109 protein-coding genes, 1 tRNA gene, 2 pseudogenes and 1 riboswitch (2 of these 113 running past the window's edge) are annotated in these 110730 nt (G+C 72.0%); of the genes and pseudogenes, 61 read left to right on the forward strand and 51 right to left on the reverse strand.

Features of this window, described 5'->3' with window-relative positions:
* A protein-coding gene (locus ACQP1N_RS14410) for a proline racemase family protein (RefSeq protein WP_067799779.1) crosses the window boundary here: on the forward strand, positions 1-491 show its 3' portion. Its footprint begins 511 nt before the window's first position; only the last 491 of its 1002 coding nucleotides appear in the window; its start codon lies off the left edge, out of view; its stop codon occupies positions 489-491.
* A 12-nt stretch (positions 492-503) separates the two neighbouring features.
* Entirely contained in the window at positions 504-1904 is a 1401-nt protein-coding gene (locus tag ACQP1N_RS14415; RefSeq protein WP_433231814.1) for an aldehyde dehydrogenase (NADP(+)), read from the forward strand.
* Positions 1905-1914: 10 nt separating this feature from the next.
* Here the strand turns inward: ACQP1N_RS14415 and ACQP1N_RS14420 are convergent, their stop codons facing one another.
* The gene (locus ACQP1N_RS14420) at positions 1915-2595 is read right to left on the reverse strand and encodes a CBS domain-containing protein (RefSeq protein ID WP_433231817.1); all 681 of its coding nucleotides are present in this window, start codon (positions 2593-2595) and stop codon (positions 1915-1917) included.
* Positions 2596-2620: 25 nt separating this feature from the next.
* Positions 2621-3064, reverse strand: coding sequence for a universal stress protein (locus tag ACQP1N_RS14425; protein ID WP_067799789.1), 444 nt, complete (start codon positions 3062-3064; stop codon positions 2621-2623).
* A gap of 148 nt (positions 3065-3212) precedes the next feature.
* Here ACQP1N_RS14425 and ACQP1N_RS14430 point away from each other — a divergent pair, with 148 nt between their 5' ends.
* On the forward strand, positions 3213-3626 hold the full coding sequence (locus ACQP1N_RS14430; protein WP_067799792.1) for an OsmC family protein: 414 nt from the start codon (positions 3213-3215) through the stop codon (positions 3624-3626).
* Between the two features lie 39 nt (positions 3627-3665).
* Here ACQP1N_RS14430 and ACQP1N_RS14435 read toward each other — a convergent pair whose 3' ends face one another.
* The gene (locus ACQP1N_RS14435; RefSeq protein WP_067799795.1) at positions 3666-4118 is read right to left on the reverse strand and encodes a pyridoxamine 5'-phosphate oxidase family protein; all 453 of its coding nucleotides are present in this window, start codon (positions 4116-4118) and stop codon (positions 3666-3668) included.
* 15 nt (positions 4119-4133) lie between these two features.
* Positions 4134-4631 carry a hypothetical protein gene (locus ACQP1N_RS14440; protein ID WP_433231820.1) on the reverse strand — a complete coding sequence of 166 codons (498 nt, stop codon included), beginning with the start codon at positions 4629-4631 and terminating at the stop codon, positions 4134-4136.
* A gap of 194 nt (positions 4632-4825) precedes the next feature.
* Between ACQP1N_RS14440 and ACQP1N_RS14445 the strand changes: the two genes are divergently transcribed.
* The 6 genes and pseudogenes from ACQP1N_RS14445 to ACQP1N_RS14470 all read left to right on the forward strand — a co-directional run bounded on the left by ACQP1N_RS14445 (position 4826) and on the right by ACQP1N_RS14470 (position 8910).
* The gene (locus ACQP1N_RS14445) at positions 4826-5866 is read left to right on the forward strand and encodes a zinc-dependent alcohol dehydrogenase family protein (RefSeq protein WP_067799801.1); all 1041 of its coding nucleotides are present in this window, start codon (positions 4826-4828) and stop codon (positions 5864-5866) included.
* Between the two features lie 132 nt (positions 5867-5998).
* On the forward strand, positions 5999-6193 hold the full coding sequence (locus tag ACQP1N_RS14450) for a hypothetical protein (protein ID WP_067799804.1): 195 nt from the start codon (positions 5999-6001) through the stop codon (positions 6191-6193).
* A 134-nt stretch (positions 6194-6327) separates the two neighbouring features.
* Positions 6328-6423 (forward strand): annotated as a pseudogene (locus tag ACQP1N_RS14455) (hypothetical protein); the annotation flags it as partial.
* A 116-nt stretch (positions 6424-6539) separates the two neighbouring features.
* Positions 6540-7082, forward strand: a complete 543-nt coding sequence (locus ACQP1N_RS14460) for an amidohydrolase family protein (RefSeq protein WP_433232710.1) — start codon at positions 6540-6542, stop codon at positions 7080-7082.
* Complete coding sequence (locus ACQP1N_RS14465) at positions 7079-8404, forward strand: FUSC family protein (RefSeq protein WP_433231823.1); 1326 nt, start codon at positions 7079-7081, stop codon at positions 8402-8404. The genes ACQP1N_RS14460 and ACQP1N_RS14465 overlap by 4 nt, the downstream gene beginning before the upstream one ends.
* Positions 8359-8910, forward strand: a complete 552-nt coding sequence (locus tag ACQP1N_RS14470; protein WP_433231825.1) for a hypothetical protein — start codon at positions 8359-8361, stop codon at positions 8908-8910. The genes ACQP1N_RS14465 and ACQP1N_RS14470 overlap by 46 nt, the downstream gene beginning before the upstream one ends.
* Here ACQP1N_RS14470 and ACQP1N_RS14475 read toward each other — a convergent pair.
* The 6 genes from ACQP1N_RS14475 to ACQP1N_RS14500 are packed head-to-tail and all read right to left on the reverse strand — an operon-like array spanning position 8879 to position 14623.
* Positions 8879-10699 carry a CocE/NonD family hydrolase gene (locus tag ACQP1N_RS14475; RefSeq protein ID WP_165488438.1) on the reverse strand — a complete coding sequence of 607 codons (1821 nt, stop codon included), beginning with the start codon at positions 10697-10699 and terminating at the stop codon, positions 8879-8881. The two genes, ACQP1N_RS14470 and ACQP1N_RS14475, sit on opposite strands and share 32 nt — an antisense overlap.
* A gap of 5 nt (positions 10700-10704) precedes the next feature.
* Entirely contained in the window at positions 10705-11217 is a 513-nt protein-coding gene (locus tag ACQP1N_RS14480; RefSeq protein WP_433231827.1) for a RidA family protein, read from the reverse strand.
* Positions 11218-11251: 34 nt separating this feature from the next.
* Entirely contained in the window at positions 11252-12223 is a 972-nt protein-coding gene (locus ACQP1N_RS14485) for a cyclase family protein (protein ID WP_067799818.1), read from the reverse strand.
* 53 nt (positions 12224-12276) lie between these two features.
* On the reverse strand, positions 12277-12921 hold the full coding sequence (locus ACQP1N_RS14490; protein ID WP_067799820.1) for a bifunctional 4-hydroxy-2-oxoglutarate aldolase/2-dehydro-3-deoxy-phosphogluconate aldolase: 645 nt from the start codon (positions 12919-12921) through the stop codon (positions 12277-12279).
* Positions 12922-12974: 53 nt separating this feature from the next.
* Complete coding sequence (locus tag ACQP1N_RS14495; protein ID WP_433231831.1) at positions 12975-13925, reverse strand: NAD-dependent epimerase/dehydratase family protein; 951 nt, start codon at positions 13923-13925, stop codon at positions 12975-12977.
* On the reverse strand, positions 13922-14623 hold the full coding sequence (locus tag ACQP1N_RS14500; RefSeq protein WP_067799826.1) for a GntR family transcriptional regulator: 702 nt from the start codon (positions 14621-14623) through the stop codon (positions 13922-13924). The genes ACQP1N_RS14495 and ACQP1N_RS14500 overlap by 4 nt, the downstream gene beginning before the upstream one ends.
* A 221-nt stretch (positions 14624-14844) precedes the next feature.
* Between ACQP1N_RS14500 and ACQP1N_RS14505 the strand changes: the two genes are divergently transcribed.
* From ACQP1N_RS14505 to ACQP1N_RS14530, 6 genes are all read left to right on the forward strand, one after another.
* On the forward strand, positions 14845-15876 hold the full coding sequence (locus ACQP1N_RS14505) for an ABC transporter substrate-binding protein (protein WP_067799829.1): 1032 nt from the start codon (positions 14845-14847) through the stop codon (positions 15874-15876).
* 89 nt (positions 15877-15965) lie between these two features.
* Positions 15966-16787 carry an ABC transporter permease gene (locus tag ACQP1N_RS14510; protein ID WP_131732892.1) on the forward strand — a complete coding sequence of 274 codons (822 nt, stop codon included), beginning with the start codon at positions 15966-15968 and terminating at the stop codon, positions 16785-16787.
* Positions 16788-16790: 3 nt separating this feature from the next.
* A complete protein-coding gene (locus ACQP1N_RS14515; RefSeq protein ID WP_433231836.1) occupies positions 16791-17555 on the forward strand; it encodes an ABC transporter ATP-binding protein in 765 nt (254 codons plus the stop codon).
* 50 nt (positions 17556-17605) lie between these two features.
* Complete coding sequence (locus ACQP1N_RS14520; protein ID WP_433231839.1) at positions 17606-18757, forward strand: mandelate racemase/muconate lactonizing enzyme family protein; 1152 nt, start codon at positions 17606-17608, stop codon at positions 18755-18757.
* Positions 18747-20192, forward strand: a complete 1446-nt coding sequence (locus ACQP1N_RS14525) for an aldehyde dehydrogenase family protein (RefSeq protein WP_433231841.1) — start codon at positions 18747-18749, stop codon at positions 20190-20192. The genes ACQP1N_RS14520 and ACQP1N_RS14525 overlap by 11 nt, the downstream gene beginning before the upstream one ends.
* 146 nt (positions 20193-20338) lie before the next feature.
* Positions 20339-21160 carry an SAM-dependent methyltransferase gene (locus ACQP1N_RS14530; RefSeq protein WP_433231843.1) on the forward strand — a complete coding sequence of 274 codons (822 nt, stop codon included), beginning with the start codon at positions 20339-20341 and terminating at the stop codon, positions 21158-21160.
* Between the two features lie 173 nt (positions 21161-21333).
* On the opposite strand, the gene ACQP1N_RS14535 is transcribed toward ACQP1N_RS14530, so the two are convergent.
* Positions 21334-21492 (reverse strand): hypothetical protein, encoded by a 159-nt coding sequence (locus ACQP1N_RS14535; protein ID WP_207394169.1) that lies wholly within the window; start codon positions 21490-21492, stop codon positions 21334-21336.
* Complete coding sequence (locus ACQP1N_RS14540) at positions 21432-21581, reverse strand: hypothetical protein (protein WP_207394168.1); 150 nt, start codon at positions 21579-21581, stop codon at positions 21432-21434. Before ACQP1N_RS14540 ends, ACQP1N_RS14535 begins: the two co-directional genes overlap by 61 nt.
* A gap of 89 nt (positions 21582-21670) precedes the next feature.
* Here ACQP1N_RS14540 and ACQP1N_RS14545 point away from each other — a divergent pair, with 89 nt between their 5' ends.
* Together ACQP1N_RS14545 and ACQP1N_RS14550 are read left to right on the forward strand one after the other, a co-directional pair.
* Positions 21671-21997 (forward strand): hypothetical protein, encoded by a 327-nt coding sequence (locus tag ACQP1N_RS14545; RefSeq protein WP_407642235.1) that lies wholly within the window; start codon positions 21671-21673, stop codon positions 21995-21997.
* Between the two features lies 1 nt (position 21998).
* Positions 21999-22364: a hotdog domain-containing protein gene (locus tag ACQP1N_RS14550; RefSeq protein WP_433231847.1), complete on the forward strand. Its 366-nt coding sequence runs from the start codon at positions 21999-22001 to the stop codon at positions 22362-22364.
* Between the two features lie 32 nt (positions 22365-22396).
* Here the strand turns inward: ACQP1N_RS14550 and ACQP1N_RS14555 are convergent.
* A tRNA-Pro gene (locus tag ACQP1N_RS14555) sits at positions 22397-22470 on the reverse strand.
* A gap of 364 nt (positions 22471-22834) precedes the next feature.
* Here ACQP1N_RS14555 and ACQP1N_RS14560 point away from each other — a divergent pair.
* The 9 genes from ACQP1N_RS14560 to ACQP1N_RS14600 all read left to right on the forward strand — a co-directional run bounded on the left by ACQP1N_RS14560 (position 22835) and on the right by ACQP1N_RS14600 (position 35532).
* Positions 22835-24688 carry a PP2C family protein-serine/threonine phosphatase gene (locus ACQP1N_RS14560; RefSeq protein WP_067799023.1) on the forward strand — a complete coding sequence of 618 codons (1854 nt, stop codon included), beginning with the start codon at positions 22835-22837 and terminating at the stop codon, positions 24686-24688.
* A 465-nt stretch (positions 24689-25153) separates the two neighbouring features.
* A riboswitch (cyclic di-AMP (ydaO/yuaA leader) is annotated at positions 25154-25293 on the forward strand.
* An 11-nt stretch (positions 25294-25304) separates the two neighbouring features.
* A complete protein-coding gene (locus ACQP1N_RS14565; protein WP_067799026.1) occupies positions 25305-26090 on the forward strand; it encodes a CHAP domain-containing protein in 786 nt (261 codons plus the stop codon).
* Positions 26091-26309: 219 nt separating this feature from the next.
* Positions 26310-29204 carry a bifunctional glycosyltransferase/CDP-glycerol:glycerophosphate glycerophosphotransferase gene (locus ACQP1N_RS14570; RefSeq protein WP_433231851.1) on the forward strand — a complete coding sequence of 965 codons (2895 nt, stop codon included), beginning with the start codon at positions 26310-26312 and terminating at the stop codon, positions 29202-29204.
* Complete coding sequence (locus ACQP1N_RS14575) at positions 29188-30477, forward strand: glycosyltransferase (protein ID WP_084262994.1); 1290 nt, start codon at positions 29188-29190, stop codon at positions 30475-30477. Before ACQP1N_RS14570 ends, ACQP1N_RS14575 begins: the two co-directional genes overlap by 17 nt.
* 24 nt (positions 30478-30501) lie before the next feature.
* Positions 30502-31701, forward strand: a complete 1200-nt coding sequence (locus ACQP1N_RS14580) for an acyl-CoA dehydrogenase family protein (protein WP_433231853.1) — start codon at positions 30502-30504, stop codon at positions 31699-31701.
* On the forward strand, positions 31698-32477 hold the full coding sequence (locus ACQP1N_RS14585; RefSeq protein ID WP_433231855.1) for an SDR family oxidoreductase: 780 nt from the start codon (positions 31698-31700) through the stop codon (positions 32475-32477). Before ACQP1N_RS14580 ends, ACQP1N_RS14585 begins: the two co-directional genes overlap by 4 nt.
* 8 nt (positions 32478-32485) lie before the next feature.
* Complete coding sequence (locus ACQP1N_RS14590) at positions 32486-33103, forward strand: TetR/AcrR family transcriptional regulator (RefSeq protein WP_067799035.1); 618 nt, start codon at positions 32486-32488, stop codon at positions 33101-33103.
* 24 nt (positions 33104-33127) lie between these two features.
* Positions 33128-34282, forward strand: coding sequence for an acetyl-CoA C-acetyltransferase (locus ACQP1N_RS14595; RefSeq protein WP_067799037.1), 1155 nt, complete (start codon positions 33128-33130; stop codon positions 34280-34282).
* A gap of 89 nt (positions 34283-34371) precedes the next feature.
* Positions 34372-35532, forward strand: a complete 1161-nt coding sequence (locus ACQP1N_RS14600) for an NADH:flavin oxidoreductase (RefSeq protein ID WP_067799040.1) — start codon at positions 34372-34374, stop codon at positions 35530-35532.
* 158 nt (positions 35533-35690) lie between these two features.
* Here the strand turns inward: ACQP1N_RS14600 and ACQP1N_RS14605 are convergent, their stop codons facing one another.
* Positions 35691-36842, reverse strand: a complete 1152-nt coding sequence (locus ACQP1N_RS14605; protein ID WP_433231859.1) for an acyl-CoA dehydrogenase family protein — start codon at positions 36840-36842, stop codon at positions 35691-35693.
* An 87-nt stretch (positions 36843-36929) separates the two neighbouring features.
* On the opposite strand from ACQP1N_RS14605, the gene ACQP1N_RS14610 reads away from it, so the two are divergent.
* From ACQP1N_RS14610 to ACQP1N_RS14625, 4 genes are all read left to right on the forward strand, one after another.
* Complete coding sequence (locus ACQP1N_RS14610) at positions 36930-37625, forward strand: GntR family transcriptional regulator (protein WP_433231861.1); 696 nt, start codon at positions 36930-36932, stop codon at positions 37623-37625.
* A 43-nt stretch (positions 37626-37668) separates the two neighbouring features.
* Positions 37669-38445: an enoyl-CoA hydratase/isomerase family protein gene (locus ACQP1N_RS14615; RefSeq protein WP_067799057.1), complete on the forward strand. Its 777-nt coding sequence runs from the start codon at positions 37669-37671 to the stop codon at positions 38443-38445.
* 19 nt (positions 38446-38464) lie between these two features.
* Complete coding sequence (locus ACQP1N_RS14620) at positions 38465-39640, forward strand: acyl-CoA dehydrogenase family protein (protein WP_067799061.1); 1176 nt, start codon at positions 38465-38467, stop codon at positions 39638-39640.
* An 86-nt stretch (positions 39641-39726) separates the two neighbouring features.
* Positions 39727-40737 (forward strand): aldo/keto reductase, encoded by a 1011-nt coding sequence (locus ACQP1N_RS14625; protein WP_433231865.1) that lies wholly within the window; start codon positions 39727-39729, stop codon positions 40735-40737.
* A gap of 10 nt (positions 40738-40747) precedes the next feature.
* Here the strand turns inward: ACQP1N_RS14625 and ACQP1N_RS14630 are convergent, their stop codons facing one another.
* Positions 40748-41323 carry a peroxiredoxin-like family protein gene (locus tag ACQP1N_RS14630; protein ID WP_067799066.1) on the reverse strand — a complete coding sequence of 192 codons (576 nt, stop codon included), beginning with the start codon at positions 41321-41323 and terminating at the stop codon, positions 40748-40750.
* A gap of 67 nt (positions 41324-41390) precedes the next feature.
* Here ACQP1N_RS14630 and ACQP1N_RS14635 point away from each other — a divergent pair, with 67 nt between their 5' ends.
* Positions 41391-42011, forward strand: a complete 621-nt coding sequence (locus tag ACQP1N_RS14635; RefSeq protein ID WP_433231871.1) for a TetR/AcrR family transcriptional regulator — start codon at positions 41391-41393, stop codon at positions 42009-42011.
* On the opposite strand, the gene ACQP1N_RS14640 is transcribed toward ACQP1N_RS14635, so the two are convergent.
* From ACQP1N_RS14640 to ACQP1N_RS14650, 3 genes are read right to left on the reverse strand one after another with little or no spacing between them, the layout of a single operon-like run.
* On the reverse strand, positions 42008-43069 hold the full coding sequence (locus ACQP1N_RS14640; RefSeq protein ID WP_433231873.1) for an NAD(P)H-dependent flavin oxidoreductase: 1062 nt from the start codon (positions 43067-43069) through the stop codon (positions 42008-42010). The two genes, ACQP1N_RS14635 and ACQP1N_RS14640, sit on opposite strands and share 4 nt — an antisense overlap.
* Positions 43069-43800, reverse strand: coding sequence for a CoA-transferase subunit beta (locus ACQP1N_RS14645; protein WP_433231876.1), 732 nt, complete (start codon positions 43798-43800; stop codon positions 43069-43071). The genes ACQP1N_RS14640 and ACQP1N_RS14645 overlap by 1 nt, the downstream gene beginning before the upstream one ends.
* Positions 43797-44666 (reverse strand): CoA transferase subunit A, encoded by an 870-nt coding sequence (locus tag ACQP1N_RS14650; protein ID WP_067799078.1) that lies wholly within the window; start codon positions 44664-44666, stop codon positions 43797-43799. Before ACQP1N_RS14650 ends, ACQP1N_RS14645 begins: the two co-directional genes overlap by 4 nt.
* Before the next feature lie 125 nt (positions 44667-44791).
* On the opposite strand from ACQP1N_RS14650, the pseudogene ACQP1N_RS14655 reads away from it, so the two are divergent.
* A pseudogene (locus ACQP1N_RS14655) lies at positions 44792-45490 on the forward strand (RNA-guided endonuclease InsQ/TnpB family protein); the annotation flags it as partial.
* 11 nt (positions 45491-45501) lie between these two features.
* Here the strand turns inward: ACQP1N_RS14655 and ACQP1N_RS14660 are convergent.
* The gene (locus ACQP1N_RS14660; protein ID WP_067799081.1) at positions 45502-46248 is read right to left on the reverse strand and encodes an enoyl-CoA hydratase family protein; all 747 of its coding nucleotides are present in this window, start codon (positions 46246-46248) and stop codon (positions 45502-45504) included.
* A 64-nt stretch (positions 46249-46312) separates the two neighbouring features.
* On the opposite strand from ACQP1N_RS14660, the gene ACQP1N_RS14665 reads away from it, so the two are divergent.
* From ACQP1N_RS14665 to ACQP1N_RS14685, 5 genes are all read left to right on the forward strand, one after another.
* Complete coding sequence (locus tag ACQP1N_RS14665) at positions 46313-47086, forward strand: SDR family oxidoreductase (protein ID WP_433231879.1); 774 nt, start codon at positions 46313-46315, stop codon at positions 47084-47086.
* Positions 47083-47991: an SDR family oxidoreductase gene (locus tag ACQP1N_RS14670; protein WP_433231881.1), complete on the forward strand. Its 909-nt coding sequence runs from the start codon at positions 47083-47085 to the stop codon at positions 47989-47991. Before ACQP1N_RS14665 ends, ACQP1N_RS14670 begins: the two co-directional genes overlap by 4 nt.
* A 188-nt stretch (positions 47992-48179) precedes the next feature.
* Entirely contained in the window at positions 48180-52112 is a 3933-nt protein-coding gene (gene hrpA, locus ACQP1N_RS14675) for an ATP-dependent RNA helicase HrpA (RefSeq protein ID WP_433231883.1), read from the forward strand.
* Positions 52113-52157: 45 nt separating this feature from the next.
* The gene (pip, locus tag ACQP1N_RS14680; protein WP_067799092.1) at positions 52158-53111 is read left to right on the forward strand and encodes a prolyl aminopeptidase; all 954 of its coding nucleotides are present in this window, start codon (positions 52158-52160) and stop codon (positions 53109-53111) included.
* A 75-nt stretch (positions 53112-53186) separates the two neighbouring features.
* Positions 53187-54695 carry a chromosome segregation ATPase gene (locus tag ACQP1N_RS14685; protein ID WP_067799095.1) on the forward strand — a complete coding sequence of 503 codons (1509 nt, stop codon included), beginning with the start codon at positions 53187-53189 and terminating at the stop codon, positions 54693-54695.
* Between the two features lie 34 nt (positions 54696-54729).
* On the opposite strand, the gene ACQP1N_RS14690 is transcribed toward ACQP1N_RS14685, so the two are convergent.
* From ACQP1N_RS14690 to ACQP1N_RS14700, 3 genes are all read right to left on the reverse strand, one after another.
* A complete protein-coding gene (locus tag ACQP1N_RS14690) occupies positions 54730-54945 on the reverse strand; it encodes a hypothetical protein (RefSeq protein WP_067799100.1) in 216 nt (71 codons plus the stop codon).
* Positions 54946-55063: 118 nt separating this feature from the next.
* A complete protein-coding gene (locus ACQP1N_RS14695; RefSeq protein ID WP_433231887.1) occupies positions 55064-55753 on the reverse strand; it encodes a hypothetical protein in 690 nt (229 codons plus the stop codon).
* Between the two features lie 178 nt (positions 55754-55931).
* Positions 55932-56447 (reverse strand): hypothetical protein, encoded by a 516-nt coding sequence (locus ACQP1N_RS14700; RefSeq protein ID WP_067799105.1) that lies wholly within the window; start codon positions 56445-56447, stop codon positions 55932-55934.
* 192 nt (positions 56448-56639) lie between these two features.
* Between ACQP1N_RS14700 and ACQP1N_RS14705 the strand changes: the two genes are divergently transcribed.
* Positions 56640-57428, forward strand: coding sequence for an ABC transporter ATP-binding protein (locus ACQP1N_RS14705; RefSeq protein WP_242608750.1), 789 nt, complete (start codon positions 56640-56642; stop codon positions 57426-57428).
* Here the strand turns inward: ACQP1N_RS14705 and ACQP1N_RS14710 are convergent.
* The 8 genes from ACQP1N_RS14710 to ACQP1N_RS14745 all read right to left on the reverse strand — a co-directional run bounded on the left by ACQP1N_RS14710 (position 57425) and on the right by ACQP1N_RS14745 (position 65314).
* The gene (locus tag ACQP1N_RS14710; protein ID WP_433231889.1) at positions 57425-58768 is read right to left on the reverse strand and encodes an AAA family ATPase; all 1344 of its coding nucleotides are present in this window, start codon (positions 58766-58768) and stop codon (positions 57425-57427) included. The genes ACQP1N_RS14705 and ACQP1N_RS14710 overlap by 4 nt on opposite strands.
* A complete protein-coding gene (locus tag ACQP1N_RS14715; protein ID WP_067799108.1) occupies positions 58765-60237 on the reverse strand; it encodes a hypothetical protein in 1473 nt (490 codons plus the stop codon). The genes ACQP1N_RS14710 and ACQP1N_RS14715 overlap by 4 nt, the downstream gene beginning before the upstream one ends.
* 7 nt (positions 60238-60244) lie before the next feature.
* Positions 60245-61339, reverse strand: a complete 1095-nt coding sequence (locus tag ACQP1N_RS14720; RefSeq protein ID WP_433231891.1) for a hypothetical protein — start codon at positions 61337-61339, stop codon at positions 60245-60247.
* Entirely contained in the window at positions 61336-62157 is an 822-nt protein-coding gene (locus ACQP1N_RS14725; protein ID WP_433231894.1) for a hypothetical protein, read from the reverse strand. Before ACQP1N_RS14725 ends, ACQP1N_RS14720 begins: the two co-directional genes overlap by 4 nt.
* Positions 62158-62297: 140 nt before the next feature.
* Positions 62298-62687 carry a VOC family protein gene (locus ACQP1N_RS14730; protein WP_433231897.1) on the reverse strand — a complete coding sequence of 130 codons (390 nt, stop codon included), beginning with the start codon at positions 62685-62687 and terminating at the stop codon, positions 62298-62300.
* A 69-nt stretch (positions 62688-62756) separates the two neighbouring features.
* The gene (locus ACQP1N_RS14735; RefSeq protein ID WP_067796618.1) at positions 62757-63623 is read right to left on the reverse strand and encodes an NAD(P)-dependent oxidoreductase; all 867 of its coding nucleotides are present in this window, start codon (positions 63621-63623) and stop codon (positions 62757-62759) included.
* A 109-nt stretch (positions 63624-63732) separates the two neighbouring features.
* The gene (locus tag ACQP1N_RS14740) at positions 63733-64809 is read right to left on the reverse strand and encodes a phosphotransferase enzyme family protein (protein ID WP_433231900.1); all 1077 of its coding nucleotides are present in this window, start codon (positions 64807-64809) and stop codon (positions 63733-63735) included.
* Positions 64810-64912: 103 nt separating this feature from the next.
* On the reverse strand, positions 64913-65314 hold the full coding sequence (locus tag ACQP1N_RS14745) for a nitroreductase family deazaflavin-dependent oxidoreductase (protein WP_067796623.1): 402 nt from the start codon (positions 65312-65314) through the stop codon (positions 64913-64915).
* 133 nt (positions 65315-65447) lie between these two features.
* Between ACQP1N_RS14745 and paaI the strand changes: the two genes are divergently transcribed.
* Entirely contained in the window at positions 65448-65882 is a 435-nt protein-coding gene (gene paaI, locus ACQP1N_RS14750) for a hydroxyphenylacetyl-CoA thioesterase PaaI (RefSeq protein WP_306303160.1), read from the forward strand.
* A gap of 51 nt (positions 65883-65933) precedes the next feature.
* Here paaI and ACQP1N_RS14755 read toward each other — a convergent pair whose 3' ends face one another.
* A complete protein-coding gene (locus ACQP1N_RS14755) occupies positions 65934-66800 on the reverse strand; it encodes a helix-turn-helix domain-containing protein (protein ID WP_067796756.1) in 867 nt (288 codons plus the stop codon).
* Between the two features lie 578 nt (positions 66801-67378).
* On the opposite strand from ACQP1N_RS14755, the gene ACQP1N_RS14760 reads away from it, so the two are divergent.
* Complete coding sequence (locus ACQP1N_RS14760) at positions 67379-67687, forward strand: hypothetical protein (protein ID WP_067796626.1); 309 nt, start codon at positions 67379-67381, stop codon at positions 67685-67687.
* A 110-nt stretch (positions 67688-67797) separates the two neighbouring features.
* Here the strand turns inward: ACQP1N_RS14760 and ACQP1N_RS14765 are convergent, their stop codons facing one another.
* Together ACQP1N_RS14765 and ACQP1N_RS14770 are read right to left on the reverse strand one after the other, a co-directional pair.
* Complete coding sequence (locus tag ACQP1N_RS14765) at positions 67798-68577, reverse strand: ABC transporter permease (protein ID WP_067796628.1); 780 nt, start codon at positions 68575-68577, stop codon at positions 67798-67800.
* Entirely contained in the window at positions 68574-69479 is a 906-nt protein-coding gene (locus tag ACQP1N_RS14770; RefSeq protein ID WP_433231905.1) for an ATP-binding cassette domain-containing protein, read from the reverse strand. Before ACQP1N_RS14770 ends, ACQP1N_RS14765 begins: the two co-directional genes overlap by 4 nt.
* Positions 69480-69637: 158 nt before the next feature.
* Here ACQP1N_RS14770 and ACQP1N_RS14775 point away from each other — a divergent pair, with 158 nt between their 5' ends.
* Positions 69638-70768, forward strand: a complete 1131-nt coding sequence (locus ACQP1N_RS14775; protein ID WP_433231908.1) for a sensor histidine kinase — start codon at positions 69638-69640, stop codon at positions 70766-70768.
* An 8-nt stretch (positions 70769-70776) separates the two neighbouring features.
* Positions 70777-71451 (forward strand): response regulator, encoded by a 675-nt coding sequence (locus ACQP1N_RS14780; protein WP_174548847.1) that lies wholly within the window; start codon positions 70777-70779, stop codon positions 71449-71451.
* Positions 71452-71505: 54 nt separating this feature from the next.
* Here the strand turns inward: ACQP1N_RS14780 and ACQP1N_RS14785 are convergent, their stop codons facing one another.
* The 3 genes from ACQP1N_RS14785 to ACQP1N_RS14795 form a co-directional block, all read right to left on the reverse strand.
* Complete coding sequence (locus tag ACQP1N_RS14785) at positions 71506-72159, reverse strand: nucleoside triphosphate pyrophosphohydrolase (RefSeq protein ID WP_242608748.1); 654 nt, start codon at positions 72157-72159, stop codon at positions 71506-71508.
* Positions 72160-72170: 11 nt separating this feature from the next.
* Positions 72171-73085 (reverse strand): hypothetical protein, encoded by a 915-nt coding sequence (locus tag ACQP1N_RS14790; RefSeq protein WP_067796634.1) that lies wholly within the window; start codon positions 73083-73085, stop codon positions 72171-72173.
* Between the two features lie 128 nt (positions 73086-73213).
* Complete coding sequence (locus tag ACQP1N_RS14795; protein ID WP_067796637.1) at positions 73214-74497, reverse strand: citrate synthase; 1284 nt, start codon at positions 74495-74497, stop codon at positions 73214-73216.
* Positions 74498-74626: 129 nt separating this feature from the next.
* Here ACQP1N_RS14795 and ACQP1N_RS14800 point away from each other — a divergent pair, with 129 nt between their 5' ends.
* Positions 74627-75289: a hypothetical protein gene (locus ACQP1N_RS14800; protein WP_067796640.1), complete on the forward strand. Its 663-nt coding sequence runs from the start codon at positions 74627-74629 to the stop codon at positions 75287-75289.
* 9 nt (positions 75290-75298) lie between these two features.
* On the opposite strand, the gene ACQP1N_RS14805 is transcribed toward ACQP1N_RS14800, so the two are convergent.
* Positions 75299-76174, reverse strand: coding sequence for a serine/threonine-protein kinase (locus ACQP1N_RS14805; protein WP_433231913.1), 876 nt, complete (start codon positions 76172-76174; stop codon positions 75299-75301).
* 96 nt (positions 76175-76270) lie between these two features.
* A complete protein-coding gene (locus tag ACQP1N_RS14810; protein WP_433231916.1) occupies positions 76271-77209 on the reverse strand; it encodes an aldo/keto reductase in 939 nt (312 codons plus the stop codon).
* A gap of 178 nt (positions 77210-77387) precedes the next feature.
* On the opposite strand from ACQP1N_RS14810, the gene ACQP1N_RS14815 reads away from it, so the two are divergent.
* Positions 77388-78173, forward strand: coding sequence for a hypothetical protein (locus ACQP1N_RS14815; RefSeq protein WP_067796650.1), 786 nt, complete (start codon positions 77388-77390; stop codon positions 78171-78173).
* 279 nt (positions 78174-78452) lie between these two features.
* Here ACQP1N_RS14815 and ACQP1N_RS14820 read toward each other — a convergent pair whose 3' ends face one another.
* Together ACQP1N_RS14820 and ACQP1N_RS14825 are read right to left on the reverse strand one after the other, a co-directional pair.
* Positions 78453-79205, reverse strand: a complete 753-nt coding sequence (locus ACQP1N_RS14820) for a hypothetical protein (RefSeq protein ID WP_131732539.1) — start codon at positions 79203-79205, stop codon at positions 78453-78455.
* 1273 nt (positions 79206-80478) lie between these two features.
* A complete protein-coding gene (locus tag ACQP1N_RS14825) occupies positions 80479-81429 on the reverse strand; it encodes a hypothetical protein (protein ID WP_067796655.1) in 951 nt (316 codons plus the stop codon).
* A 585-nt stretch (positions 81430-82014) separates the two neighbouring features.
* On the opposite strand from ACQP1N_RS14825, the gene ACQP1N_RS14830 reads away from it, so the two are divergent.
* Positions 82015-82227 (forward strand): helix-turn-helix domain-containing protein, encoded by a 213-nt coding sequence (locus ACQP1N_RS14830; protein WP_067796662.1) that lies wholly within the window; start codon positions 82015-82017, stop codon positions 82225-82227.
* A gap of 93 nt (positions 82228-82320) precedes the next feature.
* Here the strand turns inward: ACQP1N_RS14830 and ACQP1N_RS14835 are convergent, their stop codons facing one another.
* The 3 genes from ACQP1N_RS14835 to ACQP1N_RS14845 form a co-directional block, all read right to left on the reverse strand.
* Positions 82321-83628 (reverse strand): DUF2786 domain-containing protein, encoded by a 1308-nt coding sequence (locus ACQP1N_RS14835; RefSeq protein ID WP_433231919.1) that lies wholly within the window; start codon positions 83626-83628, stop codon positions 82321-82323.
* Between the two features lie 109 nt (positions 83629-83737).
* Positions 83738-84010, reverse strand: coding sequence for a hypothetical protein (locus ACQP1N_RS14840; protein WP_433231922.1), 273 nt, complete (start codon positions 84008-84010; stop codon positions 83738-83740).
* A 214-nt stretch (positions 84011-84224) separates the two neighbouring features.
* Positions 84225-85331, reverse strand: a complete 1107-nt coding sequence (locus tag ACQP1N_RS14845; protein WP_067796671.1) for a winged helix DNA-binding domain-containing protein — start codon at positions 85329-85331, stop codon at positions 84225-84227.
* A 377-nt stretch (positions 85332-85708) separates the two neighbouring features.
* On the opposite strand from ACQP1N_RS14845, the gene ACQP1N_RS14850 reads away from it, so the two are divergent.
* A complete protein-coding gene (locus ACQP1N_RS14850; RefSeq protein WP_433231925.1) occupies positions 85709-86272 on the forward strand; it encodes a hypothetical protein in 564 nt (187 codons plus the stop codon).
* A 737-nt stretch (positions 86273-87009) separates the two neighbouring features.
* Positions 87010-87663, forward strand: coding sequence for a hypothetical protein (locus ACQP1N_RS14855; RefSeq protein ID WP_433231927.1), 654 nt, complete (start codon positions 87010-87012; stop codon positions 87661-87663).
* A 247-nt stretch (positions 87664-87910) separates the two neighbouring features.
* Here ACQP1N_RS14855 and ACQP1N_RS14860 read toward each other — a convergent pair whose 3' ends face one another.
* Together ACQP1N_RS14860 and ACQP1N_RS14865 are read right to left on the reverse strand one after the other, a co-directional pair.
* Positions 87911-88462, reverse strand: coding sequence for a GNAT family N-acetyltransferase (locus tag ACQP1N_RS14860; RefSeq protein WP_067796681.1), 552 nt, complete (start codon positions 88460-88462; stop codon positions 87911-87913).
* Positions 88459-89466, reverse strand: coding sequence for a phosphotransferase family protein (locus ACQP1N_RS14865; RefSeq protein WP_433232714.1), 1008 nt, complete (start codon positions 89464-89466; stop codon positions 88459-88461). Before ACQP1N_RS14865 ends, ACQP1N_RS14860 begins: the two co-directional genes overlap by 4 nt.
* 169 nt (positions 89467-89635) lie before the next feature.
* Here ACQP1N_RS14865 and ACQP1N_RS14870 point away from each other — a divergent pair, with 169 nt between their 5' ends.
* The 3 genes from ACQP1N_RS14870 to ACQP1N_RS14880 all read left to right on the forward strand — a co-directional run bounded on the left by ACQP1N_RS14870 (position 89636) and on the right by ACQP1N_RS14880 (position 91236).
* Positions 89636-90271, forward strand: a complete 636-nt coding sequence (locus tag ACQP1N_RS14870; protein ID WP_067796684.1) for a TetR/AcrR family transcriptional regulator — start codon at positions 89636-89638, stop codon at positions 90269-90271.
* A gap of 69 nt (positions 90272-90340) precedes the next feature.
* Positions 90341-90703 carry a VOC family protein gene (locus tag ACQP1N_RS14875; protein WP_067796687.1) on the forward strand — a complete coding sequence of 121 codons (363 nt, stop codon included), beginning with the start codon at positions 90341-90343 and terminating at the stop codon, positions 90701-90703.
* Positions 90704-90741: 38 nt separating this feature from the next.
* On the forward strand, positions 90742-91236 hold the full coding sequence (locus ACQP1N_RS14880) for a GNAT family N-acetyltransferase (RefSeq protein ID WP_433231930.1): 495 nt from the start codon (positions 90742-90744) through the stop codon (positions 91234-91236).
* 44 nt (positions 91237-91280) lie between these two features.
* Here ACQP1N_RS14880 and ACQP1N_RS14885 read toward each other — a convergent pair whose 3' ends face one another.
* Positions 91281-92582, reverse strand: a complete 1302-nt coding sequence (locus ACQP1N_RS14885; RefSeq protein ID WP_433231932.1) for a helix-turn-helix domain-containing protein — start codon at positions 92580-92582, stop codon at positions 91281-91283.
* A 173-nt stretch (positions 92583-92755) separates the two neighbouring features.
* Between ACQP1N_RS14885 and ACQP1N_RS14890 the strand changes: the two genes are divergently transcribed.
* The 4 genes from ACQP1N_RS14890 (at position 92756) to ACQP1N_RS14905 (ending at position 96139) form a co-directional block, all read left to right on the forward strand.
* On the forward strand, positions 92756-93040 hold the full coding sequence (locus ACQP1N_RS14890) for a hypothetical protein (protein ID WP_433231935.1): 285 nt from the start codon (positions 92756-92758) through the stop codon (positions 93038-93040).
* Positions 93021-93422 carry a hypothetical protein gene (locus tag ACQP1N_RS14895; protein ID WP_131732536.1) on the forward strand — a complete coding sequence of 134 codons (402 nt, stop codon included), beginning with the start codon at positions 93021-93023 and terminating at the stop codon, positions 93420-93422. Before ACQP1N_RS14890 ends, ACQP1N_RS14895 begins: the two co-directional genes overlap by 20 nt.
* A gap of 153 nt (positions 93423-93575) precedes the next feature.
* Positions 93576-95000, forward strand: a complete 1425-nt coding sequence (locus ACQP1N_RS14900; protein ID WP_433231937.1) for a hypothetical protein — start codon at positions 93576-93578, stop codon at positions 94998-95000.
* Positions 94997-96139 carry an ARPP-2 domain-containing protein gene (locus tag ACQP1N_RS14905; protein WP_067796703.1) on the forward strand — a complete coding sequence of 381 codons (1143 nt, stop codon included), beginning with the start codon at positions 94997-94999 and terminating at the stop codon, positions 96137-96139. The genes ACQP1N_RS14900 and ACQP1N_RS14905 overlap by 4 nt, the downstream gene beginning before the upstream one ends.
* Here the strand turns inward: ACQP1N_RS14905 and ACQP1N_RS14910 are convergent.
* Together ACQP1N_RS14910 and ACQP1N_RS14915 are read right to left on the reverse strand one after the other, a co-directional pair.
* Positions 96132-96944 (reverse strand): PIG-L family deacetylase, encoded by an 813-nt coding sequence (locus ACQP1N_RS14910; protein WP_433231939.1) that lies wholly within the window; start codon positions 96942-96944, stop codon positions 96132-96134. The genes ACQP1N_RS14905 and ACQP1N_RS14910 overlap by 8 nt on opposite strands.
* Positions 96945-97001: 57 nt before the next feature.
* A complete protein-coding gene (locus tag ACQP1N_RS14915) occupies positions 97002-97838 on the reverse strand; it encodes a class II glutamine amidotransferase (RefSeq protein WP_242608747.1) in 837 nt (278 codons plus the stop codon).
* A 110-nt stretch (positions 97839-97948) separates the two neighbouring features.
* Here ACQP1N_RS14915 and ACQP1N_RS14920 point away from each other — a divergent pair, with 110 nt between their 5' ends.
* Both ACQP1N_RS14920 and ACQP1N_RS14925 read left to right on the forward strand, forming a co-directional pair.
* On the forward strand, positions 97949-98449 hold the full coding sequence (locus ACQP1N_RS14920) for an HAD domain-containing protein (protein WP_067796711.1): 501 nt from the start codon (positions 97949-97951) through the stop codon (positions 98447-98449).
* Positions 98450-98545: 96 nt separating this feature from the next.
* Positions 98546-99553 (forward strand): methyltransferase, encoded by a 1008-nt coding sequence (locus ACQP1N_RS14925; RefSeq protein ID WP_433231942.1) that lies wholly within the window; start codon positions 98546-98548, stop codon positions 99551-99553.
* Between the two features lie 27 nt (positions 99554-99580).
* Here the strand turns inward: ACQP1N_RS14925 and ACQP1N_RS14930 are convergent, their stop codons facing one another.
* Positions 99581-100438 (reverse strand): AraC family transcriptional regulator, encoded by an 858-nt coding sequence (locus ACQP1N_RS14930; RefSeq protein WP_433231943.1) that lies wholly within the window; start codon positions 100436-100438, stop codon positions 99581-99583.
* Positions 100439-100504: 66 nt separating this feature from the next.
* Here ACQP1N_RS14930 and ACQP1N_RS14935 point away from each other — a divergent pair, with 66 nt between their 5' ends.
* Positions 100505-101113 carry a TIGR03086 family metal-binding protein gene (locus ACQP1N_RS14935; RefSeq protein ID WP_242608746.1) on the forward strand — a complete coding sequence of 203 codons (609 nt, stop codon included), beginning with the start codon at positions 100505-100507 and terminating at the stop codon, positions 101111-101113.
* A gap of 109 nt (positions 101114-101222) precedes the next feature.
* On the forward strand, positions 101223-102572 hold the full coding sequence (gene gltX / locus ACQP1N_RS14940) for a glutamate--tRNA ligase (RefSeq protein ID WP_067796717.1): 1350 nt from the start codon (positions 101223-101225) through the stop codon (positions 102570-102572).
* Between the two features lie 60 nt (positions 102573-102632).
* Here the strand turns inward: gltX and ACQP1N_RS14945 are convergent, their stop codons facing one another.
* Positions 102633-103286 (reverse strand): response regulator, encoded by a 654-nt coding sequence (locus ACQP1N_RS14945; RefSeq protein WP_433231946.1) that lies wholly within the window; start codon positions 103284-103286, stop codon positions 102633-102635.
* 128 nt (positions 103287-103414) lie between these two features.
* Positions 103415-107650, reverse strand: a complete 4236-nt coding sequence (locus ACQP1N_RS14950; RefSeq protein WP_433231948.1) for a HAMP domain-containing protein — start codon at positions 107648-107650, stop codon at positions 103415-103417.
* A gap of 341 nt (positions 107651-107991) precedes the next feature.
* Between ACQP1N_RS14950 and ACQP1N_RS14955 the strand changes: the two genes are divergently transcribed.
* The 3 genes in view from ACQP1N_RS14955 to ACQP1N_RS14965 are tightly spaced (at most 31 nt apart) and all read left to right on the forward strand, a layout consistent with a single transcriptional unit that may run on beyond the window.
* Positions 107992-110217: a SpoIIE family protein phosphatase gene (locus tag ACQP1N_RS14955; protein ID WP_433231951.1), complete on the forward strand. Its 2226-nt coding sequence runs from the start codon at positions 107992-107994 to the stop codon at positions 110215-110217.
* Between the two features lie 31 nt (positions 110218-110248).
* Positions 110249-110596 (forward strand): STAS domain-containing protein, encoded by a 348-nt coding sequence (locus ACQP1N_RS14960; RefSeq protein WP_067796729.1) that lies wholly within the window; start codon positions 110249-110251, stop codon positions 110594-110596.
* Between the two features lie 31 nt (positions 110597-110627).
* Positions 110628-110730, forward strand: the start of a protein-coding gene (locus ACQP1N_RS14965; RefSeq protein ID WP_242608745.1) for an ATP-binding protein. The gene runs 266 nt beyond the window's last position; only the first 103 of its 369 coding nucleotides appear in the window; it begins with the start codon at positions 110628-110630; its stop codon lies beyond the right edge, outside the window.

The following is a 110730-nucleotide window of genomic DNA, read 5'->3' on the forward strand; positions in this document are numbered from 1 at the left end:
GCGGCAACTTCTACGCCATCACCGACCTTGAGCCGCTCGGCCTGCCCTTCGACCGGGCGCGCAAGGACGACATCCTCAAGGCCGGGCTGGCGATCATGGCCGCGATCAACGACACCGATCCGCCCGCCCACCCGGCCGATCCGCTGATCACGGGCTGCAAGCACGTCCAGTTCCTGGCGCCCGGATCCAGCGCCCAGCACTCGCGCAACGCGATGGCCATCCACCCCGGCTGGTTCGACCGCTCACCCTGCGGCACCGGCACGTCCGCGCGCATGGCGCAGCTGCACGCGCGCGGCGAGCTTCCGCTGCACACCGAGTTCGTCAACGAGTCCTTCATCGGCACCCGCTTCACCGGACGGCTGGTGGGCGCCACCGAGGTGGCCGGGCTCCCCGCCGTCATCCCCGAGTTCACCGGGCGGGCCTGGATCACCGGCACCGCCAACTACCTGCTCGACCCCGCCGATCCCTTCCCCGAAGGTTTCGTTCTCTGACAAGGAGTCGCGATGACACCGGACCAGGCCGTCAGCGCCGCCGTGTCCGCCGCGCCCGGATGGGCGTCCGCCGCACCGGAGACGCGTGCCGGTGCCCTGGTGGCCGTCGCCGGCGCGCTGGAGGACGCCCGGGACGAGCTGGTCGCCCTCGCCGACGAGGAGACCCACCTCGGTCCCGCCCGGCTGAACGGCGAGCTCACCCGGACGACGTTCCAACTGAGGCTGTTCGCCGACGAGGTCCGCGCGGGCGCCTTCTATGACGCCCGCATCGACGCACCCGACCCGGCATGGCCCACCGGCCCCCGCCCCGACCTGCGCCGGTACCGCACGGCCACCGGGCCCGTGCTGGTGTTCGCCGCGAGCAACTTCCCGTTCGCGTTCAGCGTCGCCGGCGGCGACACCGCGTCGGCGTGGGCGGCGGGCTGCCCCGTCGTGGTCAAGGCGCACCCCGGCCATCCGCGGCTGTCGCGCCGGACCGCGGAGGTCATCGCCGGCGCCGGTCTCCCGGACGGGGTGTTCGCCCTGATCGAGGGCGAGGACGCCGGCGTCGAGGCGCTGCGGCACCCCGGTCTCGCCGCCGCCGCGTTCACCGGCTCCGAGCAGGGCGGCCTCGCGCTCGCGCGGATCGCGGCGGAACGCCCGGTGCCGATCCCCTTCTACGCCGAGATGGGCAGCGTCAACCCGGCCGTGGTCACGCCCGGCGCCGCCGAGGCGCGCGCCAAGGAGATCGTCAACGGCTACACCGCGTCCCTCACCCTGGGCGCGGGCCAGTTCTGCACCAACCCCGGCCTGATGTTCGCCCCCGCCGCGCTGCTGGACGGGATCGCCGGGCGCCTCCGGGAGATCGCCGGCGCCCCGATGCTGAACGACCGCATCAGGTCCGGTTACCTGGTCGCCGCGAGCACGCTGGACGCACGTCCCGGCGTCCGCCGCCTCGTCTGGCCGGACGACGAGATGTCCCTGACGCCCCGCCTGCTCACCATGGACCTGGACGCCTTCAAGGCCGACCGCGACGCGGCGTCCGAGGAGTGCTTCGGGCCGCTCGGGCTCGTCGTCACCTACGACCGCCTCTCCGACCTCCCGGACGTCCTCGCGGCCCTGCCCGGCCAGCTGACCGCCTCCCTGCACGCCGAACCCGGCGAGACGGGGGACCTCGCGGACCTCGCCGCCGTGCTCACCGGCCGCAGCGGGCGCGTCCTGTGGAACCAGTGGCCCACCGGCGTCTCCGTCACGAACGCGATGCAGCACGGTGGCCCCTACCCGGCCACGACGGCACCCGCCACCACCTCGGTGGGCACCGCCGCGATCGAGCGCTTCCTGCGTCCCATCGCGTTCCAGGGCTGGCCGCAGGACCTCCTCCCGCCGCCCCTCCGCGACGACAACCCGTGGAAGGTCCCGCAGACCCTTCGCTGACCGGCCGGTCTCAGGCGCGCGGGTACGCGGTGGGATGGGTGTCGTCGGTGTCGTAGCCGAGGTCGTGCACGACATCGACGACGCCCTCGGTCGCGGCCGTCATGCGGACGACGATGGGGATGAGGCTCTTCAGCTCGACGCGCCCGGTGAGGTGCACGACCCCTTCCTGGACGCGGACGTGCAGCTCGGCGGGGTCCTGCCACAGCTTGCAGATCAGGACGTCCCGGATGACCTCGTCCCGGATGTCGGCGTCGGAGCGGTGGAACACGCGCAGCAGGTCGCGGCGGGCCACGATGCCGGCGAGGCGCCCGTCGTCGGCGACGACGGGCGCGGCCTTGAAGCCGTGGGCGTTCAGCAGCCGGGCCGCCTCGGGGATCGGGGTGTGCGGGGCGACGGTCACGACCGGGGCGCTCATCAGCCCGCGGGCGTCGACGGCCCCCGCCTTGGCCTCGGCCTCGGCGTGCCGCCGCAGCCTGAGCCGCCGCTGCTGGACGGGGCCGCCCTTGTACTCCTCCTTGCGGAGCAGGTCGGCCTCGCTGACGATGCCGGCGAGGCGGCCGCCGTCGTCCAGCACGGGGACGGAGCTGATCCCGTGCTCGGCCATGGTGTCCGCGATCTCGGCGAACGGGGTGTCCTCGGTCACCGTCACGACCTTGGTCGTCATGACGTCCGCTACGGTCCGGCGTTTCATGGTCTCCTCCAGGGCTCGGCGGTGGTCAGACGGTCTCGGTGGACGTGGCGGTGTGGTCGGCGCAGATCACGACGGGGCAGGTCGCCCTCGTGCGCACGACCGGGACGGTGTCGCCGCCGAGCGGGTTGCCGTGCTCGGAGTGCGCCCGGGCGCCGAGCACCAGCAGTTCGGCGTGTTCCGCCGCCTTGACCAGGGCCATTCCGGGTTCCCCGCGCACGATCCGGAGCCGGGTCGTCAGGTGCTGGCCGCGGGGCAGCGCGTGCGCCACCAGGTCGCGCAGCCGCAGCCATTCCCGGGCGGTGCGCAGCGGGCGGGGCCCGGCACCGCCGTCCGGCTCCAGGACGCGGACGACATCGAGGCGTGCGCGTCGCTCGGTGGCCTCGCGGGCGGCCCGGCGCAACGCGGCCATGGAGTTGGGGGACCCGTCGACGCCGACGACGACGGAGCGGTATTCGGGCAGGACCTGCATCGCTGACCTCCGTGTCTCACCTCCACACTCACACCCGGACCGGGCACGGGTCAGTGCCGAGCGTCCTTCCTGCCCGGGACCTTCGGCTCTTACCCGCAAGGACCACGCGCCTCACGCTGGACACACGCCAAGGAGCCTGAAACAGGAGGTGAGCGAGGTGCTCGTCGTCCACCGTGAGAACGATGCCTTCGCCGTGCTCGTCCGGGACCACGTCATCCATGTGGATCAGCCGTACGCGGCGGGCGGGATGGATCGCGGGCCGACAGCGGTGGAGTTGTTCGTGGCGTCGCTGGCCGCCTGCGCGGCGCACTACGCGCGCCGCTACCTGGCGCGGCACGGCCTGCCCGCCACGGGGCTGGAGGTCAGCGCCGACTTCGCCATGGGCGCGGGCAGCCCGGCCCGGGTGTCACGCGTCGACCTGCGCCTGCGCCCGCCCGCCCGGCTCTCCGACGAGCAGATCAAGGGGATGATGGCCGCGGTCGGACGCTGCACGGTCCACAACTCGCTGATCGATCCGCCGCGTATCGGCGTTCACCTGGAGAGCGAGGCCCAGGCCGCTTGACCGGGCACGGGCGGGACGGAGGGGGACGGGACCGGCGTGTCAGCCGGTCTCGTCCGAGGTGTCGATGCGCTCGGTGGTCACGCCCCCCGCGTGCAGCGGGATGCGCCGGCCGGTGATCTTGTGCGGGGTCAGCCGCACGATGTACGCCTTGGTGGAGCGGATCCACGGGGCGAGCGCCAGAGCCCGGAGGCGCTCGATCTCGGCCGGGTCGGTGATCAGCTCGGGGCGGCCGGTGACCAGCACGCTCCACGCGGTGCGCAGCGCGGGTTCGAAGTCGTCCGCCTCGAAGGTGAGGGGACGGCCGTTCCGGATGGCGTCGAGCTTGGCGCCGGCCGCGGTGGCGAAGACGAGCGCGTCCCCGTCCAGGAGGAAGTTGACCGGCAGGACGGTGACGGTCCCGTCGGTCTCGGCCCAGGCGATCCGCCCCACCGGGATGTTCTGGAGCAGGTCCAGGCAGGCGGCGGTGTCGAGTGGCTGCAGGTCGGCGGTCATGTTCCCTCGATGATGTCACACGCGCCCGGGGGCGCCGGAGGCGAGTAGACCCGCGCCCAGCGCGGTGGTCATGCCGCCGAGGCAGCTCACCAGCAAGGTCAGCTGCCAGGCCTGGTACGCCGACATCAGCGAGGCCCGCAGCATCTCGCCGGTGAAGGCGGTCCGCTGGAGTTCGGCCAGTTTCTCGTCGTCGCCGCCGTTCGCCCGCGCCTCGGCCAGTTCGGCGCCGAGCTGCGCGTAGGTGCGTCCGCCGGTGGCGCCGGCGAGATTGCGCTTGATCAGCCTGGCGTAGGCCCGGGCCTGTCTCCCGGTCTCCACCCGCCGTCCGGCGTAGGCCGCCAGGTCGTCCGGGATACGGCCCTCGTCCGGGAAGGTGATCTCCTGTGCGTCCAGTTCGCCGCGGATCTCCCTCCTGCCCTGGCCGGCGCGCACCAGCATCGCCGGCCCGGCGACGAGCATGGCGGCGCCGACGGCGTCGAGCGGGGACACTCCACGACAGGACTTCTTACGCATGCGGTGCATCTCCTTCACGGCCTTCCACACCTGTCCGAGCCTGCCGTGACAACGGGGCGGCGAGTAAGGGCTTTGGTCCTGATCAGCGGGGCCGTTCGGCCCCGGACACGGTCACGGGACGTTCGCCCCTGCCGTCCCCCGCCCCGCCGATTCCACGCTGGAAGCGGACAGACGACTGACGAAGGAGGGGGCTCATGCAAGCGCTGGTGTACCACGGACCCGGCCGCAAGGCATGGGAGGAGGTTCCGAAGCCGCAGATCGTCGAGGACGGCGACGCGGTGGTGCGGGTCGACGCGGTGACGATCTGCGGAACCGACCTGCACATTCTCAAGGGGGACGTTCCGGCGGTGACCGACGGGCGCATCCTCGGCCACGAGGCGGTCGGCACCGTCGAGTCCGTCGGCCCGTCCGTACGGACCGTCAAGCCCGGCGACCAGGTACTGGTGTCGTGCATCACCGCGTGCGGGACGTGCCGGTTCTGCCGCGAGGGCCGCTACGGGCAGTGCCTGGGCGGTGGCGGCTGGATCCTCGGCCACAAGATCGACGGAACGCAGGCCGAGTACGTGCGGGTGCCGTTCGCCGACACCTCGGTCTACCCGCTTCCCGAGGGCGTCCCCGCGCAGGACGTGCTGATGCTGGCCGACATCCTGCCGACCGGCTACGAGGTCGGCGTGCTGAACGGCGCCGTCCAGCCCGGCGACACCGTCGCGGTGGTGGGCGCCGGCCCGATCGGCCTTTCGGCGATCATGGGCGCGCAGCTCTTCAGCCCCGGCGGCATCATCGCGATCGACCAGGCCGACAGCCGGCTGGACGCCGCCAAGCGGTTCGGCGCCGACACCACGATCAACAACTCCCGGGAGGACGCACTGGAAGCCGTCCGGGAACTGACCGACGGACTCGGCGCGGACGTGACCATCGAGGCCGTCGGCGTCCCCGACACCTTCGAGCTGTCGGTGGCACTGGCCCGCCCGGGCGGCCGGATCGCCAACATCGGGGTGCACGGCGCCCCCGCCTCACTGCACCTGGAGGAGCAGTGGATCCGTGACATCACGATCACGACGGGCCTGGTGGACACCTTCTCCACGCCCACCCTGCTCCGCCTGCTCGCCGGCCGCCGCCTCGACGCCGGCCGGTTCATCACCCACACCTTCCCGCTGAACGAGTTCATCGAGGCCTACGAGATCTTCGCCGACGCCGCCCACACCGGCGCCCTGAAGGTCGTCCTGACCCGCTGAACCCGGGAGAGCCGCAGCCGCGCCGTGCTCGACGGCGCGGCTGCGGCTCTCCCCGGTCTCAGCCATCGGCGAATCCGGCGTCGGTTCCCCTGGCCTGCTCTTCCTCGGTCATGCGTATCCGGAAGAGGCGGAATGCGCATCGTCGGTTTCGGTGGGCTGCTCAATGGGAGCGCCCGTTCGCGGGCCGCGCGGGAAGAGGCGGTCACCCGGATGCACGCATGGGGTTATCTGGACACCGAGGCGCCGGGACCCGACGGGGGCGGCGACGGGCACCGGGCACCCTCCGAGCGCGCCAAGGCGGGCGCCTCCCGGTCGAGGAAGGGCTGACGGCGATGACGACGATGTCTCGCGAGAAGTACGCGAGCATGTACGGCCCCTCCGAGCCCAACGTGCTGCCGGCGTCGACCAACCCGACGCTGCCGTACACGGCGGGCTCGGTCGACGAACTGCTCGACATGACCATGGTCTGCCATCACCACAGCTACGACGTCCCCGAGGACCTGGCGTTCGCCGAAAGCCGCGTCCGCGCCGAGACCATCGCCGCGGAGACCGTCCTTCACGACCTCGGCATCATCAGCATCATCGGCTCGGACTCCCAGGCCATGGGCGGGTCGGTGAGACGGTCACCCGGGCCTTCCAGGTCGCGCACCACTGCAAGGACAAGCGCGGCCCCCTGCCCGAGGACTCCTCGCGCAACGACAACCACCGTGTCCTGCGCTTCCTGGCCAAGGTCACCATCAACCCGGCCCGCACCTGCGGCATGGCCGACACGATCGGGTCGCTGGAGGACGGCAAGCTCGCCGACATCGTGCTGTGGCCGATCCGCTCCTTCGCGGCGAAACCGTTCATGGTCATCAAGGGCGGGCTGATCAGCTGGGCCCAGACGGGGGACCCGAACGCCTCGCTTCCCACCCCGCAGCCGGTGTACTTCCGGCCGGCGTTCGGGGGGGTCGGCAAGGCGCTGCAGAAGACCTGCGTGACCTTCATGTCGGATGCGGCGATCTCCGAGGGCGTGCCCGAGAAACTCGAACTGGAGCGGCTCGTCCAGCCGGTACGGCAGTGCCGCACCGTCGACAAGCGGCACATGATGCACAACTCCACGCTGGCGGAGGTCAGGGTCGACCCGGAGACCTACCGGGTCACCGTCGACGGGGAGCCCGTCACCATCGAGCCGGCGACGAAACTGCCGTTGAACCGGCTGTTCTTCATCGCATGACACGCGGGGCCGCGGAGACCGAGGGGCTGGAGCGGCTGCTGGCGCAGCTCCAGCTCACCGACTCCGGTTTTCCCAGCGGGCTGTACACGCTCTCGCACGGCTTGGAGGGCTACGTCCAGCTCCGTCTCGTCGAGCCGGAGGACCTGCGCGACCTGGTGCGCGCGGCGGGCACCGCCGATGCCGCGGCGCTCGCGCCGGCGCACCGGGCGGTGGCCGCGGACGACTGGGACCGGCTGGTGGAGACCGACCGGAGACTGCACTCGATCAAGCTCAACCGGGAGCAGCGGACGGCCTCGGTGCGCACCGGCCGGCAGGTCCTGGGACACCGCCGGCCCCGCGTTCGGGTCGGTCCCCGCGGCACGGCTGGCCCGGCTGGTCGCGGACGGTGCGGCGCCCGGCAACCACGCGGTCGTCGTGGGGGCCGTGCACGCGGGGCTCCGGGTGCCCGTCCGGGACCCCGGCGGTCCGCCGCCGGCGAAGCGATCGGCGGGCTTGCGCGCCGGCTACGGCTGCTGGCCCGGGCGCTGTCGCAGACCCGCCCGGTACCCGCCGAGGAACCGCCGGCGGCCGGCGGTCCCGTCCGCCGCCCGCAGGCGGCACAGAGGACCACGGGGGAGCGGGCCAATGGCCGGAACGACCTGCTCGGCGCGGCCGTCATCGGGCAGATCACCCGGTCCATCGATCGCATCGACAGCATTCTCGAGTCGGCCCGGCGCACACTCGGCGGCGGGCTGCGACTCGCCCCCGCCGTCCACTGGAAACGGCCGCGGGGCGCGCCCGGCACGGTGGCGGCCGCGATCGTCCAGGCCGCGCGGGCCCGGTCCCCGCAGTTCCGGCACGCCGCCCGGGTCGCCGTACTGGTCACCCTGGCGATGGCGATCTCCACAGGTCTCCGGCTCGCGCACGGGCAGTGGATGGCGGTGACGGTCCTGGTCAGCCTGCGCGACACCTACGGGCAGACGATGGCGCGGGTCGGGCAGCGGATCATCGGCAGTGTGCTGGGCAGCGTGATCGCGGCGGTGGTGCTGGCCCTGGCCCCCGCCCCACCGCACGCCGTGCTGCTGATGATGGTGTTCGCCATGGTGGGATTTACGCTCCGGCCGGTGAGCTACGCGTTCTGGATGGTGTGCGCCACACCGCCGCTCATGATGCTGATGGATCTCACCTTCGTCTCTCACTGGTCCGTCGCCCTGGAGCGCATCGGACTCATCGCCGGCGGAGGGCTGATCGCGGCGGTGGGAGCCAGGGTGCTCTGCCCAGGGGAGCAGCGCAGCAGTTGCCCGCAAGGACGGCCGGACTGCTGTCGGCGACCGCGGATCTGACCCGCGCCGCCGCGTCGGTCGTCGACGGGGATCTGCCCGGCCTGCCGGCCGACCGGCTCGCCGCCACCAGAAAGGCCATCGACGGCATCGCGGACCTGCGGACCAGGCTGGAGAACGAGCCGGGTCGCGACACCGGGCGGATCGGGCGGCTGACCGCGATCGTCCGGGCCGCCCGGCACATTCGCGACCGCCTCATCGCGGTGGCGGGCCTGCCCCCGCAGAACCTGGGGGAGAACGCCCCGGTCGCCCGCGTCCTCGACCGGCTGGCCGACGTCGTCGAGGCCGCCGCCGCTCACGATGACTCCAGCACGTCCGGCCGGCTCGACCTCACCGGCCAGTTCGCCGCCCTGGACGATCAGATCGCGCTCCTGACCGGTCCGGGTCGCCGGAGCGGCGCCCGGGAGCGAAGGCTGAGCGGGCTCGTCCCGGCCCGCCACATCCTGAGCGCCTTGGCGGACGACGTCAACGAACTGATCACTGCGCTCGCCCCGGCACCGCCGCGATGACGTTCTCCTGCCCGCCGCCCGGAAGGCACAGCACGGAGGGGTGCCGTTGGTCGTGGAGCACCGTCTGGTGGGCGACCACGTACTCCCAGGGGTGCGCGGACGCCTGCGGGGCGCCGGTGTTGCGGTTGGGGTCCTTGGCCGGAAAGTCGCTGCTGGTGACCTGGAGCCGGATCCGGTGCCCTGCCCGGAACCGCCAGGACGTCGGGTTCATCGGGATGCGGAACTCCGTGACGGCATTCGGGGTGAGCGGTTCCGGGTCGGACAGCGATCGCCGGTAGCGGGCACGCAGCGTGCCCTGGCTGACGTTCACCGCGCGCTCACCGGGACCGACATCGACAAGCCGGACGACCCAGTCGGTGTCCACGGCCGAGGACGCGGCGTAGAGGGTGACCGTGGGCACTCCTGTGCACTCCAGGCCGTCGGTGAGGGGCTCGGAAGAGTACACCAGGACGTCGTTGCGGACTTCGACCGTGGCCTGGCACGCCTGGCCCATGGGGGAGGCGGCACGATTGCAGCAGGAGTTGCCTCCGGCGCTGGGCACCGGGTTGCTCGGGTCGCAGATGAACACATCGGCCGGGGAGTCCGGTGCCGGAGAATCGGGCGACAGCCGGCCGTCACCGGACCGCGAGTTGGCCTGCCCCTGCGACGCGAGGTACAGACGCACTGTTGTTTCGCCGGGCGGCCAGGTGGGTGCCGTCTTCCACTGGTTCGCGCCCATGACGAAGTAGCTGACCCCCGGATCGTCGTCGGGTGCGTCGCCTGGCCGGGTGCCCCGTGGTGGTTTCAGCCACCGGTCGAACCACGCGGTTTGCGCGGGGTCGACGCGGTTGCGGAAGCTGGGCCCCAGCGTGGGGCCGGCGGCTTCCGGCGCCCACGGCATGTGGATCCACGGGCCCATCATCAGGCGCTGTTCGCCTGCGCCCGCTCGCCGGGCGAGTTCCCCGTAGTTGCGCACCGTGCCGGCGGCGAAGACGTCGTACCAGCCACCGATGTGCAGGCATGGCACGGTGATCCGGTCGTAGCGTTCGGGGAGTCCGATCGAGGACCAGTAGTCATCGCGTGTGTCGTGCTTGAGCCAGTCGAAGAAGTAGGGGGCCACGCCGGTCTCCCGCAGCAGGCGCAGCTGGTCCAGGGGGCGCTCGTGGAACATCCGGGGGAAGTCATTGGCCTGGGCGTGGAGCCGGGCCGCCGCCTTCCAGTCGCGGGCATGGACGGCCTCTTGCATGGCGAGCATCTGCACGGTCCACGACAGGACGAACGCGAGGTTCAGCACGCCGCCCTCATACATCCAGCCGTCGAAATAGTCACCGGCTGTGAACGCGGGTACGCAGCACTTGAGGGACGGAGGGTTCTCCGCGGCGGCGAGTAGCTGGGTGGCTCCGGCGTAGGAGAACCCGTACATCCCCACGGAGCCGTTGCTCTCCGGCAGCGTGGCCGCCCACTCGACGGTGTCGTACCCGTCGTGGGCCTCCTGGCGGAGCGGGTCGAAACGTCCGTCGGAGGCGTACCGGCCACGGCAGTCCTGGATGACGACGACATAGCCCTGGCCTGCGTACCAGGAGGGGTGCTGGTAGACGAACGACTGCGCGACGTCCTTGTTGTAGGGCACCCGCATCAGCAGCACCGGATACTCGCCGGCGTCTGCGGGGCGGTACACGTCGGATCGCAGCACGGTGCCGTCGCGCATGGTCGCCGGGACGTTGCGGGACACCCGAACTCCCCCGGCGAGCACGCTCTCGCGAACCGCGGCCCTGCCGGCTTCCGTCGATGTGCCGTTGGCTGCACCCATGTCCATCATTGGACCCGCTGCGGTGTCGCGGTGTCGCGGCGGGCGGCCATGAGCTCGATCTCGACGCAGATGCCGAACGGCAGTTCGGCCACTCCCACGGCGCTGCGGGCGTGTGTTCCGCGCTCGCCCAGCAGCTCGTAAAGCACCGAGGAGGCGCGGTCGATGACAGTGCTCTGCCGAGTGAAGCCGGGGGCGCTGCGGACGAACGCCGTGAGCTTGATGAGCCGGTCCACCGACTCGACGCCGCCCACGGCCGCACATGCGGAGGTGAGCGCGTTCACCGCCGCGACGGCCGCGGCCTGCTGCGCCTGTTCGACGGTGACGTCCCCGCCGACATAGCCGCTGTGGAGACGCCGGCCGTGGAGCATCGGGCCGACGCCGGAGGTGTAGATGACGCCGCCGTGGATCACCGCGGGGCGGTAGCTCCCCTTGGGGCTGGGCGGGTCCGGCAACTCGATTCCCAGCAGCGCCGCTCGCTGCTGGAGCACTTCCGCGGTCAGCGGGGGTTCGGTGGACATGGTGCCTCTCGTTCGCTGGTCGGTCCGGTCGCGGCTAGAGCATCGCCACCACGTTGGCCGGTGATCCGATGCCACCGCGCAGGTTCATGGGGGCGCTGACGAGCAGGAAGTCCCAGGCGCCTCGCGCCCGGCACCGCTCGCGCAGGTCGCGCAGCTCCCACAGCTCGCCGATCGCCATTCCCAGATGGCCGATGAGGCTGGAGTGCAAGAATCCGAACGGCCGGGCCTCGGGGCTGCGGTCCGGTGGCCACACCTCGACGCCGAGCGAGTCGGCGGCCACGGCTGTCACGCCGCTGTCCCACAGGAAGCGGGCGGTGTCCTCGGTGTGGGCCAACCCGGCGGCCGTCACGTCCGGACCGGCCTGGGACACCGCGGCGCGTGCGTCGCCGTCGAGGCCGAGGTACCAGTCGAGATATCCGGTGTAGAGCAGCAGGATGTCGCCGAACCTCAGGGTGGTCTGCTGCGCCGTCAATGCGGCCTGGACGTCCTCGACCGACATCGCGATGGGCTCACCGGGGCCGTAGTCGCCATGCCGCTGCCTCATGGCGGTGTCCATGTCCACCAGCACGCCGCGCCCGGCGATTCCGCTCCGAGCCCACACGTCGATGCCGTTGACCTCGCCGGACAACTGCTGCTCAAGGGTCGTCCCGCCGAAGAACACGCCGGGATGGGCGCCGATGTGGTTCAGGGCGTCCCACTGGGAGCTCACCTGCGGGTACAGCGCGTCCACACGGTCGTCGAGGACGAGCCCTTCGCGTTTGGTCTCCACGCTGTGCTCCAGCCGCGCACGGCCGAACAGCGGCGGGTCGATGACGTCCAGGGCCGCGTTCAGGCTGACCAGTTCGCCGGTCCGCGCCGAGCGCAGTGCCTCCAGGCGGGTCTGGTCGTCGATCAGGCCGAGCGCCCCGACCCCGGCGCATTGCGGGAGGTCCCAGGCGTGCCGGCCCCCGTAGGGGGACAGCGGAAGGTCGTCGTAGCGGGGAACAGGGCGCTGAGGGGTGCTCATGGGTCGGCTCCGGTCGGTTCGTTGGTTCGATGTCGGGATGGGTTGAGCCCGTCTCAGGAGGCCGTTTCCCCGCCGTGGGCGATGTCGAGGTATCGGGCGGCCTGCTGTTCGAACTCGGCCCAGTTGTGCTCCTCCAGGTTGGTGCCCCCCAGGAGCTTGTGCCCGACCCCTACCGACACGGCTCCGCACTGGAGGAACTCGTGGGCCATGGACGCGTCGACGCCTCCGGTCACCAGGAAGGGGACGTCCGGGATCGGCTCGCGCAGCAGCCGGAAGTAGTCGACTCCGGCGGGGGCGGCGGGGAAGAGCTTGACCAGGTCGGCGCCGAGTTCGCGAGCGGTCACCGCCTCGGTGGCGGTGTAGGCGCCGGGAATGGCGAGCATGCCGTTCGCCCGGGCGGCCGAGATCACGGGTCCGCTGGTGACCGGGGAGAGCACCATCCGCGCACCCGCGTCGCGGACACCGAGAACGTCATCGACCGAGCGGACGGTTCCCGCGCCGATGAGCGCCTGGTCCCCGAAGGCGTCCGCGAGCAGGCGGATCGCGGTGAGCGCCTCCGGTGTCGTCAGGGACACCTCGAATGCGCGGTAACCGACGTTGACGAGGCGCTCGGTGGCGGTGGCGATGTCCTTGGGGGAGGGGCCGCGGAAGATCACGACCAGGCTGGGCACCGGTGAGCCGGTGGTCTCGGACTTCATCTGCTGGATCGTCTCCTTCTGGGCGTCGATTCGGTTTCCCCCGGCGGCGGGTGTCAGGCGGTGCCGGCGGCCGGCGTGGCCATGTAGTCGCGGATGGAGCGGGCGAGGTCGAACCGCGGGGTGAACCCGGCACGGCGGATCATCCGGTCGTCCACCGCCGGGACGTTCAGCCATGGTGCGGTGCCGGCCACGTGAATGGGCGTCTCGGGCGCCGCCTGCAGGACGGCCTCGCGCACCTGGCGTACCGACGCCTGATAGCCGTTGACGAGGACGATCGGGCCCAGGTCCTGCTCCGTCAGCCAGGCGACGGCTCTTCCGGCGTCGCGGACGTAGAGAAGGTCCCATGGCTCGGTGGAGTCCGGCACGGTCACCTCGTGTCCCTCGACGCCGGCGTCGACCATGTCGCCCAAGCAGGACTGAACCCCTCGGTAGCGCAGCCCCGGGCCCCAGATGAGGGTGGGGCGGACGGCGGTCGCCCGCACACCGTGGGTCGTCCGGTAGGTGCGGATCAGCTGCTCGCCGAGCACCTTCGTGGCGGCGTAGACCGAGCCGGGGGCGAGCAGGGAGTCTTCGGAGACCTTGGGCGCGGTGTAGCTGGCGGTCGGACCGTAGACGGTCGTCGAGGAAAGCCACAGCACCCTGGTCCCGGGTCGCCGGGCGGCGATCTCAAGGATGTGGAGGAGGCCGTGCACGTTCACGTCAACGGCGCCCGGGGGATTCTGCTCGGCGGACTTCCCCAGCCCGAGACCGCGGTGGGAGTAGGACGCGAGGACGATGATCGTCTCGGCCCGGGCTTCGGCCACCGCCTCCTCCAGCGTGTGCCGGTCGGTCACCGACCCCTGGTGCCGGCTGTAGCGGTCCGGCTCGCCGGGCGCGGCGGCGGGCGGCGCCGAGCCGGGCCGGTCGAAGATGTGGATCGAGGCGCCGCCGGCCGCGAGCGCGGCGGCCGTGTGCCGGCCGAGGAAGCCGTTTCCGCCGACGATCAGCACGTTGCCGGGGCTCACGCCGTCCTGCCCTGCGAGCCGTCGGCCGAGCGGACATCGGCTTCCTTGTGGCGGCTCGCCAGGTTGTGGCGGATGCGCGATATGTGCGCTCTGGCGACCGCCTCGGCCGTTTCGGGCGGGCCCTGGCGGATGGCGGTGTAGATGGCCTGATGCTCCAGGAGCGCCTGCTGGTGCCAGGTGGCGTCGGCCGCCATCATCGCAAGGGCGACCATGTCCTGGACGCGTTCGAGCGAGGCCCGCAGGTGCTCGTTGCGCGCCGCCGCGCGGACCCGCGCGTGGAACTCCATGTCGAGCGTGAGGTGCCGGTCGTGGGCATCCGCGTGCAGCGCCCGGGAGTGCTCCTGCAGGAGCGCGCCCATCTCGGCGATCTCCTGCTCGGTCGCCCGCTCGCACGCCAGGCGCGCGGCCATGCCCTCAAGCGCTTCCCGGAGCTCGTACAGGCGCAGCACGCTGGACACGTCCATGGCGGCCACCACGGCACCGCGATGGACCTCCTCGGTGGCCAGCCCCGCCTGGACCAGCCGCTGGACGGCTTCGCGGACCGGGCTGCGGCTGAATCCCAGTTCCTCGGCGAGACTTGGCACACTGAGCCGGGTGCCCGCGGGCAGCTTGCGGGCCAGGATGTCGGCTCGCAGCCGTTCGTAGACGTCGTCGGCCGTTCGGGACCGCCGGGGCATGCTGTCCAGCTCGTTCGGCACCTGCCGCGCTCCTTTTTCCTGCCCGACCCCTCCCGGGGCCGCGCCAACCCTTCGGAATATTACATGCAACATCATCGCATCCCGCCACCCGGCCGCGCAGGAGTTCTGGTGCGTTCTCCCAGAAATACCTGCGTATGCTGGGTCGGCAGCCTATTTACATGCAACATGCAATCCGCTACGGTCATGCGACCTGGAACACACCTCGACGTGAGGGAGGCCCGATGTCGATCAAGTGCGGCGTCACAGGAGCCCGGAAGCTGCTCGCCATCGCCACCGTTGCCGCGCTGGCCGTAATGGGCTGCGCTGCGGAGGAGAAGAAGGGATCCGGTGCCGGCGGCAAGGACCTGACTCAGGTCCGTGTCGCGTTCAACCCCGGAACGGCGACCCGCCTGTACGCGGCGCTCGCGAGCGGGCTGTTCGAGAAGCACGGGCTGGACGTCAAGCTGGTCCAGTTCGAGAGCGGGGCCGCGACGAACGCCGCGTTCGCCTCGGGCGGTGTGGACGTCGGCTACGCCGGCATCCCGGGCATCCTGGCCAGCCGCCTGTCCAGCGACACCCGCGTCTTCATGGTCGACAACGACGGCGCGGACGCCGGGGGGCTGGTGGTCACCAAGGACTCGGGCATCTCCCGCATCGAGGACCTGAAGGGCAAGAAGATCGGCACCATGGTCGGCACGACGGCCTGGATGGGGCTGATCAGCGCGCTCAAGGCCAAGGGCATCGACCCGTCCCAGGTCAAGATCGAGAACGTCAGCCCGCCCGCGTGGATCCCGGCGTTCAACAAGGGGGACGTGGACGGCATCTGGGGCTGGGCCCCGCTGATCTACCAGATGGACGACGCCGACGGCACCATCGTCGCGACGGACTCCGCCTACATGCGCAACCCGCTGCTGTGGCAGGTGCGCGGCAAGTTCCTGAGCGAGCACCCGGAAACGGTGAAGTCCTTCGTGGCCGCCTACGACGAGGCGTCCGCGCTGGTCGAGAAGGGCGACGCGGCGTTCCTCGCCAGGATGCAGAAGATGACCGGGACCGACGAGGCCATGGTGAAGCGGACCGTCGAGGCGGTGAAGCCGGTGGGGGTGAAGGAGACGGCGACCGGTGACTCGCCGTACTCGATGACGGACCCGCAGGGGCTGGAGGCGATCATCCGCTCCTGGACGGACGTGCTGGTCGAGCACAAGATCCTCCAGAAGCGCCCCGAACTCAAGGGCCTGGTGGACCCGTCCGCGATCCAGAAGTACCTGGCCGAGTAGGTGCCGGTCCGTTCCGCGCGTCCCGTGGACAGCCGTCGCGGAGAGGTGCCATGAGGAGAAGGAGTACGGGTCCAGGTATGGAGCAGAGCATGACTCTCGCGCCGCAGAAGACCACCGACACACCGCCACGTTCCCGCCGGCCGGTTCGAGCGCTGGGCCGAGTGCCCCTGGGGCTCGTCGGGCTGCTCGGCATCCTCGCGCTGTGGGTGATCGCCGTCGACGGCGGCCTGGTCGAGGAGAAGTGGCTGCCCGGCCCAACCGATCTCGTCGCGCACACCTGGATGTTGATCACCGAAGGCTACCGGGGTACGCCGCTGGCCACGCATGTGCTGGTGAGCATCCGGCGCACCGCGATCGGGTTCTCCATGGCCGTGCTCTTCGGGATTCCGATCGGTCTGGCCATGGGCCGCTACCGGTCCGTCGGCGCTCTGCTGGGCCCGGCCTTCGCGCTGCTGCGGCCGATCCCCCCGATCGCGTTCATCCCCCTGGCCGTGCTCTACCTCGGCCTGGGGGAGTCGTCGAAGATTCTGCTGATCTTCCTGGCGCCGTTCATGTTCATCGTGCTCAACGCCGAGGCCGGCGTCCGGTCGGTGTCCTCGTCGTGGATCCGGGCCGGGCAGATGCTCGGGTTCTCCCGGCGCCAGATGTTCACGCGCGTGATCCTGCCGGGGTCCCTGCCCAGCATCATGGTGGGGGTGCGCACCGGAGCCGCCGTCTCGTGGGCTCTGGTGGTCGCCGCGGAGCTGATCTCGGCCCAAGAGGGCCTCGGCTACATGGTCGCCTCGGCGGGCAACTTCTTCGATCTGAAGACCGTCTACGCGGGGATCTTCCTGATCGGCATCATCGGTTTTCTGCTCGACATCGCCGCCCGAGAGGTCGAGAAGCGGCTCTTGCACTGGCAGGGAAGGTAGGACATGACGGCGACGCACGAGGACGCCTTGCTGCTCCGGGAGGTCGGCAAGTCCTACGGGGACTTCACCGCGGTGACGGACGTGTCGCTGACGGTGCGGCAGTCGGAGATCGTGTGCCTGGTCGGCCCGAGCGGCTGCGGGAAGAGCACGCTGCTGAACATCATCGCGGGGTTCGAGAAGGCCACCGGCGGTGACGTGCTGATCGGCGGCCGGCCGATCACCGGCCCCGGTCCCGACCGCGCCGTGGTGTTCCAGCAGGACGCGCTGTTCCCCTGGCTGAGGGTCTTCGAGAACATCACCGCCGGGGTGAGGGCGCGCAGAGTGCAGGGGTACGAGGCGCGGGCCGAGGAACTGCTGCGCCAGGTCCGGCTTGAGGATTTCCGGCGCAGCTACCCCTACCAGCTGTCGGGCGGCATGCGGCAGCGGGCGTCGATCGCCCGCGCGCTGATGAGCGACTCCAAGGTCCTGCTGATGGACGAGCCCTTCGGTGCCCTCGACGCGCAGACCCGCGGCGAGATGCAGGGGCTCCTGCAAGAGATCTGGACCGCCTACCGGCCGACGATCGTCTTCATCACCCACGACATCGAGGAGGCGCTCGTCATCGGTGATCGCGTCGTCGTCATGGGGGCCTCGCCCGGCCGGATCCTGGAGACCCTCCAGGTCGACTTCCCCCGGCCGCGCTCGCTGGAGCTCACGACGAGGCCGGACTTCAACGAGATGAAACGCCGGATCCTGCATCTGCTGCACCCGAAGATCTACACGGCCTGAACCAGGTGGGTGCCCCGCGGCGTGCCGGGCAACGGAGAAGGGATGAGCCGGTGAGCTCACTGATCGCCGAGCGACTACGAGTGACGATCCTCTCGGCCGCGCTCGATGACGAGGTGCGGATGTCGTTCTCAAGTCTGCGTGCGCGGCGTGCCTGCATCGTCGAGGTCGAAGCCGGCGGACTGGTAGGCGTCGGAGAAAGCTGGATCAACTATCCCGACTGGGGGTACCGCGAGCGCGTCGCCACGCTGTGCGATGGCATCGCCCCGCTCCTCCTTGGTACGGACGTCTCCGATCCGGTCGCGGTCCAGCGGAGGCTGACCACGACGATGCTGTCCATCGGCCGTCAGTGGGGCGCCCCCGGGCCCATCTGGCAAGCGATCAGCGGGGTGGACCTGGCGCTGTGGGATCTTCGGGGGAAGGCCGAGGGCAAGCCCGTCGCGGCTCTGCTCGCGTCCTCCCCGGCAAGGACCTCGGTGAGCGCGTACGCCAGCGGCATCGGCCCGGACCGCGTGGACCACTGGTGCAAGATCGCCGTCGCCGGCGGGTTCCCGGCGGCGAAGGTGAAGCTGGGGTTCGGCCCGGACCAGGACCGGGCGACACTGCGGACCGCGACGGCGGTTCTCGGTGCGGACGTCGACCTGCTCGCCGATGTCAACCAGGGCTGGACGGTCGACGAGGCGTGCGAGATGGCGCCGGACCTGCTCGCCCATGAGGTGAGATGGCTTGAGGAACCCGTCGCCGGGGACCGCCTGGAGGATCTGGAGGAACTGGCGGACCGGACCGGCGTACCCCTCGCCACCGGCGAGAACGTCTACGGTCTGCCGGAGCTGCTGCGCTATGCGGACTCCCCGGCGGTCAGCACGATCCAACCGGACCTGGCCAAGTGCGGCGGGATCACCATGACATCGCGGGTCGCCGCTCGCGCGGCCGAGACCGGCACCGCACTCGCCCCGCACTGCTACGGCTCCGCGGTCGGTATCGCGGCCAGCCTCCAGCTGGCCGGAGGTTTCCCGGCCGTTGGACCGATCGAACTGGACGTCCGCGACAACCCGTTCCGCACCGATCTCGTCTCCCCGCCCCTCCGGCTGGACGGTGGCCGGCTGGAAATCCCGACCGGACCCGGGCTGGGGTTCGAGCTCGACCACGACACCATGACCCGATACCGGCTCCACCAGGAGGAACGCACCCGCCATGACCTCTGACTCGACCGCGACCGCCCTCCTGCCCCGGGTCGAGGGCGTCTGCGCCGCCGCCGTGGTGGCGGGCACACCCCGTGGCGGCCCCGACCATGAAATCCCGGACCCGGCGACCGGAGGCCGCTACGACCGGGTCGGGTGGGCATCGCGGGGCGACGTGCACGATGCCGTCCAAGCGGCGCGCGGCACCCTCCCGGCATGGGAAGGCACCCGGCCACGACGGCGTGCACAGGTGCTGCGCGCCATCGCCGCCGAGATCCGCGACCACGCCGACGCCCTTGCCGTCCTCATCATGCGGGAGACCGGCAAGCGCGCGGCGGAGGCACGGGCGGAGGCCGTCTTCTCCGCCGAGTACTTCGACTGGTTCGCCGACGCCGCGACCATGCCGACCGGGTCGCACCTGCTCAACGGCGACAAGAGATACCTCGTGGGGAGCCGGCCCGTCGGGGTGGTGGCCGCGGTGACGCCGTGGAACTTCCCGCTGTCCATCCCCGCCCGCAAGGTCGCGGCCGCGCTCGCGGCCGGCTGCCCCGTCGTGCTGAAGCCGTCCGAACTGACCCCGCTGTCCGCCCTGGCCATGCTGACCATCATCGAGCGGCACGCCCCCGCGGGCCTGGTGAACATCGTCAACGGCGATGGCGAGGAACTCACCGGCGCACTGGTCGACCACCCGGACATCGCCGCGGTCACCTTCACCGGGTCCACACGAGTCGGCACGCTGGTGGCCCAGCGGGCGATGAAGACCATGACACGCGTCACCATGGAACTGGGCGGGATGGCGCCTTTCATCATCGACGCGGACGCCGACACCGAGCTCGCCCTCGACGTCCTGCTGGTGGCCAAGTTCAGGAACAACGGCGCCTCCTGCATCGCGGCCAACAACGTCTACATCCACCGCGACCTCTACGCCGAGATCGTCCCGGCGCTCGCGGACCGGATCTCCTCACTGCGGGTAGGCGCGCCCGAGGCCGGCTCCACCGACGTCGGGCCGCTCCTGCGTCCCGAGCACACCGAACGGCTGCACACCCTCGTCTCCGAGGCCGAGCAGCAGGGGTGCCGCACGTGGAAGGCCGAGATTCCGGAGCAAGGCTGGTTCTATCCGCCCACCCTGGTCGCCGCCTCGACCCGGACATCCCTGTGGTCGGAGGAGATCTTCGGTCCCGTATGCGCGGTGCGTCCCTTCCAGGACGTCGACGAGGTCGTCAATGAGGTGAACTCCCGGGGCACCGGCTTGGCCGGCTACATCGTGTCCGCCGACACCGAACGCGGCCTCACGACCGCGGCACGCCTCAACGTGGGCATCGTGGGCATCAACAACGGAGCCCCCAACACGCCCGAAGTCCCGTTCGGAGGCGTCGGCCTCGCCGGAATCGGCCGCGAAGGCGGCATCGAAGGGATGCGCGAATTCCTGGAGCCCCAGACGATCACCCTGGCGCGGTAAGGGGGCGCCCAGAAGGCCCGGGGCAGGGACGAGTTCGACCGGCAAACCATCTTCTTTCGGGATGTAACCGGGAAATCGCCCATCCAGTGATCTTGCCGGTCTAGGCTGGGCGGTGGCCCAGCACCGGGAAGTCTGGAGGTCCCCTGATGGTCAGTGAGAGGCCCGAGTACGAGGGGACGCCGGACCCGCCCCCCTTCGACACCAGCGTCGCGCACATCGCCCGCGTCCAGGACTACTGGCTGGGCGGCAAGGACAACTACGCGCCCGACCGGGAGGCCGCGGAACAGGCGATGGCGGCGCTGCCCGACCTGGTCGCCTCGGTGCGCAACACCCGGGCGTTCCTGGCCCGCGCCGTGCGCTTCCTGGCCGCCGAGCGGGGCGTGCGGCAGTTCCTGGACATCGGCACCGGCATCCCGGCGGCCAACAACACCCACGAGGTCGCGCAGGCCGCCGCCCCCGAGAGCCGCGTGGTGTACGTCGACAACGACCCGATCGTGCTCGCGCACGCCCGCGCCCTGCTCACCGGCACCCCGGCCGGCGCCACCTCCTACATCGACGCCGACATCCGCGACACCGGCACGATCCTGAACGCCGCCCGGGAGGTCCTGGACTTCGACCGGCCGGTCGCGGTGATGCTGATCGCGATCATGCAGTACGTGCCGGACGAGTCCGACCCCTACGGGGTGGTCCGCACGCTGGTGGACGCGGTCCCCGGCGGCAGCTATGTGGCGATCTCCCATCCGGCCACCGACATCCAGGCCGCCAGGATGGCCGACATGGCCGACCGGCTGAACCAGACCATGGCCGAGAAGCTCACCCTGCGCAGCCGCGACCAGGTGGCGGCCTTCCTCGACGGCCTCGACCTGGTCGACCCCGGCCTGGTGCGGGCGCCCGAGTGGCGCCCGGACGACCCGGCCCTGGCCTCCACCCCGTCCACCATGTGGAGCGGCGTCGCCCGCAAGCCCTAGCGGGCGGCGTTGGGGGCGTTGCACACGCGGCCGGCGGTGGTGGCCGCCCGGCCCCCCGCCCGTGGCGACCTCCAACACCGAGGTCTGCGCCTTTTCATCTTGATCGCGCTGGTCACAGCGCGGTTCCGTTAGACCGGAGCCGGTACATCGCGCTCTGATCGCTCATCGCGGGCTCACGCCCGTCCGCCGCCGGCGAGCACGATGCGCTCGAGACCGGCCGGGGAACAACGCAGCCGCGCGAGGACGCCGCGCCACTCGGTCCGCCGGATGTTCACCGTGACGTACGCCGAAGTGCCGGGACCGTGGGCGATGGGGAGACCGTCGCGGTGCATCCCGTGATGACGCCGAACTTGGTCAGACGCTCGACTTGCGCGTAGGCGTTGGCGCGAGAGATGTGGACGCTCTCGGCGAGCTGCCGCATCGAGATCCGCCCGTCGAGTTCGAGCGCTACACCCGGCCGGCCGGCTCGTGGACCAGCCGCCGGCCCCGCTGCCGCCGGATGAGGTTCTGGTGCGCGCACACCAGGCGCTGGTGGTCGGACGCCGCATCAACGACCAGGCGTACGCCTCCGTCCTGGGCGAGCGGGACTGGCTGTTCCCCACCCACCGCGACACCGTGTCGATCGTGGGGCGGGGCGTCGATCCCGTCGACGCCCTCGTGCTCCTGCGCGGTGACTGGCACAGCGGATACGACCCGGCGGCCACCCGTGTCGCGCCGCAGCGACGCCGCTCGCGACGCAACGAATGTGGTCCGGCGACGCCGCGAGCCGTTCCCTCGGCATGGAGATCGTGTGCGTCGGCCGGGTGCGGCGACGGTCACCATGGTCGTCCGCCCTGACATGATCAACAGCTGGGACATCTGCCACGGCGGGTTCGTGGCGAGCCCGGCCGACTCGGCGTTCGCTCTCGCCTGCAACTCCTACGGGGAGGTGACGGTGACGGCGGGGTTCGACATCACGTTCCTGGAGCCGGCACGCCTGGGCGACACGCTCGTTGCGGACGCGTCGAAGCGGTCGCGCCGTGGCCGCAGTGGCCTGTACGACGTGACCGTCACCCGGATCTCTGGTCAGGCGCCCGTCGTCGTGTCCGCCGCCTCAGCCATGAACCTCAGTTTCGCGCAACCCCGCGCCGGAGTTGTGCTCGCTGATGCCCCCATGACTGATGGGGGCATCGACCTTCAAGATCGAAAAAGGGCTTCGGAGTGATCTCCGAAGCCCCTCTGACCTGGTCTCCCGTGTCGGGACGGCGGGATTTGAACCCACGACCCCTTGACCCCCAGTCAAGTGCGCTACCAAACTGCGCCACGTCCCGGTGCCCGTTGGAGCGGGCTTGATTACTGTAGCGCAGTCCCGGGGGTCGTGCGTACCGGATTGCGGCCCGATGATCTCTGGTGGGCGGGCCGGAGGGTGCGGGTGGCGGTGCCGGTCATGAGGTGGCCGCGGAGGGGCGGTGAGCGTTGTGACCGGGGTCACATGGTTGGGAAGGGTTCTCTCCGGAGAGGGTCAGCGGAAGTGGTCGACTTCGGGTGTGAACGGAAAACTCGGGCAAAGATTTGGGTTGTTTGCCAGGTTATGGGCGAATAGTCCGTCGCTGACGTATGTAGCTTTTTTCTCCCAGGGCAGGTGACGCCGAACGGGGGACAGGGTTGGCGGAAGCGGAGGGCACCCAGCCCGGGATGGACGTTGCGGACCTTCGGGACGCCGCGCACGACCGTGCGGTGCTGGCTGAGGCGCGGGTCGTGCTGGCCCGTCGGCTCGGCGTCCCGCCCGGTGAGGCCCTGCAGCACCTGATCTGGCTCGCGCGCGACCTCGACATGGACCTTGCCGAGGCGGCGTCCGTGCTGGTCAAGGACGGGGGCGGCGGGCCCGTGGGAGCCGTGGTCGCCGGGCGGCGGGCGCCGCGTGCGGAGGGTGTCACGGCGGAGCGCAAGGCCGTCCTGTCGGAGGCCGAGGACGTTCTGCGCCGGCTGGCGGACGAGGACACCTCGGCGGACGCCGGGACCCTCGCCGGGTTGCCGGACGATCCGGTGGCGCGTGCGGTGCTGGACGGGGCGCTCGACTCGTGTGCCCACCTGGTGCCGGTCCGGGACCCCGACGGGGATGTGACGGACTTCCTTTTCGCGGAGCTCAACGGCGTCGCGCGGGACATGTTCGGGCGCGGCAGGGATGAGCTGACCGGTCTCCGGTTGCTGCGCACGGACCCGGGCGCCGTGCTCAGCGGCCTGTTCGACGAGTACGTCGAGGTGCTGGAGACCGGGACGCGGCTGGAGCGGGACTCGTTCCCCTACTCCACCGCGCAGCGCGGCCTGTCCCGTGCGTCCCGGATGAGCGCGCGGTGCGTCCCGGTGCCGACCGGCGTGTGCGTCACCTGGCGCTACCACTTCGCCGAGGACCGGGTCGCACGCCGGCTGGAGCGGGTCGAGCGGCTCGCGCTGATCGGCTTCGGCGAGTGGGACCTCGCGACCGGCGAGGCGGACTGGACGCCGCAGATGCTGGCCAACTACGGCCTTTCCTCCGACGAGGTGCCGCCGATGCCGCACGACCTGCCGAAGGTCGTGGCGGAGGACGATCTTCCGCTCGTGGAGGAGGCCGTCCAGACGATGTTCTCGCGGCGGGAGCCGGTGGAGGCCGAGCACCGCGTGATCGGCAAGGACGGGACGCCGCGGCACCTGTGGGTGTTCGCCGAGCCGGTGCTGGGCGACTCCGGGCTGCCGATCTCGATCAACATCGTCTCGCAGGACATCACCCGCCGGCGCGGCGTGGAGCGGGCGCTCGCCGAGACCCGGCGGCAGATGCTGAGGCAGCAGGCGCGGACGGCGCAGGAGCGGAAGGTGGCGGTGACGCTGCGCCGCGCGATCCTGCCGGACGAGGACCAGGTGGAGCAGTTGCCCGGCCTCTCCATGGCGGTCCGCAGCCTGGCGGCGGAGAGCACCGCCCGCATCGGCGGGGACTGGTTCGCGACCCGGGTGCTGCCGGACGGGCGGGCGATGTTCGCCATCGGGGACGCGGCCGGGCACGGGCTGCCGGCGGCGGCCGCGATGGCGCGGACCCGGAACGGGCTGCTGGGCCTCGCCTGCACGGGCGAGCCGGCGGGACGGCTGGTCGGCTGGCTGAACGAGCTGGTCGGGAACATGGACCCGCCCGCGACGGGGACCGCGATCGTCGCGCATTTCAACCCGTCCCGCCGGCTGCTGGAGTGGACGTGCGCGGGGCATCCGCCGCCGATCCTGGTCCGGGACGGGCGGGCGGTGCCGCTGGACGCCGTCCGGGACCCGATGCTCGGTGCGATGCCGGGCTGGCGCTACACGACGATCACCACGGATCTGCACCCCGGGGACCTGCTGTTCCTGTACACCGACGGCCTGGTCGAGCGCCGGGACGCGGACATGGACGAGCGCACCGAACGCCTCACCGGGATCCTGCGGGACTGCTCGGAACGCCCCGAACGCGTGCTGGACGAGGTGCTGGCGCGCATGGAGCACGACCGGGCTGCGGATGACACCACGCTCTTCGCCCTGCGCGTGGAGTGACGAAGCACACTCGGACCTGCGAAGATCACCCAGTGTGATGTAGACCTCACTTGGGCGGGTGCTGATGGTGGGCGTGTGACGGACGATCACTTTCCGGCCGCTGCTTTCCTGGTTTCTTTACCTTTTTCTGATCTTGCGGTAAGCCTTGCCTGCAAAGGGTTGAGGGCCGGTCAGAGAAAGATCGGGAAGGCCCGGCGGGCCGGCGGTGTTGGGTGTTCCTTGGAACGGCTTTGAGCAGGCAAGATCGAGCTTTGTGCCGGGTTTGCTTTTCTTGAGAAGGTTGGTACCTTCTATTCGAATCACGCAACGCACCCCATGCGTTGCCGCCGGCCGTTCGCCATACGGCCGAGGATCGCGGAGCGGTATTCGCACGCGATGCGCGCCAGACGATGCGCGCCACCTCACCGAGATCAGTCGCTGAGATAAATCCGAATAGAGCACCGCGTCCGCGGTGCGAGGCCGAGTCCGTTCCGGTCGCCACGACCGGCACGGAGCCGGGGACCCAATGTTCCAGGGGTGAATCGGCGCGTCCGAGAGCCGCGCCGTAGGGCTGCTTCCATGCCCGAATCCGTCAGCTAACCCGGCAGGCGTCATGGAAGACAAGGAGATTCCCTGCATGACCGGTCGTTTCAATCGACTTTCCCTGAGCGCCTTCACCCCCGAGGACAAGGCCGTCGGCGTCGCCGTCAGCACCGTCCTCGCCGGAGCCGTCGGGCTCGCGGTCCTGAACCCCCTCGCCGGTGGCCGCGCCGCGGCCGAGACCCCGGCGCAGGCCGCCGCGGCCACGGCCGCGGCTCCGGCCCCGGCCCAGGCGGCGGCGGTCGCCGAGAAGGGCACCGCGTCGAAGGATTCCACCTCCTCCATCGCCGACGAGGCACGCAAGGCGGGGTACAAGGTGCCGCCGCGCGCGGTCAAGCCCGCCGAGGTGCTGAAGCTGGCGAAGAAGCAGGTCGGCGTCAAGGAGGGCAAGCGCGGCCAGACCAAGTACCACGACTGGTACGTCTCGACCTCGCACGCCAAGGCCACCGCCAAGCGCGACGGCGGCTTCTCCACCAAGGCGTACAACGGCGCCCAGTGGTGCGACATGTTCGTCTCGTGGCTCGGCGCCCAGACAGGCGTGAAGAACATGGGCTGGGACGCCTACACCGTCCAGCACGCCTCCTGGTTCAAGAAGACCGACCGCTGGGGTCACAAGGCCAAGCCGGGCTCCATCGTGTTCTTCGACTGGAAGAAGGGCTCCAAGGGCCGCATCGGCGACATCGACCACGTCGGCATCGTCGTCAAGGACAACGGCAACGGCACCATCAGCACCATTGAGGGCAACACCGAGAACGCGGTGAACAAGAAGGTCCGCGCCAAGTCCACGGTCGTCGGCTACGGCTACCCCGACTACGCGTCCTGACCCGTCCTCCCCTCCAGCGGGCGCCCGGTTCCGGCCGGGCGCCTTCTGGCGTCCCCCGGTGACGGTCCCCAGGTCTGCGGCGAAGTCGGGTAATGGGAAGCATTGACAGCCTTTGATCCTCATTGGACCTCGATAAGGCGTTCCTGGATAGGAATCACTGGCGACCGTCCGACCGGCGCCTGGGGGCCGTCCCCAGAGGAAGGGTGAAGGGGGACGCCCATGCGGCTGCGCCCGGATGTCAGTGTGGTGGTTATCGCCTACAACGACGCCCGGCGGCTTCCGCGGGCGGTCGCCTCGTCGCTGGCGCAGTCGCTGGGCGGCGTCGAGACGGTCATCGTCGACGACGCGAGCACCGACGGCACCGGGGAGATCGCCGACCGGCTCGCCGCCGCGCATCCGGGACGGGTCCGCGCCGTGCGCCTGCCGTCCAACTCGGGCGGCTGCGGACGTCCCCGCAACGCCGGGATCGAGGCGTCGGCCGGCCGGTACCTGATGTTCCTCGACAGCGACGACCTGCTGGACCGGCACGCCTGCCTCAACCTGCTCGCCGCCGCCGAGGACACCGGCGCCGACCTGGTGTCCGGGCGGTGCGACCGGATCTTCCTGGACGTGCCCGAGGGCGCGAAGGGACGTGTCCGCCCCTGGTATTCCTGGCTCTACCGGCGCAGCGCCGTGTACGGGTCGCTGAGCGAGAACCCCCGTCTCCTCTACGACACCCTCTCGACCAACAAGGCGTACCGGCGGGGCTTCCTGGACGAGCACGGGCTCCGGTTCGTCGAACGGCTGCACTACGAGGACCTGCTGTTCACCGCGGAGGCGTACCTGGCGGCCGAACGGACCGCGCTGATCCCGCCCCGCGTCTACAACTGGTTCGTTCAGGAGCGGACGCCGACACCGTCGATCTCGAACCGGCGCGCCGAACCGGCCAACTTCGCCGACCGGCTGGAGATCCACCGGCGCATCGACATGATGTTCGCGCTGCGCGGCGCCCACGACCTGCGGCGCGCCAAGGACGTCAAGTTCATCAACCATGACCTGGGGCTCTACCTGCGGGAGCTGCGCGACCGCGATCCGGGCCGCCGGGAGCGTTTCCTCGACCTGGCGGCCGCGTACCTGGCGGAGCTGGACCCGTGCGCGTTCGAGCTGGCGCGCCCGCTGCCCGCGATCGCCGCGTACCTGATCCGCGAGGGCGACCACGAGGGGGCGCTCGCCGCCGCCGGGTACCGGCCGGACGAGCGGCCCGAACTGCGGGCCCGGCTGGTGGAGCGGGACGGGCGGGTGTTCTGGGGCGCGGGCCGTCCGCGCGGGAGGCTCGGCCGCCGGATCCTGGACGTGACGGGCCTCGGGTTCCATGTCCGCCCGCTGAGGGAACTGCGTCCGGCCAACACGGTGACGCGGCTGGAGATGCGCGGCGACCGCGTCCTCATGGCCGGGCACGTGCTGAACCCGCTGGATCGGATCCCCCCGGACGCGGAACTGGCCGGGACGCTGGAGTTCCGCGACCGGCGCCGCCGGTCCCGCCGGGCGCGGGCTCGCGCCACCGTCCGGCACGAGGGCGACCGGCTGGCCTGGCGGTCGCAGTTCGCCCCGGCCGAGCGGATCAGGCCGGTCGGATTCGTCGATCCGGTCTGGGACGTGCGGCTCCGCATCCGGGTCGACGGTGAGGACGTGGTCACCCGCCCCGGCGAAGGGCACGGGTCACCGCCGCTGAGCGGGGTCGCGCTGCCCGTCCGGCCCCGGCTGACCAGGCTCGCCGCCGACCGGCTCCGCTCGTACGTCACCGAGGGCGGGCATCTGGCGTTCGCGCTGGAGGCGGCGGGCCCGTGGGGGCGGCTCGCGGGGGCCGCCGCGCGGTGCGCCGCCCGCTCCCCGGCCGGGCGGCTCGCCCGGCGTGGCGCGCGCTCGCTGGGGGAGGCCGTCCGGGGGAGGCTGACCGCCCGCGAGACCAAGATCGCCGTGTTCAACCGGGTGCTGAGCCGGCTGCCCGTCCGGCCCGGCCTGGTCGTCTTCGAAAGCCACCTCGGCCGCGACTATTCGGATAATCCGAAGTACATCTACCGGGAGTTGCGCCGGACGGGCCGTCCCGTGACGGCGGTCTGGTCGTACGCGTCGTCACCGGAGGGGTTCCCGGGCGACGCGACGCTGGTCCGGCGCGGCTCGTGGGCGTACTTCCTGGCGCTGGCGCGGGCGCAGTTCTGGATCGACAACCAGGGCTATCCGGATGGTCTTCGCAAACGCCCGGAGACCACCTATGTCCAGACCTGGCACGGGTCGGCGTTCAAGCTGATGGGCCTCGACCAGCCGCGCCTCAAGAGCGGCCCCGCCGCCGACAGGGCGCGGCTGCGGCGGATGGCGGAGCGCTACGACTGCTTCCTGGTGCGCTCCCGGCACGACGCCGAGACGCTGTGCCGCGGGCTCGGCGTCCGCGCCGAGCTGCTCCCCTCCGGCTACCCGCGCAACGATCCGCTGGTCAACGGGGTGGACGGCGACCCGGAGCCGGCCGCCGAGGCCGCCGCCCTGCGGGCGTCGCTCGGCCTTGCCGACGGGCGCCGCGCCGTCCTGTACGCGCCGACGTTCGCCACCGGGCCGGGGGGACGCCCGGTCGGGCTGCTGGACCCGCCCGTCGACCCGGAGAGGTTCGCGCGTGAGCTGGGCGAGCGGTACGTCCTGCTCGTCCGGCCGCACTACCTGTGCCGGGCCAACGTCCCGCCGGGCGCCCGCGCGGTCATGCGGGACGTCGGCGCGGTGCCCGACGTCACCCCGCTGCTGCTGCTCGCGGACGCGCTGATCACCGACCACTCCTCCCTCATGTTCGACTTCGCGCTGCTGGACCGGCCGATCGTCCTGCACCTCCCGGACGGCCGTGATCTCACCACCGGCTACTTCGACCTGGAGCGGCACGGCCCCGGGCCGATCACCCGCACCGAGGACGAGCTCGTCGCCGCGCTCGCCGGGCTGGACGCGGCCGAGGCCGTCCACGCCGCCCGGCGCCGCGCGTTCGCGGCGCGGTTCGGCGAGCACGACCGGGGCACCGCCGCCCGCACGGTGGTGGACCGCCACTTCCCAGCCGCACGGCCGAGCCACAGGGGGAAACGCAATGGCCGCACCGCGTGAGGTCTTCATCGTGTGCAACAACGCCGACGAGATGGGCGGGCTCCAGCGCTGGGCGCACCACATGGCGCGGCTGCTGGCCGGCCGCGGCGACCGGGTGACCCTCGTCGGGATCACCCGGGGCCCGGAGCCGTACCACCACGGCCGCGACGGGTCCTACGCCGTCGAGGTGCTGCACCGGGAGTGGCGTGCGCCGGCGATGGCGTGGCGGCCGGCGAAGCCGCTGGAGCACCTGAACGCGGTGGCGCGCGGACGCGAGCTGTGGCGGTCGGCGGCCCAGCGGCGCGGGGCGGCCCGGCTGTCGGAGCTGTTCGCCGCCGCCGGGCCCGGGGCGGTGGTGATCGTGGCGCAGGTGTGGGCGATGGAGTGGGTACGGCTGGCCGACACCTCCGGGCTGCGCGTCGTGGCGATGAGCCACGAGTCGTACAAGGCGACCCGCATGTCCTCGCGGTACCGGCGGGTCAGGGAGCACTATGCGGACGCCGACCGGATGCTGGTGCTGACCGCCGAGGATGCCGACGCCTGGGCCAGGGACGGCATGACCAACGTCGACCACATCCCGAACGCCCTGCACGTCACGCCGACCGTCCATCCCACGCTGGATCTTCCCGTCGTCGCCTGTGTCGGGCGCCTCTCCCAGGAGAAGGGCATGGACCTGATGCTGGAGGTGTGGGAACGGGTCTCGGCGGCTCACCCGGGCTGGCGGCTGCACGTCTACGGCGGCGGCCCGGACGAGGAGGAACTGCGCGCGCAGGCGGCAGGAATATCCGGTTCGGTGGAGTTCCGGGGCGTGGTCGCCGATGTGGAGGAGGCGCTCGTCGAGGCGTCGATCTTCGCGCTGCCGTCGCGGGCGGAGGGCTTCCCGATGTCGGTGCTGGAGGCGATGGCCTACGGGCTGCCCACGGTCGCGTTCGACTGCGCGCCGGGTGTCCGGGTGCTGATCGAGGACGGCCGGGACGGCGTGCTGGTGCCGCCCGGCGACACGGCCGCGTTCGCGGCGGCGCTGGAACGCCTCATCGTGGACCGGGACCTGCGCCGCGCCCTCGGTGCCGCGGCCCGCGCGTCGGTGCTGCGGTTCCATCCGGACGCCGTCCTCGCCCGCTGGGACCGGCTGTTCGACCTGTTCCACCGCGGCCTGGACCACCGGGACCTGCACCACCGCGATCTGCACCACCGGGGCCCGCCGCCGGCCGTGCCGGAGCGTCCGGCCGCGCCGGCTCTGGAGCCGAGGGCGGGACGGGAGGCCGAACCCGCCCTGGGGGGTGATTCTTTCTAACAACTGTTTGGTAGAGTGCGCGGCGTGAACCAGAACGAGTCGCCGGAGGACCGCGCCTTCCGCGCCGAGGTCCGCGACTGGCTGCGGGCGAACCTGTCGGGCGAGTTCGCGCACGCCCGCGGGCTCGGCGGGCCCGGCCGCGAGCACGAGGCGTTCGAGGAGCGGCTGGCCTGGGAGCGGCACATGGCCGCCGCCGGCTGGACGTGCGTCGGCTGGCCGCGGGAGTACGGCGGACGCGGCGCCACCGTCGAGCAGCAGGTCATCTTCCACGAGGAGTACGCGCTCGCCGACGGCCCCGCCCGGGTCAACCACATCGGCGAGAACCTGCTCGGCCCCACGATCATCGCGTTCGGCACCGACGAGCAGCGCGCCCGCTTCCTGCCGCCGATCGTCGGCGTCGAGGAACTGTGGTGCCAGGGCTACTCCGAGCCCGACGCCGGCTCCGACCTCGCCAACGTCCAGACCCGCGCCGAACTCTCCGGCGACCACTGGCTGGTCAACGGGCAGAAGGTGTGGACGTCGCTGGCCCTCGAAGCGGACTGGTGCTTCGTCGTCTGCCGCACCGAGCCCGGCTCGTCCCGGCACAGGGGGCTGTCGTATCTGCTCGTGCCGATGAAGCAGGACGGCGTGGACATCCGGCCGATCATCCAGCTCACCGGCACCTCCGAGTTCAACGAGGTCTTCTTCGACGGCGCCCGCACCGGCGCCGGCAACATCGTCGGCGCGCCCGGCGAGGGCTGGAAGATCGCGATGGCCACGCTCGGGTTCGAGCGCGGCGTCGCGACGCTCGGCCAGCAGGTCGGGTTCCGCCGCGAGTTCGAAGACGTCGCCGACCTCGCCCGGCGCACCGGAGCCATCGCCGATCCGCTGCTGCGCGACCGGCTGACCAGGGCGTACATGGGCCTGGAGATCATGCGGCTGAACGCCGTCCGGACGATGGCGGGCGTCGCCGCCGGCGCGCCGGGGCCCGAGTCGTCGATCTCCAAGCTCGTCTGGGGCACCTGGCACCGGGAACTGGGTGAACTGGCCATGGACGTCCTCGGCACCGCCGGGCTCGTCGCCGACGGCGAACCCTATGACCTGAACGACTGGCAGCGGCTGTTCCTGTTCTCCCGCTCCGACACGATCTACGCCGGGTCGAACGAGATCCAGCGCAACATCATCGCCGAGCGCGTGCTCGGCCTGCCCCGTGAACCCGCCGCAAGCAGAGAGGCACGCGGATGACCCCGCCGCCGTACGTCCCCGGGCACGGCCTGCTCAAGGACCGCGCCGTCGTGATCACCGCCGCGGCGGGCGCCGGGATCGGCGGCGCCACCGCCCGCCGCTGCCTGGAGGAGGGCGCCCGCGTCCTCATCTCCGACACCCACGAACGGCGGCTCACCGCGTCCGCGCGGGAACTGGAGAAGGAGTTCGGCGCCGACCGCGTCGCCTCCCTGGTCTGCGACGTGACGTCCGAGGACCAGGTGCAGGCCCTCTACGGCCTGGCCGTGGAGCGCTTCGGACGCGTCGACGCCGCCGTCAACAACGCCGGGCTCGGCGGGACGGCCGACCTCGTCGACATGACCGACGAGCAGTGGGGGCGCGTCCTCGACATCACGCTCACCGGCACCATGCGCTGCACCCGCGCCGCCCTGCGGATCATGCGCGGCCAGGGGGCGGGCGTCATCGTCAACAACGCCTCGGTGATCGGCTGGCGGGCCCAGAAAGGCCAGTCGCACTACGCCGCCGCGAAGGCCGGCGTCATGGCGCTCACCCGCTGCTCCGCGCTGGAGGCCGCGGACTACGGCGTCCGCGTCAACGCCGTCTCGCCGTCCCTCGCCATGCACCCGCACCTGGTGAAGGTGACGTCGGGGGAACTGCTGGACGAACTGACGCGCCGCGAGGCGTTCGGACGCTACGCCGAGCCGTGGGAGGTGGCCAACGTTATCGTCTTCCTGGCCAGCGACTACTCCTCGTACATGACGGGCGAGGTCGTCTCCGTCTCCTCCCAGCACCCCTAGGAACCACGATGAGTCCACGACGGCGCGACGCCGAGGGCACCGCCACCGCCCGCGCGGAACGGCGAGCCGAACTGCTCGCCACGGCCGCCGAGGTGTTCGCCTCCCAGGGCTACTCCGCCACCACCGTCCGGAAGGTGGCCGACGCCGCCGGCATCCTCGGCGGCAGCCTCTACTACCACTTCGACTCCAAGGAGTCGATGGCCGACGAGATCCTCCGGACGTTCCTGGACGAGATGTGGGCCGGGTACGGCCGCGTCCTGGACGCCGGGCTCAGCGCCCGCGAGACCCTGGAGGCCATCGTCGTCGAGTCGTTCCGCTCGATCGACCGGCACCGGCCCGCCGTCGTCCTCTACCAGAACGAGTCCAAGCACCTCGCGACCAGCGAACGGTTCCACTACCTGCTCGACTCGCAGCGCCGGTTCGAGGAGATGTGGCTGTCCCTGCTGGACCGGGGCGTCAAGGAGGGCGCGTTCCGCGCCGACCTCGACCGGACCCTGGTGTACCGGTTCATCCGCGACACCGTCTGGCTCGCGGCGAACTGGTACCAGCACGGCGGGCGGCTGTCCGCCGACGACATCGCCAAGCAGTACCTCGCCATGTTCCTCGAAGGCATCCAGGCGAGCTAGGACCCCTGTACGAAGGAGAGACCCATGGCCGAGGCATACATCGTCGACGCCGTCCGCACCCCCGTCGGACGCCGGGGCGGCGGGCTCGCCGGCGCGCACCCCGCCGACCTCGGCGCGCACGCGCTCACCGCGCTGATGGACCGCACGAAGGCCGACCCGTCCGCCGTCGAGGACGTCGTGTTCGGCTGCGTCGACACCCTCGGGCCGCAGGCCGGCGACATCGCCCGCACCTGCTGGCTCGCCGCCGGGCTGCCCGAGGAGGTCCCCGGCGTCACCGTCGACCGGCAGTGCGGCTCCTCGCAGCAGGCCGTCCACTTCGCCGCGCAGGCCGTCCTGTCCGGGACGTCCGACCTGGTCGTGGCGGGCGGCGTGCAGAACATGTCGCAGATCCCGATCGGGTCCGCGATGACCGCCGCCGCGCCGCTCGGCTTCACCGAAGGCCCCTTCGCCGGCTCCAAGGGCTGGCGGCGCCGCTACGGCGACCGGGAGGTCTCCCAGTTCCACGGCGCCGAGATGATCGCCCGCGACTGGGACCTGTCCCGCGAGGACATGGAGGAGTTCGCCTACGAGTCGCACCAGCGCGCCATCCGCGCCATCGACGAGGGGCGCTTCACCCGCGAGATCGCCCCCTACGAGGACGTCACCACCGACGAGGGCCCGCGCCGTGACACCACACTGGAGAAGATGGCCGGCCTGAAGACCCTCGTGGACGGCGGACGCCTCACCGCCGCCCTCTCGTCCCAGATCTCCGACGGCGCCGCCGCCCTGCTCATCGCGTCCGAGCGGGCCGTCAGGGAGCACGGCCTCACCCCGCGCGCCCGCATCCACCACATCTCGGCGCGCGGCGAGGACCCGATCCGGATGCTGTCCGCGCCGATCCCCGCCACCGCGTACGCGCTGAAGAAGACCGGCATGACGATCGGCGACATCGACGCCGTCGAGATCAACGAGGCGTTCGCGTCCGTCGTCCTCGCCTGGCTGAAGGAGACCGGCGCCGACCCCGCGAAGGTCAACCCGAACGGCGGCGCCATCGCCCTCGGCCACCCCCTCGGCGCCACCGGCGCCCGCCTCATGACCACCCTGCTCCACGAACTGGACCGCACCGGCGGCCGCTACGGCCTCCAGACCATGTGCGAGGGCGGCGGCCAGGCCAACGTGACCATCATCGAGAAGCTGTGACTCCCTGTTAGCCCAGGGGGCGACCCCCTGGAACCCCCGGCGGGTCGGGTGCCGAGGTTGGAACTCAAGAGGGCGAAACGGAGTCTGCTGTGGACGTGTTCGAACCAGCCCGCCTCGGGCCGCTGACGCTGCGCAACCGGGTGATCAAGGCCGCGACGTTCGAGGGGATGACGCCCGAGGCGGTCGTGACCGGCGACCTCATCGAGTACCACCGGCGGCCCGCCGCCGGGGGAGTGGGCATGACGACCGTCGCCTACTGCGCGGTCGCGCCCGAGGGCCGCACGGAGCGGGGGCAGATCTGGATGCGGCCCGAAGCCGTCCCCGGGCTGCGCCGCCTCACCGACGCCGTGCACGCCGAGGGGGCCGCCGCGTCCGCCCAGATCGGGCACGCGGGGCCCGTCGCCGACGCCAGCTCCACCAAGCTGCCCGCCATCTCGGCCGGACGCTTCTTCAACCCCCTGGGGATGGCCTTCACCAAGGTCGCCACGGAAGGGGACATCGAGCGCATCACCCGCGCGCACGCCGAGGCGGCCCGGTTGGCGGTCGAGTCCGGGTTCGACGCCGTCGAGATCCACATGGGCCACAACTACCTGGCCAGCTCGTTCCTCAGCCCGCGGCTCAACCGGCGCAAGGACGGCTACGGCGGGCCGATCGAGAACCGCGCCAAGGTCGCGCTCGGCATCGCCCGCGCCGTCCGGGACGAGGTCGGCGACCGTATCGCGATCACCGGCAAGCTCAACATGCGCGACGGCGTGCGCGGCGGCCTGGAGATCGACGACAGCCTGTACGTGGCCCGCCGGCTCCAGGAGGAGGGCACGGTCGACGCGCTGGAGCTGACCGCGGGCAGCTCACTGCTCAACCCGATGTACCTGTTCCGCGGCGAAATGCCCATCCCCGAATTCGCGGCCAGCTACAAGCTGCCCATGCGCGTCGGCCTGCGCATGTTCGGCAAGAAGTTTCTGCGCACCTATCCCTACAAGGACGCCTACCTGCTGGAACACGCCCGCAAGTTCCGCGCCGAACTCGACCTCCCGCTGATCCTGCTGGGCGGCATCACCGACCGGGAGAGCATGGACAAGGCGATGTCGGAGGGCTTCCAGTTCGTCGCCATGGCCCGGGCCCTCCTGCGTGAGCCCGACCTGGTGAACCGCATCGCGGCCGACTCGTCCACCCCGTCCCTGTGCGTCCACTGCAACCGCTGCGTCCCCACCGTCTACCAGGGCACCCACTGCCCCCTCATCCCGTCCTGACGTTCCTGGGCGATGGGGCGATGGTCGATCTCGCGGGCTGGGCTTCCCGAGCCGCAGGAGATGACCGGGGTTGTCACCGCCGAGTACGGCGACTGGAAACGCGCGGTGGAGCGGACGCTCGGCTGGATCCGCGCCGGCGAGGACCCGGCCGCCGCGCCCTAGACCCGGTGCCGCTCGATGAGCTGCTTGACGATCACGTTGCGCTGGATCTCGTTGGTGCCCTCGCCGACGATCATCAGCGGGGCGTCGCGGAAGTAGCGCTCGATGTCGAACTCGGTCGAGTAGCCGGCCGCGCCGTGGATGCGGAGCGCGTTCAGCGCGATCTGCATCGCCGTCTCCGACGCGTGCAGCTTCGCCATGCCCGCCTCCATGTCGCAGCGCTCGCCCGCGTCCAGGCGCCCGGCGGCGTCGAGGGTGAGCAGCCGGGCGGCCCGGAGCTGCGTGGCCATGTCGGCGAGGTAGTTGCCGATGGACTGGTGCTGCCAGATCGGCCTGCCGAACGCCTCCCGCTCCTGGGCGTAACGCAGGGAGTCCTCCAGGGCGGCGCGGCCGACGCCCAGCGCGCGTGCCGCGACCTGGATACGGCCCACTTCGAGACCGCGCATCATCTGGGTGAAGCCGCGGCCCTCTTCGCCGCCGAGCACCGCGTCGAGCGGCGCCTCGTGGCCCTCGAACGACAGCTCGCAGCTCTCCACGCCCTTGTAGCCGAGCTTCGGCAGGTCACGGGAGATGGTCAGGCCGGGTCCCGGCTCCACCAGCAGGATGCTGATGCCCCTGTGCCGCGGGGACGCGTGGGGGTCGGTCTTGCACATCAGTGCGATGAGGCCCGACATCCGCGCGTTGGTGATCCACATCTTGGCGCCGTCGATGATGTACCGGCCGCCGTCCCGCCGCGCGGTCGTGGCCATCGCCTGCAGGTCCGAGCCGCCGGACGGCTCGGTGAGCGCCATCGTCGCGCGCAGCTCGCCGGTCGCCATTCTCGGCAGGTAGCGGGCCTTCTGCTCCTCGGTGCCGAACACGGCCAGCAGGTGGGAGACGACCGCGTGCCCGCCGAACGCGCCGGCCAGGGCCATCCAGCCGCGCGCCACCTCCTCGGTGACGAGCGCGTAGCACGCTTTGGACACGCTGACGTCGCCGTACGGCTCCGGCACCGTCAGCCCGTAGACGCCCAGCTCCTTCATCCGGTCGATGAGGCGGGCGGGATAGGTGCCCGCGTGCTCCAGGTCCCGGGCGACCGGGCGGACCTCCCTGTCGACGAAGTCGGCGACGACCTCGACGATGGCGCGCTCCTCGTCGCTGAGCGTGAACACGGCGCCTCGGTCTCCCTTCCGCGCTGGTCCGAGCTCTCATATATTTTGTTTGACGATACACCCCACCTGGCAGGCGCACGGGAGACGATGACTGTGGCCCTTTCCGGTGACCGGGCCCTCGGCCGGCGCCGCCAGCTGAGCGACGAGGTGGCCGCCTACGTCCGCGACCTCATCATGTCGGGCCAGGTCGGGCACGGGGAGTTCCTCCGCCTGGAGCGGATCGCCGAGGACCTCGGGATCAGCGTCACGCCCGTCCGGGAGGCCCTGCTGTCGCTGCGCGGCGAGGGCTTCGTGACGCTGGAGCCGCGCCGCGGGTTCATGCCGGCGCCGCTGACCCGGCAGGACGTCCAGGACCTGTTCGAGGCGCAGGCGTACTTCGCCGGCGAACTGGCCGCCCGCGCCGCCGGGAAGATCACCGAGACCGAGCTGGCATCGCTCGACCGGACGCAGGCGCAGTTGGAGCGGGCTTTCGAGGCCGGGGACGCGGGCGGCGTCGAACGCGCCAACCACCAGTTCCACCGGCTGATCAACCTGTGCGCCGGATCGCCGAAGACGGCCTGGCTGCTGCAGCTCGTCGCCCGGTACGCGCCGGGCCGCTTCTACGCCGGCATCGAGGGCTGGACGAGGGCGTCGGCCGACGACCACCGTCTCGTCCTCGCCGCGCTGCGGGCCGGGGACGCCGACGCCGCACGGCAGGCGATGCGCGCCCACATCCGGCACGCGGGCACGCTGCTGGTCGTCCATCTGGAGGCGCAGGGGTTCTGGGACGCCCAGGCCGAGTGACGCGCGAGACGGAATACCGTATAGGAAATCTCCGGGAGGATGGATGGACGACCGGGTGGTCGTGGTCGCGGATCGTGACGCGACTCGCGTGATCACGCTGAACCGGCCCGAGGCGCGCAATGCGATCGACATCCCGATGCGCGAGCTGCTCCTGGAGGAACTGCTCCGTGCCGTGGACGACCCCGGCGTCCGGGCGATCGTGCTGACCGGTGCCGGCGGGACGTTCTCGGCGGGCGGCGACGTCACGTCGATGGAGGGCGCCGGCCCGGACGCGGTCGACGCCCGGCTCGCGCCCGTGCACCGGGCCGTCCGGCTCATCGCGACCTGCGGGACGCCGGTGATCGCGGCCGTCGAGGGCGCCGCGGCCGGGCTCGGGGTGTCCCTCGCCGCCGTCTGCGACCACGTGGTCGCCGCCGAGGACGCCCGGTTCGTCGCCGCGTTCGGCAAGGTCGGCCTCATCGCGGACGGCGGCCTGCTCTGGACGCTCCCGCAGCGCGTCGGCATGGGCCGCGCCAAGGAGATGCTCGTGTTCGGCCGGACGGTCCCCGCGCTCCGCGCCCACGAGATCGGCCTCGCCGACTCCCTCGCGCCGTCCGGCAAGGCCCTGGACGCCGCGCTCGGCCTGGCCGCGGAGGCCGCCGCGCTCGCCCCGCTGTCGGTCGCCGCCGCGAAGCGGCTGCTGGCCCGCGCCGACCCCGACCTGACGCGGCTGCTGGAGTCCGAGCGCGAGGAGCAGACCGCGCTGTTCGGCAGCGCCGACTTCGCCGAGGGCCGGGCCGCGTTCGCCGGGCGCCGCCCGCCGCGCTTCCAGGGCCGCTGACATCGCAGGAGGAACGGGCATGAGCAGGCTGCAGCAGACCCACGGGCTGTCGGACGAGCAGCGGGAGATCATCGCGACCGTCCGGGCGTTCGTCGACAAGGAGATCCTCCCGGTCGCCACCGCCCTGGAGCACGCCGACGAATACCCGCAGGCGATCGTGGACGGCATGCGGGAACTCGGGCTCTTCGGCCTGATGATCGATGAGGAGCACGGCGGGCTCGGGGAGTCGCTGCTCACCTACGCGCTGGTCGTGGAGGAGCTGTCGCGGGGCTGGATGAGCGTGTCCGGCATCGTCAACACCCACTTCATCGTCGCCTGGATGATCACCCACCACGGGACCGCCGAGCAGAAGGCGCACTACCTGCCGAAGATGGCGGCGGGCGAGATCCGGGGCGCGTTCTCGATGTCGGAGCCCGGCTGCGGCTCGGACGTCTCGGCCATCACGACCCGTGCCGTCCCCGACGGCGGCGACTACGTGATCGACGGGCAGAAGATGTGGCTGACCAACGGCGCCTCGGCCAACCTCGTCGCCACGCTCGTCAAGACCGACCCGGAGGCGGGCCACCGCGGCATGACCACCTTCCTCATCGACAAGACGCCCGGCTTCGGGGAGGTGGCGCCCGGCCTGACCGTCCCCGGCAAGATCGAGAAGATGGGCTACCGGGGCGTCGACACCACCGAGCTGATCTTCGACGCGTACCGCGTCCCGGCCGACCGGATCCTCGGCGGGGCGCCCGGCCGCGGCTTCTACCAGATGATGGACGGCGTGGAGGTCGGCCGCGTCAACGTGGCCGCCCGCGGCTGCGGTGTCGCGAAACGCGCCTACGAACTGGCCCTCGGCTACGCCCGGCAGCGTGAGACGTTCGGCAGGCCCATCGCCGGGCATCAGGCCGTGCTGTTCCGGCTCGCCGAGATGGCGACCAAGGTCGAGGCCGCGCACCAGATGATGGTGATGGCGGCGCGGCGCAAGGACTCCGGCGACCGCAACGACCTGGAGGCCGGCATGGCGAAGTACCTGGCCAGCGAGTACTGCAAGGAGGTGGTCGAGGACGCGTTCCGCATCCACGGCGGCTACGCCTACTCCAAGGAGTACGAGATCGAGCGCCTCTACCGGGAGGCCCCGATGCTGCTGATCGGCGAGGGCACCGCCGACATACAGAAAATGATCATCGGCCGCCGCCTCCTGGAGGACTGACCGGGATACTGCCCCTCGAAGGGATCGCGGTCGCCGTACCGGCGCGGGCGGCGGCGCCCGAACCCGCAACGAGAGGAGCGATCACTATGAGGAACCGTGAGTTCGCGGGCACCCCGGTCGGTGCCGTGGGGCTGGGCTGCATGGGCATGAGCTGGGCCTACGGCGAGTCGGAACGGGACGACGAGGCGTCGATCGCGCTGATCCGGGAGGCGCTCGACCTGGGCGTGACGTTCCTGGACACCGCGCAGCCCTACGGTGACGGCCACAACGAGTCGCTCGTCGGCCGGGCGCTGGCGGGACGCCGGGACGAGGCGGTCGTCGCGACCAAGACGGGCCTGGTGGTGGAGTCGATGGCCACCAGGAGGATCGTCCGGAACGGCCGGCCGGAGCACGTCAGGGCCTCCGCCGAAGACAGCCTGCGCCGCCTCGGCACCGACGTGATCGACCTGTACTACCTGCACCGGGTCGACCCGGAGGTGCCGCTGGCCGACACCTGGGGCGCGATGGCGGAGCTGGTCGAGGCGGGGAAGGTCCGCAGGCTGGGCCTGTCGGAGGTCAGCGTCGGGCAGGCCGCCGAGGCGCACGCGATCCACCCGGTCGCGGCGATCCAGTCGGAGCTGTCGCTGTGGACGCGTGACGCGATGGGCGCGCCCGGCGGGCTCGCCGGCACCCTGCCGGGCGACAGCGTGAGCCCCGGCCGGGGACCGGGCGACGTGGTCGGCTGGTGTGCCGCCAACGGTGTCGCGTTCGTGCCGTTCTCACCGCTCGGCCGGGGCTTCCTCACCGGGACGGTCACCTCCGCCGACTTCGAGAGCACCGACCTGCGGGTCGGCAACCCGCGCTTCCAGGAGGACGCGCTCAAGGCCAACCTGCGCATCGTGGAGGTGGTCAAGGCGGTCGCCGAGCGGCACGGCGCGACCCCGGCGCAGGTGGCGATCGCCTGGACGCTCGCGCAGGGCGACCACGTCATCCCGATCCCCGGCACCAAGAAGCGCCGCTACCTGCACGACAACGCGGGCGCCGCCGACCTGGAGCTCGCCGAAGCCGATCTGGCCGACCTGGACGAGCTCCCGGCGGCCGTCGGCGGACGCTACTGACCGTCCGGGGTCATCGCCGCCCGGACGGGGCGGGCGCCTGAGCGGCCAGGGCCAGCAGGTCATCGACGCTCCAGTGGTCGGCGGCGTGCTCGCCGTACTTGGCGGCCACGAGCCGGCCGCCGGGGCCGATCAGGAAGTCGGCGGGCAGGCCGAGGCGCCCGCCGTCCGGGCGGGACTTCGGCGTCCGCGCCCGGCCCCGGGCGACCTCCCGGGTGCCGGCGGCGACCGAGCGCGCGATCGTCCACCACGCGCGCGGGTCGAGCAGCGCGCGGCGGGCGGACTCCACGCCGAACTCGGCGTACAGCCGCTTCTCCGGATCGCCGATCACGGCGAACGGGAGACCGGGGACGTGCTCGCGCAGTTCCTCGGCGGAGGAGTGGAAGACGACCACCTCGCGGATGCCCGCCGCCTCGATCTCGGCGTGCCGGCCGGTGAACGAGCGCAGGTGCAGGTTGCAGATCGGGCAGCCCGCGAACCGGCGGAACTGCAGATGGACGAGGCGGCCGGGGTCGGGGACGGTGAGCGCCGGGCCGTTGACCGGGGTCAACCGCCGCGCGGGGACGTCGGAACCGGGCGCGAGACGCATGGCTGCTCCTTTAAGCGTAAGGCGTACGCTTACGATCGTAGGTGTATGTCGTACGCTGTCAAGCGCCATGCCTCGACCACGCTCGCTCAGCACCGGGAAGCTCGCCGCGGCGGCGCTCGCCGTCATCGACCGGGACGGCCTCGCCGGGCTGTCCATGCGCGCCGTCGCCAAGGAGCTCGGCATGAGCACCATGGCGCTCTACCGGTACGTGCGCGACCGGGAGGAGCTGGAAGGGCTCGTCCTCGACCTCGTCTACGGCGGGGTCGATCCGACGCCGCCGCCCGAGGGCCTGTGGGACGCGCGGATCGAGACCATGGCCCTGCGGATGCGCGACGCGTTCGGCGCCCACGCGGCGATCGTGCCGCTGACGCTCACCCACCGGCACGCCTCGGCGGGGTCGCTGCGCTGGGGCGAGGCGGTCACCGGCATCCTCGCGGACGCGGGCATCACCGGGCCGCCCGCGGCCATCGCGCTGCGCACGCTGATCGCCTACATCGTCGGCGCGATCCAGCTGGAGCACCTCGGCCCGCTGTCGGGGGAGGGGACCGCCGTCATCGCCGCCCTGCCCGCCGGCGAGTTCCCCCACATGGCGGAGACCGCGCGGCACGCCCGCCACATCGGCCCCGACGAGGAGTTCCGCGGGGGACTGGCGGCCGTGCTGCGCGGCCTCGGCGCGGGCGCGCCCTAGCGCACCAGGAGCGACTGCTGGGCGGCGATCACCTCGGCGGCCTGCCGCACGATCCCGTCGATCAGCTCACCGCAGCTCGGAAGATCGTCGATGACGCCGACGACCTGGCCGGACGCCATCACGCCCAGGTCGGGACGCCCGTCCACCATGGCCGCCTTCAGCAGCATCGGCGTGTTCGCGGCCATCAGCACCTGCGACCACGACAGGTCCTTGCCGTGCTTCATCGCCTTCCCGTCGGCGATCATCGCACGCCACGACATCCCGGACAGCTTCTTGAACCGGGCGCCGTTGCGCACCGCCCGGACGAGCCCGCCCACGCGTCCGGACCTCTCCAGGGTGTTGACCAGCTCGCTGCGCAGCACCCGGTGCGGCATCCCGTCCACCTGCCGCGTCACCACGGTCTCGCCGGTCTTCAGGTACACCTGCTTGACCGCGTCCGGCACCGAGCTGTCGGAGGTCAGCAGGAACCGCGTGCCCATCGCCACGCCCGCCGCCCCGTAGGCGAGCGCGGCGGCGAGCCCGCGGCCGTCGAAGAAGCCGCCGGCCGCGATGACCGGGATGTCCACCGCGTCCACCACCTGCGGCAGCAGCAGCGTCGTGGCGACGGCGCCGGTGTGGCCGCCGCCCTCGCCGCCCTGGACCAGCACGGCGTCCGCGCCCCAGCCGGCGACCTTCTCCGCGTGCCGCCGCGCGCCGACCGAGGGGATCACCACGACCCCGGCGTCCTTCAGCTTGGCGATCAGCTCCTTCCTGGGCGCGAGCGCGAACGAGGCGACCTTCACGCCCTCCTTGATCAGGAGGTCGATGCGGTCGCCCGCGTCGCCCGCGTCCGCCCGCAGGTTGACGCCGAACGGCGCGTCCGTGCGCTCCTTGACCTCGCGGATCGCGTCCGCGAGCTGGGCCGGCGTCATCGTCGCCGACGCCAGGACGCCGAGCCCGCCCGCGTTCGCCACGGCCGTGACGAGCCGCGGCCCGGCCACCCACCCCATGCCGGTCTGGACGACCGGGTGCCGCACGCCCGTCAGCCGGGTCAGCGGAGTGTCGAGCACCTGCTCCATCAGGCGGGAACCTCTCTTTCGCGCAGGCCCTTCGGGTCGAGGACCTCGCGCATGATCCGCAGCTCCTCGCCGTCCGGCAGCCGCGTCTCGGGCACCTCGTCCGGGACGGCCAGCTCGAAGCCCGTCGCCGCGCGCACATCGTCGACGCGCACGCCGGGATGGACCGAGCGCAGCCGCATCCGCCGGTCCGGGGTCTCGAAGTCGAGCACCGCGAGGTTGGTCACCACGGCGCGGATCTCGTGCGCGCCCCGGTCCCAGCCGACGCCGCTCACCATGTCGACCTTCTCGGTGAACACCCGCGTCGAGTGCTTGGGCACCCAGTAGCTCGTCGGGTTCAGCAGCGTGTTGCCCGGCCCGCCGCGCACGCCCAGGAGCTGCCGGGACGGACGCTCCCAGTCGCCGATGCACGAGATGTTGGTGTTGCCGTGCGCGTCGATCTGGCTCGGCCCCATCACCACGTGCCGCCGTCCGTTGAGGACGAGCCACAGGTGGTCGCGGAACGGCAGCCACCCCTCGGCCGTCGCCGCCTGGGCGCCCAGCGGGACGGGCTCGGCGCTCAGCGACGGCCCGCCGTCCGTCGTGAGCAGGCCGGGCGCGAACGTCGCCCGCGCCAGCCGGGACCCCAGCATCGGCACGAACCCGGCGACCGCCGCCGCGACGATCTCCCCGTCGCCCCGGAACAGGTCCGCGCACGCCGCGGCGCACACCTCCGCGCGCGTCACATCGCTCATCGGTTCTCCTCCCGCCACACCCGGACGGCGTCCTGGTAGGCGGCCTCGTCGCCGGACAGGAAACGCTCGCGGAACCCGGCCCACTTCTCCGGGTCGGCCGCCGCCTGCGCGTAGAGCCGCTGGAACTTCTCGTCCCGCCCGAAGTCGGGCACGCAGTCGGTGAAGTGCGCCCCGTTCGGCGTCTCCACCACGCCCGCCACGTGCGACCGGCTGATCAGCATCGACTGCACCGGGCCCTCCTTGGCGAAGTCCGCGGTGTCGACGAGCCGCTCGCACGACACGTAGGTGCGGCCGGCGGCCTTGGCGAACAGGTCGTCCATGTACGGGTCGGGGCCGAGGTACTGGGCGTTGCCGCGGGCGTCGGCGCGGTTCATGTGGATCAGCGCCACGTCCATCGTCAGGGCGGGGACGGCGACCAGTTCGGTTCCGTCCTCGTACGGGGAGCGGATCGTCTTCAGCTCGGGGTTGACCCTCAGCACGTCCGAGCCGAGGCCGACCGGCGTGGGCAGGAACGGCAGCCGGTGCGCCGCCGCGTACAGCCCGAACATGAACATGCCCTCGTCGTACTCGGTCAGCTCGATCGACCCGGACTGCCGGGCCTGCCGGAAGTGCGGCTCCAGCGGGATCGAGTCCATCGTCACGAACGCGGTGACCAGCCTGCGGATCTTGCCGGCCGCGCACAGCAGCCCCACGTCCGGCCCCCCGTAGGCCACCACCGTCAGGTCGGTGACGGGGGAGCGGAGGATCGCCCGGACCAGCGCCATCGGCTTGCGCCGCGACCCCCAGCCGCCGATCCCGACCGTCATGCCGCTCTCCAGCGACCCGGCGACCTCGTCGGCCGACATGACCTTGGAACCCGGATTCATCGAGAACTCCTGAGTGTGGAGACCCCGGGCTTTAGCCCTGGGGAGGAAACACGCCCCCGCCCGGTGCCGCGCCGTTCCTCGAACATGCGGGCGAACATCACAGGCGGGGCCATAGGATGTGAGGCATGGCGCGGCAGGTGAAACGGGCGTTTCGGTACCGCTTCCATCCCACAGGCGAGCAGGCGGCGGAGTTGTCGCGCACGTTCGGCTGCGCGCGCCTGGTCTACAACCGGGCGCTGGAGGAACGCACCCGCGCCTGGTACACCGAGCAGCGCCGCGTGTCCTACGTGGAGACCTCCGCGCTCCTCACCGAATGGAAGAAGACCGGGGAACTGGCGTTCCTGGGCGAGGTGTCCTCGGTGCCGTTGCAGCAGGCGCTGCGGCACCTGCAGACGGCGTTCACGAACTTCTTCGCCGAACGCGCCGCCTACCCGCGTTTCAAGTCGCGGAAGAAGTCCCGGCAGTCTGCGGAGTACACCCGCAGCGCGTTCACGTGGCGTGGCGGCCGCCTGACGCTGGCGAAGATGTCCGAGCCGCTGGCGATCGTGTGGTCCCGGCCGCTGCCCGAGGATGCCGTGCCGTCCACGGTCACTGTCAGCCGGGACGCGGCCGGGCGCTGGTTCGTGTCCCTGCTGTGCGAGGACGCCATCGCCCGTCTCGACCCGACCGACCGGGCGGTGGGGATCGACGCCGGGATCACGTCGCTGGTGACGCTGTCGACCGGGGAGAAGGTCACCAACCCCCGGCACGAGCGCCGTGACCGCGAACGCCTTGCCAAGGCGCAGAAGGACCTGGCCCGCAAGGCCAAGGGCTCGAAGAACCGGTGCACGGCCGCTCACCGGGCCCCCTTGGCGACGAAGGCGTCGCGGTGCTCGTCGCCCGCGCCGACGAGGTTCAGCTCGAACGTGAAGCCCTGCTCGTAGCGGTAGCTGCGCTTGACGTCGACCGGGTCGATGCCGTTCAGCGACTCCTTGGCGCGCCGGATGACGTACCGGTCCTTCGCGGCGATGTTCGCGGCGACCTCCAGGGCCTTGGCGCGCAGCTCGCCGGCCGGGACGACCTCCAGGACCGAGCCGTGGTGGTGCAGTTCGTCCGCCGTGACGTTGCGGCACGTGTAGACCATCGCGCGCATCAGGTGCTGCGGGACGAGCCGGGCCAGGTGGGTGGCGGCGCCGAGGGCGCCCCGGTCCACCTCCGGAAGGCCGAAGTAGGCGTCCTGCGAGGCGATCACGATGTCGGCGTTGCCGGCCAGGCCGATCCCGCCGCCGAGGCAGAAGCCGTGCACCGCGGCGACGACCGGGACCTCGCAGTCGTAGACGGCGGCGAACGCCGCGTAACAGCCGCGGTTGGCGCCGACCAGGGCGGCGTGGCCCTCGGTGTTCTGCATCTCCTTGATGTCGACGCCCGCGTTGAAGCCCCGGCCCTCGGCCCGGAGCACGACGGCGCCGACCTCGGGATCGCGGCCCGCCGCGAGCACCGCGTCGGCCAGCTCGTACCAGCCCGCGACGGTCAGCGCGTTGACCGGCGGCGCGTCCACGACGATCTCGGCGACCCCGTCCAGGGTCGTGGTGGAGACTCCCATGCGCTACCTTTCCACCAAACATTTGTTAGAACAGACGGTAGCAGAGGCGCACGAAGGAGGCGGAATGTCACTGACGCTCGATCTGGGCGGCAGGACCGTCGTGGTCACCGGGGGCGTGCGCGGGGTCGGCGCCGGCATCAGCCGCGCCTTCCTGGCGGCGGGCGCCGACGTCGTCGCGGTCGCCCGCCGCACGCCGCAGACGCTTCCCGAGGCGGACGGCCGGACGGCGCGGTTCGTCTCGCTGGACGTGCGCGACCCGGACGCCGCGCAGGCGTTCGCCGACGGGCTCGACCGCGTGGACGTCCTGGTCAACAACGCCGGCGGCGGGCCGTACCTGCCGGTCGCCGAGGGGGACCTGCGCACCCACCTGAAGATCATCGAGCTGAACCTCAGCTCCGCGCTGATCATGTCGCGGGCGCTGCGGCCGAAGATCCTGGAGCGCGGCGGCGGCTCGGTCATCAACATCGGCAGCGTCAGCGGGGTGCGGCCCTCGCCCGGTACCGCCGCCTACGGCGCCGCGAAGGCCGGTCTCCACAGCCTCACCCAGTCGCTGGCCGTGGAGTGGGCGCCGGACATCCGGGTCAACACGCTGATCCTCGGGATGGTCCGCACCGAACTGGCGCATCTGCACTACGGCGACGAGGAGGGCGTCGCCGCCGTGGGGCGGACCGTGCCGCTCGGCCGCCTCGCCGACCCCTACGACATCGGCGCCGCCTGCGTGTTCCTGGCCTCGGACCTGGCGTCCTACGTCACCGGCTCGTCCATGCAGGTCCACGGCGGGGGAGAGCGCCCCGCATTCCTGGACGCCGCCACCGTCAACAAGGAGGAGTCACGATGATCTGCAAGGACCGGGTGGTCGCCGTCACCGGCGCCGGGCGCGGGCTCGGCCGCGCGCACGCGCTGGAGTTCGCCCGCCAGGGCGCGCTCGTCGTCGTGAACGACCTGGGCGTCGCGCGGGACGGCACCGGGGAGGCGTCCGGCGGCCCCGCGGACGACGTCGTCCGGGAGATCGAGGCGCTCGGCGGGAAGGCGGTCGCCGACCTCGGCGACATCGCCACCGACGAGGGCGCCGCCGGGCTGGTCGCCACCGCGATCGACGCGTTCGGGCGGCTCGACACGCTCGTCAACAACGCCGGGTTCCTCCGCGACCGCATGCTGGTCAACCTGGGCGAGGACGAGTGGGACGCCGTCATGCGCGTCCACCTCAAGGGGCACTTCCTGCCGCTCAAGCACGCCGGGCGGTACTGGCGGGCCGAGAGCAAGGCGGGCCGTGCCGTGGACGCCCGTGTGGTCAACACCTCCTCCGGTGCCGGGCTGCTCGGCAGCGTCGGGCAGGGCAACTACTCCGCCGCCAAGGCCGGCATCGTCGGCCTGACCCTCGTCGCGGCCGCCGAGCTGGGCCGCTACGGCGTCACCGTCAACGCGATCGCGCCCGCCGCCCGCACCCGCATGACCGAGGAGGTCTTCGCGCAGACGATGGCCGCCCCCGCCGAGGGCGAGTTCGACGCCATGGCGCCGGAGAACGTCTCGCCGCTCGTCGTCTGGCTCGGCTCCGCCGGGTCGCGCGAGGTGACCGGACGGGTCTTCGAGGCCGAGGGCGGCAAGATCTGCGTGATGGACGCCTTCCGGCACGGCCCCACCGCCGACAAGGGCGCCCGCTGGGACCCCGCGGAGGTCGGCGACGTCGTCAAGGACCTCCTGGCCAAGGCGCCCGCCCCCGAGCCCGTCTACGGCGCCGGCTGACCCCGCCCGAGGGGATCTGCCCGAGGGGGCGCCGCCCGCGCTCGGCCGCGAACGGAATGCGGTCGTGGCGGGCGGTGTTGTATCCGCGGGAAAAGAGATCGCCCCGCATGGGGTGTTCCGGCTACGGTGCGAAGGCTGTGGGGTGAGCGGGGCCCGGGGGGCCTGGACCCCTATCCTTGTCGATGGTTATGGGGACGAGTGTGAGATCGCCGCTCGCCGACCTGCGTGCGCGCCTGCCGGAGCTGATGCTGCGTGACGGGCACCGGCTGCGCCGCCGGATCGACGGCGTCCAGAAGATGCGCGACGCCCGCCGCCGGGCCGAGGTCGCCGAGGAGATCGCCGCCGAGATCGAGGCCGCCGAGCGGCGGGTCGAGCGGCGGCGGCTCGCCGTGCCCGCGATCACGTACCCGGCCGAGCTGCCGGTGTCGCAGAAGAAGGACGACATCCTCGCCGCGGTCCGCGACCACCAGGTCGTGATCGTCGCGGGGGAGACGGGCTCCGGCAAGACCACCCAGATCCCCAAGATCTGCCTGGAGCTGGGCCGTGGCGTCCTCGGGTCCATCGGGCACACCCAGCCGCGGCGGCTGGCGGCGCGGACGGTCGCCGACCGCATCGCCGAGGAGCTCGGCACCGAGCTCGGCGACGCCGTCGGCTACAAGGTGCGCTTCACCGACCGCTCCGGCGACGACACGCTCGTCAAGCTGATGACCGACGGCATCCTGCTCGCCGAGATCCAGACCGACCGGCTGCTGCGCCGGTACGACACGCTGATCATCGACGAGGCGCACGAGCGCAGCCTCAACATCGACTTCCTGCTCGGGTACGTCAAGGAGATCCTGCCGCGCCGGCCCGACCTCAAAGTGATCATCACCTCGGCGACGATCGATCCCGAGCGGTTCTCCGCGCACTTCGGCGACGCGCCCATCGTGGAGGTGTCGGGACGGACGTATCCGGTGGAGGTGCGGTACCGGCCCGTCGTCGACCCGGACGACCCGTCCGCCGACCCCGACCGCGACCAGATCCAGGCCATCCTCGACGCGGTGGACGAGCTGGGCCGCGAGGGGCCCGGCGACGTGCTGGTGTTCCTCAGCGGTGAGCGGGAGATCCGCGACACCGCCGAGGCGCTCACCAAGCACTTCACCCGGCGCGGGGAGGCCACCGATGTCCTGCCGCTGTACGCGCGGCTGTCGTCGGCCGAGCAGCACCGGGTGTTCCAGCCGCATCGCGGGCGCCGGATCGTCCTTGCGACCAACGTCGCCGAGACGTCGCTGACCGTCCCCGGCATCAAGTACGTCGTCGACCCGGGCACCGCCCGCATCTCCCGCTACAGCCACCGGCTGAAGGTGCAGCGGCTCCCGATCGAGCCGGTGTCTCAGGCGTCGGCGAACCAGCGCAAGGGACGCTGCGGGCGCGTGTCGGAGGGGGTCTGCGTCCGGCTGTACTCCGAGGAGGACTTCCAGGCCCGCCCCGAGTTCACCGACCCGGAGATCCTGCGCACCAACCTCGCCTCCGTCATCCTGCAGATGACCTCGCTCGGCCTCGGCGACATCGCCGCGTTCCCGTTCGTGGAGCCGCCGGACCGCCGCAACGTCAAGGCCGGCGTCGACCTGCTGCACGAGCTGGGCGCCATCGATCCGGTGGAGAAGGACCCGCGCAAGCGCCTCACCCCGCTCGGCCGCAGCCTCGCCCAGCTCCCCGTCGACCCGCGGCTGGCCCGCATGGTGCTGGAGGCCGACAAGAACGGCTGCGTGCGCGAGGTCCTGATCATCGCCTCGGCGCTGTCCATCCAGGACCCGCGCGAACGCCCCGCCGAGCACCAGCAGGCCGCCGACGAAAAGCACCGCCGGTTCGCCGACCCCACCTCCGACTTCCTGGCCTACCTGAACCTGTGGAACTACCTGCGCGAGCGGCAGCAGGAGCTGTCGGGCAGCGCGTTCCGCCGCATGTGCAAGAACGAGTTCCTGCACTTCCTGCGCGTCCGCGAATGGCAGGACCTGCACGGCCAGCTCAAGCAGGTCGCCAAGTCGCTCGGCGTCACGCTCAACACCGCCGACGCGCCGCCCGACCGCATCCACGCCTCGCTGCTCGCCGGCCTTCTCTCCCACATCGGGCTCATCGACGCAGAGAAGAAGGACAGGCAGCGCCGGGGCCAGGAGTACCTGGGCGCGCGAGGTGCGAAGTTCGCCGTGTTCCCGGGGTCGTCACTGTTCCGCAAGCCGCCGCGCTGGGTGATGTCGGCGGAGCTGGTCGAGACGTCCCGGCTGTGGGGACGTGTCAACGCCAAGATCGAGCCGGAGTGGATCGAGCCGCTGGCGCAGCACCTGGTGAAGCGCAACTACAGCGAGCCGCACTGGTCGAAGAAGCAGGCGGCCGTCATGGCGCGCGAGAAGGTCACCCTCTACGGGGTGCCGATCGTCGCCGACCGCCGCGTCAACTACGGCCGCATCGACCCCGTCCTGTCCCGCGAGCTGTTCATCCGGCACGCGCTGGTCGAGGGCGACTGGGAGACCCGTCACCGGTTCTTCCACGACAACCGCGCCCTGCTGGACGAGGTGGAGGAGCTGGAGCACCGCGCCCGGCGCCGCGACATCCTCGTCGACGACGAGACCCTCTTCGACTTCTACGACGAGCGCGTCCCCGAGGACGTCGTGTCCGGGCGGCATTTCGACTCGTGGTGGAAGAAGGCCCAGCGCACCGACCCCGACCTGCTCGGGTTCGAGAAGTCGATGCTCATCAACGAGACCGCGGGCGGGGTCAGCGAGTCCGACTACCCGGACGTGTGGAAGCAGGGCCCGCTGCGCCTGCGCCTCACCTACCAGTTCGAGCCCGGCGCCGACGCCGACGGCGTGACCGTGCACATCCCCGTCCAGGTCCTCAACCAGGTGCGGCCGGACGGGTTCGAGTGGCAGGTCCCGGGCCTGCGCGCCGAGCTGGTCACCGAGCTGATCCGGTCGCTGCCCAAGCAGCTGCGCGTCAACTTCGTCCCGGCGCCCGACTACGCCCGCAAGGTCCTCGACCGGGTCGCGCCGCGCACCGAGCCGCTGCTGGACGCCCTGGAACGCGAGCTGACCGCGATGACCGGCGTGCCCGTCGCGCGGGAGGCGTGGGACCCGTCCCGGCTGCCCGCCCATCTGCGCATCACGTTCCGCGTCGTGGACGACCGGGGCCGCACCCTCGGCGAGGGCACCGGCCTGGACGAGCTGAAACGCCGCCTCGCCGGCAAGGTGCGCGGCACGCTGGCGAAGGCCGCGTCCACGATCGAACGCTCCGGCCTCACCGAGTGGACGGTCGGGGAGCTGCCCCGCACCTATGAGCGGAAGCAGAACGGCTACGACGTCAAGGCGTACCCGGCGCTCACCGACGAGGGCGACACGGTCGCCGTGCGCATGTACGAGACGGAGGCCGAGCAGCGCCGCGCCATGTGGCTCGGCACCCGCCGGCTGATCCTGCTGAACGCGCCGTCCCCGGTGAAGCTCATCCAGGGCCGCCTGACCAACAAGGGCAAGCTCGCGCTCAGCCACAACCCGCACGGCTCCGTCGCGGCGCTGTTCGACGACTGCGTCACCGCCGCCGCCGACCGGCTCATCGCCGAGGCGGGCGGGCCCGCGTGGGACGAGGACGGCTTCCGCGCCCTCTATGATCGCGTCCGCGCCGACCTGCACGACGCGACGGCCCAGATCGTCGGGCTCGTCGAGCGCATCCTGGCCGAGGCGCACGAGGCCGACCGGCGGCTGCGCGGCACCACGAGCCTCACGCTCGTCCCGGCGCTGACCGACATCCGCGGCCGGCTCGCGGCGCTGATCCATCCGGGGTTCGTCACCGCGACGGGCTGGGCGCGGCTGCCCGACCTGCCCCGCTACCTGCGCGCCCTGCGGGTCAGGCTCGACAAGCTCCCCGAGAATCCGGGACGTGACCGGATGCTCGCGCACCAGGTCGACGTCCTGGCGCAGGAGTACGAGCAGACGCTGCGCCGCCTGCACCCGGCCCGCCGGGAGGAGGAGCCGGCCCGGCAGATCCGCTGGATGCTGGAGGAGCTGCGCGTCAGCCTCTTCGCCCAGCAGCTCGGAACCCGCTTCCCCGTCTCCGACAAGCGCATTCGCAAGGCGATGGCCCAGCTCTGACCGGAGAATGCATGATCAGCCGCCTGGTATGACTGGATCATGACATTGAGGGAGTACTACCCGCCGATCGAGCCGTACGACTCCGGCCTGCTCGACGTGGGCGACGGGAACCGGATCTACTGGGAGACCTGCGGGAACCCGGACGGCAAGCCCGCGGTGTTCCTGCACGGCGGCCCCGGCGGCGGGCTGCTCCCCGACAACCGGCGGTTCTTCGACCCGTCCGGGTACCGGATCGTGCTGTTCGACCAGCGGGGCTGTGGGCGGAGCCTCCCGCACGCGGGCGACCCGTCGGTGTCACTGGAGCACAACGTCACCCCGCGTCTGGTGGACGACATCGAGCGGCTGCGCGAGCACCTCGGCATCGAACGGTGGCTGGTGTTCGGCGGAAGCTGGGGCAGCACCCTCGCGCTCGCCTACGCGCAGGCACATCCGGACCGTGTCACCGAGATCGTGCTGCGCGGCGTCTACCTCGTCCGCCCGCCCGACGAGGCATGGGCGTTCACGCCGGCCGGCGCGGCGCACCTGTTCCCGGCCGAGTGGGCGGCGTTCCGGGACGCGATCCCGCCCGCCGAGCAGGACGACCTGCTCACCGCCTACGGCCGCCGGATCGAGGACCCCGACCCGGCGGTGCACATGCCGGCGGCCCGCGCCTGGGTCGCCTGGGAGCTGGCCGCGAACACGCTCCGGCCCGTCCCGCCGCCGGATCTGGACGACGCCACGGTCCTCACGTTCGCCCGCATCACGTACCACTACATCTCCAACCGCGGCTTCCTTCCCGAGGAGGGGCTGCTCGCGGGCGTCGACCGCATCCGCCACATCCCCGCCGTGATCGTCAACGGCCGCTACGACATCAAGACGCCGCCGGACCAGGCGTGGGATCTGCACCGGGCGTGGCCCGAAGCGGAGTTCCACATCGCTGAGGACGCCGGGCACGGCGGCTCCGAGCCGGGCAACCGCGACCGGCTCATCGAGGCCACCGACCGCTTCGCCGCCCGCTGAACGACGACGTGGGCACCCCCACATCTGCCTCCCAATTCACTGCAGTGACGTGGACTAGTGCGTATGGTTCATTCCATGCCTAACAGCGAAGAGCGCGACAACAGCGGCCCCGAGGGGACGGCCGCGGCTCCAGGGGGCGCGGTCGTCGAGGGCGCGGTCGCCGGCATCACGGGGGACAGCGGGACGGGGCCGGGGGAGACGGCCGTCGCCCGCATGGGAGACCCGGTCACGGTGTGGCCGTGCGCGAACTGCGGACGACCCGTCCCGCAGCCCGTGGGGGCGGTCCGCGCCATCCGGTACTGCCAGGACAACGACGGCGCCTGCGCCCGCGAGGCCCGCGAGCGCCGCGACCGGGGCCGGGACGCGCCGGGCCTCACCGGGCAGGTCGCCTCGGCCTGGGAGATGGTCGAGCGGCTGGAGAAGGCCGCCGACGCGCTCGCCGACTCGCTGACCTCCGAGCTGAGCGTCGCCGGCGTCGAGCGGCGCGTCGCCGAGGTCCGCGCGGAGGCCGCCCGTGAGCTCGCCATCGCGCAGAGCGAGCGCGACGCCTCGCAGCGCCGGGCCGAGGAGGCGTGGCAGGAGGCGTCCACGGCCCGCAAACGCGCGGCGGACGCCGAGCGGGACGCCGCCCGCGCCCGGGAGGAGGCCAATCTCGCCACCGCCAAGCGCGACGCCGCGCAGCAGGCGTGGGAGGAGGCGCACCAGGTCGCGCAGCAGTCGATGACGGCGAAGCTCGCCGCCGAGAGCGAACGCGACCGCGTCGCCGCGCGCGAGACCGAGCTGCTCGCCGCGCTGGAGGCGGCGCGGGCCGAGCTCGTCGCCCTGCACGCCAAGCTCGCCGAGGCCGAAGGCGCCGCCGAGGCGCAGCGCGTGGAGGCCGCCGTCGCCAAGCAGGGTGCCGAGGATCTCCGCAACGCCATGCGCGACGCCGAGGCGCAGCGGCAGCGCGCCATGCAGGCCGCCAGCAAGGCCGAGGCCGAGCGCACCGCCGCGCTGCGCGCTCAGTCCGAGGCGGAGGCGGAGGTCGTGCGCGGCAACGCGCGCGCCGAGGAGGCCGCCAAGGAGCGCGACGCCGCCCAGGTGCAGGCCAAGGCTGCGACCGCGGAGCGGGACGAGCTGACCGGCAAGCTCAGCGATCAGGCGGTGCAGCTGCGGCAGCTGGCGCAGTCGGTCGCCGAGCAGCAGGCCGCGCTCAAAGCCCTCGCCGAGGAGCGCGACGCCGCCCGCGCCGAAGCCGACCGCGCCCGCCGCCAGATCGACCAGTTCACGCACAACACGCTGGCGTCCCACATTCCGCCGGGCGGCCGGATGGCGGGCGGCGGCACCCCGGTGCCCCCGCCGGGCATGCCGCACGGCACGGGCCCCCAGCCCGCCGGCATGCCCCCCGGACCGCCGCCGATCGGCGGCCTGGCCCCGGCCCCGCCCGGTTCGCCGATGCCGCTCGGAGTGCCCCTCCCGAACGGGAAGCAGGGCTCCGGTACGGGCGGCCACCAGATGCCGGGCATGCCGGGCGGCGACGCGCAGAACCACGACCGCCCGGTGAACGGCGTGGACCGGGAGGACCCCCTCTTCGCCGGCCCCTGATCGCCGCGCGCCCGGGCGGGCCGCCCGCCCGGGCTCAGCCGTACCTGACGGCCAGGAAGAACGCCAGCGCCGCCGTCCCGGTGACCACCAGCATGTGGCCGCGTTCCCGCACCGCCGCGCGCCGCAGCGTGGCGATCCGCCGGCGGCCGAGCCGCAGATCCGTGACGTTGCGGCGCGCCCGCTCCCAGTGCATCCCCGTGTAGATCGCGAGGGCCGCGAGCGCGAGGATGAGTAATCCGTCTCCGCTCATGAGTTCTGCCTCCGTATTCGCGGAAGCTCAGATTCAACAGCGGATTCGGCCGGGGCGACAGCGTCGGGCGACACATTTCCGCGATCCACCCGGAGCCGGAACGGCCGCCCGGCCGGGTTCAGCGCCCGAACGCCGCGGGGTCGACCTCGATCCAGATCTGCTCGGCGCGGCCCAGCAGCCGCCCGTCCGCCCCGTACAAGGCCGTCGCCGCATGCATCTTGCGGCCCTCGCGGCTGCGCGCGAACCCCGTCACGACGCACTGCTCGCCGGCCTCCGGCACGTCCATGACCTGCGCGGTCATGGTGCCGAGCACCGCCGGGCGGCCCGCTATGTCGAACGACCACCCGCCCGGGCAGTCGAGCGCCGCCCACACCAGCTCCCGCTCGGGTACCTGCTCGGGCACCCACGGCGCCGCAACGGTGCCATCGGCGACCGGCCCCGGTTCGAGCCGCAGCCCGTCGCCCGGCTCACGGTCGAGTCCGCACACGAAGCAGCCCGGGAACGGATGGTTCTCCGCCGCCCGGTACTTCTCCGCCGCCTCCAGCGCCCGCTCGAACGGGACCGGCGCGATCGGCGGCACGACGATCGCCCCCGCGATCGCCTCCGCGATCAGCCGTTCCCCGTCCCAGAGCCGCACGCTGTGCCCGCGCTCGTCCTCCACCGTGACGACCAGCTCGGTCTCCAGCGGCGGCGGCTGCCGCAGCGTCACCGTCACCGTGTCGATCGGCACCCGCCCCGCGAGGTGCCCCGCCACATAACCCCCGTTCCCCGACCCGTCCGGGCCGTGGAACCGTCTGTCAACGATCACCTGCGTTCCCCCGTAATCCCACTCACCACACAAAACGGGACCGATCCTAATGACCCGCACTGACATCCTGCCCCCGGGGGGTAGTCCGCCCCCGACGGTTCAAAGCCCGGCCACGGTCACGGGCCAAGCGTCCGGAGGGAGTTGCGGGGTAGCCCTGGGCTGACACTTCCCCCTGGGCTCACACTGCCCGGGAGGGCTGGGGGCGGCCGGGGCGGGTGGTGAAGAAGACCGAGAGGGAGCCCTGGAGGCGGGCGCGGGCGGTGTCCTCGTCGACGGGGCCGTCCGCCGGGACAGGGGTGTGGGCCAGGGCACGGGTGATGAGGAGGTCGATGTTGCGGTCGGCGACGAGGACGGAGCACGTGTCGCACGCGTACCACGGATAGAGCATGTTGAGGACGGCCACGGCGGTGTCGTCGTCCGAGAGGTCGGTGGTGTCGAGTTCGACCTCGAACATGTCGGTGTCGTCGGGGTCGAGCGTGGGGTAGTAGAGCCAGCTCGGCCCGGTCGCACCGCAGAAGTCGCAGCCCGGTTCGTGCGGGGCGGGCTCGCCGATCGCCAGTTCCAGCTCGTGGTCCCACGGCTCCACCCGCCGGTTGTGGCGGTAGCCGACGCCGTCGAGGGACCCTTCGCGGTTGTGCGTCACGTCGTGCACCTCGCCGCCGCAGCGAGCGCACATGAGGCCGATGTCCTCCATGTCTCTCCCCTGATCGCTGAGGCACCGGATCTCACAGTATCCGTCCGGATGCCGCACTCGAACCCGGTGCCGGCCCTCCGGTACGTTGAAGATCGTCACAGGCGCATCCGTCCCGGCGATCCCGGTTCTCCGCGTCCCCGCATGCCGCACCCTCCCGCGTGCCCCAAGCCGAGTTCTCGAACGGGAGGCCCCGTGTCCGACATCGTGCTGAACGCCGACAAGATCGATCTGGTCCGTGCGCGGCGGCTCCTGCTCGACCGCGTCACGATGACGGTGCTGCGCGGCGAGCACTGGGCGCTGATCGGCCCGAACGGCGCCGGGAAGAGCACACTGCTCGGCATCCTCGGCGCGTACGTCCATCCGACCCGCGGGACGGCGGAGATCCTCGGGCGGCGGCTCGGCCGGGTGGACGTCCACCACCTGCGCACGCTGATCGGGCAGGTCAACCCGCGGCATCCGCTGGAGTCGGCGCGGACCGTCCGGGAGATCGTCCTGACGGGCGTGACGGGCACGATCGAACTGGTCCCGCGCTGGACGCCCACCGGCGGCGACCTGCGCCGCGCCGGCGAGCTGATCGACCTGCTGGGGTTGACGGCGCGGGCGGACGCCCGCTGGCCGACGCTGTCGCAGGGGGAGCGGGGACGGACGCTGATCGCGCGGGCGCTGATGCCCGATCCGCCGCTGCTGCTGCTCGACGAGCCCGCGACCGGCCTGGATCTCGCCGCCCGCGAACGGCTGCTGGCGAGCCTCGACCGGCTGCGCACCGACCGTCCCGATCTGACGACCGTGCTGGTCACGCACCATCTGGAGGAGCTGCCGGTCAGCACCAGCCACGCGCTGCTGCTGCGGGAGGGGCGGGTGCTCGCGGCGGGCCCGGCCGGCGAGGTCCTCACGACCGGGCTCGTCAGCGCGTGCTTCGACCACCCGATCACGATCACCCGGCACAACGGCCGCTGGGCCGCGACCGCCGGACCGGCCTAGCCGGCCGCCACCCGGTGCCCGGCGAGACGGGCGAGGACCGACTGGTTCGCCTCCCACCCGTCCGGGAACTTCACCGGCACGCCGAGGTGCACCGGCTCGGCGGACGGGTGCGCGTCCAGAAGTTCGGGAATGCCCGCCCGCGCCACCACCACGCACGCGTGCCGGTGCCGTGACGTGAGCACGCACAGCCGCCCCGACTCCAGGTGGAAGGCGGTCGCGTCGCGGCGCCCCGACAGCGGGTGCAGGACGACCGTCACGTCGTACTCGCGGCCCTGCAGCCGGTTCGCGGTGTCAACGGTGATCCCGGCGCCGTGCGGGCCGAGCGCGGCGCGGATCGCGGCGACCTGGTCGCGGTGTGCGGCGCCGATCGCGACGCGTGCCGCGTCCACCGGCGCCGAGCCCTGCTCGGAGTGCGCGACGGGCCCGCGCTGCAGCAGCCGGACGGCGAGCGCCGCGGTCGCGCGGACGGCTTCGGCGTCGGTCCGCAGCGTGTGCCGGGCCGGAAGCTCGTAGAGGGCCCAGCCGGTGGCGGCGGCCTCTTCGAGCGCGTGGTCGTAGGCGGTGCCCATGCCGCGCGCCCCGAACTCCAGCCGCCGGTCGCCCGGCCCCGTCCCGGCGCGGAACCCGGTGAACGGGTAGAACGCGTCCGACACGACGGGCGCGGCCGACGCGGGCAGCCGCCACGACACCGGCAGCCGGTGCACGGGCAGCTCCGGGTTGTGCGCCAGCAGGACCGACACGGCGCTGCGCATCGGGTCCCAGGTGAGGCCCGCCCAGCGTTCGACCTCGACCGTGGAGAACGGGTCGAGCTGGCCGGGGTCGCCGACGAACAGCGCCCGCTCGAACCGCGCGGCGATCCGCAGCAGCATGTCCGAGCGCATCTGGTACGCCTCGTCGACGATCGCCCACGGCCACGACCCGTCCTGCAGCGTCGCCCACTTCGCGGCCGTCGCGATCACGATGGCGTGCTCGGCCAGGTCGCCGGCCTGCTGCGCGACCCGCACCGCCGGATGCGCCAGGACCCGCTCGGACGGGACGTACCCCGACGCCGACAGCCGCCCGAGGGTGAGCCGCGGATGCTTCCCGGCGATCCGCTCGATGAGGTCGTCGACCTGCTCGTTCGTCTGCGCCACGATCATCAGCCGCTCACCGGCCCCGGCCAGGTGCGCGGCCGCGTGCACGACCAGCGTCGACTTGCCCGCGCCCGGCGGCGAGTCGACCACCACCCCGCGATGCCCGCCGCCGAGATCGGCGAGGACGTCGCCGACGACCCGCGAGGCCGCCTCCGCCGGGCCGGGAGCCTCCGCCGCCACCAGATGGCGGCCCGCGTGCCGGGTCACGACCATTCCTCCGCGGCGTCCTCGTCGGTCGGCACGTACTCGCCGGGCGGCCCGCCGTGCGTCCACGGCGTGTCTTCACGGTCGGGGAACCGCGCCGCGCCGAACGAGCCCTCGGTCAGCGAGGTGAAGCACACCCGGTCGCCCGCCGCCGGGACGACGCCCGGCTCGGGGGTGAGCCTGCGGCCCATCCCGCCGGTCAGCTCCAGCAGCACCGACCCGTCACCGATCTCCACGATCCTCCCCTTGAGCGCGGGCCGTGCCGCGTCGCAGACGGCCGTCCCGATGTCCAGCCGCACCGGGTCCCGCGTGCCGACCCGCAGCAGGGGGCGCAGCTTCGGGCGCCGGCCCGTCTCGTCCAGGCGGGTGGGGTCGCACTCGGTGACCGTCCCGCCGAACGCCTGGCCGGCCAGCCGGTGCTCGGCCATGACCAGCGGGTCGTCGAACGCGCGCTGCGCGTCGTAGGCGTCCTGCGCGCGTTCGAGGTCGTGCAGCCGCCGCGCCGCCCGGACCGGCGGGTCGCGGCGCGCCTGCGGATACGCCTCACCGAACGTCTGGTGGTAGTAGGTGAAGGCGTCCCGGTCGCGTTCCCAGCGGCGCGGCACGCTCGCGCCCTCCGGCAGCGTGCGGAGCAGCGCGACGGCCCGCCACATCAGGTCCCACGTCGGGGTGAGCTGGTCGGCGAGGACGCTCCGGAGGCGCTCCTCGGCGCGGGAGCCCGGCCCCGACCGGTCGTAGGCGGCGATCGCGGGCGCGAGGACCTCGTTGTCGAACGTCGGGTCGGTCGCGGGGCCCGCCGGCGGGCAGATCACCGGGTCCTCGGCACGGGCCGCCGCGGCGGGGCCGTCCATGCCGTCCGGCGGGTCGATCCAGCCCAGCAGCGCCGCGAGGTTGCCGTCCTCCAGCGAACTCTGGCCCGTCGCCCAGTGCAGCCGCAGCGTCTCCGTCATCGCCTGCAGCAGCGACGAGCCGGGGTGGTCGTGCCGTTCGGTGAACCAGGTCAGCCACCGGCCGAGCACCGGCACCGCGGGGCCGACCGCGTACGGGCCCTCGGTGCTGCGGAACCGCGTCGACCGCCCCATCAGCCGCAGGAACGCGACGCCGCCCCGGTTCGGGACGAGCAGCTGCGGCGCGTCCCCGTACCGGATCCGCTCCTCGCCCTCCTTGCCGGGCGGCAGCTCCTCCACCGCGCCCCGGCTCGTCTCGATGTGGTTGAGGACGAGCTTGGCGAAGGCGGCGGCGAACGCGAACCGCAGATCCCGGTTGCGCGGCTGCGGCACGACCAGCAGTGCGGGATCGTCCGGTGTGCTCCCGGCCATGACGGCCAGCGGTGCCGCCGCTTCTCCGGCGAGCTTCAACGGGACGAGCACCAGCGGCGCGTCCGCGAGGTGACAGTGCCGTACGGTCGCGAGCGGCTGCGCGATCCCGGCGGCCGCCGCCTGCAGCCGCGCGAGCGAGGACAGTGCGCTCATCGACGGCTCACGCGGCCCCGTGCAGGGCCTCGGCGCGCAGGCGGCCGGCGGCGCGCAGCCGCTCGGCCGTCTCGGCGAGGTCGTCGGACGGCGTCAGCGAGCCGTCCGCCAGCGCCAGCGCGGTCGCGATCGCGTCGATGCCGCCCAGGTCGTCGCGGACGGACCGGCCCAGCGCGCCCGTGGCGCCGCAGGACCGCGCCTCGTCCCGGCAGAACAGCGCCATCTCGCAGCCCGACATGCACTCGGGCGCGTACCGTGCCTCGACCGCGCGTACGGATGCCGCGAGCGTCTCGCCCGGCGCGAACGTCAGGCCGCCCGGCAGCTCCGCCAGCAGCGCGTCCACGCGGGTGAGGCGGGCGAGCTGCCGTTCGAGGACGGCGAGCTGCGGCCGCACGTCCAGCGGCGTCGCCGTCGGACGGTTGGAGAAGTTCTCCGGGCAGACCAGGAACACCTCGTGCGACACCCGCGCCGGGTCGTGCCCCAGCTCCGCCGCCAGCCGGCGCAGCGCCAGCACGTACACCGCCGACTGGCGGGCCGCCGCGGCGACCTGCTCCGGCTCGGCCTGCCCGTCCACGACCGCGAACGACTTGATCTCGATGACGTGCAGCCGGCCCGCGAGCTGGAACGCGATGACGTCCGGCTCCAGATAGGCCGGACACCCGGCGATCTCCAGCCGCAGCAGCGGATGGTCGAACAGCGTCCCCTCGCCCGACTCCAGCGCGCGGGCGAGCAGCCGCCGGGTCCGCGAGTGCCGCAGCTCCCGGCTCTCGCTGCCCGCGACCACCTCCAGGTCGTCGTAGGCGACCTCGGGGACGTCGAGGCCGAGCCGCTCGCGCAGCAGCGTCACCAGCTCCGCGCACCCGTCGGCCTTCACCTGCGCCTCGAACACGTTGCCGCGCGTGATCGCGAACTGCGACTGCCCGAACGGCGCGGGGAACCCCAGGGCCCGCGCCACCGCGTCCTTGTCGACGCCCGCCGCGTCCATCACCCCGCGCCGGGCGCAGCCCGGATTGGAGGTGAGCGCGGCGATCGTGCGGGCGTCGTGGTTGCGCGGCGGAGCGTCGCCGCGCAACCGGTCCAGCTCCGGTGCGGTGTCGGTCATCGGTCGGTCTCTCCATCGATGGCAGGGTGCCGCCCGGAGGCCCGCACGGCGCGCAGCCGGCTGCCGAACAGCCGTTCCGCGTCGTCGAGCCGGTCCCGGGCGCGGGCCGCGGCGGCCTCGCGGTGCCGCCGGTCCGGTTCGCGGTGCACGTCCAGCTCGGCCCGGGCGGCCTCGGCGAGCACGGCCGGATCGGCCGTACCGACCGTACCGGTCGTCGCACCGGGAATGTTGGACGCGAAACGCCACAGCAGCCGCTGCACGCCGGGGGACGGGGTGCCGCGCCCGGCGTGCTCGGCGAGCCGTACCGCGGCGGTGAGGAAGTCGGTGCGCGGGCTCAGCGGCCCGACGACCCGCCGCTCCAGAGGCCAGGTGCTCACGGTGAGCAGCCCGCGCGCGGGGGCGAGCAGGTCGGCGGTCAGCGCGACGCACAGGTAGTACGGCCGCGCGTACGGCGCGGTGCGGAAGGAGCGTTCCTCGTCGCGGCGCAGGCTGGTCAGCCGGCTCCCCGGGATCTCGCCGGTGAAGAACGCCGCGTACACCGCCCCGATCAGCTTCGGCGCCGCCGGGACGCCGAGGAGCGTGAGCGCCTGGTGGACCTGCTCGCGGACGGGCAGCAGCCCGCGTTCGCCGTCGTCGTGGGTCGCGGGCCCGCCGAGGACCGCGTCGTCCCACGCCTGCTCGGCCCGGCGCAGGTCGGCGCGCAGCGCGCGGGCGGCCCGCCGGTCCCCGGCCGCCATGGCCCGCCGAACGGCGGCGCGCAGCTCGGTGATGCGCGTCTCCAGCTCGTCGGGGGTCGGGACACCGGGGGACCGGGGCATGCGGCAGACAGTACAGCCACTTCCCGACAGTTCCAGTGTTTTCCAGCTTTTCCGCGTCCCGGCCAGGGATCGGCGCGGCTTGCGCCGCACGACCGGCCACCGCCACGGCACGTGCGGCCGGAACACGGCGCCGGGCAGGATCAGGAACGCGGGTCGCGGCGCAGGGGGTGCCCCTCCGGGACCTCCACAATAACGATCTTCACGCCGTCCGGGTCCTCGATCCACATCTCGACCAGGCCCCACGGCTCCTCGCGCGGCTCCCGGGTGACGCGCGCCCCGGCGGCGGCGAGCCGATCGTGCTCCGCCCGCACGTCCCGCACCTGGAGCCAGATCATCGGGGACGAGCCCGTCTCGCCCGCGCCGTGCCCCGACACCTCCAGGAACCCCGGGCCGAGGAAGAACACCACGCCGGGGGAGCCGGCCGGGCCGAACTCCCGGTGGACGGCAAGTCCCAGGACATCGCGGTAGAAGGACCGGGTGCGCGCCGGGTCGGCCGGGCGCAGCAGGATGCGGCTGCTCAGTACGTCCATGCCCGCCATCCTCACCCGGAGCCGCGCCGCCCCGGGCACCGCCACGCCCGGCCGGTGTCCCGGCGCGGGTCAGGTGAGGAAGCTCGCGCGATACGTGGCGGCCATGTCCTCGTCACCGTGTCCCCGCTCGATGACGCGGCGGAGCCGCTCGCCCGCCGCGTCGTTGACGTCCACCTGGATCTTGGCGGATTCCGCCGCCTCGTGGATCAGCCGGGTGTTGGTCTCGGCGTTGCGGGCGGCGAAGCTCGGCTCGAAGTCGCCCTCGACCATGGCCTTCATCTTCATCTGCAGGTAGGGGCTGTCGAGCGGGCCGCCGGTGAGGACCTCGCCGAGCAGCGCCGGGTCGAGACCGAGGCCCTTCGCCAGCGCGACGGACTCGGCGACGACCGCGGTCAGCGAGATCGCGTAGCCGACCGCGGCGAGCTTGAGCCGGGTGCCCGCGCCGGCCGCGCCGTCCTCGGCCAGCCAGAGCGTCCGGCCGCCGACCGCGTCGAACAGCGGATCCAGGACGGCCCGCGCCTCCTGCCGCCCGGCGGCGAGAACGAGCAGCCTCCCCTGCTCGGCGGGCTGCTTCGTCCCCTGGACGGGTGCGTCGACGAACGTGATCCCGCGTTCGGCGGCGAGGGCGGCGAGCCGTCCCAGGGACGCGAGGCCGACCGTGCCCATCTGTGCCCAGACCTGCCCCCGGCGCAGCGACGGCGACGCTTCGCTCATGACGGACAGGGCCGTCTCGCCGTCCTTCAGCATCGTGATGACCACCTCGGCACCGTCCACGGCCTCGGCGGGGGAGCCGGCCACCACCGCGCCGTCGGCGGCGAGGGGTTCGGCGCGCGCCCGCGTGCGGTTCCACACCGTGACCCGGTGGCCGTTCCGCAGCAGGTTGCGGGCCATCGCCGCCCCCATGATCCCGGTTCCGAGCATCGCGACCCGAGTCATCTCGCACTCCTTTTTGAACTGTTCGATCCATAACCGTGCCGGGGCAAGCCTCGCACACGGCCGCGCGGCGCGCATCCCGTGGGTCCCTACCCGCCCGCGGGAGGATCGGTCAGCCGTAGTGGGCGTGGCCGTCGTCGTGCGCGTCGGCGTGGGCGGCCGCGTACGGCGCGGCGAACGCGTCGAGGGTGCGGTCGAGATGCGCCGACCACCAGGCCACGAGGGGCGCCGGACCGCGCCCGCCCGTGCCGTCCGCGCCGAGGTACCGGTGCCGCAGCGGCGCGACGTCGCAGAGCCGCTCCCACCACTCGCGGTGCACCGCCGCCTGGATCTGCCCGGCGTCCAGCGGATACGCCGAACGGTGGCCCCGCACGAACGCCTGCACGCGGTCCAGATCGAGGCCGCGCTCGTCCTCGCAGGCGAACAGCCGCGCCGCCGAGCGGACCACCTCACCGGCGATCGGCCCCGCCGCCAGCCCGTCCCAGCCGAGGACGGCGGTGACGTTGCCCGCCCCGCCGTAGCGCAGGTGCCCCGCGTGGAACGCGCCGTGTAGGTACCCGACCGTGCTCACCTCGATGTCCGGCGGCTGGTGCCCGGCGAACTCGGTGAGCAGGGCGCGGCGCTCGCGGAGCCGGCGCCCGGTCAGCGCGTCGAAGTCGGTGCCGCCGGCGTCGCCCGGGACGTCCCGCAGCATCTCCGCCACGGCGGCGGAGGCGTCCGCGGCGCGCGGTGTCGGCACCAGCATGCTCTGCTGGACGGGCGCCGTCAGCTCGTCGAGCGCCGCGTGCAGCCGCCCGAGCAACTCGCCGAGCGCCTCGCACTGGCCGAACGTCAGCTCCAGCCCGCCCCGCCGGCGTCCCCCCACCCACGGGTACAGGACGTAGCCGTGACCGGCCGCGGTGACCAGCGTCCGGCCGCCGCGCGCCGGCATCGGGGCGAGCACCGGCAGCCCCGCCGCGTCCAGCGCGGTGGTGACGGTGTGCTGGAAGAGCAGACGGCGCCGGTCGGGTTCGGCGTACTCCCGGAGGAAGAACGTCCCCGCGGATGTGCCGACGCGCCAGCAGCGGCGGCCGGGACCGGCCTCCAGCGGGCTCGTCTCGCCCGGCGCGCCGATGTCCCAGCGCCGCAGCGGCCGTGTCGGCGGACCCGTGTCGGCGGGCGCGGTGTCAGCGCTCTGGGACGTGGGCACGTCGGCACCTCGGCTGCGTCGGACGGACGTCGGTCGAATGGGTGTTCTACGCCGACGCTACACGTCCCGCCCGCACGGCGAAAGGGAACGCGCGTCCGCCGCCTCAGACGCGCTCCAGCACCACCACGGGGATCTCGCGGCTCGTCTTCTTCTGGTACTCGTCGTAGTCGGGCCAGACGGCGGTCATCTTCCGCCACAGCGCCGGCTTCTCCGCGGCCGTCGCGGTGCGGGCCCGCGCGGTGAACTTGTCGCCCTTCACCTGCACCTTCACCGCGGGGTCCGCCTGCAGGTTCCGGTACCACAGCGGCGGCTCGTCGGCGCCGCCCTTGGACGCCACGACGAGGTAGGCGTCACCCTCGGTCTGGTAGATGAGCGGTGTCGTGCGCTCCTTGCCGGTCTTCCGCCCGGTCGTGGTGAGCAGCAGCGCCGTCGTGCCCTGCCAGGCGTGCCCCTCCGCCCCGTCGGTCTCCTGATAGCGCTTGACGTGCTCTTTGCCGAAAAGCATCGAATCCTCCTTTGGTCCGGCCTTGGCCGTTGTCCGGCTGCCCGGGTCAACCCCCGAACGGGAGATGCTCTTCCCGGAGTGCGGCACTCAATGCCGTGCCCTGCCGGCGCGCCGGGCTCATTACGCTGGGCCGGTGGACGACGCGGTGGAAGTGGCGCGGCGATGCGCCGAGACGATGTACGCACGGGACAAGGTGGCGCAGGACCTTGCCATGGAGATCGTGGAGATCGCGCCTGGCCGGGCGAGGCTGCGGATGACGGTCGCCGACACCATGGTGAACGGCTTCGGCATCGCGCACGGCGGCTACCTGTTCCTGCTCGCCGACACCGCGTTCGCCTATGCGTGCAACACCCACGACACCGTGACGGTCGCCGCGTCCGCCGACGTCGTGTTCGTAGCGAGCGCGCGCGGCGGAGACGTGCTTGAGGCGAGCGCGTCCGAACGCGTCCGCTACGGCCGCAGCGGGGTCTGCGACGTGACGGTGCGGCGCGTCCCGGACGGTGAGGTCATCGCGGAGTTCCGCGGCGGAAGCCGCAGCCGGGACCGGCGGGTCATCGGCGCCCCGTGAACCCCAGATCAGTGAACCCCAGACCAGTGAACCCCAGACCGGTGGACCCGGTCAGAGGTCCTTCAGGACGCGGGTGAGGAAGCGCGCCGTGTCGTCGGGACGCTCGGCCGTGATGCACAGTTTGTTCATCACCCGCATGTAGGTGTCGACGTCCGTCGGCTTGTCGAGATAGAGCGCGCTGGTGAGCTGCTCCAGGTAGACGACGTCGGACAGGCCGGGCTCGGCGAAGCGCAGGATTGTGAACGGGCCGCCCGCCGCCGCGTGCCCGCCCGCCCCGAACGGCACGATCTGCAGCGTCACATGGGGCAGCTCCGACACCTCGATCAGGTGCCTGATCTGGGCCCGCATCACGTCCCGGCCGCCGAGGGGACGCCGCACGACCGCCTCGTCCAGTACGGCCCACAGCGTCGGCGCGCCGGGCGAGGTGAACCGCTCCTGCCGCGTCGTGCGGATCTGGACGCGCCGCTCGACCTCCTCCTCGGAGGCGTCGGAGAAGCCGAGCCGGACGACCGCGCGGGCGTAGTCCTCGGTCTGCAGCAGCCCCGGCACGAACTGCAGTTCGTAGGCGCGCAGCAGTGACGCGGCCTCCTCCAGGCCGAGGTACACCTCGAACCAGCTCGGCAGGATGTCGCCGTACCGGTGCCACCAGCCGGGAGTGTTGGACTCCTTGGCGAGCCGCAGCAGCGGGGCGCGCTCGTCGGGGTCGGAGACGCCGTAGAGGGTGAGCAGGTCGGCGACATCGCGTTCCTTGAACCCGACCCGTCCCAGCTCCATCCGGCTGATCTTGGAGTGGGAGCCGCGGATCTCGTAACCCGCCTGCTCGGTGGAGATCCTGCTCGCCTCGCGCAGCCGGCGCAGTTGCGCGCCGAGCAGAATGCGCAGGACGGTGGGGCCGCCGCGTCGCGGATAATTGATCAGCCGTCCGGTGGGATCGCCATCGGGCGGAGGCGCGGAGGCAGCTGAATCCTGGGCCAAGGGGTCACCAGCCAGTCGACAGGTCTGCTCGTTGATGGAACGGCACCGACCTATGTTAGAGGATGCGGACACGCTTTTGGGAGATAGCGAAAACGCGTTCGCGAACGGATCCCGTGCGCGGCGTCGCCCGGGACGCGCCGGCCGAGACATCCGGTGACCAGTGCAGTCGGTGGCTGGGCGGCTGCGGAACGTGGCGCCGCTTCGGGACGGGAGTCGTCCCGATGGTCATTTCGAAGGCGGCCCCGGAGGTGGCTGGCGCGTCAATTGGGCGCCGTTCTGTGACATTGCACACGGCCAATCCTGACAAGTCAATCCGCAATCCGTCGAGTGACACGTGAATGTCGGTTGTCGTGCAATTTGGTGAATCGCCGGGGCGCCCGCGCGGTCCCGCCGGGCGGTACGTGATGAAGCTCTCGTCCCGCCCCGGCAAGATCTCCGGCCGCTCGGACGTTGACCGGGCAGCGGGCGGCCACCGCCGCCCGCTGCCGAGAGGCGACCACCACCGCGCATCTGGGAGAATCATGAACGCGACCCGTGAGCGACCGGAGATCCGGTTCCTGACCTCGGGCGATGTCACGGCGCACGAGCGCGCCGCCGCCGAGCGCGCCGTCCGCGAGGCGCTCACCGCCGCCCACCACGTCACCTCCGTCCAGGTCACGCTGAGCGTCGTCAACGACTCGTCGCTGCCGCGGCCGGCGCTGGCCCAGGCCGTGGCCGAGATCGACGGCCGGCGCGTCCGCGCCCAGGCCGCCGCGCGCCGCATCGACGAGGCCATCGACATGCTCCGCGAGCGCCTGGCCGTCCGGGCGACCTCGCTCCAGGCGGGCTGAACCCGCCCTGCCCGCCTGAGCGCTTCGGCAGCACCTCGCGGGCATGGGAAAGGCGGCGTCCTTCTCCGGGACGCCGCCGTTCGTGCGTTCAGGGGGCGGTCAAGGCGCGTTCAGACGTCGCGCCGGGTCAGGAGGAAGGCGGCGAATCCGAGCGGGACGAGCACGTACGCCACCAGCACGGCCGCCGCGGCTCCCGGGGACAGGAGGTCGCCGTAAACGGAGTTCTCCGCGCTGAGCCCCGCCATCTCCCTGGGCAGGGCACCGGGCATGACCGACCCGATCCGCGCGTTCCACGGCCCCGGCAGGTGGCAGGCGAGCAGCGGCAGGACGTGCCATGCGAAGACGACCGACACGATCGATCCCGCCGTGGAGCGCAGCAGCACACCGAACGCCAGGCCGAGCAGCGCGAAGACCGGCACCACCGTGCCCGCGAGGACGAACCCCGGCAGGTCGTGCGCGATGGACGCCCGCTGGTCGGGGAAGGGCCGGTCGCCGACGATGAGCCGGGTCCCGAGGAACGAGCCGATCGTCACCGCCTCCCCGGCGGCCAGCGCCACCGCCCCGATGACCGTGCTCTTGGCGAGGAGCAGGGTGCGCCGCCCCGGCAGCGCGGTGAGGCTCGTGCGGATCATGCCCGTCCGGTACTCGGACGTGACGGAGAGCACGCCGAGGATCCCGAGGCACAGTGACGCGCCCCAGCCGGCCAGCTCCTGCAGCGGACGCAGCAGGAGCTCATCGCGGCGGTCGGCGGCCAGCCCGTCCCAGACGTGCGCCATCTGGAACGCCAGCAGCAGGACGAACCCGGTGAACAGGGCCGTCACCGACAGCACCCAGTAGGTCGAGCGGACCGAACGCAGCTTCCACCACTCCGCCGCCAGCGCGTCGGTCACGGTGTCACCGCCCCGAACTCGGCGCTGCCCGCGGTCAGTTCCATGTACGCCTCCTCCAGCGAGGCGCTGTGCGGCGTGACCTCATGCAGCGGGATCCCGTGCGCGGCGGCCGCGTCGCCGATGGCGGTCACGTCCAGCCCGGTCACGCTGAGCGCACCGCCCGCGGCCGATTCGACACCGCCTCCCGCGGCGGCGAGCACCGCGGTCAGGTCGGCCGGACGCGGCGAGCGGACGAGGACGCCGCGCCGGAACCGGTCCGCCAGCTCCCGCACCGAGGTGTCCGCGATCAGCCGGCCGCGCCCGATGATGACCAGCCGGTCGGCCGTCAGCTCCATCTCGCTCATCAGATGGCTGGAGATCAGCACCGTCCGTCCCCCGGCCGCCAGGGACCGCATCAGTTCCCGGATCCAGCGCACGCCGTCCGGGTCCAGGCCGTTCACCGGCTCGTCGAACACCAGCACCCCCGGATCGCCCAGCAGCGCCGCCGCGATCCCGAGCCGCTGCCGCATCCCGAGCGAGAACCCGCCGATCCGCTTGCGCGCCACCCCGGCGAGCCCGACCTGCTCCAGGACCTGCGTCACCCGCCGCGTCCCGATCCCGTTGCTGCGCGCCAGCCACCCGAGATGGTCGAACGCCCGGCGCCCACCGTGCACGGCGGACGCGTCGAGCAGCGCCCCCACCTCCCGCATCGGCCGCCGCAGCTCGGTGTACCGGCCGCCGTTCACCAGCGCCTCGCCGGACGTCGCCCCGCCGAGCCCCAGCAGGACGCGCATCGTCGTCGTCTTCCCGGCGCCGTTCGGACCCAGGAACCCGGTCACCGTCCCCGGCCGCACCACGAAGGACAGGTGATCCACGGCGGTGGTCCCGCCGTGGCGCTTGGTCAGCTCGTGTACTTCGATCATGCGGACCAGGCTCGTACGGGGCGGCCCCGTCCCACATCGGAGCATGGGCGGGACCCGCGCGTCCGACCGTGCTCCGAGGGCTCCGCCCCGCCTGCGACCCCGGTCTGACGGCCGCCGGTACGAGGCGCCGGCCCCGGGCGTCCCGCTACCGTCGTGACGTGGACGAATCCGAGCTGCGCCCTCCGTTCTGCACGCGGTTCGGCCGGCGCGGCCTCATCGGGCTGGACGCCGGTGCCGCGGTCCTCTACACGCTGGTGCTCCTGACGCTCTCCGCGGCCTCTGGCGAGTCCGCGCTTGTCGGCGTCCCGCTGGCCGCCGCGGCGGGCCTGCCCCTCGCGGTGCGGCGGCTGTGGCCCGTGCCCGTCTTCGCGGCCGTCCTGGCCGCCTCGACCGCGTCCTTCGCGCTCGGCCTGCCCTGGGACTCCCACGCCGCCGCCGCGTTCGCCCTCTACCCGGTCGCGCTCACCCGGCGCCGCCGCCGCTGGCTCCCCACCCCGCTGATCGGCGCCGCCAGCGCCCTGCTCATCTTCGCCGGCGCCACCGTCGGGCCCGCCGGCCGGCACGCCGAGATCCTCGGCAGGTTCGTGCTCGGCCTCGCCGTCCTCGGCGCGTCCTGGACGCTCGGCCGCGCCGTCCGGGAGCGCCGCGCGCAGACCGCGCACTCCGCCCGCCGCCTCGCCGACCAGGCCGTCTCGGACGAACGGCTCCGCATCGCCCGCGAACTCCACGACGTCGTCGCCCACAGCATGAGCCTGATCGCCGTCAAGGCCGGCGTCGCCGTCCATGTCGCCCCGGCACGCCCCGGCGAAGCCCTGGACGCCCTCCGCGTCATCGAGAGCACGAGCCGCAGTTCCCTCGCGGAGATGCGCCATCTCCTCGGCGTCCTGCGCACCGACGCCGACCTCGGCCCGGCTCCCGGCCTGGCCGGCCTGCCCGTCCTCGCGGAACGCGCCGCGATGGCCGGCGTCCGTGTCGACCTGGACGTGGACGCCTCCGGCCTCCCCGAAGGCGTCGAGCTCTCCACCTACCGCATCGTGCAGGAGGCGATCACCAACGTCGTCAAACACGCCGCTCCCGCGTCCTGCCGCGTCCGCGTCAGGGCCGGCGGACGCCGCCTGTCGATCGACGTCACCGACGACGGGCCCGGCGCGCGCGTCCTGCCGGGCGGTGACGGGCACGGGCTCATCGGCATGCGCGAACGCGTCATGATGTACGGCGGCGACTTCACCGCCGGGCCCCGTCCGGGCGGCGGCTTCGCCGTGTCGGCCGCATTCCCGTACGAACCCTAGGAACCCCGTTGGATCTGCGTGTCCTCGTCGCCGACGACCAGGCCCTGGTGCGCGGCAGCTTCCGCGTCCTCATCGACACCGCGCCCGGCCTGCGCACCGTCGGCGAGGCCGGCACCGGCGCCGAGGCCGTCGAACTGGCCGGCCGGGAACGTCCGGACGTCGTCCTCATGGACGTCCGCATGCCCGGGATGGACGGCATCGAGGCGACCCGGCGGATCTGCTCCGGCCTCCCCGGCGTCCGCGTCCTGATCCTCACGACCTTCGACCTGGACTCCTACGTCTACTCGGCGCTCAAGGCCGGCGCGAGCGGCTTCCTCCTCAAGGACACCCCGCCCGCCGACCTGCTCTCCGCCATCGAGGTCGTCGCGTCCGGCGAATCGCTCCTGGCCCCCACGGTGACCCGCCGCCTCATCGCCGAGTTCATCCGCCGCCCCGCACCCGTCCAGCCGCCGCCCGCGGGCCTGGACACCCTGACCGACCGCGAACGCGAGGTGCTGACCCTCATAGCCAGGGGCCTCTCCAACACCGAACTGGCCGGGCACCTCCACCTGAGCCCCGCCACGGTCAAGACCCACATAGGCCACCTCCTCTCCAAACTCCAAGCCCGCGACAGAGCCCAGCTGGTGATAGCCGCCTACGAAACCGGCCTGGTCCACCCCCAGCAGGGGCCGCAGCGGCAATGACGACAACACGACCCGCCCGTTTCTGCGGCGCGTCCAGCCGTCAGAAGAGGGAGGTCAGTCGCGGAGGTGCAGGACGAGGCGATCGGTGAAGGTGCCGCGGTCGGCGGCTTTGGCGGCGCGTTGCTTCTCCAGGTCTGCGGGGGTGAGCCCGTGAACGGCCGCGAGAGCGTGGACGACCTCCAGGAGATCGGCGAGTTCGGCCGGGTCGCCGCTCGCGGCGTACTCTGCGGCCTCTTCGAAGAGCTTGGCGCGCAGCAGCGCGGCATACTCTCCTTCGCCTGCGACGCGGGTTTGCGGCAGGCCGCCGGCCGCACGGATGATTTCGGGTATCCGGTCCCGGACGAGCTTCTCCGCCGGCCCGTCGCCCTCCTTGGTCGGGTGGACCGTCGCACCGTGCCTTCGGTCCAGGGATTGGATCCATTTCGCGGCGACCGCGGCGGTCTGGACCAGCTCGCCCCGGAGGGCGGCGGGCTCCGATTCGGCGAGGGCCTCGAAGAACTCCTCGGCCAGGATGTGCCGCCAGGTCAGCTCCCCGCGTGACCAGGCGGTACCGCATTCCCGCTTCGCCTCCTCCGCGTGTTCGCGGAACTCCGGTCCGCTCCCGTCGGGGAACTCTTGGACGCCCCATATCCGGTCCTGGGCGTCGCGTTCGGCCGCGATGTCCGCCAGCACCCGCGCCAGCGTTCCCGGCGTGTGAACGTTCTCCATGCCGCTCGACGTTAGCCACCTGGACGATTCGGCGGGGCATGGTCGGGCTCGCAGCTGAGCAACTCGTGCAGGACGGGTGGGAGGTCGTCCCAAAGCCATTCGTTGAGCGTGCCCGGGAAGTCGGCCGGTGGCCGTATGGCCAGGCGTCGGGGTGCGACTTCGGCCAGGTGCACCGCGAGGGGGCCGTCGTCCCACATGGGGTCGCGGTTGCCCCAGAACGTGGAGAAGTCGGTGCTCGTCAGCATCAGCTCGGCCGGCAGCGTGTGGTCGCCGGCGTGCCTGCCCAAGGGGAGCAGCCGTTGCGCGGCCGTGCGGAGGATGTTGAGCGCGGCGAGGTCGTGTGGGCAGGCGACGTCGGTGATCTCCAGTTCGGGAAGCCCGAAGCGGCCCAGTCCGCGGGTCTTGAGGGTGACGCAGGAGCAGCCGTCGATGTCGTCCTCGTCGGCGGTGCAGCGCCCCGAGTTCCGGTACGGCGGCAGGACGGTGCCGAGCCAGTCGTCGGCGAGGACGAACTCGTCGAGGCGTCCGGGGGAGGCCACGGGCAGAATCCGCCCGGTGGCGAGGTCCACGGGCACTCCGCAGAGCGCTTCGGCGATCGCCTTGGCCGCGGCCCGGGCGACATGCGGCCCGGATGGAAGATCGCCGACCGGCTGGACGGACGTGACACCGATGTGCCGGGCGGCCCGGCGCATCCTCTCCGTGTCGTCCTCATCGGCGCCGACCACCCCGCTCAGGTCCCAGGGCGAGCCCGCGGCGGGGTGGCAGGCCAGCACGAGCCGGGGAGTGCCGAGGCGCCTTGCCGCCGCTGCGGCGAACGGGCCGGGGAGCCGCCGGCGGATCACCGTCGGCAGGTCGCCGGGGTCCTTGTCGGCCGCGATGACGAAGCCGGTGGTCGTCTCGTCGGGGACGGTGATGGTGACGCGCATTGCGGCCTCCTCGGGGCGTGGACCGGCGGATGCGGTCCAGCCTCGGGGAGGCCGCCGAACGCTTTCACTAGAACGCGATTCTGTGGATAAGGGGGCGGAACGCGCGGGGCGTTGTCCTCCGGGCCGCCTCAGCGGGCGGAAGGCTCCACGTAGTGGCGCTCACCCGGGCCCACGTAGACCTGGCGCGGACGTCCGATCTTCGTGGACGGGTCGTTCATCATCTCCCGCCACTGGGCGATCCATCCGGGCAGCCGGCCGAGCGCGAACAGCACCGTGAACGCGTTCGTGGGGAAGCCCATCGCCTTGTAGATGACGCCCGTGTAGAAGTCCACGTTCGGGTAGAGCTTGCGTTCGATGAAGTAGTCGTCGCTCAGGGCGACCTCTTCAAGACGCATGGCCAGGTCCAGCAGCGGGTCCGACTTGCCGAGCGCGCCCAGAACCTTGCCGGTGGCCTTCTTGACGACCGCGGCGCGCGGGTCGTAGTTGCGGTAGACGCGGTGCCCGAAGCCCATCAGCTTGACACCGGGCTCCTTCTTCTTGACGCGAGCCACGAAGGAGTCGATGTCATCGCCGTTCTCGTGGATGCGCTCCAGCATTTCCAGGACGGCCTGGTTGGCGCCGCCGTGCAGCGGGCCGAACAGCGCGTCCACGCCCGCGGACACCGACGAGAACAGGTTCGCGTGGCTGGATCCCACGAGCCGCACGGTCGAGGTCGAACAGTTCTGCTCGTGGTCGGCGTGCAGGATGAACAGCATGTCGAGCACACGCGCGATCTCGGGATCGATCTCGTGGGGCTGTGTGGGGAGACCGAACATCATGCGAAGGAAGTTCTCCACATACCCGAGAGAGTTGTCGGGGTAGAGCAGCGGCTGGCCGATGGAGGTCTTGTAGGCGTAGGCGGCGATCGTGGGCAGCTTGGCGATGAGCCGGATGCTCGACTGGTCGACCTGCTCGGGGTCGAACGGGTCGAGGCTGTCCTGGTAGAACGTCGACAGGGCGCTGACCGCGGAGGACAGCACGGCCATGGGGTGGGCACGGCGCGGGAACACGGAGAAGAACGCGCGGAACTTCTCGTCCAGCAGCGTGTGGTTGCGCACATTGTCGGTGAAGGTGCTCAGCTGGTCGGCCGTCGGGAGCTCGCCGTAGATGAGCAGGTAGGCCACCTCAAGGAAGGACGACTTCTCCGCCAGTTCCTCGATGGGGTAGCCCCGGTAGCGGAGGATGCCCGCCTCACCGTCGATGTAGGTGATCGTCGACGTGGTGGACGCGGTGTTGGTGAAGCCGGGATCAAGCGTGACGTTCCCCGTCTCCTTCAGGAGACTGCCCACTCCCAGTCCTGACGGCCCTTCGGTCGCCTCGGTGACCTCCAGAGGCATCCGGCCGCCCGCGTGGTTGAGCTCGAAATCCGACATACTCGCTCACTCCCAACTGGGTCTACACCTGTGTAGACGTTTCGCCCTTCATCGTATCCAGGTGATCATTCACGCCGATCCTGACCCTTCCCATTGACGGATGACCAGCCCGGATGTTCCGGTGGGGGCATGACCGATCACGGAGCCGCCGAGCTCGTCGCACGCACGCGCCGGGAGATCGCGGAGGCGACGACCCCGAATCGCTTCGTCGACCTGCTCGAAACGGGAGACGTGCCCCGGGAGCGCCTGGGCTGGCTGGCCGGTGAGGAGTACCGGATCGTCGGTAGCGATCGGCGCAGTTTCGCCCTGCTGGCGGCCAGGTTCCCCGGTTCACCGTCCGGTGAGCTGTTTCTGGGGCTTGCGCAGGGTGAGGGGCAGGCGCTGGCCCTGCTCGGAGACTTCGCCGCCGCGCTCGGCAAGAGTGAGAAACATCTCATGGCGTACGAGCCGAGACCCCTCGCGCAGGCATACCCGGCCTACCTTGCGCAGAGGGCGGCCTTCGGGACGGCCGGCGAGGTCGCCTTGGCCATGCTCGCCAACCTGGAGGAGTGGGGCGCGTACTGCGCCCGCGTTGCCCGGGCCCTGCGAACGCGGTACGGCTTCGCCGACGCGGCCGTCGGGTTCTTCGACTTCTTCGCCGCGCCGCCGCCCGGCTTCGAGGAGCAGGCCGTGGCCGTGATCGCGGCCGGGCTCGCCTCCGGCGACGATCCCGCCGAGGCCGCTCGCGCGGCCCGCTTTCTGCACGCCTACGAGACCGCGTTCTGGAACGTCCTCGCGGAGGGCTTGCCGTGATGGGTCGTCCTAATGCTCACGGAGCGTTGGCAACTCGGCCGTGATCTCGACCAGGGTCCGTTCGTGGGCGCCGATGAGCTGCTCGATGTCCACGGGCGGCCATTCCTCGTCGTAGTGGGCGTCCAGCAACGTGGACAGGGCGACGAGGACCTGCTCCGGTGAGGGGCGTTCCCCAGGGTCCTTGACCAGGCAGCGGACCACGAGCCCGTGCAGGGGGTCGGGCAGACGGGTGAGGTCGGGGTCGCCGTACACGATCCTGCTGCGGACCTTGTGGCCCGTGCCAAAGGGCGCAAAGCCCGTCGCTGCGAACACGAGCGTCGCGCCGAGGGAGAAGACGTCGCTCTCCGGATGGACGGGGGCGCCGAGAGCCTGCTCCGGTGACATGTAGGCGGGCGTTCCCAGAATCTCCGTACGGGACAGCGGCAGTGCGTCCAGGGGCCTCGCGATGCCGAAGTCGATGACCCTTGGACCGTCCGAAGCGAGCAGGACGTTCGACGGCTTGAGGTCCCTGTGCACGATGCCCGCACCGTGGATCGCGATCAGCGCCTCCGCGAGCCCGGCGCCCAGCCGGCAGGCCGCCTGTTCGCGAAGCGGCCCTTTCTCCTGGACGACCTTGGACAGGCTCACACCGCGGATGTACTGCGTCGCAAGCCAGGGCTGATCCGCGTCCGGGGCGGCGTCGACGACGGGCGCGGTGTAGAAGCCGCTGACCGACCGCGCCGACGTCACCTCCCGGCGGAACCTCGCCCGCCACCTGGGATCGTCCAGAAGCTCCGGACGGATGACCTTCACGGCCACGAGACGCCTGCTGGGCGAGGCTCCAAGGAACACCTCACCCATCCCACCGGCACCGAGCCGGCCGACCACACGGTACGGGCCGATCATCTCTGGAGGTTCTGACTGCATGGCACGGAGATCCGATCATGGTGGGGCGCGCTCAATCGTGCCACGGCGCGGGCCTTCGCCCGACCATGCGCCCGTTCACGTCCAGGGCAGCGCACTCCGTTCCGCCCAATAGCGCTCCGGTGGGACGCTCAGGCCGGCCGGCACTCGCAGTTCGCGCTTGTCCAGGCACATCTTCGCCGCCGCCAGATTCGACTCCAGTTGCGCCGGGCTGACTGCGCCGATGAGAACGATGTCCGCCCAGGGCCGGGAAAGGGCCGCCGCCAACGCCAGGGCATCCGGCTGCATGCCGCTCTTGGACGCGAGCGTCTGCACGGCCACGGGCGGCCGTATGACGAGCCTCCCGTTGGCCAGCACCTCCTTGAGAAGAACACGCAACCCCGAATCGTGCGCTTCGCGCAGAGCGTCCTCGGCCGAGGTCTCCAGGATGTTCCACGTTGATTGGACGGTGCTGAAAAGCCTCTGGCCGGATACGTCCAGCGCCATCGCCCGGCGGATGGTGTCAGCCTGCCTTGGGCCCGACGTGGAGAACCCGACACGGATGCCCTCGGCGCTCAGTTCCGCCAGGGCCTCCTGTAGACGGATGTCCTGGAACAGGGGGCTATCTTCGGTCAGCGAATGCACTTGATAGACGGAGAGGTGTCCGTCCAGCAACTCGCGTGTCTCTCTGTACTGCGCACGGTAGCGGTCAAGACTATGTTCCTTGACCTCGTGCACGGGAGCATCGATCTTCCAATCGCCGACGTAGGTGTATCCCCACTTACTGGACACCGTCACATCATCGGGATCGCGGGTTTCAAGCCAGCCCCCAAGGAACTCCTCGGCCTTGCCGTAGGAGCGTGCGACATCCACCCAGCGGATGCCCGCCGCGTAGGCCGTATCAAGGACGTCCCAGGTCGTCGCACGCATCAACTCCACGCTCCGGCGAGGTGGAAGCTCGCCGGCCCTGCCCAGATTGATGTATGCGGGCCGCCCGAGTGCCGCAAGCCCGATGCCCAGCCTCTGTATAGCGTCCATCTCCCCACCCTTGCACGCCCGGCCGCGCAGCAGAGCCCGGATAATTGTCCGATTTGCCCAATGAAAGGCGCCCTGCCGGGGTCGGCTATCCACAGAATCACGTTCTACTATTCTCGGGGTTCCTCGTCCGCGAGGCTTTGTCCGCGTCAATGTCGATCGCGGTACGAAAGGCACGCCGATGCCCGAACAGATCAACCCCACCCGGTACGGCCCGCACCAGTTCGCCGGCCATCTCGGGCTCGCCCGATGGCAGCTGCGCGTCGGTCTGGAACATGGGCTCCTGCCCGGGCCCGACGTCGACGGGGACCGCTGGTCCGCCGGCCTCGCCGAGGCGGTCCGGGAACGAGGCAAGGAGATCGTCGCCAGATTCGGGGACGAACCGCCGATCGGCTCCGCACGCGCCGCCGCTCGGCTGGCCACCCGGGTGGGCCTCGACGTAGAACGCCGGGACATCGAGGTCCTGGTCGCCGAGGGCGCCCTCAGCGTCGTCAGCAGCTTCCGCGGACACCCGGTCTACCTCATGCGCGACCTCGACCGGCTCGATCCCGACGTCGTGCGGAAGGTCGTCACCGCAAGGAAGGGGCCCCTCACCGACACCGTCGACGCGGGCGGAGCGGCGGCGATCCTCGGATGGCCCCGCCGGACGTTCGACCGGATCGCCGCCGAGCGCGGCCTCATGACGGACCGGCTCGGCCGTTACGCCCTCTCCGACATCCGGGCACTGAGGGCGGACGAGCCCCTGGCCCACGAGGTGGCAGCGGAGAAACGTCACCTCGCCCTGACCAAGACCCGCAGGTCCGAGGCTCGGATCAAGGACGTCATCCGCGCCTGGATCCTGCGCTGCTCGGCCTACACCGACGATGCCGCCGGTCGGCCACCGGACATCGCCCCGCTCAGCCGCGCGCTCCGGAGCCTCGCCTCAGTCCGAGCCGAAATCGCCGAATACGAACGGGCAACGCCCTGAAGACCGTTCACCGGGGGGCGTCTCATGGGGGCGCCGGCCTGGACGATCATGGGCCGCCGTGACGGCGGGCGTTGCCCCTCGGGCACTGAACGACGGCGTGATCGCTTCGGCCGTCCTCGCCGTGAGCACGGCCGATGGCCCGCCCCATGGAGCCTCGCGTGGCCGGGCGCAATCGGGGTTGGCGCCGGTCGCCCCCTAAGCGCCGTATCTGGCCGGTGCCGGCACTTGGCGGACGCCGCGCCCGTCGCGTTCCGGTCGTCCTTCACATGGGCCCGCCGGTCAGGGGCGCCGCGGGGACGAGCGGCGTCTGGGCGAGGATTCCCGAGTCTTCCCGTGCTGCGCCAGCACGGCCAGGAGGTGGTCCCGGGCCTCTGTGCGGGACATCGCCGGGACGCAGCCGGGGAAGCCGAGAGCCAGCGAGGGAGGGGCGCTGACGAGGCCGTTGTCGTCGATCGTGGCCTGCTCGCCCGTCCAGGGACCGAGGAGGATCGCGGAGGCGCCGCCGGGATGCCGGGCGAGGAGCGCCTCGATCCTGCCGATCTCCTGGGCGCAGTCGGCCACCAGGAGGAGCCGGCGTGCCTGCGTCACACCGGTGTTCCGGCGGATCACGAGTTCGGTCTCCAGGTAGGCGACCGCGGCGTCGAGATTGCCGGGGATGAACAGGCCGGGGGTCTCGTCGTCGAGCAACTCGTCCTCGGCCAGCCCGAACAGGGTGGTCGCGTCCGGACGCGGGATCACCACCAGGGAGTCGTCACCGTGATAGCCGAGAGCGGTCAGGGCGAGGACGCGTGCGGTGGAGACGGCGCCGGGGCCCGACAGGCCCATGGCCGGAACGGCGAATGGGTCGAGGACGGGACGGTAGCCGAATGCGGCCGGCCGCCTCTCTTCCACATCGGGTGTGCGGAGCACGGGCAGGCCCGCGCCGGCGAAGGCGAAGACGCGGTGGCGGAAGGGATAGCAGATCACCGCCGCCGCCGGAACGAGCAGGCTCAGCAGCACGACCGGCCGCAACGAGCGAGGAGGAGACTCCACCTCCCGGGCCTGATTCTGTGTGCGAATTGGTCCCGGAGCGGGGGAGGCAGGACGGGATGTGGCCTTCGCGCGGGTGGGAGAGGACGGCCTGCCGCCCGGCGGATCCGGCGGAGCGGGGCGCGGATCCGGCGGAGCGGGGCGCGGATCCGGCAGGGGGGCGCTCGGGCGCGGTTTCGCGAGCGGTGCGGGTGAGGGCGTCCTGCGCCCGGTTCTGGGCTTCCCGGTGTGCCGGTCCGCCCAGCGGGGGAACCCCCGGCCGAACTCCGGCCTCCGGGGAGACCTCTCGTGCATCGACCGCCATGCCTCCCTGCATTTGCGCGCGGTGTGCCGGTCGCCGATGCCCGCGGCGTGACGGCAGATCGGCGGCACGGATCCGCGCGGCTCCGGTCCGGCTCGGTCGGTGGCGTACGAAGGTGCGGCGGCGCCGATGGAGAGGGCGGCGGCGATCGCGGTACAGGCCATCAGCCCGCAGGCGCAGCGGAGCCAGCCGCCGAGCAGGACGGCAAGGCGGGGATATGCCAGGAAACGGTTCATCTCGCCTCGGGGGGATCGGTTCGGTCACCGTGAGAATGCCGATCGTAGTCAATTTGGCTACGGAGCGTTGAACATTGCTCACAGTTGATCATTGATCATGTGCGGCCGACCCCTGCACCACGACCGAAATGAGCGGTATGTGGCAGACGGTTCCGGCATGCCGATGCCCTGCCTCGCGGAAGGTGTGCGGCGCGGTTCGGCGCCCTGGAAACGCACTCCCTCTCCCGCCGCCACGTGCTTTACGAGGACACCGCTCACACGGTCGCGGGTACGCGCCGAAGAACAACTCGTTCTTGAGGAGGCGGAACGGCATGCGCGGGGTGGCGGCGCGATGCCAGAAGCCGCACTCGCCGCCAGCGAGGCAAGCGGCACAGATCAAGCGGCACGCTCTCGGCCCTGGAGTTCGAGGCCCCCAACCTCGAACACCACACTCAGACCGCCACCCCACCCACCCCAACCCAGGACGCCCCGCCCGGGGTGCCCTGCCCTCGCCCCGGGGATGCTCCGCACCTGTTTGGAATGTCCCACCCCCGCCGGGGATGCTCCGTATCTATCCGGGTATCCCGCACCCGCCCCGGGACGCCCCGCACTTGCCCGGGTGTTCCGCACCCGCCCAGGATGCTTCGCCCCCGTCCGGGGGGTGCTTCGCGCCCGCCTAAGAGGCCCTGCATCTGCCCGGGGCGGTGTTCGCCGCTGTTCCTTCCAGCCGCTCGCCGGGTGGCCGGGCGGGAGGCTCGGGTCAGGCGGCGCGGTCTGCGGGGGAGAGCAGGACGTCGTACATGCCCAGGGGGAGTGTGTCGCCCCACAGCCAGTCGTTGACCGTGCCGCCGAAGTCCTCGGGCGGGCCGACGGCGAGGAGGCGCGCGGTCAGCGGGGTGAGGCGGACCTGGAACGGGACCGGTGGGGTGAGGTGGATGCGGCGTGTCGATCCCCAGAACTCGTTGAAGTCGCGCTGGGTGAGGTCGAGCGTGGCCGGGACGGTGCGGGTTCCGGTGGCCGGGCCGCCGGCGAGCCATGACCAGTGGTCGGTCAGGAGGCGGCGGGCGGTCGTCCGCAGGACGTTGAGCGCAGCGAGGTCGTGTGGGCAGGCGACGCCGGTGATCTGCAGTTCGGGGAGGCCGAAGCGGCGGAGGCCGCCGGTGCGCAGGCGGACGCAGGCGCAGCCGTTGACGCCCTCGGGGTCCAGTTCGGGGTCGGCGGCCGTGCAGCGGCCGTTGGCGCGGAACGGCGGCAGGATGTCGCCCAGCCAGTTGTCGGCCAGTACGAAGCGCGTCCTCTCGGTGGTGGACGGCGTCAGGATGTGGCCCGTGATGAGGTCGGCGGTGATGCCGCCGGTGGCCTCGGCGATGGCGTAGGCGGCGGCGCGGGCGACCTGGACGCCACGGGGCTGGTCGGTGATCGGCGCGAAGGCGGTGACGACCGCGAACTCCGTCGCGTCGTGGAAGGTCCGCGCGGCCCGTCCGTCTTCGGGACGGGCCGCGCGGACGTCCCCCGGATCCCAGCGGAGGGTGGCGAGGTCCTCTCGGGTGACCTGGAGCTGGGACGAGCCCAGCCGCCCCGTGATGTGGGCGTGGTACGGGCCGGATGCGGTTCGGTTCAGCAGGTCGGGGAGGTCGTGCGGGACGCTGCCGGCGGCCACGGCGAACCGCGAGGTGGTGGTGGACGGGACCGGGAACGTGATCGTGGTCATCGGGCCGCTCCTTCCGGGGACGGGACACGGCCAGCATGCGCGACCGTCCAGACCGGAAGCAGTAGAACGAGATTCTGGGGATAAGTCACCGGTCGGCCCGGGACGTACGGCACCCGGAGGCCGGCCAAAGTGCTCACGAAGACCCATGTGAAGCGGGCTTGGCGGGCGAATCCGTGCCGGCGGGGCTTGCCGGGCCGGGGCGCGGCGCGATGCACCGGAGGTCAGCCGCGACGATCGGTAAAATTCTCGTCACCCGCGGTGGAGGTCATCGGGGAGGTGACGGCCTGTGGCGGCGGCGTCCGCGGTGACGTCGACGGAGCCGGGCGGGGCCGCAAAGGGCAGGTTCCGGTGCGGGTGCCGCCGCGGACGGTGATCCTGCGGAACGGCGGCCGGCAGTGGCTCGGAGCCCGTCTGTCCAGTTCCGACACGCCGTTCACCACGGAAAAGACCAGCTTCGGCCGAATTCGCGGGGATTCGCGCGGCATCGACGGCGTAATCAGGGGGAATGTGTACCTTGGGGAGATCAACACTGCTGTGAGCTGCGGGGACGGGCCCCGCCGCGCAGCGTTGGAATAGGAGGTCCCCGTGGCTCGAACACTGTCGAGGGGCACCCGCGTGACCGGTGCCGAACGCACGCAGCTCGCCGCCGAGCTCGCTCCGCGGTACGCGGCCGGCGAGAGCATCCGCGACCTGGCCGCCGAGACCGGCCGGTCGTACGGGTTCATCTACAACGTCCTGAAGGAGGCGGGAGTGCCGCTGCGCGGCCGGGGCGGCAACACCCGGCGCAAGAAGAACTGAACCGCTCCCGCGACCAGGTAAGACCAGTCCGTACAAGGAAGAAGCGAGTACATGACCGGACGTCCCCCTCGCCCCCCGGGGGGACCCCGTGCGCTACGAACGGCGGAACGCCCCGGTGACCTCGGAGCGCCCGTTCAGGTTGGCGAGGTCGGCGGCCGCCCGCCCGGCCACCCAGCCCTCATAGTTGGAGACGGAACCCGCCCGCCCCTCGGTGAGGCCGGGGAACATCGTGTCGACGGCCCGCTCGACGGCCCGGTCGCGCGCCGCCAGTACGGGAAGAAGATCCTTCCCGCCGGCGCCCGCGGCCGCCCTGCCGGCCGCCTCACCCGCGACCTCCCGCAGACGCTCCCCGACACGGGCCGCGTAGGCGTTGAGGAACGCGTGGCGGAACGACCGCGTCCGTGACCGTCCCCGCGCGTCGCGGCGGGGACCCGCGTGCACCATGGCGGACGTCGCCTGCACGAGCAGCGATGTGAACAGCATCTCCACGGCGGCCAGATCGGCCGGATAACCCAGGACCGTGGAGAAACCCAGCTCACGATGCCAGACCGCCCGGCAGCGGTTCGCGTCCGCCACGACCGTCAACAGGGCCGCCTTGGGCGCCTCATACGGGTTGTCCACTGCGATGCGCCGCCCGGCCGGCCCGCCCGTGCCGCCCGCCTGCGCGTCCAGCAGCGCCTGGTCGATGCTGTGCCGTGCCATCAGCTCCTGAGCACGCGCACTCAGCGCCTCCGCCTCCTCGGGGAACTCGGTGGACTCGGCCTTGGCGAGAAGGGCCCGGACCCGGCCCAGTGTCCGCTGATCCACCGCCCGCTCACGTCCCCCGGCCGCGTCCGCGAACCGGCTCCCGCCATGCGCGCCCCGGCCGGCCGCGCCGCCGCCGGCCGTGTTCCCCCTGGAGGCACCCTCACCAGGCGTGCCGTCATCGGACGTTCTCGCGCCGCCCTGCCGGGTGCCGTGTGCGGACCCGCCGCGGGGGTCTCGGGGCACCCTGCCGGGCGGTGGGCCCAGGGACGGGAGCTTCGGCAGTGCCTCCAGAAGATGGATGAGCTCGATCGCACACGTCACGTAGACCGCGTGGTGCACGCCTTCCCGGCCGCACCACTCGGACGGATGCGAGTCGTCGCCTGTCCACCAGACGGCGGCGCCGAGGGCGGCGAGCTGGTCGAGCCATTGAGCGTCGACGGAGGTCCGGGGGTAGGCGCGCATCTCGTCCGCGATCGCGTCCGTTGCGAGCCGGGCGTGTCCGGCGGTGAGGCGCCGCGATGCGAAGCGGACCACGTCGGCCGGCTGCCAGCCACGGTCCCAGGCGGTGGTGACCGCCCGGCGCAGCCGCGCGGCGAGGCAGCGATCGGTGTTCGACGCCGGCGACCCGGGGCCGCGCCGCCATGCCTGTTGCACCGGGACTCCCGTCCTCCGACATCGAAGGCCAGGACGCATCATGTCATCCCCGGGCCGGGGACATGCGAAAGCCCCGGCCGTCCGGGCCGGGGCCGTGCCGGTGAGCGGGTCAGGAGCCGGCGTAGCGCTCGCCGCGCATCTCCTCGACCACGACGCTCTGGTACGCGCGGGAGGTGTCGGGGACGTAGCTGAGCCGCGCGAGGGCCCTGCCCTCCTGGTCCCTGATCTCGAAGTGGTAGCCCTTGCGGGCATCCTCGATGTGGGCGACGGCCTGGTCGTGCTTGAGCCGGCACATGGTGTCGACCTTCTCCAGTGCCCCCTTCAGGCTCCCCGCGTCGCTGATGAGCCGCGCCGGCTCGCTCGTCTCCCAGATCTCGAACATTGGTCGCGTCCTGTCGGCGGTCGGAAAGGAACAGACGGAGCTTTGCAGACGTCGGACCAAGCCTGCGCCCATTTGATGGAAAATTCAATCAGACCAGGTCTCGGATTGGTCACCATTCGAAGTTGTCCGCGCTCGCAGCGTCAGACCGCATGCGCGGAGGCCGGTGCTTCCGCGGGCGAGGAATCCGTCGTGAGGAGCCGGGCCGCACGATCGTTTAATCCTCGACGCTGACCACGGTCTCCTTGGCGGCCGGCTCAAGGAACCGCAGGAGCGACTCCCCTTCGGCGGTCAGCTCGTCGATGGCCGCATGGGGGAGGGGCTCGAAGGGACGCATCCGCAAGGTGGCGACCTTGCGCTTGTATTCGGTCTCCCAGGTGCCGCGGGCGAAGCCGTCCCACAGGAACACGGCACGGACCCGCAGATTCTTGGTCGTGAGCATGGGGCGGTGGGCGTCGGCGATGACGCGCCTGCGGTCGGCGTGGGCCAGCACCAGGCTGTCGAACTCAGGCAGGAACCGCGCCGGTGCCGGGACGTCCTCACCGGGTCGCGGGGCGCCGGGAAGGTCGAACAGCTCCCGGCCCTTGTCGTCGGTGAAGACGCGCAAGCGCGGGCGTAGGCGTTCCAGAGCCTCCCCGGTGGAGGCCAGCCCTGACCATGTCTGCGCATCGGCGGCGGAGGCGGGCCCATAGGCCGCCAGGTACTTGAAGACGAGTTCGTCAAGCGCCCCCACAGGCTCCGCAGACGACGCGGGGTCGGCGTCCAGCCACTCGTCGGCCAGCGTGAACCGCGCCGTGCGGGGGAAACCCCACCTGTCCTGAGTGGGGACCATCACCAGCGGCACGCACAGCCGGACGGCGTAGCCGAGGGCACGGTCATTGACGTCGGGGAACTGCTCCTGGAGCAGCGCGCGCACCTCGTTGAACGTGCGCGGGCCGTCCTGGAGCAGGGCACGTGCCGCCGGGACGACCTTCTGCAGGTCCAGTCCCTTGGCGCGGTCGCCCAGGACGCGTAGGGCACCGTCCAGCATGGGCTGCATCGTCGTACGGAACGCCGTGTAGTCGTCCCCGGTCATCAGGTGGAGCGTGGCCCGCATCATCGTGGCGCGCACGAGCGACCGGTCGTGCAAAGCGGTGTGCAACTCGGACGCCTGGAAACCGTCCAGCCGCGTCCACAGACCGAGGAACGGCGGTTTGGGCTCCTGCGCCTGCATGCCGAACAGCCGCCGGACCGCCTCCGGGACGGGGATCGCCTCCCGCGCGAGCAGCATCTGCCGTGCCAGCGTGGCCCGGTTCAGGGCCTGGACGCTCAGGGTTTCGGTCATCGCTCCAGAATGCCGCCGCCCACGTCCCGGATCCACCGCCTTCCGGCCGTGCGGCCGCGCCCGGCGTCCACGTGGCGGACATCACGTCCGCCTCCGGAGGCGGATGACGGAGCCGGGGGAGAGGAGCCGGCCCGGCGCCGCCGCCGGGGACGCCTCCGCCGCGCGGACCGAGACGCTCGGGGAACGCGGTATGCGGCCTGGTCAGGCCGTTCTGGACGCCCGGCGAAACGTGGGATGCAGTGATCGATAACGAGCGACGGGGCTGGGGGTTACGGTGGGATTTTTCCCGAAATGCACGTGCATCAGCTCTTGCACCTGCACGCCATCACTAGCAGGATGATCCCGGACCCCCGCACGTGAACTCCCCGGAGATCGCGATGACCGCACACTTGAGCGACAGTGACCGACAGGCGCTGCGGCTGGCCCAGGATCTCCGCGAGGAGATGCGGGCCGCACTCCCGCAGATGCCGGCCGCCCCTTCGGTCTCCCCGTTCGTCGACCAGGCCGGGATGCCGAGCGTCCTGCTGAAGATGGACGCCGAGACCGCCCGCGCGCTCATGGCCGTGCTGGCCGAGCGCCGTGCGGAGCGCGGCGGCGTTCCCGGCCCCGAGCCGCGCCATGGCGACGGCGCCCCCGTGCCGCCGCTTGCAGCTCCGGCCGTTCCGGCGGCGCAGGGGCCCATCGCGGCGGCGCTCGGCCCGTACGGGGAGCAGCCCTCTCCCGGACCCGGCTACCCGGCGCCCGGCTACCCGGCGCCCGGCTACCCGGCGCCCGAGTACCCGGCGCCCGGCTACGTGGACCCCGGCTACGCAGACCCCGGCTATGCGGAGGCGCCGTTCGTCCCGCAGCAGCCGGGTGCCCCGGTAATCCCCGGTGGGACCGGACTTCCCGGTGGAACCGGTCCGACCCCCCTCGTGCCGTCGGTCTACCCGACCCACTGATCACGGCCCCCTGCGCGATCGCACGGGGCATCGTTCGGGTCGTCCGCTGCCATTGATCACGCCCGTGTGCGGGCCGCTGTGAGCGGCCGCACACCATGCGGTGTGTTCCCGCTCACGTGAACCAGGGGTCGCACGGGTCTGCGCGCCGGCCGGGCGGGCCGGTCCCAGTGCGTCCAAGCTCCCGTTCCGCCCTCGCACCGCCCTGATCTTCCCGGAACCGATAAAGATCGTTTTCTGTGGGCAGAGAGGCCCGGAGCCCCGATGGGAAAGGGGTTCCCGGCGAGTTGGCCGACATAAAGATCCACTTGGGCAAAGGTAAAGAAATCGCCCGTTTGGCGAAAGTACGGTAATGCCGTATATAGTCATCCCCAGGTCCGGTCAAAGAACCGTTGACCTGGCCTGATTGCAAAGCCGTCGCCTCCCGCCCGCCAGGCGGGATCACTTAGCCGAATCGCGGCCGTACCATGCACCGGCCGTGCACCGTGATGGGCCCGTGAGCCCCCGGTCGGCATTCATTCCGCTTCATTGAAGCCCGCGTCACGCGCATGTCCAAGGACGGACGCGCGGAGGGTGCGGGCGCGGTCCGCCATGCCCATGGACCGTTCCAAGCGGATCTCTTTCCCTGCGGCGGCATCTCCCGAGCTCGACGTCTCGGAGCCGTTCTCCCCTGCCCGGAAACCGGCGTATCGCCGGTCCGGCGCTGAACGGCGGCCCTGTACCCCGACCGAAGGAAATCCATGCAGCAGCGAGCGATGAACCTCGTCCTGACCGGCGTCACCGGCACCGCCCTCGCGGGCATGCTGGTCGCCGGCGTCGCAGCGGCGAGTGAGGACTCCGCTCCGGAAAAGCAGTTCCTGTCGCAGCAGGCCGTGGCCGCGCAGGAGCACAAGACCCCCCGTAAGCACGCCGCTGAGAGCGGTTACAACGGCGCGAAGACCGCCGAGGCCGGTTCCAAGGCCGCCAAGGCCGAGGCCAAGCCCGCCAAGAAGGGCCCCAATGTCCTGCTGAGCGGGAAGACCACCGCGTCCTACTTCTGGGACGACGGGTCGGGCGTCAACGGCGACACCGGCGCCCCCGCCGGCGGCAAGCCGATGCAGAAGGGCCTGTTCGCCAGCCCAAGCTGGCCCATGCACACCAAGGTCAAGGTCTCCTACAAGGGCCGCAGCATCACCGGGTTCGTCGGCGACCGCGGGCCTGGCGAGCCCTCGCACCGGGGTGTCATGCTCGACCTCGACACCTACACCTTCCGGTACCTGCTGGACGGCAAGAAGCCCGCCAGCAAGTACAACGCCGGTGGCGGCGAAGGGCACCTGAAGGGCGTCAAGTGGGAAGTCCTCTCCTGGGGCAAGGGCGCCGGGAAGAAGGGCGCGCCCCGGCCTTTCGGCTCATGATCTGAGGCCGTCCGGACGGTCCGTGAAATGGCTCACAGCACAAATGTGAGCCCGCTCACGGTCGTTCGGTGAGGTCTCTCACAGACCCGGCACAGGGCTGCCGGTGCATGGAAAACGGGGATTCCCCGGTATCGAAAGATCACCGGGGGATCCCCATTTTCAGCGCTCCGACCGGCGGAACGGGGCGAGCGGCTCGGTCGCCGTCCGTGCGGCGTAAGGGCGTCACCGACTGCCCCGTTCGCACCGGTCACTTCCCAGGCTGCGTCCCGCCGGCCGGTTTCGCAACCTCCGCGGCCCCCACCTGCTGAGACAGCAGCCGACCCGGCCAGTCGCCGACCTTGAACTCCGCGACGGGCTCGAAGCCGTTGCGCCGGTAGTACTCGACGAGCCGGCCGTCCCCGCCGCCGTAGCAGTCGACGCGCAGCAGGCCGGCCCCCTTCGCCCGCGCCTCGTCCCGCGCCTTGCCGATCAGCGCGCCGCCGACGCCGTGCCCGGCGAACGCGCGGTCGGTCACCAGCAGCGTGATGTACAGCTCCGGCTCGTCGACCGGGGCGACATAGGACGGCGGTCGCGGCGCCACCGCCATGACCCCGGCGGGACGGCCGTCCACCTCGGCCACCCAGATCTCGTCGTCACGGGCGATACCGGTGATCCGCTCCACGCGGCGCGGATCCCGCGACCAGGGCTCACTGCCCCACTGCCCCGTCCGGCCGTTCGCCGCGAGCCACGCCACGGCGCCGTCCAGCATCGCCAGCATCAGCGGCGCGTCACCGGGACCGCCGCGGCGGATCCGCGTCATGAGCCGATGAAGCCGCGTGCGCGGCGGAAGAGGTCGAGGGTGATCGTGTGCAGCATGTCGCCGGTCTCCTTCGGCGCCTTGCCCGCGAACGCGCGGGCGTGCGTGCCCTCCAGGACGATCCCGAGCTTGAAGCAGGCGAGCACCGCGTACCAGGTGATGGACGACAGATCCCGTCCGGCGACGGCGTCCGCGCGCTCGGCGTAGGTGGCGACCAGCTCGTCCGTCGTCGGGAGGCACCCGGCCCGGCCCAGCGGCCCGGCGAGCGCCGCGGCCACGTCGTCGCGGTCCGGCCAGGTGGCCAGCAGCCAGCCGAGGTCCAGCAGCGGGTCGCCGATCGTGCACATCTCCCAGTCGACGATGGCGGCGACCTCCGGGCCGTCGAAGGAGTACATCAGGTTCGCCAGGTGGTAGTCGCCGTGCATGATGCCGGGCCGCCACGTCCTCGGGCGGTTGTCCTCCAGCCAGCGGGCGACATCGTCCAGGCCGGGGATGTCGGGACCGGGGTAGCCGTCGAGCGCGCTGTAGGAGTCGAGCTCGGACATCCAGCGGTCCACCTGCCGATCCAGGAACCCCTCCGGCCTGCCGAAGTCGCCCAGGCCGACGGCCTCGTGGTCGACCGCGCCCAGCGCCGCCAGCGCGCGTGCCGCGTTCAGGCCCATCTCCCGCTGGATGGACGCGTCTCCCGCGTGCAGTTCGGGGAGGGTGACCGAGGCGTTGAAACCCTCGACGGGCGTCATCAGGTAGAACACCGCGCCGCCCATGACGGACTCGTCAGGGCAGGCGGCGATGAGGCGCGGCGCGGGGACGTCGGTGCCGTCGAGCGCCGCCAGCACGCGGGCCTCGCGGCGCAGGACGTCGTTCGTCTTCGCCCGCAGATGGCCCGGCCCGCGCCGCAGCACGTAGTCGCGGCCGCCCCGGCGGAACCGGATCAGCGTGTTCTGCGTACCGCCGGCGAGGGGCTCGACGTCCTCGAACGGGCCGCCCGGCAGGCCCTGGCCGACCATCCACCCGTCCAGGACGTCGAAGTCCACGAGGGCGCGGTCGATCTGCTCAGGCTGCACGGTGGGCCCCTTCCCGGCGAAGTCAACCGGAGAGTAACAGTCATGCACTTGCATTACCGAATCAGGTGGGTCGATTATCGGGGGACCGACATCGGGGAGCACGCGATCGGCAATGAGCAGTGACACGCGGGAACGCCTGCTGGACGCCGCCGAGACCCTCTACGCGGCGCGCGGCGTGGACGCCGTCAGCCTCCGGGAGATCCTCCAGGAGGCCGGCGCGCGCAACGCCACGGCCGTCCAGTACCACTTCGGGGACCGCGCCGGGATACTGCGTGCGATCCTCGACCGGCACGCCCCCGACGTGGAGGCCCGCCGGCACGCCCTGCTCGACGCCTACGAGGACGGCGCGCGGGGCGTCCGGCCCCTGGCCGCGGCGCTCGTGCGTCCCATGGCGGCCCGCCTCGCCGACGCTTCGGGCCGCGCCTACCTGCAGATCTGGGCGGACATGGTGAACCGCCCCGACCCGCTCGTCCCCGTCGCCGTGCTGGACGACCCGCGCGACAGCCTCCGCCGGTGGCGGACCCTCGTCGAACCGCTGCTGGAGGAGGACGCGGCGCGCCTGCACCGCCGCTTCACCGCCATCCTGTACGCGTCGATCGAACTGGCGCGCCGTGCCCGCTCCGGCCCCCGCACCGACGACCGCCTGTTCACCAGCTACCTGATCGACGTCGTCGCCGCGATCCTGGGCGCGCCCGTCTCGCCGGAGACCCGCCGCCTCGCCGCCGAACGCGACGCCGTCCGCCGCTGAGGTCACATTCGTCCAAGACGGGCGGAGCCGCCTCCCGCACACTGGGCGTGTCAGACCAGGGAGGACGACATGACGAGCGAGATCCGCCGGACCCTCTACCCGCTGATCGGGTCCGCCGACCCGGCGCGGTCGATGGCGTGGCTGGAGAAGGCGTTCGGTTTCACCGAGATCGCGGCGCACAGGGACGACACCGGCGCGATCGTCCACGCCGAGATGCGCTTCGACACCGGCATCATCATGCTGGGCGCCGCCAAGACCGCCCCGGCGGCGATCTATGTCGCCGTCGACGACCCCGACGCCCACCACGACCGCGCGAAGGCCGCCGGCGCCGAGATCTTCCGCCCGCTCGCCGACCAGGACTACGGTTCCCGCGACTACGCGGCCCGCGACCCGGACGGCAACGAGTGGTACTTCGGCACCTACCGCCCCTGACGGGCCCCGCCGTCCGAGGCGGGTGAGAAGGTCGCCCCATGCGCTTGCGTGATGTGGAGCCCGGTGATGTCGACGCTTACGTCCGGATGCGGTGCGACCCGGTCATGATGGCCGAGCTCGGCGGCCCGCTGCCCCGGGAGGGCATCGAGGAGAAGGTCCGCCGCGACGTCCGGGACGTGGCGGCGGATACGTTCTGGATCAAGATGATCGTGGTCGAGGAGACCGTCGCCGGGACGGTGTCCCTCTGGTCGCACGACATGGACGGCGATCCCCATGCCGAGATCGGCTGGATGGTCCTGCCCGAGTGGCAGGGCCACGGCCTCGCCAAACGCGCCGCCCGGATGCTCCTGGACAAGGCCCGCGACGACGGCCGCTGGGGGCCCGTCCACGCGTTCCCGGCGCGGACGAACGCCCCGTCCAACGGCATCTGCCGCTCGCTCGGCTTCACGTTCGTCGAGGAGAAGGAGATCGTCTTCGCGGGCAAGCCCCTTTGGGTGAACCACTGGGTCATCGACCCGTCCGCGTCCTCTTGACCGGGAGGCGGGCTCGGCTCGCCCGGCGTGATGCCGTGTCGGGGTCAGGTGAGCGCGTGCGGATTGGGGGCGGTGGTCGCCAGTACCTCACGGAATTCGCCGACCGCCGGACGTCGCCGCTGCTCGATCGGTACCGCGTTCAGGACCCGCTTTCCGGTCTCGGTGATCATTTGGCTGTGGTAGGCGGCGGGTAGCCCGTCCAGCAGTACCGCGGCCTGCCGTGTCCCCTCATCGATGCCGCCTTTCACCACGGTGCAAAGGGCCTCATGGAGTCGGACGTTCGCGGCGTACTGGTACTCGGGGCCATAGTCCAACACTTGGCTCCGCGCTTCGTCTGCCCGTGCCTCATCACCCTTGCCCGAGTAGACCCAGCTTTCGGCGAAGTGGGCTTGGTCGGCGGCCCAGAGGCTCGGAATGATGCTCGGACGCGCGTCACCTCCTTCCCAGCCGACGAAAGTGTTCAGCGAATCCCTGGCGTCGTCGTGCCTGCCGACCATGGTGAGCGCCTTCGCCTTGCTGCCCGCGAGATCCGCCAGCCAGAACGAGGGCCTGTCACCCGCGATCTCTTGCGCCTTCTCGATCAGCCGGAGGACGGTTGCCAGGTCGCGCTGCCCGTAGAGTCCGACGCCTACTTCGCGGCAGCGGACCATCATGCGGACGTCGAGGTCGCCGGAGAGGTCGGCGGCGGTTTTGGCGGTGCGCCACCAGTGGATGGCGGCGCCGTGGTCGCCCAGGCGGGTGACGACGTTGGCCTGGAGTGTGCCGAGTGCGGCCACGATGCGGTTGAGTTCGGTGGCTTCCTTGATGGTGGCCGTCTTGAGTTGGCGTTGGATCGCCGGCAGGTCGATGCTCAGGCCGTCCCGTACCTGTGCGGGAGGCCGTGTGCGGAGGGCGTGCAGGTGGTCGGCGCATGCGATGCCCCAGTCCTCGATCGGCCGGGGTTCGCTGTCCAGGACGAGATCGAGGAGTTGCCGCACCGACTCCGCGGAGGACCCCAACGCCCCGGCTCCCATGCCGAGAGCCGCCAGTAACAGCCGTCGACGCTCCATATCATCCCAATCGTCCGGAGTGTCTCCTATGTTCACGTTAACCGGGGAACGGGCGGCTGTAGAGGGCTGCTGGAGGGTGGGGTGGTCGACTCCGGGGCGGGCCGGCGCCAGGGCCGCGAGTTCCCCGCCGGCGCCGAGAAGCTCATCGAGGCGGGCGGCGAGTTCCTGGGACGGCGGCTTGTGCCCGCGGGAGACGCGCGACAGATGTGACGAATCGTAATGTGCGACTTTGGCCAATTTGCGTAGGCTCATGCCACGCTCGGCCATGAGTGTGAGCATCTTGTCGCCGAATGTCATGGGCATCCGTTCATTGCCGTGTTGACCATTGATTCCGGCTGTCCCGGGGGGTGGGACAGTGGGTCACCGCCTCACGATAGCCACAGAATTCCGTGTGCACGGCGGTAATCGACGACACGGAGATCGGGCCCATAGTGCACAGTGGGGGAAATGCCCCTAAAGAAGGGGCGGAAATGCCCGCAGAACGGCAATTCCGGACAGCGGTCCGTGCGGAACTCGACGTGACGTGCCTCGCGGCCCTGACCGTCCCGGGGATGGCCCGCATGCTGGTGGGACTGCGGCTCACCGAGTGGGGGCTGGACGCGCTCGTCCCGGACCCCCGCGCCCTGGAGCCGGGGCACGGCGACGCGGGCGGCCGGGGGCTTCCCATCGTCGCGGCCCTGGCGTCCGAATGCCGGGTCAGCAGGACCGCCCCGCACGGAAAGTGGGTGTGGGCACGTGTTCGCACCGGGAAGTGACCGGCGGCGCGGGATGGAGCGGTACCTGCTGCGGTGGCGGACGCGCCGGGGGCGCCGGACGCAGATCCGCCACCTGGACCTGCTGGCCCTCGCGCTCAAGGCGCGCGGCCGGCGATGCGTCCCGCTCTACTGGAAGGAGAAGTCCCCGCTTCCCGTCCCGCTCCTGTGGGTGTACGCGACCGGTGCGGCCGAGGACGCCGGCATCATGGTCACCGTGCTCGCCGCGCCCGGAGGAACGTGGGGTTACTACGAGGCCCGGCGCGGACGTCAGGGCTACCTGTACCTCTGCGGGGACACGAAGGCCGCCGCGGAACAGGTCGATCTGCTCCTGAAGCACCGGATGTGCCCGGGCACCGGCGCGTTCCCGGAGCGCGGTTATTGAGAGGCTGGAGGGCCGGGCGCGGTGTTACGGTTCGGGGGCCGGCCGCGGGACTTCGGTGCGACTTCCGGAACCCACCTTTGAAGTGATGATTCGCAGCTCGTGCCCTCCTTCCCCGGCCGGCATCCCGACCCCCCCTGAGCATCCTGGGAAATGATGAGCGAGACGTTCGCGGACCTCGTCGCATGCGAGGACGTGCTGATGTTCGTCAACGCGGCGATCACCTCCACCGGGCAGCGGGAGTTCCATCACGACGCGGGGGAGCAGCGCCTCAGCCTCGATTTCCTGCACGAATACATGCTGGAGAACTACCGGGAGGTGTACGCGGCCGCCCTCGCGCTGGACGTCAACGACCACAACGCTGCGATCATCGTCCGGAATCTGCTGGTGCGCGCCGGTGAGGTCGGGGTCGAGCGGCGCAGGCGTGAAGGGCTCCTGATCGCGCGGCGGCTGGAAACGCTGCCGCCGCAGCGCGTGTACCGGCTGTTCCGGGAATTGCGGCGGCTCGGGGTGAACAACCGGCGGACGCGCGCCGTCATCCGCGACTGGATGGCCGCGCGGCGCGACCCCGCGTTCGACTTCGTGAAGTACCGGGGCGCGGTGAAGGACGTCGTGCGGCACGCGCATCTGCGGCTCGGTGACGAGCAGCACGACTTCCTCTTCACGCCGCACAGGGTGAAGTCGTTCCGGACGCCGATCTTCGAGCAGTGGCGCCGGGCGCATTACGAGCAGGCCGCGATCTATGAGCTTCCGTACACGGTCGCGGAGGGCTTCGCGGCCAAGCACGGGATCGCGCGCGAGGTGTTCCTGGAGCGGATCGAGCCCAAGATGACGCGGCTGGAACGCCTCCGCCTGCACAAGAGCGCGGACGTCCAGGTGGATCTGGGGGAGATGCCGCTGACCCGGCTGGCCTCCTATGTGCTGTCGCTGCCGCTGGACGAGAGGGCCGAGCGCCGGGCCGAACTGTCGCGGGCGCTGCGCACCGCCGCGCGGCGGGTGGCCGGGGCGGCGCGCGGATCGTGGGGCAGGGTCACCGCCGTCCTGGACGACAGCTACTCCTCGCTCGGGTCGGGGCAGAAGCGGCGCCGCCCGCTGGCCGTCGCGCTCGCCGCGCACTACCTGCTGGAGGCGCTCGCGAGGGAGTTCACGCCGCTGTGGACGTCCGGGCGCACCGATGAGCTGCTGCTCTACCCGTCCGGCCCGACGCCGCTGGGCCTGCGGATCATCGACGCGCTCGGCACCGGGCCCGAGCGGCTCCTCATCGTCTCCGACGGCTGGGACAACGCGCCGCCCGGCCTCGCCGCGGACGTCCTGCGGGTCTGGCGGACGCGCCTCGACCCCGGCCACCGGCGTGCCCCCGGCCACCGGGTGCTGATCGTGCACCTGAACCCGGTGTACGACGCCGGCGACTTCGACGTGCGGCGGCTGGCGCCGGGCGTCCCGACGGCGGGCGTCCGCGACGCCGAGAACCTGCCCACGCTGGTCGAGCTGGCGCGGTTCGCCGAGGGGCGGGTCGGCCTCGACAAGCTCCAGGCCCACCTCGACGACCGGGCCGCACGCTTCCTGGGAGTCCCCGCATGACGTTCGCACTGGACGGCCTGGAGACGGGCCCGGCGCAGGTGTGGAGTTCGGTGCGGCTCGTCCCGCTCATCCGGGACGAGCCCGTTCCCCACCTGCGGCTACACCGGAAGGCGTACCAAGAGCCGGTATCGGTCGTGGACGTGGGCGGCGCCGTCTACGTCTCGTTCGTCCCGCACGCCTTCGTCGCGTCCTGGAGCGACGGCGACCCGCGGCCCGCGGCCTCCTACGGGACGCGGCTGCTGGAGCGCGACACCGGGGACGCCCCGCCGCGCATGCCGGTGCGCGTCACCCGGCGCATGGCGCGCAGGGCGGGCAAGGACCGGCTCCGCTTCCTGCCGCTGCACCTGGCCGTCGAGGGCTATCTCGCACTGCACTTCGGCGGCCCCGAGACCGCCTGGGAGGAGTGGGCGCGCAAGACCGTCGCGCACGGGCTGTCGCCGCGCTGCGAGGAGACCTATCTCGGGCTCCAGGTGCGGGGACTGGAGGACGCGCTCAGGATCTTCGAGATCCATCCCGGGCAGTGCGGCGTCATGGTCTACGTCGCGGACGCGCTGGCGAGCGCGTTCGTCGTCCCGCATCCCGACGACTACCGGGCGCTGCATCCGACGCTGGTCGAGGACCTCTTCGGCGAGCTGATCTACATGTACGGCCTGCTGGGCGCGCCCGCAGCCGACCTGTCCGCGCGCATCGACGGCACCGGGATCGGCTCCCTGGACGACCTGCGCGCGGCGGCGGAGCTCAGGCAGGAGGAGTGGGCGTCCTTCCACGACGGGGTCATGGCCGGGCGGTTGTTCGACGCGGACGGGTCCCGCCAGGTCGTCCAGCACCTGCGCGGGTTCGAGCTTTCGCGGTTCCTGCCGTCGTTCGCGCTGCGCGAGGAGAACCACATCGGTGAGACGATCACGGACGAGGCCGGCCGCGTCGCCTACCTGAAGTCGTTCCGGCTCTCGGACGCCCAGGTCAGGCGCGGCTACCTCCTCAAGAAGCTCGCCGAGCACGACTGGCGGCTGAGCGCCACCGCCGCCGCGCTGGGCGCCGACAAGGCGGCTCTGGCGCTGCGGCTGGAGCGGGCGGGGTTCGGCTACCTGCTGCGGCAGGACGTCCTCGACCACTACCGGGCGCAGCGCCGTACTACCTGAGCCCGGCGAACAGGTCGTCCTCCCTGCCGGGGGCCTGGACGCGGCAGCGGTGCCGGATGAACGACTCGGACGAGAACGCCGCCCGCTGCATCTCCTCCGGCAGCCGCAGCAGGAAGATGTTCTCGCCCTGGCTGGCGTGCGCCTCCAGGGCCTTGCGCTTGGCCTCCACGTGCGCGGACACGTCCACCGTGCTCGTGATCAGCTCGTCGGGGGTGCCGAAGTCGTCCGGCGGCTCGAAGCCGATCTCGATGCCCGCCTCGCGGACCGCGTCGAACATCTGCCGGATGCCCGAGCGCGGGATGGCCGCGTAGTACAGCTTGTCCGGCACGCCGCTCCTGTCCGCGGCGGCGAGCGTGATGCGGTGGGCCTGGATGTGGTCGGGATGCCCGTAGCCGCCGTTCTCGTCATAGGTGACGACGACCTGCGGGCGGTAGCGCTCCATCAGCCCGGCCAGCCGCGCCGCCGACTCGTCCGGCGGGACGTTCGCGAAGGCGCGCGGGTCGTGGTTGGCCGACCAGCCGTCCATGCCGGAGTCGCGGTAGCCGAGCAGTTCCAGATGCCCGATGCCGAGCAGCCCGGCCGACTCGCGCAGCTCGGCGAGGCGGCGCCGTGCGACCTCCTCGGCGTCGTGCCCCGGCTCGCCGGGCTTCACCCCGGCCGAGCCGTCGCCCTGCTCACCGTTGGTGCAGGTGACGAGCACCGTCCGGATGCCCTCGGCGGCGCAGCGGGCGAGCAGGCCGCCGGTTCCGAGGACCTCGTCGTCCGGGTGGGCGTGGACGGCCATCAGCGTGAGTTCGTGCGTCATCCGGGCTCCTCCAGGGGTTCCGGCCGTCCACCCTACGTCCTGGACCCCCGAAGTCGATCATGTCTGGGAGGTGGATTCCACCGGCGACAGGTCGGCGAGCGTCACCGGATGCGCCGGCTCGTCGAACGGGAACGACGAGGACGCCTCCAGGCCGTCCACCGTGAGCAGCTCACCGGGCGCGAGGAGCCGCCAGGCCGGGTCGTCGTCCATCCGCTCGCTGGCGAGCACGACCGCCGGGCACGCCTCCCGGTGCGCCGTCACCCGCACGTGGCCGGGCTCGCGGTCGGAGGTCAGGTGCCGGGCCGGGCCGGGCTTGTCGAACCTGGGGTTGAGCACCCACAGCTCGTGAGTATCGGGGTAGCGCAGCGCCCACAGGCGCTTCGACTCGGCCAGCAGGACGTTCAGCGCGAACACCGGCAGTTCGGCGGCGATGCGGCGGACCGCCGCGATCAGCCCGGACGCGGTGTCACCGTGCCGCCGGATCTCCGCCGTGATGTAGGCGAAGACGAGTTCGGAGTCGGTGCGCCCCTGCGTCAGCGCCCGGTCCACGTCGGTCAGCCACGAGCCCAGCATGTCGAGGCCCCGCACCACGCCGTTGTGGGCGAACAGCCGGTCGTCCATGACGAACGGGTGGGAGTTGTGGACCTCGGGCGCCCCCGTGGAGGCGTACCGGACATGCGAGACGAACGTGTGCGACACGACGGTGCGCGCCTCGGAGTTGAAGTCGGCGTCCTGGAACGCCGCGATGGGCGCGCGGTCGCGGACGGGCTCCTCGCCCAGCGAGAACCAGCCGAGCCCCGTCCCGTCCGGCATGCGGCGGCTCTGGAACTCCAGGCTCTCCGGCGCGTCCAGCAGCCAGAACGTGGCGTGGACGCGGGGTCCTCCCGTGGTCATCCCGAACAGGCGGCACATGCCGGGAGGATGCCCAGCGGGACGCCGGATATGACACGGGCACCGGAAAACGACCTTCGACGGCGGGCCCTCGATGGCGTACCGTCCCATGTATGGGGTCGCCGGTGGTTCTCCTGGACGTGGACGGGGTTCTCAATCCTTTCGAAAGGCCCCATCCCGGTTTCCAGCGGCACGAGTGCTCGCCGAACGGCAGGACGTTCCGGCTCTGGCTCAATCCGGAGCACGGCCCGTCCCTGCTCGATCTGGCCGAATCGGCCGGCGCGGAACTGGCCTGGGCGAGCTACTGGTGCGACCACGCCAACGTGTGGGTCGCGCCCCGGGTCGGGCTGCCGGAGCTGCCGTTCGTCCCGATCCCGCAGTTCCCCGGCATCGAGGAGGGCCGCACGCTCGGCGCCTGGAAGGCCCGGCACGTGGCCGCCTGGGCGGAGGGCCGCCCGTTCGTCTGGTTCGAGGACGAACCGGACGCCACCGAGTGCATCGCCGGTGAAACGGACGTCGCCGACCACCTCCTCGTGGAGATCGACCCGTTCCGGGGCCTGACCGACGAGCACCTCGAAACCGCCGCGGCCTGGCTCCGCGCCCTGTCCCGCTGACCGTCCCGCTGACGGGAACGGAGGTTTCATCCGTCCAAGACGGCGTGCGGCGGGGCTCCGTAGCGTCCGGGGGACGAGACGAAGGGGGAACCGACGATGTCGAGATCACCGCTGATGGACCTGGTCTTCGGCTATATGCAGGCGCAGATGATCCACGCGGCCGCCGAGATGGGCGTGGCGGACGCCCTCGCGGACGGGCCGAGAACGAGCGCGGAACTGGCGGAGGCGACCGGCACCCACGCCCCGTCCCTCCACCGGCTGCTGCGCGGCCTCGTCACCCTGGGCGCCGTGGAGCAGAAGGACCGGGACGTGTTCGCCCTCACCGCCGCCGGGCAGTGCCTCCGCACGGACGCGCCCGATTCGATCCGCGCGCTGGTCAGGCTGTTCTGCGGCCCGGAGGTGTGGCGGACGTGGGGCGACATGACCGAGACGGTGCGCACCGGGGAGTACGCGTGGAAACGCGTCACCGGCAGGACGTCGTTCGAGTACTTCGAGTCCGACCCGGAGCTGTCGGCGACGTTCAACGCGGCGATGGCCGAGCACACCCGCGCGGTGGTGCCCGGGGTCATCGAGGCCCACGACTTCTCCCGCTACGGGACGGTCGCGGACCTCGGCGGCGGCGACGGCACGCTGCTCGCCGCGCTCCTGCGCGCCCACCGGGACCTGCGCGGCCTGCTGTTCGACCTGCCCGCCGGGCTCGCCGCCGCGTCCGGCGCGCTCGCGGACGTCGCCGAACGGACCGAGATCGTGCCGGGCGACTTCTTCGAGGCCGTCCCCGGCGGCGCGGACGCCTACGTGCTGAAGAGCGTCCTGCACGACTGGTCCGACGAGAAGGCCACCACGATCCTGCGCAACATCCGCGAGGCGATGCGTCCCGATGCCCGCGTCCTCATCCTGGAGCAGGTGATGCCGGAGACGGTCACGCCGGAGACCGCGGGCATCGTCCGCAACGACCTCAACATGCTGGTCTCGACGGGCGGCCGTGAGCGCACCGAGGCCGAGTTCCGGGACCTGCTGGCCGCGGCCGGATTCACCGGCGTCTCGCTCACCGGCCCGCTGCCGCCCGCGTCCTACCACATCATCGAGGCCCACCCCGCGAGCTGACGCTCGCCGGGGGGCGCCGGCAGGCGGTCATGCCTCGGTACCGCCAGGGCCGCCGCGGCCGGGCGCCGTCTCGCGGGCGTACCGCGCGGGCGGCGTCCCGACCGCGGCGGTGAAGTCGCGGGTGAAGTGCGCCTGGTCGGCATAGCCCAGCTCGGCCGCCAGCGCCGCCCAGTCGGCCGCACCGCCGGACGCGGCCCGTTCGGCGGCCTCCTGCATCCGGAACCGCCGGATCACCCACTTCGGGCCGATGCCCACGTACTCGTGGAACAGGCGCTGCAGGCCGCGCGTGCTCAGCCCGGCCTCCGCGGCCAGCTCGCCCACCCGCACGAGGCCCGGCCGCGAAGCGATCCGCTCCACGATCGCGGCGGCCCGCTCGGCGGACGGATCGGGATCGCCGGGGGCCAGGACCGCGAGAAAGGACTCCAACCGCCCGACGGCCTCCTCCGCGCCGGCGGAGGCGAAGACCTCATCGGCGAGCGCGAGACCCGCCGAGCCGAACACCTCGTCCAGCCCCGCGAACCGGCCGGTCAGCGTGGAGACGGGCGCGTCCATGAACGGCCTGAACCCGCCCGGCCGGAAGGCCGCGCCCACCACCCGGCCCTCGTCGTGGATCTCCTCGACGAAGTCGTCCCGCACCACGCCGACGATCCGGGCCCGTGTCGTCCCGCCGGTCAGCCGGCTCGTGAACGACATGTGGACGGACGGCCGGGTGAGCACCTGCTGCCGGTGCGGCGGCCGGCCCCGCAGATCCCACCGCAGCACCCAGAAGTACTCCACGAACGGGGCGAGCGCCGGGGCCGGCGCGATCCGCTCCACCCGGAACCGCTCCAGGCCCGCCCGCGCCCGCAGGATGCCCCGCGTCCCACCGGGCAGGGATCGTTCCATCGGCTCAGGCTAGCGCTGTCGCGTTTGTTCAAGACCGGCACCGCGAACCCGCTCTACCGTGACCGTGTGTTCGAACAGATGAGCGAGGGAGAGATCATGGACGTCCGGAGCCGGCTGCTTCCCGCCGCGGAGGCCGCGGCGCGGATCGTCCTGGAGATCCCCGCGGTGAAGCTGGACGCGCCGACCCCCTGCCCCGGCTGGGACGTGCGGGCGCTGGTCAACCACCTGATCCTCTGGAACGGGCGGGGCGAGTCGGCCGCGCACCGCGCGCCCGTCACCGGGCCGGGGGAGGACCACGACTTCACCGCCGAGCCGCGCTGGGCCGAGCGGTTCGAGGAGCAGGCCCGCAAGACCGCCGAAGCGTGGCAGGACCCCGCCGCCTGGGAGGGCAAGACCAGTCTCACCGGCGACAAGGAGGGGATGCCCGCCGAGTTCATCGCCGGGATCGTCTTCGGCGAATGCGTCCTGCACGGCTGGGACCTCGCCGTCGCGACCGGCCGTGAGCCGGGCTTCCCGCCCGAGGTCGTCCAGGCCGCCTGGGAGCAGATCGTCCCCATGGCCGAGATCAGCCGGCGGTACGGGGCGTTCGGGCCCGAGGTGCCCGTGCCGGAGAACGCGCCGCTGCTCGACCGCGTCCTCGGGACGGCCGGCCGCGATCCGCGCTGGACGCCCTGAACCCGCCGCGGTGCGGGTCCCGGCGCGAGCGGGGGCCCGCGCGCTCTACCCTTGAGACATGTCTTCGAGTTCTTCGATCCGCGTCCGTTTCGCCCCCTCACCGACCGGCATGTTCCATGTCGGCGGCGCCCGCTCGGCGCTGTTCAACTGGGTGATGGCCGTGCAGTCGGGTGGGACGCTCGTGCTGCGGATCGAGGACACCGACGCCTCCCGCAACAGCCCCGAATGGACCGAGGGCATCATCCGGGCGCTCGCCTGGCTCGGGATCGACGGGGAGCAGTACGAAGGCCCCTACTTCCAGTCGGCGAACGCCGACAAGCACGCCGAGGCCGCCGCGAAGCTCAAGGACGCCGGCCGCGCCTACTACTGCGACTGCGGCCGGGAGGCCGTCGTCGCCCGCACCGGCGACCAGCACAGGGGCTACGACGGGTTCTGCCGCGACCGCGGCCTGGAGCCCGGCCCCGGACGCGCCCTCCGCTTCCGCACCCCCGACGAGGGGCAGACCACCGTCGTCGACCTGCTGCGCGGCAAGCCCGTCTTCGAGAACGCCGTCCTGGAGGACTTCGTCATCGCCCGCGCCGACGGCACGGTCACGTTCCTGCTCGCCAACGCCGTCGACGACATGAGCCAGGGCATCACCCACGTCGTCCGCGGCGAGGAGCACCTGTCGAACGCGCCCAAGCAGCAGCTGCTGTGGGAGGCGCTCGGCGGCGAGCCGCCCGTGTGGGCGCACGTCCCCGTCATCGTCAACGAGAAGCGGCAGAAGCTCTCCAAGCGGCGCGACAAGGTCGCCCTGGAGGACTACCGGGCCGAGGGCTACCTCGCCGAGGCCATGCGCAACTACCTGATGCTGCTCGGCTGGGCCCCGTCCGGCGACCGCGAGATCGTCCCCTGGGACGTCATCGTCGAGGAGTTCCACATCGAGGACGTCAACACCTCGCCCGCGTTCTTCGACGTCAAGAAGCTCCGCGCCATCAACGGCGAGTACATCCGGGCCCTGCCCGCCGAGAAGTTCATCGCCGAATGCCTGCCGTTCCTGGAGCGGGCCCCCTTCGAGGTGAACGTCGCGGTCTTCGCCGAACTGGCCCCGCTCGCGCAGACCCGCGTCGCGCTGCTGTCGGAGATCGTGCAGATGATCGACTTCGCGTTCCTGGACGAGCCGCCCTTCGACGAGCAGTCCTGGAACAAGGCGATGAAGGAGCCCGCCGCCGCGATCCTCGCCGCCGCCGAAGTCGCCTACCAGGACGCCCCCTGGAACGCGACCGAGCTGAAGGACCGCCTGGAGCGCATCGGCGCCGAGCACGGCCTCAAGCTCGGCAAGACCCAGGCCCCCGTCCGCGTCGCCGTCACCGGTCGCACCGTGGGCCTGCCGCTGTTCGAGTCCCTGGAGATCCTCGGCCGCGACCGCACCCTGTCCCGCATAGCCGCCGCTCACGCCCGGCTCGAAGCGTCCTCCTGACGGCCCCGTGTCCGGCCCCGGAACGGGGCCGGACAGGCTGTTCTCAAGGCATGCGCCCGGTCAGGCAGGGGGGCGCTCCTCGCGGTCCAGGGCCCGGCGGAGGCCGGTCAGGCGGTGGATCAGTTCGTCGTACTCGTCGCGGTGTGCGCGCGGAATGCGCTTGCCGACCACCTTGGCCTGCTCCTCCACCGGGGTGAGCCGCTCGTCCAGGCGATGCCGCAGGTCGCGGTCCGTGTCCTCGCCGGGGCGGACGTTCGGGAGGGCGGCCTGGTCGCGGAGTAGCACGGCCTGCTCGCGGAGCAGCGCGGCCTGCTCGCGCAACTGCTTGTTCTTCGCGTGCAGCTCCACGAACACCGACACCTTCGCCCGCAGCACCCACGGGTCGAACGGCTTGGAGATGAAGTCGACCGCGCCCGCCGCGTAGCCGCGGAACGCGTAGTCGGGGTCGCTGTTCAGCGCCGTCAGGAAGATGATCGGCAGATCGCGGGTCTTCTTGCGGCGCTTGATGTCGCGGGCCGTCTCGAACCCGTCCATCCCCGGCATGATGACGTCCAGCAGGATGACCGCGTACTCGTCGGTGAGCAGCGCCTTCAGCGCCTCCTCCCCGGACCGCGCCCGGACCAGCTCCTGATCGAGCGAGCTGAGGATGGCCTCCAGCGCGATCAGGTTCTCCTCGCGGTCGTCCACGAGGAGGATCTTCGCCTTGTCGTCCACGCGCGTTCTCCGATCCCGTCCGCCGCCGGCCGCATGAGCCCCCACCATGAGCCCCCACCATGAGCCCCCACCACGGGCTCCCACCACGGGCCCCCACGGCGACCCTACTGCCCGGGCGTCTCCTCTCTTCAGCGGACGATGGAGGGGTGCAGCCAGTTCCTCATGACGTCAAGGAGATGATCCGGGTCCACGGGCTTCGGCACATAGTCCGACGCGCCCGCCTCCAGGCTCTTCTCCCGGTCGCCCTTCATCACCTTGGCCGTGATGACGATGATCGGCAAGTCGGCGAACTGCGGCATCTCCCTGATGGCGGCCGTGGTCGCGTAGCCGTCGAGGCCCGGCATCATGATGTCCATCAGCACGACGGCCACGTCCGGGTTGCGATGCAGGACGTCGATCCCGGCCTGGCCGTCCTCGGCGTAGAGGACCTCCATCCCGTAGCCCTCAAGGACGCTGGTGAGCGCGTACACGTTCCGCGCGTCATCGTCGACGATCAGGACCTTGCGGCCTGACAGGACCGTGTCGAGAAGGTCTGCGGGCGGCTCCTCCAGCAGCCGGTTCAGGGTGGGCTCCACCTCCCCGGGCGGCTCCTCACCCGGCGGGCGCTGCTCCACCGGCAGCCCGTTTTTCGCAGGGGTCGCGGGACGGGCCACTGTGCCGTTCTCCCGCCCGGCGGCCGCCGCCTCCTCCGCGCCGCCCTCCGGCGCGGTGACCTCCGGCGGGACCGGTCGCCGCCGGTCCTCCCGCTGGCTGTACCGGGCGGGCAGGTACAGCGTGAACACGCTGCCGCGGCCCGGCTGGCTCTCGGCGTGGATCTCCCCGCCGAGCAGCCGCGCGATGTTCCGGCTGATCGACAGGCCGAGGCCGGTGCCGCCGTAGCGGCGGCTCGTGGTCCCGTCCGCCTGCTGGAACGGCTCGAAGATCTCCTGCAGCTTGTCCGCGCTGACCCCGATCCCGGTGTCGATCACCCGGAACGCGATCACATCCGGGGTGTTCCACAGCGCGGGCAGCGTGAAGTCGATGTCGCCGGCCCGCTCGATCAGCAGCCGCACCTCGCCCTCGGCGGTGAACTTCACCGCGTTCGACAGCAGGTTCCGCAGCACCTGCTGCAGCCGCTGCTCGTCGGTGTTCAGCGTGGCCGGGACGTCCGGCGCCACCTCCACGCCGAACTGCAGGCCCTTGTCGACCGACAGCGGGCGGAACGTCGCCTCCACGTAGTCGACCAGCGCCGACACCGACAGCCGCTGCGGGTGCGCCTCCATCTTCCCCGCCTCGACCTTGGCCAGGTCCAGGATGTCGTTGATCAGTTCCAGCAGGTCGGTGCCGGACTCGTGGATCGTCCGGGCGAACTCCACCTGCTTGCCGGTCAGGTTCCCGCTCTGGTTCTCCGACAGCAGCTTGGCCAGCACCAGCAGGCTGTTCAGCGGCGTGCGCAGCTCGTGCGACATGTTCGCCAGGAACTCCGACTTGTACCGGGACGAGATCGCCAGCTGCTCGGCGCGCTCCTCCAGCGTCCGCCGCGCCTGCTCGATCTGGTAGTTCTGGATCTCGATCGCGCGGTTCTGCTGGGCCAGCAGCGCCGCCTTCTCCTCCAGTTCGGTGTTGGAGTGCCGCAGCTCGCCCTGCTGGCGCTGCAACTCGTCCGAGCGCTCCTGCAGCTCCTGCGCGAGCCGCTGCGACTCGCCGAGCAGCGCCTCGGTGCGGGCGTTGGCGCGGATCGCGTTCAGCGTCACCCCGATCGTCTCGATCAGCTGGCTGAAGAACGCCAGGTGGACGTCGGTGAACCGGCTGAACGAGGCCAGCTCGATCGCGCCGAGCACCTCGTCCTCGAACATGATCGGCAGCACGATGATGTTGACCGGGGACGCCTCGCCCAGCCCCGACCCGATCTTGACGTAGTCGGCGGGCGCGTCGGCGATCAGCAGCGGCCGGCGCTCCTGCGCCGCCTGCCCCACCAGGCCCTCGCCCGGCACGAACCGGACCGTGCCGGTCCGGTTCCGCCGCCTCCCGTACCCGGCGATCAGCGTCAGCTCGGTCTCCTCGCCGAAGTTCTCCGCGAGGTAGAACGCGCCGTACTGGGCCCCCGCCGTCGGGGTCAGCTCCCGCATGATCAGCTCGGCGACCTGCATCAGGTCCCGGTGGCCCTGCATGAGCCCGCCGATCCGCGCCAGGCTGGTCTTGAGCCAGTCCTGCTCCTCGTTGGCGCGGGTCGTCTCGCGGAGCGTCGCGACCATCAGGTTGACGTTGTCGGACAGCTCGGCGACCTCGCCGCGCGCCTCCACCTCGATCGTCCGGGTCAGGTCGCCGGTGGCGACCGCCCGGGCGACCTCGCCGATCGCCCGCACCTGGGTGGTCAGGTTGCCGGCCAGCTCGTTGACGCTCTCGGTCAGCCGCTTCCAGGTGCCCGACACGCCCTCGACCTCGGCCTGCCCGCCGAGCCGCCCCTCGCTGCCGACCTCGCGGGCCACGCGGGTCACCTCGGACGCGAACGACGACAGCGTGTCCACCATCGTGTTCAGCGTCGTCTTCAGCTCCAGGATCTCGCCCTGCGCGTCGACGTCGATGCGCCGGGTCAGGTCGCCGTGCGCGACCGCGGTCGCGACCTGCGCGATGTTGCGGACCTGGTAGGTCAGGTTGGACGCCATGCCGTTGACGTTGTCGGTCAGGTCCTTCCACATGCCGCCCGCGCCCGGCACGATCGCCTGGCCGCCGAGCCGTCCCTCGGTGCCGACCTCGCGGGCCACGCGGCTGACCTCGTCGGCGAACGCCGACAGGGTGTCCACCATCGTGTTCAGGGTGTCCTTGAGCTGGAGGATCTCGCCCTGCGCGTCCACCTCGATCCGGCGGGTCAGGTCGCCCTGCGCCACCGCGGTGGTGACCTGCGCGATCCCGCGCACCTGATTGGTCAGGTTGTTCGCCATCGAGTTGACGTTGTCGGTCAGGTCCTTCCAGACCCCGCCCGCGCCCGGCACGGCGGCCTGGCCGCCGAGGCGGCCTTCCGTGCCGACCTCGCGGGCCACGCGGGTCACCTCCGACGCGAAGGCCGACAGGGTGTCGACCATCGTGTTCACGGTGTTCTTCACCTCAAGGATCTCACCCTGCGCGTCCACGGTGATCTTCTTGCCGAGGTCGCCCTCGGCCACCGCGGTGGTGACCTGCGCGATGTTGCGGACCTGGTAGGTCAGGTTGGACGCCATGCCGTTGACGTTGCTGGTCAGGTCCTTCCACACGCCGCTCACGCCCGGCACCCGTGCCTGGCCGCCCAGGCGCCCCTCCGTGCCCACCTCGCGGGCGACGCGGGTGACCTCGTCGGCGAACGCCGACAGCGTGTCCACCATCGTGTTCACGGTGTTCTTCAGTTGCAGGATCTCGCCCTGCGCGTCCACGGTGATCTTCTTGCCGAGGTCGCCCTCGGCGACGGCGGTGGTGACCTGCGCGATGTTGCGGACCTGGCTGGTCAGGTTGTTGGCCATCGCGTTGACGTTGTCGGTCAGGTTCTTCCAGACGCCGCTGACGCCCCGGACGTTCGCCTGCCCGCCGAGCTGCCCCTCGGTGCCGACCTCGCGGGCGACGCGGGTGACCTCGTGGGCGAACGCCGACAGCTGGTCGACCATCGTGTTCACGGTGAGCTTCAGCTCCTGGAGCTCACCCGTCGCCTCCACCGTGACCTTGCGGGTCAGATCCCCCTTCGCGACCGCCGTGGTGACCTCCGCGATGTCGCGGACCTGCGAGGTCAGCCGCGCCGCCATCACGTTCACCGACGCCGTCACGTCCCGCCACCGGCCGGTCATGCCGCGCGCCGGCGCCTGCCCGCCGAGCCGGCCCTCGGTGCCGACCTCGCGGGCGAACTGGGTGACCTCCCAGGTGAACTGGTCGAGCAGCTCCACCATGCCGTTCACCGACTTGGCCATGCGCAGCAGCTCGCCCCGCATCGGCCGGCCGCGCACCCGCAGCTCGACCCGCTGGCTCAGGTCCCCGGCCGCGACCGCCTCCACCACCTGGTGCATGCCGGTGGCCAGGTCGGTGAGCTTGTCGATGATCGCGTTCGCGTCCTCGACCGCGGACGCCCACGTCCCGCGCAGCACCCCGGGCGTCAGCCGCCCCCGCAGCTGCCCGTCCCGGCCGATCTCGCGGCGGACGCGGCTCAGCCCCGAGGCCAGCTCCTCGCCGTTCTGCCGGATCTCCTCCAGGATCGCCGCGGCCTCCGCCACGGCGCCCTCGCCCGGCACGTCCAGCTCCGTCCTCGCCCTGCCGTCCCGCACGGCGACGAGCGCCTTCAGCAAGGGTTCCAGGTCCGCGTCGCTGTAACGCGGGGTGGTGTCGCGGTACCCGCGGTGGCGGGCACGTGACGCGGTACGCGGCATTATCTTCATCCTCCTGGCCCGCGATCGTCGGTCATCCGAGATACCACGGGCTCCTTCTCCGGCCCTGCTTCCGGCTTCCCTGGGCCCTCGTGCGGCCGCACCTGTACTGTACGTCGCCGGACGGCGGCCGGATCCCGCCCCGAGCCGGCTCCGCGCGGACGGGTGATGACCGTGCATCAGTGCTCGTAGCCTTCGTGTTACGGTCTGTCGAGTCGTGGCGGGGGCCGCGTTCACCGAGGCCGGGTGCGGCGCGGATGCCGGTTCACGGCCCGTGGCCACTGACCGGCCGGTCTGCCACGATGGCCAGACCGGGTAGTGACGCTTCGAGCAAGGGACGGCAGTTGGATCGGCAGACGGCGTCGGCCACCTTCCCCTCCGCCGCCACGGCGGTCGCGGACGCGCGCCGGTTCGTCCGGAAGGCGCTGGCCGACTGGGGCATGGACGAGGCCGCCGACGACGCCGTGCTGGCCACCAGCGAACTCGCCACCAACGCGGTCGCCTACGCCGGGACGTCCTTCGAGGTCTCCCTCCGGCTGGAGGACGGCGACATCAAGATCGAGGTCCGCGACCGGCACCCCACCCGGGGCATCGAGATGCCGGGCGTCACCGCGACCAGCGGGCGCGGGCTGCCCTCGATCGCCCGGATCGCCGCGTCCTGGGGCGTCTCCTACGATCACCGCACCAAAGGCGTCTGGTTCCGGCTGCCCCGGCCGGGCACGGAGAGCAAGGCCGTGCCGTCCGTGGCCGCCACAGGCCAGGACGCGGACGCCGGCCCGGCCCGGGCCGCCGGCAACGGCACCGCCAGGCGCGGGAGGGCGGGCCGGAAGTCTCATGACCGGGCGGAACCGGCCAGGGACGGTGCCGGCTCCGCCGGTGACACGATCGACCTCCCCGTCGCCGGCGACCGGCTCCTGAGCTCTCCGGCCGCGGTGGAGGCCATGGAGGACGGCGTCGCCACCGTCCGCGAGGTCCTCGGCGCGGAGGGCGCCGCCGTCCTGCTGACCGAGCGCGACGGCCGCATGATCATGGGCTCGTCCACCGGGACCGCCGCCGAGATGCCGCTCGGCGAACTGTCGGCCGCCGGGCTCGGCCCCGCCGCCCACGCCGGTTCGCCCTGGGTGGCCGGCGGCGCCGACCCCACCGCGACCGCCCTGCGGGCGCGGTCCCTGGCCGCCGCCCCGCTGGAGTCGCAGGGACGCCTGACGGGCGTCGTCGTGGCCGTCTCGTCGGTCCCCGGCCGCTTCGACGAGGCCGACGGCGCCCGGCTCGGACGGCTCGCGGACGAGATGTCGCTCTCCCTGGAGAAGGCCAGGGTGGGGGAGTTGGAACGGTCCTGGCGCGGCTGGCTCAGCTTCGTCGCCGAGGCCAGCGACCTGCTCGCCGGCACCCTCGACCAGGAACGCACGATGGCGCTGGTCGCCCAGCTCGTCGTCCCCCGGCTGGCCACCTGGTGCGCCGTCTACACCGTCGCCGAGGCCGAGCCCGACCGGCTCGCCTACGTCTGGCACGCCGACGAGAACCGCGCCGACGGGCTCCGCGACCTGCTGGAGCACGCGGGCGCCGCCCTGCCGACGGACGGCCCCGGCCCGTGGAACGGGCTCGCCACCGCCCCCGAGGAGGTCCGCGCCGCCGCCGGCGCCACCGCCGCCGACCACGTCTACGCGTTCCCGCTGATCGCCCGCGGGCGGCGCATCGGCACCATCGTCATCGGCCGGCCGTCCGGCGACCGCTTCCCGCGCAGCGCCATCGAGCTGGCCGAGGAGCTCAGCCGCCGCGCCGCCCTCGCCGTGGACAACGCGCGCCTGTTCTCCGCGCAGACCGCCATGAGCAGCGCCCTGCAGCGCAGCCTCCTGCCCCCCGGCATCCCCGAGATCCCCGGCCTGGAGGTCGCGGTGGTGTACGAGCCCGCGGGGGAGGGCAGCGAGGTCGGCGGCGACTTCTACGACGTGTTCGAGACCGGCCCGCGTCCGGGCGGCCCCGCGTCCGCGTCCCGCTGGCGGTTCGCCATCGGCGACGTGTGCGGCACCGGTCCCGAGGCCGCCGCCGTCACCGGCCTCGCCCGGCACGCCCTGCGCATCCTCGCCGCCGAGGACATGTCCGTCCCGGACGTGCTGGCCAGGCTCAACCGGCTCATCCTCGGCGAGGGGGAGCGCGGCCGGCTGCTCACCCTGCTGCACGGCGAGATCGCCGCACGCCGCCGCGACGGCGTGCGGATCAGGCTGGCGAGCGCGGGACACCCGCTCCCGCTGGTGCTCGCCCCGGACGGCAGCGTGCGCGAGGCGGCCTCGGCCCAGCCGCTGCTCGGCGTCTTCGACGGCGTGGACTTCCACACCGACGTCGTCGACCTGCGCCGCGGCGAGGTGCTGCTCTGCGTGACCGACGGCGTCACTGAACGGCGGGCCGACGGCCGGCTGCTGGGCGACGGCGACGGCCTCGAACGGCTGCTCGCGGGCTGCACCGGGCTGAGCGCGGGCGCCGTCGCCGCGCGCATCCAGCGCGCCGTGCGCGACTTCGGGCCCGAGCCGTCGAACGACGACATTGCCCTCATCGTTCTACGGGCGTCATGATGGAGACCAACAATCGGTAAGGTGGGGTGCCGTGGGGCTTGCCTTGCACACGACACGACAGGACGGCCGCGCGACGATCGCCGCGCGCGGCTCCATCGACCTGCACTCCTCCGAAGAGCTGCGCACTCGGCTGACCGAGCTCGTGGACGCGGGCGAGCGAGCGGTCGTCGTCGACCTCGCGGCGGTCGACTTCTGTGACTCCTCCGGCCTGAACGTCCTCGTCCGGGCGTACAAGCACGCCCGCGCGCAGAACGCGACGCTGACCGTCACCGGCGCCTACGGCCGGGTCGAGAACGTGCTGCGCACCACCGGGCTCGACCGGTTCCTGATCGAGGGCTCGGCGGAGGAGGCTCCGATGGGTGGTGAGGGGACGCGATGAAGAACGGCGAGCGGGCGGAGTGACCGACCCGATGACCGAGACCACCCTCCGCGCGGCGCCCCAGACCGAGGCGGTCGAGTACGCGCGGCGTCTCGCCGCCCGCACCATGCGCACCTGGGCGCTGATGGAGCGTG

This window comes from Actinomadura formosensis (assembly GCF_050948385.1).
GTDB lineage: Bacteria > Actinomycetota > Actinomycetes > Streptosporangiales > Streptosporangiaceae > Spirillospora > Spirillospora formosensis.

Bases quoted from the DNA above. Each gene is read 5' to 3' on its own strand.
- ACQP1N_RS14415 (WP_433231814.1), top strand. From the start codon at position 504: ATGACACCGGACCAGGCCGTCAGCGCCGCCGTGTCCGCCGCGCCCGGA.
- ACQP1N_RS14420 (WP_433231817.1), bottom strand. From the start codon at position 2,595: ATGAAACGCCGGACCGTAGCGGACGTCATGACGACCAAGGTCGTGACG.
- ACQP1N_RS14425 (WP_067799789.1), bottom strand. From the start codon at position 3,064: ATGCAGGTCCTGCCCGAATACCGCTCCGTCGTCGTCGGCGTCGACGGG.
- ACQP1N_RS14435 (WP_067799795.1), bottom strand. From the start codon at position 4,118: ATGACCGCCGACCTGCAGCCACTCGACACCGCCGCCTGCCTGGACCTG.
- ACQP1N_RS14440 (WP_433231820.1), bottom strand. From the start codon at position 4,631: ATGCGTAAGAAGTCCTGTCGTGGAGTGTCCCCGCTCGACGCCGTCGGC.
- ACQP1N_RS14445 (WP_067799801.1), top strand. From the start codon at position 4,826: ATGCAAGCGCTGGTGTACCACGGACCCGGCCGCAAGGCATGGGAGGAG.
- ACQP1N_RS14450 (WP_067799804.1), top strand. From the start codon at position 5,999: ATGCGCATCGTCGGTTTCGGTGGGCTGCTCAATGGGAGCGCCCGTTCG.
- ACQP1N_RS14465 (WP_433231823.1), top strand. From the start codon at position 7,079: ATGACACGCGGGGCCGCGGAGACCGAGGGGCTGGAGCGGCTGCTGGCG.
- ACQP1N_RS14475 (WP_165488438.1), bottom strand. From the start codon at position 10,699: ATGGGTGCAGCCAACGGCACATCGACGGAAGCCGGCAGGGCCGCGGTT.
- ACQP1N_RS14480 (WP_433231827.1), bottom strand. From the start codon at position 11,217: ATGTCCACCGAACCCCCGCTGACCGCGGAAGTGCTCCAGCAGCGAGCG.
- ACQP1N_RS14485 (WP_067799818.1), bottom strand. From the start codon at position 12,223: ATGAGCACCCCTCAGCGCCCTGTTCCCCGCTACGACGACCTTCCGCTG.
- ACQP1N_RS14490 (WP_067799820.1), bottom strand. From the start codon at position 12,921: ATGAAGTCCGAGACCACCGGCTCACCGGTGCCCAGCCTGGTCGTGATC.
- ACQP1N_RS14505 (WP_067799829.1), top strand. From the start codon at position 14,845: ATGTCGATCAAGTGCGGCGTCACAGGAGCCCGGAAGCTGCTCGCCATC.
- ACQP1N_RS14510 (WP_131732892.1), top strand. From the start codon at position 15,966: ATGACTCTCGCGCCGCAGAAGACCACCGACACACCGCCACGTTCCCGC.
- ACQP1N_RS14515 (WP_433231836.1), top strand. From the start codon at position 16,791: ATGACGGCGACGCACGAGGACGCCTTGCTGCTCCGGGAGGTCGGCAAG.
- ACQP1N_RS14525 (WP_433231841.1), top strand. From the start codon at position 18,747: ATGACCTCTGACTCGACCGCGACCGCCCTCCTGCCCCGGGTCGAGGGC.
- ACQP1N_RS14530 (WP_433231843.1), top strand. From the start codon at position 20,339: ATGGTCAGTGAGAGGCCCGAGTACGAGGGGACGCCGGACCCGCCCCCC.
- ACQP1N_RS14535 (WP_207394169.1), bottom strand. From the start codon at position 21,492: ATGCACCGCGACGGTCTCCCCATCGCCCACGGTCCCGGCACTTCGGCG.
- ACQP1N_RS14540 (WP_207394168.1), bottom strand. From the start codon at position 21,581: ATGCGGCAGCTCGCCGAGAGCGTCCACATCTCTCGCGCCAACGCCTAC.
- ACQP1N_RS14550 (WP_433231847.1), top strand. From the start codon at position 21,999: ATGATCAACAGCTGGGACATCTGCCACGGCGGGTTCGTGGCGAGCCCG.
- ACQP1N_RS14560 (WP_067799023.1), top strand. From the start codon at position 22,835: ATGGACGTTGCGGACCTTCGGGACGCCGCGCACGACCGTGCGGTGCTG.
- ACQP1N_RS14565 (WP_067799026.1), top strand. From the start codon at position 25,305: ATGACCGGTCGTTTCAATCGACTTTCCCTGAGCGCCTTCACCCCCGAG.
- ACQP1N_RS14570 (WP_433231851.1), top strand. From the start codon at position 26,310: ATGCGGCTGCGCCCGGATGTCAGTGTGGTGGTTATCGCCTACAACGAC.
- ACQP1N_RS14575 (WP_084262994.1), top strand. From the start codon at position 29,188: ATGGCCGCACCGCGTGAGGTCTTCATCGTGTGCAACAACGCCGACGAG.
- ACQP1N_RS14585 (WP_433231855.1), top strand. From the start codon at position 31,698: ATGACCCCGCCGCCGTACGTCCCCGGGCACGGCCTGCTCAAGGACCGC.
- ACQP1N_RS14590 (WP_067799035.1), top strand. From the start codon at position 32,486: ATGAGTCCACGACGGCGCGACGCCGAGGGCACCGCCACCGCCCGCGCG.
- ACQP1N_RS14595 (WP_067799037.1), top strand. From the start codon at position 33,128: ATGGCCGAGGCATACATCGTCGACGCCGTCCGCACCCCCGTCGGACGC.
- ACQP1N_RS14610 (WP_433231861.1), top strand. From the start codon at position 36,930: ATGACTGTGGCCCTTTCCGGTGACCGGGCCCTCGGCCGGCGCCGCCAG.
- ACQP1N_RS14615 (WP_067799057.1), top strand. From the start codon at position 37,669: ATGGACGACCGGGTGGTCGTGGTCGCGGATCGTGACGCGACTCGCGTG.
- ACQP1N_RS14620 (WP_067799061.1), top strand. From the start codon at position 38,465: ATGAGCAGGCTGCAGCAGACCCACGGGCTGTCGGACGAGCAGCGGGAG.
- ACQP1N_RS14625 (WP_433231865.1), top strand. From the start codon at position 39,727: ATGAGGAACCGTGAGTTCGCGGGCACCCCGGTCGGTGCCGTGGGGCTG.
- ACQP1N_RS14630 (WP_067799066.1), bottom strand. From the start codon at position 41,323: ATGCGTCTCGCGCCCGGTTCCGACGTCCCCGCGCGGCGGTTGACCCCG.
- ACQP1N_RS14635 (WP_433231871.1), top strand. From the start codon at position 41,391: ATGCCTCGACCACGCTCGCTCAGCACCGGGAAGCTCGCCGCGGCGGCG.
- ACQP1N_RS14640 (WP_433231873.1), bottom strand. From the start codon at position 43,069: ATGGAGCAGGTGCTCGACACTCCGCTGACCCGGCTGACGGGCGTGCGG.
- ACQP1N_RS14645 (WP_433231876.1), bottom strand. From the start codon at position 43,800: ATGAGCGATGTGACGCGCGCGGAGGTGTGCGCCGCGGCGTGCGCGGAC.
- ACQP1N_RS14650 (WP_067799078.1), bottom strand. From the start codon at position 44,666: ATGAATCCGGGTTCCAAGGTCATGTCGGCCGACGAGGTCGCCGGGTCG.
- ACQP1N_RS14660 (WP_067799081.1), bottom strand. From the start codon at position 46,248: ATGGGAGTCTCCACCACGACCCTGGACGGGGTCGCCGAGATCGTCGTG.
- ACQP1N_RS14665 (WP_433231879.1), top strand. From the start codon at position 46,313: ATGTCACTGACGCTCGATCTGGGCGGCAGGACCGTCGTGGTCACCGGG.
- ACQP1N_RS14670 (WP_433231881.1), top strand. From the start codon at position 47,083: ATGATCTGCAAGGACCGGGTGGTCGCCGTCACCGGCGCCGGGCGCGGG.
- hrpA (WP_433231883.1), top strand. From the start codon at position 48,180: ATGGGGACGAGTGTGAGATCGCCGCTCGCCGACCTGCGTGCGCGCCTG.
- ACQP1N_RS14685 (WP_067799095.1), top strand. From the start codon at position 53,187: ATGCCTAACAGCGAAGAGCGCGACAACAGCGGCCCCGAGGGGACGGCC.
- ACQP1N_RS14690 (WP_067799100.1), bottom strand. From the start codon at position 54,945: ATGAGCGGAGACGGATTACTCATCCTCGCGCTCGCGGCCCTCGCGATC.
- ACQP1N_RS14700 (WP_067799105.1), bottom strand. From the start codon at position 56,447: ATGGAGGACATCGGCCTCATGTGCGCTCGCTGCGGCGGCGAGGTGCAC.
- ACQP1N_RS14715 (WP_067799108.1), bottom strand. From the start codon at position 60,237: ATGAGCGCACTGTCCTCGCTCGCGCGGCTGCAGGCGGCGGCCGCCGGG.
- ACQP1N_RS14720 (WP_433231891.1), bottom strand. From the start codon at position 61,339: ATGACCGACACCGCACCGGAGCTGGACCGGTTGCGCGGCGACGCTCCG.
- ACQP1N_RS14725 (WP_433231894.1), bottom strand. From the start codon at position 62,157: ATGCCCCGGTCCCCCGGTGTCCCGACCCCCGACGAGCTGGAGACGCGC.
- ACQP1N_RS14730 (WP_433231897.1), bottom strand. From the start codon at position 62,687: ATGGACGTACTGAGCAGCCGCATCCTGCTGCGCCCGGCCGACCCGGCG.
- ACQP1N_RS14735 (WP_067796618.1), bottom strand. From the start codon at position 63,623: ATGACTCGGGTCGCGATGCTCGGAACCGGGATCATGGGGGCGGCGATG.
- ACQP1N_RS14745 (WP_067796623.1), bottom strand. From the start codon at position 65,314: ATGCTTTTCGGCAAAGAGCACGTCAAGCGCTATCAGGAGACCGACGGG.
- ACQP1N_RS14760 (WP_067796626.1), top strand. From the start codon at position 67,379: ATGAACGCGACCCGTGAGCGACCGGAGATCCGGTTCCTGACCTCGGGC.
- ACQP1N_RS14770 (WP_433231905.1), bottom strand. From the start codon at position 69,479: ATGATCGAAGTACACGAGCTGACCAAGCGCCACGGCGGGACCACCGCC.
- ACQP1N_RS14785 (WP_242608748.1), bottom strand. From the start codon at position 72,159: ATGGAGAACGTTCACACGCCGGGAACGCTGGCGCGGGTGCTGGCGGAC.
- ACQP1N_RS14790 (WP_067796634.1), bottom strand. From the start codon at position 73,085: ATGCGCGTCACCATCACCGTCCCCGACGAGACGACCACCGGCTTCGTC.
- ACQP1N_RS14795 (WP_067796637.1), bottom strand. From the start codon at position 74,497: ATGTCGGATTTCGAGCTCAACCACGCGGGCGGCCGGATGCCTCTGGAG.
- ACQP1N_RS14800 (WP_067796640.1), top strand. From the start codon at position 74,627: ATGACCGATCACGGAGCCGCCGAGCTCGTCGCACGCACGCGCCGGGAG.
- ACQP1N_RS14805 (WP_433231913.1), bottom strand. From the start codon at position 76,174: ATGATCGGCCCGTACCGTGTGGTCGGCCGGCTCGGTGCCGGTGGGATG.
- ACQP1N_RS14810 (WP_433231916.1), bottom strand. From the start codon at position 77,209: ATGGACGCTATACAGAGGCTGGGCATCGGGCTTGCGGCACTCGGGCGG.
- ACQP1N_RS14815 (WP_067796650.1), top strand. From the start codon at position 77,388: ATGCCCGAACAGATCAACCCCACCCGGTACGGCCCGCACCAGTTCGCC.
- ACQP1N_RS14825 (WP_067796655.1), bottom strand. From the start codon at position 81,429: ATGACCACGATCACGTTCCCGGTCCCGTCCACCACCACCTCGCGGTTC.
- ACQP1N_RS14840 (WP_433231922.1), bottom strand. From the start codon at position 84,010: ATGTTCGAGATCTGGGAGACGAGCGAGCCGGCGCGGCTCATCAGCGAC.
- ACQP1N_RS14845 (WP_067796671.1), bottom strand. From the start codon at position 85,331: ATGACCGAAACCCTGAGCGTCCAGGCCCTGAACCGGGCCACGCTGGCA.
- ACQP1N_RS14850 (WP_433231925.1), top strand. From the start codon at position 85,709: ATGACCGCACACTTGAGCGACAGTGACCGACAGGCGCTGCGGCTGGCC.
- ACQP1N_RS14855 (WP_433231927.1), top strand. From the start codon at position 87,010: ATGCAGCAGCGAGCGATGAACCTCGTCCTGACCGGCGTCACCGGCACC.
- ACQP1N_RS14860 (WP_067796681.1), bottom strand. From the start codon at position 88,462: ATGACGCGGATCCGCCGCGGCGGTCCCGGTGACGCGCCGCTGATGCTG.
- ACQP1N_RS14865 (WP_433232714.1), bottom strand. From the start codon at position 89,466: ATGGTCGGCCAGGGCCTGCCGGGCGGCCCGTTCGAGGACGTCGAGCCC.
- ACQP1N_RS14870 (WP_067796684.1), top strand. From the start codon at position 89,636: ATGAGCAGTGACACGCGGGAACGCCTGCTGGACGCCGCCGAGACCCTC.
- ACQP1N_RS14875 (WP_067796687.1), top strand. From the start codon at position 90,341: ATGACGAGCGAGATCCGCCGGACCCTCTACCCGCTGATCGGGTCCGCC.
- ACQP1N_RS14880 (WP_433231930.1), top strand. From the start codon at position 90,742: ATGCGCTTGCGTGATGTGGAGCCCGGTGATGTCGACGCTTACGTCCGG.
- ACQP1N_RS14885 (WP_433231932.1), bottom strand. From the start codon at position 92,582: ATGACATTCGGCGACAAGATGCTCACACTCATGGCCGAGCGTGGCATG.
- ACQP1N_RS14890 (WP_433231935.1), top strand. From the start codon at position 92,756: ATGCCCGCAGAACGGCAATTCCGGACAGCGGTCCGTGCGGAACTCGAC.
- ACQP1N_RS14900 (WP_433231937.1), top strand. From the start codon at position 93,576: ATGAGCGAGACGTTCGCGGACCTCGTCGCATGCGAGGACGTGCTGATG.
- ACQP1N_RS14905 (WP_067796703.1), top strand. From the start codon at position 94,997: ATGACGTTCGCACTGGACGGCCTGGAGACGGGCCCGGCGCAGGTGTGG.
- ACQP1N_RS14910 (WP_433231939.1), bottom strand. From the start codon at position 96,944: ATGACGCACGAACTCACGCTGATGGCCGTCCACGCCCACCCGGACGAC.
- ACQP1N_RS14915 (WP_242608747.1), bottom strand. From the start codon at position 97,838: ATGACCACGGGAGGACCCCGCGTCCACGCCACGTTCTGGCTGCTGGAC.
- ACQP1N_RS14920 (WP_067796711.1), top strand. From the start codon at position 97,949: ATGGGGTCGCCGGTGGTTCTCCTGGACGTGGACGGGGTTCTCAATCCT.
- ACQP1N_RS14925 (WP_433231942.1), top strand. From the start codon at position 98,546: ATGTCGAGATCACCGCTGATGGACCTGGTCTTCGGCTATATGCAGGCG.
- ACQP1N_RS14930 (WP_433231943.1), bottom strand. From the start codon at position 100,438: ATGGAACGATCCCTGCCCGGTGGGACGCGGGGCATCCTGCGGGCGCGG.
- gltX (WP_067796717.1), top strand. From the start codon at position 101,223: ATGTTCCATGTCGGCGGCGCCCGCTCGGCGCTGTTCAACTGGGTGATG.
- ACQP1N_RS14950 (WP_433231948.1), bottom strand. From the start codon at position 107,650: ATGCCGCGTACCGCGTCACGTGCCCGCCACCGCGGGTACCGCGACACC.